This is a genomic window from Enterococcus raffinosus (genome assembly GCF_019175485.1).
GTDB lineage: Bacteria > Bacillota > Bacilli > Lactobacillales > Enterococcaceae > Enterococcus_A > Enterococcus_A raffinosus.
In genome coordinates this window covers 2,667,501-2,782,843 of sequence record NZ_CP072888.1, presented here as the reverse complement: position 1 = coordinate 2,782,843, position 115,343 = coordinate 2,667,501, and the positions used below count along the sequence as shown (strand labels likewise).

At 41.4% G+C, this 115,343-nt stretch carries 114 protein-coding genes, 1 rRNA gene and 1 riboswitch (1 of these 116 only partly in view); of the genes, 97 read left to right on the top strand and 18 right to left on the bottom strand.

Going from position 1 to position 115,343, the window contains the following annotated elements; all coding sequences use genetic code 11:
• Positions 1–4: 4 nt before the first annotated feature.
• The 5 genes from J9537_RS13595 to J9537_RS13575 are packed head-to-tail and all read left to right on the top strand — an operon-like array spanning position 5 to position 3,921.
• Complete coding sequence (locus J9537_RS13595; protein WP_010745225.1) at positions 5–418, top strand: PTS sugar transporter subunit IIA; 414 nt, start codon at positions 5–7, stop codon at positions 416–418.
• A 1-nt stretch (position 419) separates the two neighbouring features.
• Positions 420–908 (top strand): mannose/fructose/sorbose PTS transporter subunit IIB, encoded by a 489-nt coding sequence (locus tag J9537_RS13590; RefSeq protein ID WP_010745226.1) that lies wholly within the window; start codon positions 420–422, stop codon positions 906–908.
• A gap of 57 nt (positions 909–965) precedes the next feature.
• The gene (locus tag J9537_RS13585; RefSeq protein WP_010745227.1) at positions 966–1,778 is read left to right on the top strand and encodes a PTS mannose/fructose/sorbose transporter subunit IIC; all 813 of its coding nucleotides are present in this window, start codon (positions 966–968) and stop codon (positions 1,776–1,778) included.
• A gap of 12 nt (positions 1,779–1,790) precedes the next feature.
• The gene (locus J9537_RS13580) at positions 1,791–2,654 is read left to right on the top strand and encodes a PTS system mannose/fructose/sorbose family transporter subunit IID (RefSeq protein ID WP_010745228.1); all 864 of its coding nucleotides are present in this window, start codon (positions 1,791–1,793) and stop codon (positions 2,652–2,654) included.
• Positions 2,655–2,694: 40 nt separating this feature from the next.
• Positions 2,695–3,921, top strand: a complete 1,227-nt coding sequence (locus tag J9537_RS13575) for a zinc-binding dehydrogenase (protein ID WP_010745229.1) — start codon at positions 2,695–2,697, stop codon at positions 3,919–3,921.
• Positions 3,922–4,044: 123 nt separating this feature from the next.
• Here the strand turns inward: J9537_RS13575 and J9537_RS13570 are convergent, their stop codons facing one another.
• Together J9537_RS13570 and J9537_RS13565 are read right to left on the bottom strand one after the other, a co-directional pair.
• Positions 4,045–4,812 (bottom strand): alpha/beta hydrolase, encoded by a 768-nt coding sequence (locus tag J9537_RS13570; RefSeq protein ID WP_010745230.1) that lies wholly within the window; start codon positions 4,810–4,812, stop codon positions 4,045–4,047.
• 47 nt (positions 4,813–4,859) lie between these two features.
• Positions 4,860–5,231: a hypothetical protein gene (locus tag J9537_RS13565; RefSeq protein ID WP_010745231.1), complete on the bottom strand. Its 372-nt coding sequence runs from the start codon at positions 5,229–5,231 to the stop codon at positions 4,860–4,862.
• 151 nt (positions 5,232–5,382) lie between these two features.
• On the opposite strand from J9537_RS13565, the gene J9537_RS13560 reads away from it, so the two are divergent.
• The 13 genes from J9537_RS13560 to J9537_RS13500 all read left to right on the top strand — a co-directional run bounded on the left by J9537_RS13560 (position 5,383) and on the right by J9537_RS13500 (position 19,410).
• Positions 5,383–6,399, top strand: coding sequence for a LacI family DNA-binding transcriptional regulator (locus J9537_RS13560; RefSeq protein ID WP_010745232.1), 1,017 nt, complete (start codon positions 5,383–5,385; stop codon positions 6,397–6,399).
• A gap of 139 nt (positions 6,400–6,538) precedes the next feature.
• The gene (locus J9537_RS13555) at positions 6,539–7,840 is read left to right on the top strand and encodes a pyrimidine-nucleoside phosphorylase (RefSeq protein WP_010745233.1); all 1,302 of its coding nucleotides are present in this window, start codon (positions 6,539–6,541) and stop codon (positions 7,838–7,840) included.
• 62 nt (positions 7,841–7,902) lie between these two features.
• Positions 7,903–8,565 carry a deoxyribose-phosphate aldolase gene (gene deoC, locus J9537_RS13550; protein ID WP_010745234.1) on the top strand — a complete coding sequence of 221 codons (663 nt, stop codon included), beginning with the start codon at positions 7,903–7,905 and terminating at the stop codon, positions 8,563–8,565.
• A 17-nt stretch (positions 8,566–8,582) separates the two neighbouring features.
• Entirely contained in the window at positions 8,583–8,975 is a 393-nt protein-coding gene (locus tag J9537_RS13545; protein ID WP_010745235.1) for a cytidine deaminase, read from the top strand.
• A gap of 59 nt (positions 8,976–9,034) precedes the next feature.
• Positions 9,035–10,132 carry a BMP family lipoprotein gene (locus tag J9537_RS13540; RefSeq protein ID WP_010745236.1) on the top strand — a complete coding sequence of 366 codons (1,098 nt, stop codon included), beginning with the start codon at positions 9,035–9,037 and terminating at the stop codon, positions 10,130–10,132.
• Between the two features lie 213 nt (positions 10,133–10,345).
• On the top strand, positions 10,346–11,881 hold the full coding sequence (locus J9537_RS13535; RefSeq protein ID WP_192926093.1) for an ABC transporter ATP-binding protein: 1,536 nt from the start codon (positions 10,346–10,348) through the stop codon (positions 11,879–11,881).
• The gene (locus J9537_RS13530) at positions 11,874–13,004 is read left to right on the top strand and encodes an ABC transporter permease (protein WP_010745238.1); all 1,131 of its coding nucleotides are present in this window, start codon (positions 11,874–11,876) and stop codon (positions 13,002–13,004) included. Before J9537_RS13535 ends, J9537_RS13530 begins: the two co-directional genes overlap by 8 nt.
• Positions 13,004–13,957, top strand: coding sequence for an ABC transporter permease (locus J9537_RS13525; RefSeq protein ID WP_010745239.1), 954 nt, complete (start codon positions 13,004–13,006; stop codon positions 13,955–13,957). The genes J9537_RS13530 and J9537_RS13525 overlap by 1 nt, the downstream gene beginning before the upstream one ends.
• A 429-nt stretch (positions 13,958–14,386) precedes the next feature.
• Entirely contained in the window at positions 14,387–15,559 is a 1,173-nt protein-coding gene (deoB, locus tag J9537_RS13520; protein ID WP_010745240.1) for a phosphopentomutase, read from the top strand.
• Between the two features lie 25 nt (positions 15,560–15,584).
• Positions 15,585–16,403: a purine-nucleoside phosphorylase gene (locus tag J9537_RS13515; RefSeq protein ID WP_010745241.1), complete on the top strand. Its 819-nt coding sequence runs from the start codon at positions 15,585–15,587 to the stop codon at positions 16,401–16,403.
• A gap of 51 nt (positions 16,404–16,454) precedes the next feature.
• On the top strand, positions 16,455–17,162 hold the full coding sequence (deoD, locus tag J9537_RS13510) for a purine-nucleoside phosphorylase (RefSeq protein WP_010745242.1): 708 nt from the start codon (positions 16,455–16,457) through the stop codon (positions 17,160–17,162).
• A gap of 98 nt (positions 17,163–17,260) precedes the next feature.
• A complete protein-coding gene (locus J9537_RS13505; protein WP_010745243.1) occupies positions 17,261–18,013 on the top strand; it encodes an alpha/beta fold hydrolase in 753 nt (250 codons plus the stop codon).
• Between the two features lie 209 nt (positions 18,014–18,222).
• Positions 18,223–19,410, top strand: coding sequence for an iron-containing alcohol dehydrogenase (locus J9537_RS13500; RefSeq protein ID WP_010745244.1), 1,188 nt, complete (start codon positions 18,223–18,225; stop codon positions 19,408–19,410).
• Between the two features lie 27 nt (positions 19,411–19,437).
• Here J9537_RS13500 and J9537_RS13495 read toward each other — a convergent pair whose 3' ends face one another.
• Positions 19,438–20,448, bottom strand: a complete 1,011-nt coding sequence (locus J9537_RS13495; RefSeq protein ID WP_010745245.1) for an acyltransferase family protein — start codon at positions 20,446–20,448, stop codon at positions 19,438–19,440.
• 116 nt (positions 20,449–20,564) lie between these two features.
• Here J9537_RS13495 and J9537_RS13490 point away from each other — a divergent pair, with 116 nt between their 5' ends.
• From J9537_RS13490 to J9537_RS13475, 4 genes are all read left to right on the top strand, one after another.
• The gene (locus J9537_RS13490; protein WP_010745246.1) at positions 20,565–21,437 is read left to right on the top strand and encodes an alpha/beta hydrolase fold domain-containing protein; all 873 of its coding nucleotides are present in this window, start codon (positions 20,565–20,567) and stop codon (positions 21,435–21,437) included.
• A gap of 179 nt (positions 21,438–21,616) precedes the next feature.
• Positions 21,617–22,231: a TVP38/TMEM64 family protein gene (locus J9537_RS13485; protein ID WP_010745247.1), complete on the top strand. Its 615-nt coding sequence runs from the start codon at positions 21,617–21,619 to the stop codon at positions 22,229–22,231.
• Between the two features lie 79 nt (positions 22,232–22,310).
• Entirely contained in the window at positions 22,311–23,264 is a 954-nt protein-coding gene (locus tag J9537_RS13480; RefSeq protein WP_010745248.1) for a Gfo/Idh/MocA family protein, read from the top strand.
• Positions 23,265–23,674: 410 nt separating this feature from the next.
• Positions 23,675–24,424, top strand: coding sequence for a MerR family transcriptional regulator (locus J9537_RS13475; protein WP_010745249.1), 750 nt, complete (start codon positions 23,675–23,677; stop codon positions 24,422–24,424).
• A 269-nt stretch (positions 24,425–24,693) separates the two neighbouring features.
• Here J9537_RS13475 and J9537_RS13470 read toward each other — a convergent pair whose 3' ends face one another.
• Positions 24,694–26,202 carry a helix-turn-helix domain-containing protein gene (locus J9537_RS13470; RefSeq protein WP_010745250.1) on the bottom strand — a complete coding sequence of 503 codons (1,509 nt, stop codon included), beginning with the start codon at positions 26,200–26,202 and terminating at the stop codon, positions 24,694–24,696.
• A 448-nt stretch (positions 26,203–26,650) separates the two neighbouring features.
• On the opposite strand from J9537_RS13470, the gene J9537_RS13465 reads away from it, so the two are divergent.
• From J9537_RS13465 to gltX, 3 genes are all read left to right on the top strand, one after another.
• Positions 26,651–28,129 (top strand): amino acid permease, encoded by a 1,479-nt coding sequence (locus J9537_RS13465; protein WP_010745251.1) that lies wholly within the window; start codon positions 26,651–26,653, stop codon positions 28,127–28,129.
• Positions 28,130–28,164: 35 nt separating this feature from the next.
• Positions 28,165–29,541: a glutamate decarboxylase gene (gad, locus tag J9537_RS13460; protein WP_010745252.1), complete on the top strand. Its 1,377-nt coding sequence runs from the start codon at positions 28,165–28,167 to the stop codon at positions 29,539–29,541.
• 76 nt (positions 29,542–29,617) lie between these two features.
• The gene (gltX, locus tag J9537_RS13455; protein WP_010745253.1) at positions 29,618–31,129 is read left to right on the top strand and encodes a glutamate--tRNA ligase; all 1,512 of its coding nucleotides are present in this window, start codon (positions 29,618–29,620) and stop codon (positions 31,127–31,129) included.
• Positions 31,130–31,298: 169 nt separating this feature from the next.
• Here the strand turns inward: gltX and J9537_RS13450 are convergent, their stop codons facing one another.
• Together J9537_RS13450 and J9537_RS13445 are read right to left on the bottom strand one after the other, a co-directional pair.
• Positions 31,299–31,616 carry a type II toxin-antitoxin system RelE/ParE family toxin gene (locus J9537_RS13450; RefSeq protein ID WP_218256184.1) on the bottom strand — a complete coding sequence of 106 codons (318 nt, stop codon included), beginning with the start codon at positions 31,614–31,616 and terminating at the stop codon, positions 31,299–31,301.
• Positions 31,616–31,867 (bottom strand): AbrB/MazE/SpoVT family DNA-binding domain-containing protein, encoded by a 252-nt coding sequence (locus J9537_RS13445; protein ID WP_010745255.1) that lies wholly within the window; start codon positions 31,865–31,867, stop codon positions 31,616–31,618. The genes J9537_RS13450 and J9537_RS13445 overlap by 1 nt, the downstream gene beginning before the upstream one ends.
• Before the next feature lie 294 nt (positions 31,868–32,161).
• On the opposite strand from J9537_RS13445, the gene J9537_RS13440 reads away from it, so the two are divergent.
• Complete coding sequence (locus tag J9537_RS13440; RefSeq protein ID WP_010745257.1) at positions 32,162–32,407, top strand: hypothetical protein; 246 nt, start codon at positions 32,162–32,164, stop codon at positions 32,405–32,407.
• Between the two features lie 53 nt (positions 32,408–32,460).
• Here J9537_RS13440 and J9537_RS13435 read toward each other — a convergent pair whose 3' ends face one another.
• Together J9537_RS13435 and J9537_RS13430 are read right to left on the bottom strand one after the other, a co-directional pair.
• Positions 32,461–33,192, bottom strand: coding sequence for an MIP/aquaporin family protein (locus tag J9537_RS13435; RefSeq protein ID WP_010745258.1), 732 nt, complete (start codon positions 33,190–33,192; stop codon positions 32,461–32,463).
• 214 nt (positions 33,193–33,406) lie between these two features.
• A complete protein-coding gene (locus tag J9537_RS13430) occupies positions 33,407–34,414 on the bottom strand; it encodes an alcohol dehydrogenase catalytic domain-containing protein (protein ID WP_010745259.1) in 1,008 nt (335 codons plus the stop codon).
• A gap of 268 nt (positions 34,415–34,682) precedes the next feature.
• On the opposite strand from J9537_RS13430, the gene J9537_RS13425 reads away from it, so the two are divergent.
• The 8 genes from J9537_RS13425 (at position 34,683) to J9537_RS13390 (ending at position 42,036) form a co-directional block, all read left to right on the top strand.
• Positions 34,683–35,309: a DUF1054 domain-containing protein gene (locus J9537_RS13425; protein ID WP_010745260.1), complete on the top strand. Its 627-nt coding sequence runs from the start codon at positions 34,683–34,685 to the stop codon at positions 35,307–35,309.
• Positions 35,310–35,632: 323 nt separating this feature from the next.
• Complete coding sequence (locus J9537_RS13420) at positions 35,633–37,102, top strand: BglG family transcription antiterminator (RefSeq protein ID WP_010745261.1); 1,470 nt, start codon at positions 35,633–35,635, stop codon at positions 37,100–37,102.
• A gap of 1 nt (position 37,103) precedes the next feature.
• A complete protein-coding gene (locus tag J9537_RS13415; protein ID WP_010745262.1) occupies positions 37,104–37,598 on the top strand; it encodes a PTS sugar transporter subunit IIA in 495 nt (164 codons plus the stop codon).
• Positions 37,599–37,623: 25 nt separating this feature from the next.
• On the top strand, positions 37,624–37,938 hold the full coding sequence (locus tag J9537_RS13410) for a PTS fructose transporter subunit IIB (RefSeq protein WP_028020029.1): 315 nt from the start codon (positions 37,624–37,626) through the stop codon (positions 37,936–37,938).
• Positions 37,939–38,186: 248 nt separating this feature from the next.
• Positions 38,187–39,272: a PTS fructose transporter subunit IIC gene (locus tag J9537_RS13405; RefSeq protein ID WP_010745264.1), complete on the top strand. Its 1,086-nt coding sequence runs from the start codon at positions 38,187–38,189 to the stop codon at positions 39,270–39,272.
• A gap of 57 nt (positions 39,273–39,329) precedes the next feature.
• Entirely contained in the window at positions 39,330–40,181 is an 852-nt protein-coding gene (locus tag J9537_RS13400; RefSeq protein ID WP_010745265.1) for a class II fructose-bisphosphate aldolase, read from the top strand.
• A gap of 23 nt (positions 40,182–40,204) precedes the next feature.
• Positions 40,205–41,104 (top strand): ketose-bisphosphate aldolase, encoded by a 900-nt coding sequence (locus J9537_RS13395; RefSeq protein WP_028020028.1) that lies wholly within the window; start codon positions 40,205–40,207, stop codon positions 41,102–41,104.
• Positions 41,105–41,154: 50 nt separating this feature from the next.
• On the top strand, positions 41,155–42,036 hold the full coding sequence (locus J9537_RS13390; RefSeq protein WP_028020027.1) for an ROK family protein: 882 nt from the start codon (positions 41,155–41,157) through the stop codon (positions 42,034–42,036).
• A gap of 22 nt (positions 42,037–42,058) precedes the next feature.
• Here J9537_RS13390 and J9537_RS13385 read toward each other — a convergent pair whose 3' ends face one another.
• Both J9537_RS13385 and J9537_RS13380 read right to left on the bottom strand, forming a co-directional pair.
• Complete coding sequence (locus tag J9537_RS13385) at positions 42,059–43,216, bottom strand: macrolide family glycosyltransferase (RefSeq protein WP_010745269.1); 1,158 nt, start codon at positions 43,214–43,216, stop codon at positions 42,059–42,061.
• A gap of 105 nt (positions 43,217–43,321) precedes the next feature.
• Positions 43,322–43,864, bottom strand: coding sequence for a biotin transporter BioY (locus tag J9537_RS13380; RefSeq protein WP_010745270.1), 543 nt, complete (start codon positions 43,862–43,864; stop codon positions 43,322–43,324).
• A gap of 280 nt (positions 43,865–44,144) precedes the next feature.
• Here J9537_RS13380 and J9537_RS13375 point away from each other — a divergent pair, with 280 nt between their 5' ends.
• Genes J9537_RS13375 through J9537_RS13365 form a run of 3 tightly spaced genes read left to right on the top strand, consistent with a single transcriptional unit; the run spans position 44,145 to position 46,850 of the window.
• On the top strand, positions 44,145–44,963 hold the full coding sequence (locus J9537_RS13375) for an efflux RND transporter periplasmic adaptor subunit (protein WP_010745271.1): 819 nt from the start codon (positions 44,145–44,147) through the stop codon (positions 44,961–44,963).
• Positions 44,960–45,646, top strand: a complete 687-nt coding sequence (locus J9537_RS13370; RefSeq protein ID WP_010745272.1) for an ABC transporter ATP-binding protein — start codon at positions 44,960–44,962, stop codon at positions 45,644–45,646. Before J9537_RS13375 ends, J9537_RS13370 begins: the two co-directional genes overlap by 4 nt.
• Positions 45,636–46,850, top strand: a complete 1,215-nt coding sequence (locus J9537_RS13365) for an ABC transporter permease (RefSeq protein ID WP_010745273.1) — start codon at positions 45,636–45,638, stop codon at positions 46,848–46,850. Before J9537_RS13370 ends, J9537_RS13365 begins: the two co-directional genes overlap by 11 nt.
• 24 nt (positions 46,851–46,874) lie before the next feature.
• On the opposite strand, the gene J9537_RS13360 is transcribed toward J9537_RS13365, so the two are convergent.
• Positions 46,875–47,321 (bottom strand): VOC family protein, encoded by a 447-nt coding sequence (locus tag J9537_RS13360; protein WP_218256183.1) that lies wholly within the window; start codon positions 47,319–47,321, stop codon positions 46,875–46,877.
• A gap of 259 nt (positions 47,322–47,580) precedes the next feature.
• Between J9537_RS13360 and J9537_RS13355 the strand changes: the two genes are divergently transcribed.
• The 3 genes from J9537_RS13355 to J9537_RS13345 all read left to right on the top strand — a co-directional run bounded on the left by J9537_RS13355 (position 47,581) and on the right by J9537_RS13345 (position 50,617).
• Positions 47,581–48,609 (top strand): hypothetical protein, encoded by a 1,029-nt coding sequence (locus tag J9537_RS13355; RefSeq protein ID WP_010745275.1) that lies wholly within the window; start codon positions 47,581–47,583, stop codon positions 48,607–48,609.
• A 377-nt stretch (positions 48,610–48,986) separates the two neighbouring features.
• Positions 48,987–49,913: a sulfurtransferase gene (locus J9537_RS13350; RefSeq protein ID WP_010745276.1), complete on the top strand. Its 927-nt coding sequence runs from the start codon at positions 48,987–48,989 to the stop codon at positions 49,911–49,913.
• Entirely contained in the window at positions 49,913–50,617 is a 705-nt protein-coding gene (locus J9537_RS13345) for a TVP38/TMEM64 family protein (protein WP_010745277.1), read from the top strand. The genes J9537_RS13350 and J9537_RS13345 overlap by 1 nt, the downstream gene beginning before the upstream one ends.
• 36 nt (positions 50,618–50,653) lie before the next feature.
• On the opposite strand, the gene J9537_RS13340 is transcribed toward J9537_RS13345, so the two are convergent.
• Positions 50,654–51,571 carry a DUF975 family protein gene (locus J9537_RS13340; RefSeq protein WP_028020025.1) on the bottom strand — a complete coding sequence of 306 codons (918 nt, stop codon included), beginning with the start codon at positions 51,569–51,571 and terminating at the stop codon, positions 50,654–50,656.
• 181 nt (positions 51,572–51,752) lie between these two features.
• On the opposite strand from J9537_RS13340, the gene J9537_RS13335 reads away from it, so the two are divergent.
• From J9537_RS13335 to J9537_RS13325, 3 genes are read left to right on the top strand one after another with little or no spacing between them, the layout of a single operon-like run.
• On the top strand, positions 51,753–51,962 hold the full coding sequence (locus tag J9537_RS13335) for a helix-turn-helix transcriptional regulator (protein ID WP_028020024.1): 210 nt from the start codon (positions 51,753–51,755) through the stop codon (positions 51,960–51,962).
• Between the two features lie 3 nt (positions 51,963–51,965).
• Positions 51,966–52,349, top strand: a complete 384-nt coding sequence (locus J9537_RS13330) for a hypothetical protein (RefSeq protein WP_010745280.1) — start codon at positions 51,966–51,968, stop codon at positions 52,347–52,349.
• A 38-nt stretch (positions 52,350–52,387) separates the two neighbouring features.
• Complete coding sequence (locus J9537_RS13325; RefSeq protein ID WP_010745281.1) at positions 52,388–52,921, top strand: helix-turn-helix domain-containing protein; 534 nt, start codon at positions 52,388–52,390, stop codon at positions 52,919–52,921.
• Positions 52,922–53,009: 88 nt separating this feature from the next.
• On the opposite strand, the gene J9537_RS13320 is transcribed toward J9537_RS13325, so the two are convergent.
• Together J9537_RS13320 and rpsD are read right to left on the bottom strand one after the other, a co-directional pair.
• Positions 53,010–53,243: a DUF3592 domain-containing protein gene (locus tag J9537_RS13320; RefSeq protein WP_010745282.1), complete on the bottom strand. Its 234-nt coding sequence runs from the start codon at positions 53,241–53,243 to the stop codon at positions 53,010–53,012.
• A 110-nt stretch (positions 53,244–53,353) separates the two neighbouring features.
• A complete protein-coding gene (rpsD, locus tag J9537_RS13315; protein ID WP_010745283.1) occupies positions 53,354–53,965 on the bottom strand; it encodes a 30S ribosomal protein S4 in 612 nt (203 codons plus the stop codon).
• Between the two features lie 361 nt (positions 53,966–54,326).
• Here rpsD and J9537_RS13310 point away from each other — a divergent pair, with 361 nt between their 5' ends.
• From J9537_RS13310 to J9537_RS13235, 16 genes are all read left to right on the top strand, one after another.
• A complete protein-coding gene (locus J9537_RS13310) occupies positions 54,327–54,965 on the top strand; it encodes a DNA alkylation repair protein (RefSeq protein WP_010745284.1) in 639 nt (212 codons plus the stop codon).
• Positions 54,966–54,980: 15 nt separating this feature from the next.
• Complete coding sequence (locus J9537_RS13305) at positions 54,981–55,760, top strand: Cof-type HAD-IIB family hydrolase (protein WP_010745285.1); 780 nt, start codon at positions 54,981–54,983, stop codon at positions 55,758–55,760.
• A 422-nt stretch (positions 55,761–56,182) separates the two neighbouring features.
• Positions 56,183–57,301, top strand: coding sequence for a DUF4352 domain-containing protein (locus tag J9537_RS13300; protein WP_010745286.1), 1,119 nt, complete (start codon positions 56,183–56,185; stop codon positions 57,299–57,301).
• Positions 57,294–58,370, top strand: a complete 1,077-nt coding sequence (locus J9537_RS13295; RefSeq protein WP_010745287.1) for a zinc ribbon domain-containing protein — start codon at positions 57,294–57,296, stop codon at positions 58,368–58,370. Before J9537_RS13300 ends, J9537_RS13295 begins: the two co-directional genes overlap by 8 nt.
• A gap of 132 nt (positions 58,371–58,502) precedes the next feature.
• Complete coding sequence (locus J9537_RS13290; RefSeq protein WP_010745288.1) at positions 58,503–59,297, top strand: TIGR00282 family metallophosphoesterase; 795 nt, start codon at positions 58,503–58,505, stop codon at positions 59,295–59,297.
• A 15-nt stretch (positions 59,298–59,312) separates the two neighbouring features.
• A complete protein-coding gene (locus J9537_RS13285) occupies positions 59,313–59,699 on the top strand; it encodes a YlbF family regulator (RefSeq protein ID WP_010745289.1) in 387 nt (128 codons plus the stop codon).
• A complete protein-coding gene (mutS, locus tag J9537_RS13280) occupies positions 59,699–62,254 on the top strand; it encodes a DNA mismatch repair protein MutS (RefSeq protein WP_010745290.1) in 2,556 nt (851 codons plus the stop codon). The genes J9537_RS13285 and mutS overlap by 1 nt, the downstream gene beginning before the upstream one ends.
• A gap of 21 nt (positions 62,255–62,275) precedes the next feature.
• Positions 62,276–64,276, top strand: a complete 2,001-nt coding sequence (mutL, locus tag J9537_RS13275; protein ID WP_010745291.1) for a DNA mismatch repair endonuclease MutL — start codon at positions 62,276–62,278, stop codon at positions 64,274–64,276.
• A gap of 15 nt (positions 64,277–64,291) precedes the next feature.
• Positions 64,292–64,849, top strand: a complete 558-nt coding sequence (locus J9537_RS13270) for a Maf family protein (protein ID WP_010745292.1) — start codon at positions 64,292–64,294, stop codon at positions 64,847–64,849.
• A 155-nt stretch (positions 64,850–65,004) separates the two neighbouring features.
• Positions 65,005–65,433 carry a peptide-methionine (R)-S-oxide reductase MsrB gene (msrB, locus tag J9537_RS13265; RefSeq protein WP_010745293.1) on the top strand — a complete coding sequence of 143 codons (429 nt, stop codon included), beginning with the start codon at positions 65,005–65,007 and terminating at the stop codon, positions 65,431–65,433.
• 315 nt (positions 65,434–65,748) lie between these two features.
• Positions 65,749–66,177 (top strand): CidA/LrgA family protein, encoded by a 429-nt coding sequence (locus J9537_RS13260; RefSeq protein WP_010745294.1) that lies wholly within the window; start codon positions 65,749–65,751, stop codon positions 66,175–66,177.
• Complete coding sequence (locus J9537_RS13255; RefSeq protein WP_371085610.1) at positions 66,158–66,856, top strand: LrgB family protein; 699 nt, start codon at positions 66,158–66,160, stop codon at positions 66,854–66,856. Before J9537_RS13260 ends, J9537_RS13255 begins: the two co-directional genes overlap by 20 nt.
• Positions 66,857–66,907: 51 nt before the next feature.
• A complete protein-coding gene (locus tag J9537_RS13250; protein WP_010745296.1) occupies positions 66,908–68,365 on the top strand; it encodes a helix-turn-helix domain-containing protein in 1,458 nt (485 codons plus the stop codon).
• Positions 68,366–68,541: 176 nt separating this feature from the next.
• Positions 68,542–69,135 carry a Holliday junction branch migration protein RuvA gene (gene ruvA, locus J9537_RS13245; protein WP_010745297.1) on the top strand — a complete coding sequence of 198 codons (594 nt, stop codon included), beginning with the start codon at positions 68,542–68,544 and terminating at the stop codon, positions 69,133–69,135.
• 13 nt (positions 69,136–69,148) lie between these two features.
• On the top strand, positions 69,149–70,150 hold the full coding sequence (gene ruvB, locus J9537_RS13240; RefSeq protein WP_010745298.1) for a Holliday junction branch migration DNA helicase RuvB: 1,002 nt from the start codon (positions 69,149–69,151) through the stop codon (positions 70,148–70,150).
• An 11-nt stretch (positions 70,151–70,161) separates the two neighbouring features.
• Positions 70,162–70,737, top strand: coding sequence for a TetR/AcrR family transcriptional regulator (locus J9537_RS13235; protein ID WP_010745299.1), 576 nt, complete (start codon positions 70,162–70,164; stop codon positions 70,735–70,737).
• Between the two features lie 2 nt (positions 70,738–70,739).
• On the opposite strand, the gene J9537_RS13230 is transcribed toward J9537_RS13235, so the two are convergent.
• Positions 70,740–71,708: a 2-hydroxyacid dehydrogenase family protein gene (locus J9537_RS13230; protein WP_010745300.1), complete on the bottom strand. Its 969-nt coding sequence runs from the start codon at positions 71,706–71,708 to the stop codon at positions 70,740–70,742.
• Positions 71,709–71,761: 53 nt separating this feature from the next.
• On the opposite strand from J9537_RS13230, the gene J9537_RS13225 reads away from it, so the two are divergent.
• The 3 genes from J9537_RS13225 (at position 71,762) to thiT (ending at position 73,458) form a co-directional block, all read left to right on the top strand.
• On the top strand, positions 71,762–72,220 hold the full coding sequence (locus J9537_RS13225; RefSeq protein WP_010745301.1) for a low molecular weight protein-tyrosine-phosphatase: 459 nt from the start codon (positions 71,762–71,764) through the stop codon (positions 72,218–72,220).
• A gap of 72 nt (positions 72,221–72,292) precedes the next feature.
• Positions 72,293–72,655 (top strand): hypothetical protein, encoded by a 363-nt coding sequence (locus J9537_RS13220; protein ID WP_010745302.1) that lies wholly within the window; start codon positions 72,293–72,295, stop codon positions 72,653–72,655.
• A gap of 67 nt (positions 72,656–72,722) precedes the next feature.
• Positions 72,723–72,821, top strand: a riboswitch (TPP riboswitch).
• Positions 72,822–72,870: 49 nt separating this feature from the next.
• Positions 72,871–73,458, top strand: a complete 588-nt coding sequence (thiT, locus tag J9537_RS13215; RefSeq protein WP_010745303.1) for an energy-coupled thiamine transporter ThiT — start codon at positions 72,871–72,873, stop codon at positions 73,456–73,458.
• A gap of 50 nt (positions 73,459–73,508) precedes the next feature.
• Here the strand turns inward: thiT and J9537_RS13210 are convergent, their stop codons facing one another.
• Positions 73,509–74,279 carry a hypothetical protein gene (locus J9537_RS13210; protein WP_010745304.1) on the bottom strand — a complete coding sequence of 257 codons (771 nt, stop codon included), beginning with the start codon at positions 74,277–74,279 and terminating at the stop codon, positions 73,509–73,511.
• A 267-nt stretch (positions 74,280–74,546) separates the two neighbouring features.
• Here J9537_RS13210 and J9537_RS13205 point away from each other — a divergent pair, with 267 nt between their 5' ends.
• From J9537_RS13205 to J9537_RS13110, 20 genes are all read left to right on the top strand, one after another.
• Positions 74,547–75,251 carry a class A sortase gene (locus J9537_RS13205; RefSeq protein WP_010745305.1) on the top strand — a complete coding sequence of 235 codons (705 nt, stop codon included), beginning with the start codon at positions 74,547–74,549 and terminating at the stop codon, positions 75,249–75,251.
• A gap of 122 nt (positions 75,252–75,373) precedes the next feature.
• Complete coding sequence (locus J9537_RS13200; RefSeq protein WP_010745306.1) at positions 75,374–76,987, top strand: patatin-like phospholipase family protein; 1,614 nt, start codon at positions 75,374–75,376, stop codon at positions 76,985–76,987.
• 24 nt (positions 76,988–77,011) lie between these two features.
• Positions 77,012–77,227: a YdbC family protein gene (locus J9537_RS13195; protein WP_010745307.1), complete on the top strand. Its 216-nt coding sequence runs from the start codon at positions 77,012–77,014 to the stop codon at positions 77,225–77,227.
• A gap of 35 nt (positions 77,228–77,262) precedes the next feature.
• Entirely contained in the window at positions 77,263–78,147 is an 885-nt protein-coding gene (locus tag J9537_RS13190; protein ID WP_010745308.1) for a YicC/YloC family endoribonuclease, read from the top strand.
• Between the two features lie 111 nt (positions 78,148–78,258).
• The gene (gmk, locus tag J9537_RS13185) at positions 78,259–78,873 is read left to right on the top strand and encodes a guanylate kinase (RefSeq protein WP_010745309.1); all 615 of its coding nucleotides are present in this window, start codon (positions 78,259–78,261) and stop codon (positions 78,871–78,873) included.
• A gap of 4 nt (positions 78,874–78,877) precedes the next feature.
• Positions 78,878–79,180, top strand: a complete 303-nt coding sequence (gene rpoZ / locus J9537_RS13180) for a DNA-directed RNA polymerase subunit omega (protein ID WP_010745310.1) — start codon at positions 78,878–78,880, stop codon at positions 79,178–79,180.
• Between the two features lie 158 nt (positions 79,181–79,338).
• Positions 79,339–81,741 (top strand): primosomal protein N', encoded by a 2,403-nt coding sequence (gene priA / locus J9537_RS13175; RefSeq protein WP_010745311.1) that lies wholly within the window; start codon positions 79,339–79,341, stop codon positions 81,739–81,741.
• A 26-nt stretch (positions 81,742–81,767) separates the two neighbouring features.
• Positions 81,768–82,259, top strand: a complete 492-nt coding sequence (def, locus tag J9537_RS13170; protein WP_060789272.1) for a peptide deformylase — start codon at positions 81,768–81,770, stop codon at positions 82,257–82,259.
• The gene (fmt, locus tag J9537_RS13165) at positions 82,252–83,193 is read left to right on the top strand and encodes a methionyl-tRNA formyltransferase (protein ID WP_010745313.1); all 942 of its coding nucleotides are present in this window, start codon (positions 82,252–82,254) and stop codon (positions 83,191–83,193) included. The genes def and fmt overlap by 8 nt, the downstream gene beginning before the upstream one ends.
• Entirely contained in the window at positions 83,194–84,546 is a 1,353-nt protein-coding gene (gene rsmB, locus J9537_RS13160; RefSeq protein ID WP_010745314.1) for a 16S rRNA (cytosine(967)-C(5))-methyltransferase RsmB, read from the top strand.
• Positions 84,547–84,567: 21 nt separating this feature from the next.
• Positions 84,568–85,311, top strand: coding sequence for a Stp1/IreP family PP2C-type Ser/Thr phosphatase (locus J9537_RS13155; RefSeq protein WP_010745315.1), 744 nt, complete (start codon positions 84,568–84,570; stop codon positions 85,309–85,311).
• The gene (gene pknB / locus J9537_RS13150) at positions 85,308–87,464 is read left to right on the top strand and encodes a Stk1 family PASTA domain-containing Ser/Thr kinase (RefSeq protein WP_010745316.1); all 2,157 of its coding nucleotides are present in this window, start codon (positions 85,308–85,310) and stop codon (positions 87,462–87,464) included. The genes J9537_RS13155 and pknB overlap by 4 nt, the downstream gene beginning before the upstream one ends.
• Positions 87,465–87,628: 164 nt before the next feature.
• A complete protein-coding gene (rsgA, locus tag J9537_RS13145; RefSeq protein WP_010745317.1) occupies positions 87,629–88,510 on the top strand; it encodes a ribosome small subunit-dependent GTPase A in 882 nt (293 codons plus the stop codon).
• Between the two features lie 73 nt (positions 88,511–88,583).
• Positions 88,584–89,234: a ribulose-phosphate 3-epimerase gene (gene rpe / locus J9537_RS13140; protein WP_010745318.1), complete on the top strand. Its 651-nt coding sequence runs from the start codon at positions 88,584–88,586 to the stop codon at positions 89,232–89,234.
• The gene (locus tag J9537_RS13135; RefSeq protein ID WP_010745319.1) at positions 89,234–89,872 is read left to right on the top strand and encodes a thiamine diphosphokinase; all 639 of its coding nucleotides are present in this window, start codon (positions 89,234–89,236) and stop codon (positions 89,870–89,872) included. Before rpe ends, J9537_RS13135 begins: the two co-directional genes overlap by 1 nt.
• Before the next feature lie 162 nt (positions 89,873–90,034).
• Positions 90,035–90,892 (top strand): rod shape-determining protein MreC, encoded by an 858-nt coding sequence (gene mreC, locus J9537_RS13130; RefSeq protein WP_010745320.1) that lies wholly within the window; start codon positions 90,035–90,037, stop codon positions 90,890–90,892.
• On the top strand, positions 90,889–91,419 hold the full coding sequence (mreD, locus tag J9537_RS13125) for a rod shape-determining protein MreD (RefSeq protein ID WP_010745321.1): 531 nt from the start codon (positions 90,889–90,891) through the stop codon (positions 91,417–91,419). Before mreC ends, mreD begins: the two co-directional genes overlap by 4 nt.
• Before the next feature lie 216 nt (positions 91,420–91,635).
• Complete coding sequence (locus J9537_RS13120) at positions 91,636–93,090, top strand: C40 family peptidase (RefSeq protein ID WP_010745322.1); 1,455 nt, start codon at positions 91,636–91,638, stop codon at positions 93,088–93,090.
• Between the two features lie 66 nt (positions 93,091–93,156).
• A complete protein-coding gene (locus J9537_RS13115; RefSeq protein WP_010745323.1) occupies positions 93,157–93,660 on the top strand; it encodes a VanZ family protein in 504 nt (167 codons plus the stop codon).
• A 74-nt stretch (positions 93,661–93,734) separates the two neighbouring features.
• Positions 93,735–94,457: a YebC/PmpR family DNA-binding transcriptional regulator gene (locus J9537_RS13110; protein ID WP_010745324.1), complete on the top strand. Its 723-nt coding sequence runs from the start codon at positions 93,735–93,737 to the stop codon at positions 94,455–94,457.
• Between the two features lie 52 nt (positions 94,458–94,509).
• Here J9537_RS13110 and J9537_RS13105 read toward each other — a convergent pair whose 3' ends face one another.
• Together J9537_RS13105 and J9537_RS13100 are read right to left on the bottom strand one after the other, a co-directional pair.
• Positions 94,510–95,916 carry a L,D-transpeptidase family protein gene (locus J9537_RS13105; RefSeq protein ID WP_010745325.1) on the bottom strand — a complete coding sequence of 469 codons (1,407 nt, stop codon included), beginning with the start codon at positions 95,914–95,916 and terminating at the stop codon, positions 94,510–94,512.
• Positions 95,917–96,123: 207 nt separating this feature from the next.
• Complete coding sequence (locus J9537_RS13100) at positions 96,124–97,104, bottom strand: L-lactate dehydrogenase (protein WP_010745326.1); 981 nt, start codon at positions 97,102–97,104, stop codon at positions 96,124–96,126.
• Between the two features lie 356 nt (positions 97,105–97,460).
• On the opposite strand from J9537_RS13100, the gene pth reads away from it, so the two are divergent.
• From pth to J9537_RS13025, 15 genes are all read left to right on the top strand, one after another.
• Positions 97,461–98,018 carry an aminoacyl-tRNA hydrolase gene (pth, locus tag J9537_RS13095; RefSeq protein ID WP_010745327.1) on the top strand — a complete coding sequence of 186 codons (558 nt, stop codon included), beginning with the start codon at positions 97,461–97,463 and terminating at the stop codon, positions 98,016–98,018.
• 61 nt (positions 98,019–98,079) lie between these two features.
• Positions 98,080–101,592, top strand: a complete 3,513-nt coding sequence (gene mfd, locus J9537_RS13090; protein WP_010745328.1) for a transcription-repair coupling factor — start codon at positions 98,080–98,082, stop codon at positions 101,590–101,592.
• Between the two features lie 39 nt (positions 101,593–101,631).
• Positions 101,632–103,194, top strand: a complete 1,563-nt coding sequence (locus J9537_RS13085) for a putative polysaccharide biosynthesis protein (RefSeq protein ID WP_081630589.1) — start codon at positions 101,632–101,634, stop codon at positions 103,192–103,194.
• Between the two features lie 3 nt (positions 103,195–103,197).
• Positions 103,198–103,467: an RNA-binding S4 domain-containing protein gene (locus J9537_RS13080; RefSeq protein ID WP_010745330.1), complete on the top strand. Its 270-nt coding sequence runs from the start codon at positions 103,198–103,200 to the stop codon at positions 103,465–103,467.
• Between the two features lie 74 nt (positions 103,468–103,541).
• A complete protein-coding gene (locus J9537_RS13075; protein WP_010745331.1) occupies positions 103,542–103,976 on the top strand; it encodes an FtsB family cell division protein in 435 nt (144 codons plus the stop codon).
• A gap of 55 nt (positions 103,977–104,031) precedes the next feature.
• Complete coding sequence (locus J9537_RS13070) at positions 104,032–104,475, top strand: S1 domain-containing RNA-binding protein (protein ID WP_010745332.1); 444 nt, start codon at positions 104,032–104,034, stop codon at positions 104,473–104,475.
• Positions 104,476–104,573: 98 nt separating this feature from the next.
• Positions 104,574–105,908, top strand: a complete 1,335-nt coding sequence (gene tilS, locus J9537_RS13065) for a tRNA lysidine(34) synthetase TilS (RefSeq protein ID WP_010745333.1) — start codon at positions 104,574–104,576, stop codon at positions 105,906–105,908.
• A gap of 13 nt (positions 105,909–105,921) precedes the next feature.
• The gene (gene hpt / locus J9537_RS13060) at positions 105,922–106,467 is read left to right on the top strand and encodes a hypoxanthine phosphoribosyltransferase (RefSeq protein ID WP_010745334.1); all 546 of its coding nucleotides are present in this window, start codon (positions 105,922–105,924) and stop codon (positions 106,465–106,467) included.
• A gap of 96 nt (positions 106,468–106,563) precedes the next feature.
• Positions 106,564–108,630: an ATP-dependent zinc metalloprotease FtsH gene (gene ftsH, locus J9537_RS13055; RefSeq protein ID WP_010745335.1), complete on the top strand. Its 2,067-nt coding sequence runs from the start codon at positions 106,564–106,566 to the stop codon at positions 108,628–108,630.
• 59 nt (positions 108,631–108,689) lie between these two features.
• Positions 108,690–109,208, top strand: coding sequence for a GNAT family N-acetyltransferase (locus J9537_RS13050; RefSeq protein WP_010745336.1), 519 nt, complete (start codon positions 108,690–108,692; stop codon positions 109,206–109,208).
• A gap of 49 nt (positions 109,209–109,257) precedes the next feature.
• Positions 109,258–109,560: a bacteriocin immunity family protein gene (locus J9537_RS13045; RefSeq protein ID WP_010745337.1), complete on the top strand. Its 303-nt coding sequence runs from the start codon at positions 109,258–109,260 to the stop codon at positions 109,558–109,560.
• 150 nt (positions 109,561–109,710) lie between these two features.
• Entirely contained in the window at positions 109,711–110,595 is an 885-nt protein-coding gene (hslO, locus tag J9537_RS13040) for an Hsp33 family molecular chaperone HslO (protein WP_010745338.1), read from the top strand.
• Positions 110,596–110,597: 2 nt separating this feature from the next.
• On the top strand, positions 110,598–111,605 hold the full coding sequence (gene dusB, locus J9537_RS13035) for a tRNA dihydrouridine synthase DusB (RefSeq protein ID WP_010745339.1): 1,008 nt from the start codon (positions 110,598–110,600) through the stop codon (positions 111,603–111,605).
• A gap of 120 nt (positions 111,606–111,725) precedes the next feature.
• The gene (lysS, locus tag J9537_RS13030; protein WP_143142287.1) at positions 111,726–113,189 is read left to right on the top strand and encodes a lysine--tRNA ligase; all 1,464 of its coding nucleotides are present in this window, start codon (positions 111,726–111,728) and stop codon (positions 113,187–113,189) included.
• A gap of 596 nt (positions 113,190–113,785) precedes the next feature.
• Positions 113,786–115,343: ribosomal RNA gene (locus tag J9537_RS13025) — 16S ribosomal RNA — on the top strand (it continues 1 nt past the right edge of the window).

Sequence of the window (115,343 nt, the reverse complement as noted above, 5' to 3'; positions counted from 1 at the left end):
ACTTATGAACAAGGTAATTTTAGTCGCACATGGCAAGCTGGCACATGAAATGAAAAATTCCGCTGAAATGATTTTCGGCGGACTGCCAAATTTTGAGTCAGTGGAATTTTTGAAGGAGGAGGGCTTAGATACGATTCAGGAAAAAATCACTGCAGCTATGCAAGATGATGAGTCTTCGTATTTGATCTTGACCGATTTGTTTTGCGGCACACCTTATAATGCCAGCTGTGCCGTGGCTATGAAAAATCCCGAACGCGAGATCGACGTCGTATCGGGAATGTCGCTGCCGATCGTTTTAGAGGTGGCAAGTATGTTAGGGAATTCTTTGCAGGATATTGTGAATCATGCAACAAGTATTCCGTGCGATACAGTGAAAGCGTTTAAACAGCAGGTGATTGAAGAAGAGGAGGATTTTTAAGATGCAAATCAAATTAGCGCGGATCGATGATCGATTGATCCATGGACAAGTAGCAACGGTTTGGGCAAAGGAAGCAGGTGCGAAACGAATCATCGTTGTCAGTAAAGAAGTCGCGAACGATGACATTCGCAAGACATTGGTGAAACAAGCAGCGCCTCCAGGTATCAAAGTGAATATTGTTGATCCGGAAAAGGCAGTAAAGGTTTATAACAATCCAAAATACGCGGACGAGACAGTCTTCTATCTATTCACCAATCCGATGGAGGTTTTAGAGCTGGTACAAATGCAAGTACCTATCAAATCTATCAACATTGGCGGCATGCAGTTCAAAACAGGTCGAACGCAAATCACAAAAGCCGTATCCGTTGATCAAACTGAAGCGGATGCATTCAGAAAATTAGAAGCAGCAGGTGTAGAGCTGGATTTACGTGTCGTGGCAACAGATCCAAAAGGAAATTTTGAGGAAAAGCTGAAGGAAGCGGGATTTTAATCAGTATTCAAATAGTAGGAAAGAACTACGTTCGAACAAACAAGGAGGACACAAAAAATGGAATTATCAGCTTTACAGATTGTACTTATTTTTCTTTTTTCATGTGTGTGCGGGATGGGCAGTGTGTTGGATGAATTTCAAACGCATCGACCGTTGATCGCCTGTACGATAGTTGGCTTGATTCTAGGGGATGTAACAACGGGCATTATTTTAGGCGGAACGTTGGAGCTAATCGCGTTAGGGTGGATGAATATTGGTGCGGCACAGTCGCCGGATTCGGCTCTAGCCAGTGTGATCTCAACAATATTAGTAGTTGTGGGTCAGCAAGACATTCAATCAGGGATCGCCATCGCTTTACCTGTCGCAGCAGCTGGGCAAGTATTAACCGTTATCGCTCGGACGATCACCGTGGCTTTCCAGCATGCGGCGGATCGCGAGGCGGAAAAAGCGAATTTCAACAAAATTATCTTCCTGCATTTTAGCGCCCTGTTCATTCAGGCGTTGCGTGTGGCGATTCCAGCGACTATCGTAGCGGCCTTCGTCAGTGCAGAGATGGTAACGAAAATGCTAGACATGATTCCAGACGTGATCACGGGTGGTTTGGCAGTGGCCGGCGGCTTTATCGTGGTTGTCGGTTACGCGATGGTATTGAACATGATGAGCGTCGCTTACTTGATGCCGTTCTTCTATCTAGGATTTGTGATGGGCGGCTATCTAGAGTTCAGTTTGCTGGCCTTCGGGATTATTGGATTGATCACGGCATTAATCTATGTGCAGTTGAATCCAAACTTTAAGAAAAATGAAGTCCAAGGCAATCAGGTGGCGGCGGTCGTTGCTGGTGAGCTGGCTGACGATGAGCTGGAAGATTAGGAGGCAAAGAAAATGGAAAATACTTCAATGGTAGAGAGTAAAAAGGATATTTACGCGCAATCACAATTGACGAAAAAAGACTTGATGACGACGTTTGTCTTCTCAAATTTCCAGCAAGCGTCGTTTAACTTTGAACGAATCCATGCCTTGGCATTCTGTGTGGACATGATCCCAACGATTCGCCGAGTGTATAAAACAAAGGAAGAGCAGGCGGAAGCTTTGAAACGCCATTTGACCTTTTTCAATACAACACCAGCGGTCTGTGGACCAGTCATTGGTGTAACGATGGCGATGGAGGAAGCACGGGCAAGCGGTGCGGATATCGATGATGGAACAATCAATAGCTTGAAAGTTGGATTGATGGGACCATTAGCTGGTGTCGGTGATCCATTGGTCTGGGGAACATTACGACCGATCACTGCAGCTTTAGGAGCATCTTTGGCACTATCCGGCAATGTGATGGGACCGATCCTATTCTTCGTGGCCTTTAATGCGATCCGGTTAGCCATGAAATGGTTTGGCCTGACCTATGGGTTCAGCAAAGGGATGGATATCGTAAAAGACCTGTCGGGAAATCTGTTGCAAAAATTAACCGAAGGCGCGACAATCCTAGGTTTGTTCATCATGGGTGTCTTGGTAACGAAGTGGACGACCGTCAATATTCCATTGGTTGTCTCAAAAACACCAGGTGCGGATGGCAAAACGGTTATTACGACCGTTCAAAATGTTTTGGATGATTTGGTACCTGGCTTGCCAGCTTTAGGTTTGACTCTATTGATGATGTATCTATTGAAGAAAAAAGTCAGTCCAATCGTCTTGATTTTTGTCTTGTTTGCAGTTGGGATCGTTGGTTATTGGTTAGGTATTTTAGCGTAATAATGCTTCATAATATAGTAGGATTTTAGGAGGAACAGCAGTGAAAACGAAAGCGGTAAGATTATATGGTAAGAAAGATTTGCGCTTGGAGGAATTTGAATTACCTGAAATTAAAGAAAATGAAATTTTGGCATCCGTCATTACCGACAGCATTTGCATGTCGACATGGAAATTAGCGAATCAAGGGGCCGACCATAAGAAGGCGCCAAATGATCTAGCGGAAAATCCTATCATCATCGGCCATGAATTTTGCGGCGAACTGCTGGAAGTAGGCGGAAAATGGGCGCACAAATATAAAAAGGGTGAACGTTATGTTCTGCAGGCGAACCTGCAGCTGCCGGATCGCCCAGATTGTCCAGGGTATTCGTATCCTTACACAGGCGGCGACGCTACCTACATCGTAATTTCAGAAGATGTCATGAATCAAGATTGTCTGATTCCATATAAAGGAGACACCTACTTTGAAGGGTCATTGATTGAACCCTTGTCTTGTGTGATCGGTGCCTTTGAAGCAAACTACCATTTAAAAGAAGGGTCTTATGAACACAAGATGGGCATTCAGCCTGATGGCAATTTATTGATCATGGGCGGTACCGGACCTATGGGCTTATTGGCGATTGATTATGCGCTGCATGGCCCTATCAAACCTAAAAAATTAGTGGTCACAGACCGTGACGCAGAAAAATTAGCTCGTGCGGCAAAGCTTTATCCTAGTCAAGATGGGATCGAGGTTTCTTATGTTAATGTGGCGGATGTGGAAGATCAAGTCAGCGTATTGAAGGAAACAGCTGGCGGCGGCTTCGATGATATCTTCGTCATGGTACCAGTCGGCCCAGTGGTAAGTGACGCGGCAGCGATGCTAAATCCTGACGGTTGTTTGAATTTCTTCGCCGGACCACAGGACAAGGGATTTTCAGCGAACGTAAACTTCTATGACGTACACTATTCATTTACTCACTTTGTCGGAACCTCAGGGGGAAATACCGAAGACATGCGTAAAGCGGTGAAGCTGATTGAAGACAAGCAGGTGAAAGTGGCGAATGTCGTTACTCACATTTTAGGGTTAGATGCTGTGGGAGAAACGACACTGAATCAGCCGGCTATCGGCGGTGGAAAGAAATTAGTGTATACCCACAAGCAATCTGAATTAAAGAAATTGTCAGAGATCGATAAGGATTCTGAACTAGGAAAAATTCTCGCTGAAACAGATGGAATTTGGAGCAAAAAAGCAGAAAATTATGTTTTGAAGAATTACCCAAATATTTAATATTTTATTTAGTAAATGAATTAATCCGCATTTGGCAGGATTTCCGAATATCAAATGTTCGTGTTTTAAAGGAATAAAAGAAAAAAGATCGCCGCAGAAAAATCAAACTCTGCGACGATCTTTTTAAATAGTAGCCTTTAAGAATTGAACGGTGGCTTGGTAGGCGATCTCCGCGTAGCCTTCTCCGTGGACGGTCCCTTTGATTAGTTTGTTTTCGCTAGGGATGCCTTTTTCAGCCAGGGCCGCTTGTAATTTATAGACTCCTGATAATGGAACCAATTCATTTAGTGAGTTGGCGATAAAAAGTGGTCCGCTGTTATTTGAGACGCGAGCCAATGGATCGGCCTGCTTCAGCCGTTCCATATCCTGACCAACATAATTTAGGATGAACCACTTATAAAAGGCGTCGTTTGCGCCGTCTTGGTCGATTTTTCCGCTGGCTTGTTTATCAAAATCGGGTTTTTGGTTCATTGCTGGAACAACCTCTGGGTGCTGCTGTACCCAATCATAGAGGTCGATGATCCCAGACCAGGAAGCTGCTGGAATCCCCTTTTGCAAGGCCAATTCAATAGATAAATTGCCGCCGGATGAAGAACCAAGGGCGGTAATTTTCCCCTTTACCGGATAGTCACTGGCTGCCAACCAATCATAGACCTTCAGTAAATCATCCATTGCCGCTGGAAAGAGATGATCAGGTGCTAAACGATAGTTCGGTGCGACAACAAGAAAGCCATCAGTGGTCAATCGTTCTGCCAAAGCAGTTTCTTTACTTTTGTCTCCGCGAAACCAGCCGCCGCCGTGGATCAAAATAATGGCGGCTTCTATTTTATTTGGTTCATAAATGTCTAAGGTTAATTGATTTTTTTCATCGTACACGTAATCTTTGATCATAGTGTTGCGCTCCTTTTTAAATAAATGAGATTCGCAAACGGCTTCTATTAAATCAAGTCATTTTCTTTGGTTGGTTTGGGCTGTTGCGTCATCAATTCAGCTAAAATAGCTAACAAATTTTGTTGCGCTGCCTCATAGTCATCTATTTGGTCGCCGAATTCTTGATTGAATTCGGCTAAACCACCCTTTACAAAGGCGTATTCATATTGGTAGACCGCATCGTAGGCTTTGGTAAAGCGTTGAAGCAAGTCCATTTGACCATCTAATTGCAGCGCTATCTGGATGATACGAAAATCCGTATAAGCTAATTCAAACTGAACGGCCCAAGCACGCATGAAATCGTGTTGATTTTTTATGTGTAGATAGTGGTGTTCGGTTGTCCATTGTAGATTTTTAACGGCTCCTATCACATCAAGCATTTTTCTCACCTGCCTTGGCACTCTTTATAGTCTTTAATTTACGCTCTTTTTTCTGTAGAGCAAGTAAGAAGTCTTACCTTTTGAAGAAAAAGACTTTCTTTCTAAATTTTCCTTTGCTACACTTAAAAAAAACATAGAGAGAAGGTCCATGATGAAGATCACCATTAAAGAAATCGCTGAAATGGCGGGTGTTTCGGTAACAACCGTCTCGCAAATCTTGAATAATAAGGGCAGTCGCTTCAGTGAGCAGACGCGGCAAAAGGTCTTGGCGATCGTGGATGAGTATCAATACAAGCCAGATTTTTTTGCGGCGAATTTGATCAATCGTCATTCAAAAACAATCGGCATGATCGTGCCGGATGTGACAGACTTTTTCTTTTCAAAAGTGATTGAAGGGGTAGAAAGTTATTTAAACCCATTAGGCTATATGATTATTTTGTGTAACTCACGCCACGACATTGAACAAGAAAAACGTTATTTAAATGAACTGTCTCATCGCTCAGTAGATGGCATCCTGTTAGCGACTCCGAACCATCTGGAGGGGGAGCACAAGCTAGGCAGTGAATTCTATCGAAAGCGTCCCATCGTTTTAATCGACCGGGGCTTGAATGACCGTGATTGGGGTCAGTTGCTGGTGGAGGAGTATGCTGGTGCGCAAGATGTCTTGCGGATGCTGGTAGAAAAAGGGCATCGACACATAGGAATGCTGAAGGAAAGCCAAGGCTACTATCAATTGACCGAACGTGTGAAGGCCTATCGTCAGGTAGTTTTTGAATATCAGCTGCCTTTTGAGGAAAGCTATATTTGTTCGGGGCAATTGACGATTTCTGGTGGTTATCATGCGGCGAAAGAAGTATTAAAGAATAAGGAGATTACCGCTATTTTTTGCGGAAACGATGAAATGGCGATCGGTTGCTATCAAGCGATTTATGAAGCGGGATTAAAGATTCCTGAGGATATTTCAGTTGTCGGTTTTGACGGATTAGAGGTTAGTCAGTATATGGTTCCACCATTGACAACGGTCTTTCAGCCAAGTACCGAAATCGGTTTTTCTGCAGCGAAATTTTTAGTCGATGCTATTAATTTTCCTTCTCAGCGAATCCCGAATAAAATCTTCCAAACTAAATTAATTATTCGTGAGAGTGTGAAGAATGTAAATGAGGGTTGACAACGGGTTGAGTACCCGTTATAGTAACGATGTTAGCGCTAACAGAAAGCGCTTCTATATTTAGTAAACTGTTTTACTAAAGTGGTTTACCTTTCGCCATTTTATTGTATAATATCTTTTGAAGCTTGGAGGAAAACCTATGAGAATGGTAGATTTAATCGAGAAAAAGAGAGACGGAAAAGTCCTGTCAAAAGAAGAACTGGACTTCATTATTGGGGGCTACACGGACGGAAGCATTCCTGATTATCAAATGAGTGCCTTGCTGATGGCTATTTTTTACCAGGACATGACAGACGAGGAAATCTCTCATCTGACTTTAGCTATGGCGAATTCAGGTGACATCATTGATTTGTCTTCTATCGATGGCATCAAAGTGGACAAGCATTCAACTGGCGGTGTCGGAGATACAACAACATTGGTTCTAGCTCCCCTTGTGGCAAGTGTTGGTGTACCAGTAGCGAAAATGTCTGGAAGAGGACTTGGCTTTACCGGTGGGACCTTAGATAAGTTTGAATCTATTCCTGGCTTCAAGATCGAACTATCGGATCAAGAATTTATTGATATCGTGAACAAGAGCAAGGTTGCGGTCATTGGACAGTCAGGGAATCTGGCTCCAGCGGATAAAAAGCTTTATGCGCTGCGTGATGTGACTGCGACTGTTGATTCGATCCCATTGATTGCCAGCTCGATCATGAGTAAAAAAATTGCGGCTGGAGCGGATGCGATCGTCCTAGACGTAACTACCGGCGATGGAGCTTTCATGAAGGATATCGAAGACGCGAAACGCTTAGCGAAAACAATGGTACGCATCGGAAAATTAGCAGGTCGTCAAACAATGGCTGTTATTTCAGATATGTCTGAGCCATTAGGTGAAGCAATCGGCAACAGCTTGGAAATCGTTGAAGCGATCGACACGTTAAAGGGAAATGGTCCAGCGGATCTTACGGAAATGTGCTATGTCTTAGGTAGTCAAATGGTTGTATTAGCGAAGAAAGCAGAAACCTTGGAAGAAGCTCGAGGAATGCTGGAAGAAGCGCTTCATTCTGGCAAAGCCTTAGAAAAATTCCGTGAGATGGTCAAAGATCAAGGCGGCGATACAAGCGTGATTGATCAAACCGAAAAAATCTTAACCGCTAAGTACGAGATCGAACTGCCAGCGAAAACGTCTGGTTATGTAACCAAACTAGTAGCCAATGAAATCGGAATTGCAGCCATGCTGTTAGGTGCAGGACGCAAAACGAAAGAGGACGATATTGACCACGCAGTAGGCATCAAGCTCCACAAGAAAATTGGGGATAAAGTAGCTGTAGGGGAATCCTTATTAACCATTTATTCAAATTCCAAGGAAATTGATGCGGTGGAAAAATTACTTTATCAAAATATTTTCATCGGAGATACGCCAAAAGAACCTATTTTAATCCACGATATCATTACGGAATAAGTATTTAAAACTTTTTTATAACAATAAAAAATATATTATAATAAGAGAAGCGAGGATTAGACATGGAAATAAATCGAATGATCGACCACACCATTTTAAAAGCAGACGCGCAAGCAGCAGATGTAATGAAAATTATTGAAGAGGCTAAGAAATATCGCTTCTACTCTGTTTGTATCAACCCTACCTGGGTAGCGCTTGCGGCAAAAGAATTACAGGGTGAACCTGTTGCCGTTTGTACCGTGATTGGCTTCCCTCTTGGAGCGAACACAACAGAAACAAAAGCTTTTGAAGCAGCCAATGCTATTGCTAATGGTGCGGATGAAGTCGATATGGTTATCAACATTGCCGAGCTAAAAGACGGCAACGACGAAAAGGTTCAAAAGGATATTGAAGCCGTAGTGGCGGCAGCAAAAGATAAAGCATTAGTAAAGGTGATCATTGAAACGTCTCTTCTTACTAATGAAGAAAAAATCAAAGCCTGCGAATTAGCAAAAGCTGCAGGAGCAGATTTTGTGAAGACATCGACTGGGTTTTCAACGGGTGGAGCAACAGTGGAAGACGTCCGCTTGATGCGTGAAACAGTGGGACCTGAAATGGGTGTCAAGGCTTCCGGCGGTATCCACAACGCGAAAGAAGCCGAAGCAATGATCGAGGCAGGCGCAACGCGTTTAGGAGCCAGCTCAGGGGTTGCTATTATGAACGGACTATCCGGTACGGGGTATTAAGATCGGAGGACCATTGAATGAATAAACAAGAATGGATCGACATCGCAATCGACGCACTCGACAAAGCGTATGTCCCATATTCTCACTTTCCCGTAGGCGCATGCCTTGTAACGAAGGAAGGGAAAACTTACCAAGGACTTAACATTGAGAACGCCTCTTACGGCTTATCCAATTGTGCGGAACGCACAGCCATTTTTAAAGCAGTATCGGAAGGCGAAAGAGAATTTAGTCATTTAGTTATTGCGGGACACACACCAGAACCTATCTCACCATGCGGCGCATGCCGTCAGGTTATGGCAGAATTTTGTGATCCAGCGATGCCAGTAACCTTAGTCGGTGACAACGGTGTAGTTAAGGAAATGACCGTTGAAGGCTTACTGCCGTATACCTTTACTGACAAAGATTTATAAACCATGTTCATTCAGTCGCAGGACTGTTGAAAAAAACATATTTAGGGGGCTTTACAGAAATGAAAAAAGCAAAATTATTTGGCCTAGGTACCGTGGCAATGGCAGCGTTGCTGACTTTAGGAGCTTGCGGCGGCGGAGGCGGCGGTTCAACTGATTCTTCAGGTGGAGCGGCTAAAGACGATGCGAAACACAGCGTAGCAATCGTAACAGACATTGGTGGAGTGGACGACCGTTCATTTAACCAAAGTGCTTGGGAAGGTCTTCAAGCATGGGGTAAAGAACACGATATCAAAAAAGGTACTGGCGGATATAACTATATCCAATCAAACGATGCTTCTGAATATGAACAAAATATTTCACAAGCTGTTACTAACGGATTCAAAACAGTCTTCGGGATTGGTTACTTGTTAGCTGACCCAATCTCAGCAGCAGCAGATCAAAATCCAGATACAAACTTCGTTATCATTGACTCAGTGATTGAAGGCAAAGACAACGTCGCTTCAGCAACATTTAAAGACCAAGAAGCAGCTTACCTAGCAGGTGTAGCAGCTGCTGAAACAACAAAATCAAATAAATTAGGTTTTGTTGGTGGTGAAGAAGGTGCCGTAATCGACCGTTTCCAAGCTGGTTTTGAAAAAGGTGTAGCGGATACTGCTAAAAAATTAGGCAAAGACATTTCTGTAGATGTACAATATGCGGCTTCATTTGGTGATCCAGCGAAAGGGAAAGCTTTGGCAGCGAACATGTACAATGGCGGAGTAGATATTATCTATCATGCTTCAGGCGGTACTGGTCAAGGGGTCTTCTCAGAAGCGAAAGCGCGTAATGAAAAAGCGGATGAAGCGGACAAAGTTTGGGTTATCGGTGTAGATAGCGACCAACAAAAAGAAGGCGAATATAAATCTAAAGACGGTAAAGAAAGCAACTTCTGTTTAACTTCAACACTTAAAGGTGTAGGCGCAGCGGTTCAAGATATCTCTACTCGTGCATTAAATGATAAATTCCCTGGTGGCAAACACTTAACATTCGGTTTGAAAGACGGCGGTGTTTCTCTAACTGACGGATTCCTTTCTGATGAAGCAAAAGATGCTGTCAAAGAAGCAAAAGATCAAGTTTCTGCTGGCGACATCAAAGTTCCAGAAACTCCTGAGAAATAATCATTCAGGTGACCATAGTCTCCAACTACGCGAGGCTATGGTCCTCTTTTAAAAAAATACAATTTGAATAGAAGCCTTCTTTTTTTAGCCAAGTCACAGCCTGTGCTAGATTTGGCTAAGGGAAGAACGCCCTTAACGTTGCAATGTTTTGTCAGGTTTGAAAAAGCGATAGGATGTGAAAAGAAAGTGACAGAAGAACAATATGTCATTGAGATGCGCAATATCACCAAGCAATTTGGCACGTTTAAAGCAAATGACAACATCAATTTACAGATCCGAAAAGGCGAAATCCATGCACTTTTAGGTGAAAATGGTGCCGGTAAATCGACACTGATGAATGTTTTGTCAGGGCTATTGCAGCCAACTTCTGGTGAGATTTTGATGGATGGTCAGAAGGTTGATATCTCAAGTCCAACTAGAGCCAACCAACTAGGAATCGGGATGGTCCATCAGCATTTTATGTTAGTGGATGCCTTCACCGTTACAGAAAACATTATTTTAGGCAGCGAGCCGAAGAAGAACGGCATGCTAGATCAAAAGAAAGCCAAGGCTGAAATTCAACGGTTATCCGAAGAATACGGCTTGAAGGTGGATCCAGACGCGTATATCCGTGATATTTCAGTAGGGATGCAGCAGCGGGTTGAAATTTTAAAAACGTTATACCGCGGAGCCAACGTTCTGATCTTTGATGAACCAACCGCAGTATTAACACCGCAAGAAATTGATGAATTGATCACCATTATGGAAGGGTTAATCAATGAAGGAAAATCAATTATCTTGATCACCCACAAATTGGATGAAATCAAAAAAGTTGCGGATCGTTGTTCGGTTATTCGTCGGGGACAATACATAGGAACGGTCGATGTGAAGGATGTCAGTTCACAGCAATTGGCCGACATGATGGTTGGACGTTCTGTCTCATTTAAGACAGACAAGGTCCCAGCGAAACCAGGGGAAGTCGTTCTTTCGATCAAAGATCTAGTTGTTAAAGAAAGTCGCGGAATAGAAGCGGTTAAAAACTTGTCGCTGGATGTTCATCGCGGTGAAGTTGTCGGAATTGCCGGGATTGATGGCAATGGACAGACAGAATTGATCCAAGCGTTAACGGGCTTGCGAAAAGTCGAAAGCGGAACAGTCACCATTAATGGAGAAGACGTAACAGGCAAAGCACCACGCCAGATTACTGAAACAGGTGTTGGTCACGTACCAGAAGACCGTCATAAATATGGATTGATCTTGCCGCTGCCATTATCTGAGAATATCGCTTTGCAATCTTATTATCATGCGCCATTTAGTAAAAATGGTATTTTGAATTACGGTGAAATCGATCGCTACGCGAAACGCTTAATCGAAGAATACGATGTGCGGACAACTGGTGAAAAAGCGCCGGCAGCTTCTCTGTCAGGTGGGAACCAGCAAAAGGCGATTATCGCTCGTGAAGTCGATCGTGATCCAGATTTACTGATCGTCTCTCAACCCACTCGCGGACTTGACGTCGGGGCGATCGAATATATTCACAAACGTTTGGTGGAACAACGCGACAAACAAAAAGGTGTGTTACTAGTAAGCTTTGAGTTAGATGAAATTTTGAATGTCTCTGACCGTATCGCGGTTATTCATGCAGGGGAGATCGTTGGTATCGTAGATCCGAAAGAAACTTCTGAAAACGAGCTTGGTTTATTGATGGCCGGCTACAGTTTAGAAGAAGCGCGAGCAGAATTAGCAAAGGCTGGTGAGACAAATGAATGATCGCTCAGAAAAAATTAGAAATATATTAGTACCGGTTATCTCAGTTATTTTAGGATTTATTCTTGGTGCCATTTTGATGGCGGTATTTGGTTTCAATCCGATTGAAGGCTACAATGCGATGTTTAGCTCGGCGTTCCAGAGCAAGATGTCGATTGGTGAAATCTTAGTTGGTGCTGGACCATTGATCTTTACCGCATTAGGGTTTTCAGTTGCCAATTCCGCTGGATTCTTCAACGTTGGGCTTTCTGGTCAAGCGTTATGCGGATGGGTGGCAAGTATCTGGGTGGCTTTAAGCATGCCGGATTCACCAAAGATCGTTGTTTTAACTCTAGCAATTGTTGTAGGTGCTTTAGCCGGAGCGGCAGCCGCTGCGATTCCAGGTTTATTGCGGGCCTTCTTTGGAACAAGTGAAGTTATTGTTACAATTATGATGAACTATGTGATCCTATATGTAGCCAATCATATTGTCAATCACGTGATGTCTCCAGATGTTATCTCAAACAAAGGGGTTACTAAAGCTGTTGGCTTGAACGCTTCTTTAAGAGAACCTTGGTTGACCAATCTATTTGGCGGTTCACGTGTCAATATGGGGATTATTCTAGCGTTAGTCTTCCTAGTGCTTGTATGGTTCTTAATGAAACGTACAACCTTAGGATTTGAAATTCGTTCTGTTGGCTTGAATCCTTTCGCATCAGAATACGCTGGGATGAGCAGCAAGCGGACGATTGTCATTTCGATGATTATTTCTGGCGGATTGGCTGGTCTTGGTGGCGTTGTTTACGGTCTAGGAACCTTCATGAACTACTTTGTTCAAGGGTCATCACTCAGCATCGGATTCGATGGTATGGCGGTTTCGCTATTAGGAAACGGCAGCTCTGTCGGTATCCTATTATCGGCATTGCTGTTCAGTATTTTAAAACTTGGCGGACAAGGGATGCAGTTCTCAGGTATTCCGAGTGAATTAGCCAATAGTGTAATTCCGTTGATCATCTTCTTCGTAGCGATCAATTACATCGTACGTGTGGGTCTTGCAAAAGTAATGGGCGGTAAAAAAGAAGTAGAAACTGTCCAAGAAATAGAGAGTGCTCCGAACGAAGAATCTGAAAAAGGGGGCAAAGTCTAATGAATATGGATTTATTAGCTTCAATTATTGCTCAGACACTTGTGTACTCTGCACCGTTAATTTTAACTGCACTTGGCGGGGTGTTTTCTGAACGAAGCGGGATCGTTAACGTTGGTTTGGAAGGAATCATGGTTGCCGGTGCCTTCAGTTCTGTGGTATTCAACTTAGCTTTTGCGGATCAGTTCGGTGCGATGACACCATGGCTGGGCGTTTTAGTCGGCGGTCTAGCAGGAATGGCATTCTCACTGCTGCATGCAGTAGCGACAGTCAACTTCCGTGCGGATCATATCATTAGTGGTACTGTAATGAACTTATTGGCGCCGCCATTAGCGATTTTCTTGATTAAAGTAATCTATGGAAAAGGTCAAACAGATACCATTCAACAGCAATTCGGGTACTTTGATTTTCCAGGTTTGAGTAAAATCCCAGTACTAGGCGAGTTGTTCTTTAAAAACACTAGCTTACCAGCGTATTTTGCGATTTTAGTCGCAGTAATTTCTTGGTTTGTCATTTTCAAAACGCGCTTTGGTTTACGTTTACGCTCTGTTGGTGAAAATCCTCAAGCAGCGGATACGTTAGGGATCAATGTTTACGCATTGCGCTATTCAGGAGTCTTGATTTCCGGCTTCTTAGGCGGAATGGGCGGAGCAGTCTTTGCACAATCCATCGCGGGACGTTTCGCGGCAACAACCATCGCAGGACAAGGATTCATTTCATTAGCAGCGATGATCTTTGGTAAATGGAATCCGTTAGGTGCTATGGGAGCCGCAGTGTTCTTCGGCTTTGCACAAAACTTGAGTATCGCAGGGTCTAATCTGCCGATCATCTCACAAATTCCAGATGTGTACCTGCAATCAGCACCATACGTATTGACGATCATCGTACTGGTTCTCTTCTTAGGAAAATCAGCCGCACCAAAAGCCGATGGCGTCAACTACATCAAATCAAAATAATTCTTTTGTTATTAAAGGGTGGGACTATGGGACAGCGTTTCTTAGTCACGCCCTTTTTGCGAGTTCCACTTCGCGCTTTAGCGCGATTAGTGGAATCGTATGCGTACGAAAATAAAACTCATTTTTCACGGGTTTAGAAAAATTATTTCATCTACAATGAGTTAGCTTATTTTGACGCGCTGTTTAGTTGGATGGTATGCGTGATGAGAATCAGATTAACTTTTTCGGTTTTTGAAAAAGTTATTACATTAAAGCGAATTAGCTGCAAGTCCAGTACGCACTAACACAATGGCTTTTAGTTTACGGGACTTTAAGAACCCAATATACTAAAGCTGAGTTGAAAATTTAGTAGTATCTTAGTTTTGTTAAATTTATAAGCGGGTCTTGTTCTGCTTATTAGATATAAATCAATAGAAAGAGGGAATAGAAATGTTTAAGCGTATTCACTTAGTCGTTATGGATTCTGTCGGTATCGGAGAAGCACCGGATGCTGAAAAATTTGGAGACGTTGGTTCGGACACCTTGGGTCATATTGCTGAAGAAGCTGGATTGAATATCCCGCATTTGGAACAGCTTGGACTTGGAACCATTCGTCCATTGAAGGGCGTAAAGGATGTCGCTGATCACGATGGCTATGCAACAAAATTAGAAGAAATTTCTGTTGGTAAAGACACGATGACAGGTCACTGGGAAATTGCTGGGTTGAATATTCAAACCCCATTTCGTGTTTTCCCAGAAGGCTTCCCGCAAGAATTGCTAGATAAAATCTCTGAGTTTTCTGGTCGTGGTATTATTATGGGAGCCAACAAACCCTATAGCGGAACAGAAGTCATCAAAGATTTTGGGGAAGAGCAGATGAAGACAGGGGATTTGATTATCTACACTTCAGCTGACCCAGTGTTGCAGATTGCTGCTCATGAAGAAATTATTCCGTTGGATGAACTTTATAAGATTTGTCAATATGTTCGTGATATTACGAAGGATGATCCTTACATGATCGGTCGAATTATTGCTCGCCCGTATATCGGCGAACCTGGTGACTTTACTCGGACTAGCAATCGTCACGACTATGCTCTTGATCCATTTGGTAAGACTGTTTTGGATTCATTGAAGGACAACGGAAAAGACGTGATCGCCGTTGGTAAAATTAATGATATCTTTAACGGACAAGGAATTACAGATGCCGTTCGCACGAAGAGCAACATGGATGGCGTTGATAAATTATTAGACGTAATGAAAAAAGATTTTACAGGTTTGAGCTTCACGAACTTAGTTGATTTTGATGCGTTGTTCGGACATCGTCGGGATGTGGTAGGCTATGCTCATGCAATCGAAGAATTTGATCTTCGCATTCCAGAAATTTTAGATGCGATGCAGGATGATGATTTATTGATGATTACCGCTGATCACGGAAACGATCCAACCTTCACAGGGACAGACCATACCCGTGAATACGTTCCATTCTTGGTTTACAGCAAAAAAATGGCGGCACAGGGGAAATTACCACAAGGTTATTACTCAGACATCGCTGCGACAATCGCGGAAAACTTTGATGTGCCAGCTACTGAAAATGGCGAAAGTTTCTTAAAATTATTGAAATAAAAATACTCAGAAAAAGGAGCATTTTATGACAGACGTACAAGAAAAAATCCAACAAACAGCCAGCTACATTCAAGACAAAGGAGTAGCGGATGTCGCCTTTGGTTTGATCTTAGGATCAGGACTAGGCGAACTAGCAGAAGAAATCGAAAACCCTGTTGTGATCCCGTATAACGAGATTCCACATTTCCCTGTTTCAACAGTGATTGGCCATGCCGGGCAATTAGTTTATGGACAATTAGCTGGAAAAAATGTGTTGGCGATGCAAGGACGTTTCCATTATTATGAAGGGAACACGATGGAGACAGTGACTTACCCTGTTCGCGTGATGGCGGCCTTAGGAATTCACTCAGTTGTCGTAACAAACGCGGCTGGCGGTGTAAATGAAGGCTTCCAACCAGGCAACTTGATGCTGATCACAGACCATATCAACTTTATGGGAACCAATCCATTGATCGGACCAAATGATGAAAACATGGGCCCTCGCTTCCCAGATATGAGTGCGGCTTATACGAAGGAATATCAAGAAAAAGCACGAGAAGTTGCAGGCAAATTAGCGATTGATCTGCAAGAAGGCGTGTATCTTGGAATGACAGGTCCAACCTATGAAACCCCTGCGGAAATTCGCATGGCTCGCACGATTGGCGCAGATGCGGTCGGTATGTCGACGGTTCCAGAAGTTATCGTAGCGGCTCACAGCGGTATGAAAGTTTTGGGTGTGTCTTGTATTACCAACTTAGCGGCTGGTATGCAAGCCAACTTGAACCACGCGGAAGTAGTGGAAACCACAGAACGTGTCAAAGAAGACTTCAAGAAATTAATCAAAGAAACACTAGCGGTTCTATAAAACGTTTATTAATATAATAGACATAATGATAATTGATCGAGGAGGAATACAATGAGCGTTCATATTGAAGCAAAACAAGGTGAAATTGCGGATAAAATTTTACTGCCGGGAGATCCATTGCGAGCAAAATTTATCGCGGAAAATTTTTTAGAGGATGCGAAATGTTATAACAACGTGCGAGGCATGTTAGGTTATACTGGAACTTACAAAGGCGAACGCGTTTCTGTCCAAGGGACAGGGATGGGCATGCCTTCTGCTGGAATCTATGCGCAGGAGCTGATTCAATCTTACGGGGTGAAAAAATTGATCCGTGTGGGAACATGCGGCGCATTGTCTAAAAACGTTCATGTCCGTGATTTGATTATTGCTCAAGGGGCAGTGACGAGCTCGTCTATGGTGGAAAAACATTTTCCAGGTTTCCACTTTGCGCCGATCGCAGATTTTGATCTGATGATGAAGGCTTATGAAGTGGCGAAGGAAAAAGGCTTTACGACCCATGTTGGAAATGTGTTGTCAGAAGACACCTTCTACAAAGATGATTTAGCTCCAACCTTTAATTTGGCTGAATACGGAGTAATGGGTGTTGAGATGGAAGCAGCGATCTTATATTACTTAGGGGCGAAATTCCATGTTCAAACACTAGGCATCATGACGGTCAGCGACCACATGGTAACGGGTGAAGAAACAACTTCAGAAGAACGCCAAAATACCTTTAAAGACATGATGTATGTAGGATTAGAGACATTAATTGCAGAATAAATTTTTAGTACCGCCCTTTTATCTCATGAAGGGCGGTATTTTCGTGTATTTTCGAAGGACTAGGTATAATGAAGGAAAGACTGAATGGGAGGCACGAAATGAAAGTAGTGGTACGAAAACGCATGGTAGGGAATATTCCTTTGCTGGAAGTTGTGGCAGAGGATAAAATCTATGAACCGCTGCCGTTGATCATTTATTACCACGGCTGGCAGACGGCGAAGGAACTTGTGTTGACGCAGGGGCGAAAATTAGCGGCGCAAAATTTTCGGGTCTTGCTGCCGGATGCGGCCAATCATGGCGAACGTAAAACAAAAACGTCGGAGATTCCTTCATTGACTTTTTGGGACAGTATTCAAACGAATCTTTATGAGTTTGGTTATCTAGTTGATTACTTTGAAAATCTGGGATTGGTGAGGGATAAAATCGGTGTAGGTGGTATCTCGATGGGCGGGATCACGACTTGCATGCTTTTGACACAGCATCCAGAGATCAATGTAGCAGCCTGTGTGATGGGGTCTCCTGCACCAATCAAATATCGCGAACAGATTGCCATGCATGCTGGCGAATTAGGCTTCTATTTACCAAAGGATTACCGAGAGTTAACCTCTTGGCTAGAAAAGTATGATCTATCTTTAGCGCCTGAAAAAATTGCTGGTCGCCCGGTCTTCTTTTGGCATGGCACAGAGGATGAAAAAGTTCCCTATCAGCATACCGCGGATTTTATCAAAGCGAATCCTCAAGATAATATTACGTTCGTTAGCGCAAAGGAGCGCCATTTTGTTCAGATCGCGACAATGGATCAGATCACAGATTTTTTTGTGTCTAACTTGGAAAATATTGAGGGAAGATAGTTTCCTTCTGGAAAACTTTGGCTTATGATAATGAATAGAGGCAAACAACGCTATCTGATCTGCTGGTCGCAGTTTGTTTCGAAAAGCGCCCAAATATTACTATAGCAATTTAAGGCTCAACGTATTAATAAAATGGTCTATGGCTAGAAGATAAGAGTGATTTTTCCTAGGAAAAATTAGATCTTTAATATGAATATGGAGGAATTTAAATGGAAAATTTTGATTTTCATGTAACGACGGATATTCGTTTTGGTAAGGATCGTTTGTCTGAGCTCCCTGAAGTATTGAATCAATATGGTAAACGAGTACTGATCGTTTACGGTGGCGGCAGCATCAAGAAGATCGGCTTATACGATAAAGTGATGGAGCAGTTAAAAGCAAATGGCAACGAAGTCTTTGAATTAGCTGGGGTAGAACCGAATCCACGAGTGGAAACCGTCCGTCGTGGAGCAGAAATTTGTCGCAAAGAAAATGTTGATGTGATCTTGGCTGTCGGCGGCGGCTCAACGATTGACTGTGCGAAGGTAGTCGCTGCGGCCACAAAATTTGATGGCGATGCCTGGGATTTAGTATTACAGCGTCGGAAATACCAAGGTGGCGCCTTGCCATTAGTAACGATTTTGACATTGGCTGCGACAGGTAGTGAAATGAATAGTGGCGCAGTGATTTCGAATCTTTCAACGCATCAAAAACTAGGTACCGGCAGTAAAGCAATGCTGCCAAAAGTTTCTTTCTTAGATCCGCAAAACACCTTTAGTGTAAATAAATATCAAACAGCGGCAGGTTCCGCGGACATCATGAGTCATTTGATTGAAAATTATTTCAAACGGACAGAGGGAACCGACGTACAAGATTCTGTTTCAGAAGGCTTGATGCGTTCAGTGATTAAAAACTGTCCGATTGCCCTGAAATATCCGGAAGATTATGATGCACGGGCTAATTTGATGTGGGCGAGCACGTTAGCTTTGAACGGGTTGACTGGAAACGGCAAGCCAGGTGCTTGGTCTTGTCATCCGATGGAGCATGAATTGAGTGCCTTTTACGATATCACTCATGGTGTCGGCTTAGCAATCTTGACACCACGTTGGATGGAATATGCTTTGAATGATGAAACAGTTGATAAATTTGCGAATTTCGCATGGAATGTTTGGAATGTAGAAGAGAAGGTTCCAATGTTGGCCGCACGTATCGGTATCCAAAAATTATACGATTACTTCAAAGCCTGCGGAATTCCAATGACATTACCAGAAGTAGGAATCAATGAAGAAAAATTCGATGAGATGGCCAAACAAGCGGTAGCTCACAGTACTATAAAAACCGATGCTTTCGTTCCATTGGATGAAGCGGCGGTAAAAGAAATCTACATCGCATGCTTAACTGAAAGCAATTTTGAGTAATAAAATAGAAGAAATAAAAACGGCGGCTCATGACGAGTCGCCGTTTTTGTTTGGCATAATAAAATGTAAAATTCGAGAAAGTGTTTTCCGCAGAATCTCTGTTACTTTAGGATGTGATAGCAGATAAGTGATAAACCCACTGCCTGCTACTAAGAGAATTAGATGAAGGACAGCATTATCTTCAAATTGCGTAAATTCTACTAATGGCGCCACTAGGTAAACATGAAGTAAATAAATAGCCAAAGTGCGCTGTCCCCATGCAGTGAAAAAGTGTGGCTTATTATTGACGAGAGCCAGAAAGACGAAGATGAACGCAAAGCCAATGCCGTATAAAAAGATGATCGTCAATAGGTTTTGCAGTAAAGGGACGGGAAAGAAGGCGTAAGCTCGATCTCGCCATAAAAGTTCTGGTGGCAAATTATTCTTTGTCCAAAAGAAGGCGGTCACTAGCCCAAAAAGAATGATCCCTATACTGATTATTTTTCTGAAGGGAGTCTTGCGTACTCGAGAGACTAACTCGGGAGTGGTGAAATACCCCGCTAAGAAATACGGCAAAAAGCCTAAGGTTCGTGCCATCGCCATATAGGTTCCAAACTCAGTTAAAAAACCAGAGAAAATACCGATAATAAAACTTAAAATTAAGATTCTTCGTACTTTTACGAGGTCTGGTAGCAATAAACGCCAGATAAACATACAATATAAATACCAAAGGGTCCATCCTGGACTCAATATCATAAACTGATCGATTTTACCAATGGCCAGCATAATTAGGGTCAAAATTAAATTTAGCAGCAAATAAGGGACAAGGAAAGTCTCCACTGCGGTGGAACGACCCTTCTTCAGATTTTTTGAGAAATAACCGGAAATAAAGATAAATACCGGCATGTGGAATAAGTAGATGAAGACGTAAATAAACTCGCCAACCTTGTTATCTAAACGAAAATATTCCAATGCGTGCCCCAATACTACGAGTAGGATCAAGATGCCGCGAATATTATCGTAAAGGTATTCGCGATTCGGTTTTGTGATTGTGGACACCTCCTTTAGATTCCGTTATGCTTAAGAGGCAGACTGCGATAGCCCACCGTGTCTATTGTAGCACGAAAAGACGAATTCTATGCGATGATATAGGAATTTATTTGGAGGATACAGCGATGCGCTATTCAGCAAAATTTGTAAAAAATGTTTTTAAAGTAATCAATATGAAAAAACTGGTGGGAGCAACAATGGTCGATCCGCCGAAGCGAAGACGATTAATCAGCCGCCAGCTTTCGCAAACGGATATTCCGCAAAAGATTTCAGAAATTGACGGACATCAACTGATTACGTTATTTCCTGGCCATCCCACAAGACGTCATGTGTTCTATTTACATGGAGGCGGCTATGCGTTGGAGGCGTCACCTTTTCATAAGGAAATTCAGGAGCGGTTTGTCAAACGGTATAATTTAAAAGTAAGCTATTTTGATTATCCGTTAGCGCCAGAAAATACAGCGGAAAAAACAGTTCCATTAACAGAGAAGGCGTTTCGACAATTGACTTACTTATACCCTGATGACTGCTTTTTCTTATTTGGTGATTCAGCCGGGGGCGGCTTAGCGATGAGCTTAGCCCAGCATCTGCGAAATATCGATTTGCCGAAGCGGCCCAAAAAGATTGCTTTGGCATCTCCGTGGCTGGATGCTTCGTTAAGCGATCCCCGTTCACAAGAATTACAGGAAAAAGATGTATTATTAGAAAAAGACCTGCTGGCAGAAGCCGGTGAGAATTACGCGGGAGAGCTTCCTTTGACCGATCCGATGGTTTCACCGATCTATGGAAATTTTGATCAGCTGGGTAAATTATTCGTGGTGGCAGGAACCGATGAAATTTTGTATCCCGATGTTTTGCGTTTGCAGGATCGAATCAAGCGCAGCAAAGGAACGACGATGCAGCTTGAGGTTGTAGAAGGTATGATGCATGATTTTGTCGTTTACCCATTAAAAGAATCGCTCCCGTTTGTTGATCAAATCGGTGAGTTCTATCAATAAGCCAGTTTTACTACCTATTTTTAGTAGGTTAGTAAAATGGTTCGCGTGAAGACGACTGAAATCATGTTTCATGATTTTAGAAAAATGATTTCTTCAATAGGAATTAGCGTCAATCAAGTACCGCGCGCGAAAATAATTATCTAAATTACACACTTATGCACTTGATAAGGAGGGGAAGGATGGCACAAAAGTCGCGGACACGCGCGCCTTGGCAGCAGAAGGTAATCCAAGTATTACCGATTGTTGGCTTGGCAGCGTTTATTCTGATATTAATCTATATCCGGCGATCCGGTATGTTTGGTTCGGTGGCGGATTTGCAGCATTTTATTAAAAATTTTGGGAGTTTCGCTATTGCGGCGTTTATCATCGTCCAAGCGATCCAGCCAATCATCCCTTTTCTGCCTGGTGGTTTCGCAACAATCGTCGGGATGCTGATGTTTGGCAATATCCCAGGTATTTTGTATAGTTATATTGGACTAGTCATAGGAGAAGTCGGCTTATTTTTATTGGTCCGCCGCTTTGGTCCGAAGTTTGCTCGTCTTGTATTGTCGGAGAAAAATTATGAAAAATTTGAAACGACCTTGCAGGACCACACACAGGATATTAAAAAATTATTGATTGTCTGTTTTATTTTCCCCTTTTTGCCAGACGACTTGACGTGTTTGGTTGCGGGGATGACGGATCTCTCTTTTCGGGAGTATCTCAAGATCATCTTGATTTTTAAGCTGTGGTCAGTAGCTTCCTATGGATACTTCTGTTTGTTCGTTTTGAATAAAACGATAGCTGGTCTTTAGTAAATAGTGAGAATATAAAAAACGGAAGGAGCTGGTTTTTTCAATCAGTTCCTTCCTTGTTCATGGAGGGAAAAAGAATATGATTCGTTATGGTATTTTAAGTACGGCGCAGGTCGTTCCTCGTTTCGTGGCGGGGGTGAAGGAGAGTCATGAGGGTGAAGTGACCGCAATCGCTTCTCGCGGCATCGAAAAAGCGCAAAAGATGGCGCAGGAACTAGAAATCCCTGCGGCTTTTGGCAGTTATGAGGAATTGTGCCAAAGCGAAGCGGTCGATATTGTTTATGTAGCTGTTTATAATAAAGGCCATTACGATGCCGCGAAGTTGGCGTTACTGAATAATAAACATGTGCTATTAGAAAAGCCCTTTACGATGACGCTGGAACAAGCAAAAGAGCTATTTGTGATAGCGAAAGAACGCAAGCTATTTTTGATGGAGGCTCAAAAAGCTCTCTTCTTACCGATCACCAAACAAATTCAACAGGTTATTCAGGCTGGGAAGATTGGTGCGATCCGCTGGCTGGATTCCGTGACCGCTTATCCCAACATTGACCATATTTCATGGTTTCGCGATTTGAGTGCAGGTGGCGGCGTTTTTCGTGGAGCGGGGACCTATCCGTTAGAGTATATGCAGCATCTGCTGGCAGCGTCACCGAATGAGTACAAGGGGACATTGGTGTTCCCAGAAGGACAATCCGACGCACAGGCGCAAGTAACGCTAAACTTTCCTGAAGGTGTTTTAGGCACTATTTTCTTAACGGTTGATCTAGATCTGCCGAAGCGAATGATTATCTATGGGGAAAAAGGGAAAATAATCGTTCCTGATTTTTGGAAAACTGATACGGCAGAGATTCACTACAACGATGGGGAAAAGGAAACCCTCCACAGTACCCAAAACAGTGAGTTTGTCTTTGAGGTGGAGCATGTAAATGACTGCTTGAAGCAAGGGCGCTTGGAGAGTCCTGTTGTGACGAAAGAATTGACGTTAAAAACGGTCGAGATAACGGAAGCAATTTATAAAAACAATCAAAAATGATTGTCAAAGGCTAAGCCAATGTGCTATAGTGTGTCTCATGCGACGAGTCGAGTGGATCTGAAAGATTGATCCTTCGATACCAGAGGCACATGACTTCGGTCACCTGTCGGATTTCAGGGTGTCGGAAAGAAGCTTAGTGGACGAAGAACCTTTCTATCACATGTTGATACTGGGAGAACCCCTCTTAGAATGATATTCTAAGAGGGGATTTTTGTGAATGACGCTTTTATCAGTTTAATAAGAACCGACGATTGCTTCTATCGTTTGAACTAGTTAATAAATGTGATGTTTAGCGGAATCCTATGTGTGAAAAACATTTAACTTGAGTTCGTTACTCAATCAAGTTGAAATGAGCACTTGACCTTTACGTTACGTCAAGGTGTAAGATAATTTTGTCAGGAGGTGCAGAAATGAATTATACAGTTAAACAAATGGCGGAAATCTCAGGCGTCAGTGCACGGACACTGCGATTTTATGATGAGCGCGCATTATTGAAGCCGGCTTTTCTAAGTGAGGCAGGCTACCGCATGTATACTGAAAAAGAAATTGATCGACTGCAGCAGATTCTTCTGTATCGATCGATGGGCATCCCATTAAAAACGATCAAGAAACTGGTTGACCGACCTGACGAAAAAATCGAGGACACGTTGATTCAGCAAAAGAAACAATTGCAGCAAAAACGACAAGAACTGGATCAGCTGCTGGAAACCATTGACAAAACCTTGCGTTACTATAAGGGAGAGATAGAAATGACGAATAAAGAAAAATTTGAAGCATTCAAACAAGAGAAACTAACGGAAAACGAAGCGAATTATGGTCAGGAAATCCGTGAAAAATATGGAGAAGAGGCCGTTGAAGCCTCCAATCAAAAATGGCAAAACATGAGTGAAGCTGAGTATCAAAAGATGCAAGCAACTGAAGCGATGCTAATTGAAAAATTGAGGGACTACTTAGCGGAGGAGAATCCGTCACTAGCAAAAGAAATTTATCAGCTGCATAAAGAGTGGATAAGCTTCAGCTGGAAGCAATACTCAGGAGAGGCCCATAAAGGATTAAGCGAAATGTATCTAGCAGATGAACGCTTCACACAATACTATGATGAAAAGAGCGGGACAGGAGCCACGGAGGCGTTGGTTCAGATTATACGAGAATATGCATAAAACGAAAAGATCGGGCGGCGGCTCGATCTTTTTTCGTAATAAATTACTAAAACAATCATTCTCTAATACACATAAAAAGACGATCGAATATGTCGGTCGATCGTCTTTGTCTGTTAGTTTGTTTTTTGGAAAGAGAAACTAACAGAGGTCAGTATAGCACAAAAATATTTTTTTGCCTGAGCTTGCTTTGTATGCTGGGAAGGATTTTCGTTTATTCCTTCGCCAAATGAATGAAAAGTTCGATTAATGTTCAAAATGTGTGCGTAATTTTAGTTCGATTGCAGCCGCTTCGTTTTTTTCATCATAATTTTTCGCACCATATTTTGGACATTTTTTAGATCCTCGTATTTATCCTTGCACTCTAAAAAGAGGATCGGTTTGTTTTGGCTGTTTTCGATGGGAAAATATTTGTTTGTGCTAATAATTAGATCGACGGTTTCATCCGCTAGTAAGAAACGATTCGGATCGACAAAGTGCATTTTGACCAAGCCGCCGGTACTTTTCATGAATAATTTTTTTAACCAGATAGAATTGAATTCTCCCTTTGAGTCATCGATAAAGACGGATAATTCATAGCCGGTCAAAAATTCATTGGCGATACTCAAAGCGGCGTAAAGGAAGATCGCATAATCCATTTGTGAATAAATCAAGCTATTACGCGGCTGGATAGTCTCAAAACGCAGGCGAAGATTTTCTTGAACAATCGCCATGTCTTCAGGATAAAGATTATGATGCTCACCAATCGGCACATAATTATAGAAACTTTTAAACAAGAGCCGTGTGTGGATCACATAGAGCTCTTTTTCTAATTCATCGTAGTCAAATTGGAATTGATTGAACAGCAATCCGATATTTTGAAAGAAAAACTGATTGGCTTGATAAATATTTGAATCAATTTCTTTGTGATATTTCTTCAATTCTTGGAAGAAACGATCGTTCCGATAAAAGACCATTTTTGATTGTAAAAACAATAGCATGAAATAAAGTTCGTCTTTGAAATTCGTATAGGCTAGGACGTTTTCTTCTGTAATGAAGTGGAAGTGTTGCACGAATTTATTCCCAATCAGGATCGATTCGACGGGTAGTTCATTGTTTTCAATCTTATGATCAGATAGGTAGCGGATCAAGGTAATATCCACTAAATAATCATATTGAATCTTTGTAATAGGGTCGATTTGATCTGAAAGCAGGAAACTAAGCTTCTCAAAAATAAAGTTTTTTTCTTGGGAGCTTTGAATATTAAATGGATGACCATAGCCGCCATAGAGCTGCCAAAAAAAGCTTAAGAAAAATAAACGAATGGTCGGTTCAAGTCCGGATAATACGAGTTCGCCATTGCGAATGTGGAGGTCGATGGTGGCTTCTTTAAGAAAATCACGGATTTCGTAGACATCCTTTTTCAGGGTAGAATAGCTCAGGCTGTATTTATCCATTAACGCATTCATTGTATTTTCTTTGTTTAGTAATAGTCCTTCTAGCAGGTCAATCTTGATTGAGATGTGATAGATGGCCAAGCAAAGCTCTTTGTTTGCCGCGTAATTGGTTTGAATGATCTGGTAATTTCGCTCTGAAGTAGTCAGTGGAAAAGTGCCGGCTCGCTCCTTCACTTCATCCGACAGTACCGAAAGACGCTCTAGATATTTTGAAGTAGTCCGTTTTTCAAAACCGATTTGTTCGGATATCTCATTGATATCGTGGAAGCCGGGATTTTCTTTTAAATAGGTAAAAATAGCGAAAAGTGCCTGACTTTCAAAATCTAGTAATCGATCAATGCTCATGACTGAACGCTCCTCTTACAGTTTCTTTATGATCCTATTGCCTTCAAATTCAACAGTATAAGCTCATAGGATTAAAGAAGAGCTAGGGACTGTGTGAAAGTTGATTTAAAGATACGTGCGAGGGTTCTTTTTTGGGCGCGCTTTATTTGTGAATCATTATCATTTGCTAAGAAAATGACACGTATCATCCAAAAATTTGCAGTGAATTGCTACACAATTTAGACCTTGGGCTTTTTTTCTTAAAAAGCTTTTTTTATTGAATGAAAAGAGGTGCGGAATTCGCAGAAAGCAAAGGGTTTCTTCCATTATGATGGCAGAATTTATTTTAATAAACCTTCTAATTAGCGGATGCGAGGCAGTTTGACTTTGCTTTTTTTAAGGCTAATATGATGGCTGTAGTTCGGAAGTGCGCACTTCGATTGCAATGAATTTAAAGGATGTGTCACAAATGAATAACGAAGAGAAGAGCACCTCTTTGAGCGAACATAATCAGCTTACTGGTGTTCAGCTATTCTCAATGACTACTTCAATGGTCATGACGGTGTATGGATTTGCCGCCTTCGCTAAGCAAGGACCAACTGCATTGTTCTTCCTATTCTTAGCAGGTATTTTATGGTTTATTCCAGTTACACGTTCCGCTGGTGAAATGGCTTCAGTCGATGGTTGGAGCAAAGGCGGAATCTTTACTTGGGGACGTCACATGCTGGGGGAACGCCTTGGCTGGTCTGCACTCTTTTATCAATGGATCCATATCACTGTTGGGATGTGTACCATGATGTATTTCATCATCGGTTGTTTATCTATCACTTTCAACGTTCCAATTATTAATACAAATCCATTGTTCAAATTTATCATCATGATGGTGATCTTGTGGGGCTTGATCTTCGCGCAACAACGAGGAACCAAAATCACAGGGAAAATCGCTCAATGGAGTTTTACAATTGGTGTCATCATTCCAGTTTTCCTATTGCTGTTCTTAACCATCACTTATCTAGTGAAGGGCAATCCGATGCTGATCAAAATCAATCCGCATACGATCCTGCCATCAAGCTGGAGCGGAAATGTATTAGTTGGATTTGTTCCATTTATCTTAGCCTTTGCGGGAGCTGAAGGATCAGCGACTCACGTAAAAGACTTGAAGAAACCGTCTGTTTATCCAAAAGTCATGATGGCTTTGGCGATCTGCGCGATTGCTTCTGATATTATCGGAACAATTTCAATCGGTGCGACGATTCCAAACGCCAAGATCCAATTAAGTACAGGGATTGTTTATGCCTATGGGGCTTTGGTTCAACAATTTCCATGGGTCAATGTGGTCTTTATTGAACGTTTAATTGGTTTGTTACTGGCAATCGGTATTATCGGTGAAATCAGCAGCTGGGTTGTTGGACCAAATGCAGGGATGTATGAAGCGGCTAAAGAAGGCTACTTGCCTGAACGTTTCGCTAAAACGAATCCTTATGGTGTTGAAACGAATGTAATGATCTTGCAAGGTGTGATCGTTTCGATCATGGCCGCACTCTTAACCTTTGGTGCTGGTGGAGACAAATCGAACCTTTCATTCCAAACAGCGATGAGCTTGACTGTTGCCTTGTATACCTTAATGTATATGCTGATGTTTGTTACTTATTTAGTCTTGGTCTTCAAGCACAACGAGTTGAATCGTACGTTCCGTGCGGCAAAATCGAAAGTAATGCGTGTCATCATGGGTGTTTTAGGTTTTGTCTTATCCGCTTTTGGGTTTATTGTTACTTTCTTCCCACCAGCTGCTTACAACGCGCAACAAAAACATACGTATCTAACGTTATTACTAACAGCTTTTATCATCGTTTTCTTTATTCCGTTGATCATGTATCAATTCCATGGAAACTGGACATTGCATCATCATGATAAATCAGGAAGCGACTTACACCACCCAGTTCATTAAAAAATATAAGAGAGTATTTTAAGGAGATCTTTTAAATGCAAACAGATTATTTAGAAAGTTCATTTTTAGGAAGCAAAGAAGCTGCTCGCAGCATGCCTAAAGAAGTATTACCTGATGAGGGTATGAACCCTGACACAGCCGAGACGCTCGTCAATCATATTCGGTTGAATGAAGCAAAAGCAGACCAAAACTTGGCTACATTCTGTACCACTCAAATGGAACCACAAGCAGATCGTTTGATGTTGGGTTCACTTGAAACGAATGCGATTGACAAATCAGAATATCCAAAAACTACCGCAATGGAAAACTATACCATCAGTATGGTTGCTCATATGTGGAATATCGGTGAAGGGAAAAAATTATTCCAAGACTTCATCGGAACTTCAACAGTGGGTTCTTCAGAAGGTTGTATGTTAGGCGGACTTGCATTATTGCATAGCTGGAAACATCGTGCAAAAGCAGCCGGACTAGACATCGACAACTTACATGAACACAAACCTAACTTAGTTATCATGTCTGCATTCCAAGTTGTATGGGAAAAATTCTGTACGTACTGGAATGTCGAGATGCGGGAAGTTCCAATGGATGAAAACCATATGTCATTAAACACTGACACCGTCATGGATTATGTAGATGAAAACACCATTGGTATTGTAGGAATTCAAGGAATTACTTACACTGGCCGCGTAGATGATATTCAAAAATTAGACGAACTAGTTTCTGAATACAACCAAACAGCGAAATTACCAATTAAGATCCATGTCGACGCAGCATTTGGCGGCTTCTTCGCACCATTTGTTGATGGGTTCAAACCATGGGACTTCCGTTTAAAAAATGTAGCATCAATCAACGTTTCAGGGCATAAATACGGGATGGTTTATCCCGGTATTGGCTGGATTGTTTGGCGCGAAAATACGGAAGACTATTTACCAGCAGAAATGCGTTTCTCAGTTCCTTATCTTGGCAGCAGCGTAGACTCGATCGCTATCAACTTCTCACATAGCGGCGCACACATCGTTGCGCAATATTACAACATGATTCGTTTCGGTCGTGAAGGCTTCACAGCGATCATGAACAATGTTCGCAGCGTGTCACAACGAATCAATCAAGAATTGAAGGATCTAGGTATTTTTGAAATCATCAATGATGGTTCACAATTACCAATCAATTGCTGGAAAATCGCAGACAATGTGGAATTAACTTGGAATCTTTATGATTTAGAAGACAAGTTGAAGGAATACGGCTGGCAAGTGCCTGCTTACCCACTTCCTGTAAGTCTGGAAGATGTCACAATTAGTCGAATCGTTGTTCGCCCATCCATGACAATGGCCATTTGTGATGATTTCATTGAAGATTTGACTCGCGCAATTGACGATTTAAATCGTAATCATTTGATTCATCACGCATCTTAACATATAATAGCATCTGTTATTAAAGCCCTGATAAAGCATTATTTTTATTAGGGCTTTTAAACTGGAGGGAATCAAATTGAAAAAAGACAAAGTAGAAGTTACCGGCGACGTACGAGTTCGATACGCACCAAGTCCAACAGGTTTTTTACATTTAGGGAATGCGCAATCTGCGTTATTCAACTACCTGTTTGCGAAGCATTATAACGGCACCTGGGTGTTGCGAATCGAAGATACTGACTTGAAAAGAAATGTTCCGCATGGTGAAGAAAGCCAGATGGAAAATCTTCATTGGTTAGGTATCGACTGGGATGAAGGTCCGGATAAACCGAAAGTTGAATTTGCCCCTTACCATCAAAAAGATCGTGTGAATTTGTATCATAAATACGTACAACAATTATTAGACGCAGGACTTGCCTATCGCGACTATGCGACGGAAGAAGAATTAAAAGAACTGCATGATCAACAAATCGAAGCTAAAATCGCGCCTCATTACGATGGACGCTGGTATGGCGCAACGGAAGAACAAATCAAGCAAGCCGAAGCAGAAGGCCGCAAATCCACGGTTCGTCTTCACTTACCTGAAAATCATATTTATGGCTGGGATGACATGATTAAAGGCCGTGTGGAATTTAATTCAGATAATATCGGCGGAGACTTCATTATTGAAAAAAGTAATGGTATGGCAACCTATAACTTCGCGGTAGTAATTGATGATTACTTAATGAAGATGACACACGTTTTACGTGGAGATGACCACATTGCCAATACACCAAAACAAATCGCCGTGTATGAAGCTCTAGGTATCCCACAACCGCTATTTGGTCATATCACACTGATATATAGCTTGGATACCCATAAGAAATTGAGCAAACGGGATAAAAATACGCTGCAATTCATCAGCCAATACCGTAAATACGGCTATTTGAATGAAGCGTTGCTGAACTTTATCGCCTTTCTTGGCTGGTCGCCCGTCGGAGAAAAAGAATTGTTCACTCGGGATGAATTGATCGAAGCTTACGATATCAATCGGATGTCCGCTTCGCCTGCTTACTTCGATCAAAAGAAACTCGACTGGACCAATGCGGAATACATCAAGAAGACATCTGTGGATGAATTAACAAGAAGAATCATGCTGTTAGTTGATGCTGCTGAAACAGATGTAGCAGAACAATTGAAAGCGATCGATATTGAAAACGATCTTGATTTTGTTAAAAAAGTCGTGGATATCTATCACACAGAAGCCAAGACTTTGATGACCTTTATGGAAAAAATCTTGTTTATCAAAAATGCTAACCAAGTGACTTTCACTTATACCGACTTAGCAGAATTTGATAGCGAAAGTGTTAAACAAATTTTGACCACCATGTCAGCAGAATTGAACAAGGCGTCAGAACCCGTGGACTACTCAGCGATTATTTCTACTGTTCAAAAAGAAACCGAACAAAAAGGACGCAAGCTGTATATGCCATTGAACGTCGTATTTACCGACAGCAAATCTGCACCGCAAATCACTGATATTCTATCTGTAATGCCTAAAGCAACCGTCCAACACTTGATCGACAACGCATTGACTTACTTAAATAAATAATGTGTTCTAACTGCAGCCTTGACTGAGGGCTGCAGTTTTTTGCGAGTTCCACTTCGCGTCTTTAGCGCGATTAGTGGAATTGTACAAGAACGAATCACTGTACATAATTACGATCAAAAAATCCAGAAAGAAAGCGGCAAGCAGCGCATGTTTCCTTCTGGATGTTCTATTAGAAATATAGGTGCATTTGTTTTTGTTTAAATAGGTTTCCAATAAGTATTGTTCTCTCTTCCTGATTGATTCGATAAAAGATTGCAAAACTTTTTCCAATCAGGATGCGATAGGTTGGTTTGTCGAAATCATACAAACCAGCGACATTTTCATACATTTCAGGAAATTGTTTTAAACGATTTAATGAATGATAAATGGCATGAACAAATTGAGTGATTTTTTCATCGGTAAGAAGCAGTTCCTTTTCCCATTCTGAAATGTTCTCCTGAAGACTTTTTCTAAAGGATTCAGAGTAAACAAGTGTGTAATTCATCATTAGTCGCCCCAACCATATTTACCAAACAGTTCTTCCATTTCTTGTTCAGTGGTTGTAGTTTTATTCTCAAAATCAGCGAAGCTTTCTTCGATTAGTTGACGATCTTTCTCTTTTGCAGAATCCTCAGCATCCAAAATGAAGAGGTGTCCTTCTTTGCGAACGTTTAACAAATCACCTTCATGCAAGCCCCATTCTTTTGGGAAAATGCCGCCGATTGAATTTCCAATTTTGCGAACTTTTATTTTTTTCATTCGTGCTTCCTCCTATTTGAAAGATAAGTAACTGCTTCAAGAATAATGTACGCAATAGTAAGCAATATCTCCTAGCGAAACTGTATAGAGTGACTTCCTAATGATTATAACATGTTATAATGTGCGCTTCTATCAAGTTAACTAAAAGAGTAACTGAAAAACAGGCTTGCTAGATGGATGAAACAAGTATTCCGCGAAAGGATGAGCCAAAGAATGGAACACAATTCAAATTGCGAATAACAGAAGGGGCGAGTACACTGTTAGTAACAAGAAAATTCTTTGGAGGTAATTCCAATGCATGAACATGACATCGTCCCGCCTATCCAACCAAATGACTTTATTGATGAAATCAAGAATGAACAACATGCCGCGCAACAACTTTCAATCGAAGATCAGCAGAAAGAAATCAGAGTGGAGCAGCATAAAATTGGGAAAAACCAAGATATCTTAGTTGTGATCCCAGACCCAAAGCCTGTTGTGATGGACTTGGAGACGGATCGGATTATTAAGGAAAAGAGAAGAACGGAAATTATCGACTAGAAATTAGCAAAAAAACACACTGTCGCAACTTTTACGACAGTGTGTTTTTACGTTTAAATGAATAGTGCTTTATATAATGCGATGGCAACGATGGAAGCGACAATAGGGGCTAAAACAGGTACCCATGAATAACTCCATTGTGAATCGCCTTTGTGTTTCAATGGTAATAATGCGTGCATGATACGAGGACCTAAGTCACGCGCTGGATTCAAACCAGGGCCAGTTGGTCCACCGAAGGATGCAACCAATGTCCATACTAAGAAACCTAATGCCAAGTGAGCAGTTCCTAAGTTGTTTTGGAAGAAAGGTGCTTTCGTAATCCCAAGGGCACCGAAGAATAAAATGAATGAACCAAAGAACTCATTCACGAATCCATTGAACTTAGAACCAACACTATTGATTGTTGAGAATGTTCCTAATACATGCAATTTGTCTTCTGTTTGATCATAGTAAGGCTTGTAGCTCGCTACAACGACTAATTGACCGACCATCGCACCAAGTAATTGGACCACGATGTAAGGAAGAACTTCAGACCAAGGAAAGAAGCCGCTAACGGCCAAACCAATTGTAAATGCCGGATTGATGTGGTTTCCGCTGATACCGCCGAAGATCATTGCCGGAATCATAACCCCACATCCATAACCTACAGCAATCAACATCCAGTCACTACCGTAACCTTTTGTACCTCTCAAATCAACGTTGGCAACTGCGCCGTTTCCTAGCATTACTAACAAAGCAGTCCCCAAGAACTCAGCAGCTAACCGAGTAGTCAGTGAATAATCCATAAAAACCTCCTAAAAATATTTGAAATGAAAATGTAAATGAAAATTTCATTTTATATCTTAATCCCTATCTTTGTAATTAGCAAATGTTAACCTCAGAAAAACTATAAATTTCTATGAGAAATGACAACATAAGTTATGAAAGGCGAGGAAATGGGCTTTCTATTCAAAAATTTCCAGTTAATAAAAAAATCCCGTTCAAAGGAACGAGATTTTGTCAGTTGATCAAAACAAGATGTCGGAAGTTCGGATTGTTTTCAATCAATTTATGAGCTCCGTAAAAGTTTTTGTCAGAGAAACCATTCAGCTGTGCCGTTAAAATCGATTTCAATTGATTTTTCTCCCAGAGATAGACCAGCAGCTCCATCACATTGTGTGAATACTCGATGCCTTCCTCCGTAGTAAAAGAAGCTTCTAAAAACTCTTCACAGTAGAAATGAAGATACTCCGGATCCAAATTTTTGCTTTTCTTCTTAATAAAATGCAATAGGAGAACCTTAGCCGTGCCTTTGAATTCGGCTAAATGATCAAAGCTCTTTTCCTTTTCTGTATCCAGGTTGATCACGTAATCAATGGGTGTCATCTCTGCAGCCTCTAAGTCCCGTGACAGGTGAGTGGATTGTGACAGTACCACATCAGCCCCCATGTTTTTGATCCAAATTTCAGAGTTGTTTTTGTTGATAGTAGCGGCAACCTTCAGTCCCGCCCATTTCGCTAACTGGATAATTGTTGCGCCTAATCCGTCGGAAGTATTCAAGATCAACAGGTTTCCTTGGTTCTTTCTTGGTTTTGGCGTTAATTGCAGCTGCTTGAACAGCACTTCGAAGGCTAAGAAAAAACTATAAGAGAAAGCGGCGGCTTCATCTGTAGGAAAAGAGTCTGGCAATTTTACGATGGAACGAACATCCGCGATTTGAAAATTACTGTAGCTGCCGTATTTTCCGACTTTATTTACATACAATACCCGATCTCCTACATTCAGACGCGGGTTACTGCTGCCAAGACGAGTGATGATTCCTACGCCACCAAAGCCTAAAATATAAGGTTTTTTTGCCCCTTTAATCGTTTGGCGAATCTGTGTATCTAAGGTGCTGATGGAAATAGCGGCAATTTTTATCATGACATCATTTTCCCGTAATTTCGGAAGCATGATCTTATAGTGTTCAAATTTTTTATCTTCTTTTAAACGAAATTTTTTCTCGAACCCGATTGCGTCTGAAATCATTCGTTTTACCCTCCTCAGAAATAACTTTCTGAATCTCCAATAATAAAATGGCTACTTATAATATACTTGATTTAACAAAGAGAGGGAAATAATTTCTTTAAAATGGGAAAAGAATAGGAAGATTTAAACAAATTTTGTCCGTCTATTTGTCAAAATCGGAGAAAGAAAAAAAGTGTTTCGTCGTTTCTATCAGAAAAAGGTAGTCCTTGACTTGTGGGGGGAAGACAAGATGAGTAGAATTGCTATAATAGGAAATAGGAGGAATGATATGTTCACAGAAAAGAGTTTTGAGGTATTTGAAGTGGAGGGGCTTGACGGACGAATGACGGCTATTCGTGAAGAGATTCAGCCGACATTTCAACACTTAGATGAAGTATTTCAAGCAGCGCTGGAACCGCTGCTGGATGAAAAATTATTTATCCACATCGCCCAGCACCGCCGCCGCACGACATATCCGCCAGAAAATACCTGGTCTGCCTTGAGCCGACAAAAGCGTGGCTATAAGATGGAGCCGCATTTCCAATTAGGGATCTGGCCAGACTATGTCTTTATGTGGTTGTCTTGCATCGATCAGCCCAAAAATGAACAAGCAATCGCTCAGGTTTTGCTAGACAATCAAAAAGCCTTTGACACGTTAGCCTCAGATTTTGTTGTATCCGGTGATCACACGAAATCAAATGTAGAAGCGTTATCCTCAGAAAGTCTGGAAAGACTGTTGAAACGATTCCGTGATGTGAAAAAAGGCGAGTTCCAGGTTGGACGGATCATAAAAAAGTCAGATCCGATATGGAAGGACCCAGAAGCAGCGCAACAGTTCATGATAGAGACTTATCAACAGTTGGTACCAATTTATCAATTGGCGATTGAAGCAAGTGTTACACCAGTGAAAAATTAAAATATCGTGTATTCTTCTTTTCGTAAAATAGTATGCTAGACAGTTTTTTTGGACGGAGGATGCAGCCACACTGATAGACAGCGATTTATTCGCTGTTTTTTTTATCCAACCAAGACCCAAAGAAAATTTCGGGAAAATTGGTCAGTCTGGGGCGTTTTCCAAAGAAAGAAGAATCTCTGGGCCTTTTGGAAGATCAGTTATTTTTCTATTTTAGTTTTGAATAGTTATTGAAAGCGTTTTATGTAAATGTCCATTTCAATGGACACAAGAAAAAATGTACGTAGAAAAAAATGAGCTATATTAAGGACAAGGAGGTTGACAAAATGCAGCTAAGCAAACGTGAAACACAATTGATCGAATTGTTTATCAAACATGGGATGACACTTACCGCTCAAGAGTTAGCTGAATTTGCCAATGTTTCCACGAAAACAATTTACCGAACGATCAAAAAAATCAATGAAGCGTCGGATGATGGAGAGTTGATTTCAGCGGAGGTCGGAAAAGGTTTTCGTTTAGATTATGACAATTATTTAAAAGAAAGTGTACGCAAACGAGGAGGAGATACGGTCCAAGGTCCACTGGAAAGAAGGAATACGATTTTACTTTCCTTGTTATTCAAATCGCCAAAGAAGGTATTGATTCAAGAGCTGTTTGAGGAGTATTACGTCAGCAATACAGTGATAACGAATGATTTGGTACGGATGAACGAGTTCTTGCAGAAGTATCAATTATCCCTGATTCGTAAAGGGCAGCGAGTGTCAATCGAAGGAACAGAAAAGCATATTCGCAAGGCCGTCAATCATTTGATTAGTGCGAATCGAGTTTGGGAAGAGGACTTTTCTACCCAGCAGGAAAAAATCAGTTCCTATGACATTAATTTTATTACCTCTTTATTAGAGTATATCGAAAGAAAATTACAGAATGGGATCGCATACCCCTATAATAGCAACATCTTTTCCCACATTTATATTTTGATCAAACGAGTGCGGGAGGGAGAAATTCACGCGGATACTTGCGCAGAGTTATTAGACCCTGACGAAGAGGAGCTGATCACACAATATGATCAGTTGTATCAGCTCTCTAGGATGGTCATTACGAAGCTGAATCATTACCTGAATATTGTTTTACCGGAAAGCGAAACCTTTTACTTATTTCAGTATCTGATTTCTTCACGAATGGAGAAGGAACCGATCAAGTTGAATCGGAAATCCAAAGAGGCGCTAGCAATTACTGATTTTTTCGCGAAAGAAATGAGTCATTTGATGGGGATGAAAGTGGATCAACAGCCAAATCGTCAAGATTTATACGAGCACATTGATCCATTATTGTATCGTTTGAAAAATGAAATCATCGTTAAGAATGATTTGTTAGGGGATATCAAGCTGGAATATCCAGAGATTTTTCAACAGGTTCGGCAGGTTAGTAAAGCAGCGGAAGAAGAGTATCAGCTCAATGAGATTTCGGAAGACGAGATCGGCTTTTTAACCCTATATTTTGTGAAGTATAAAGAAATGATTCATTCGAAAAAGCGAGTATTGATTATGTGCAGCAGTGGGGTAGGAACCTCCGAGCTGCTAAAGGTAAAGGTTCGAAAAGCCTTTCCAGAATTAGAGATTGTAGATGTTCTTTCCGCGCGAAAATTTTCCAAAGCACCAGAAAAATACCAAAATATTGATCTGATTTTAACGACCGTTCATTTGACAGTCGAGATGATGATCCCAACGATTTTAGTTAATTCAGTATTTACCAAACAAGATGAAAAACGAGTGAAAGAGATGTTAGGAGAGATGTGAGATGAAAGCAGAGCAAATGATGGACGATTTCAGTATCGCCGATGTAATTACCGAAGAATTGATTCAATTAGAAATGAAAGCGACAACAAAAGAGGAAGCCATTTATGAATTGACGCGTTTACTGATGGCCAATGGGGACATTGAGGACGAGGAAGAATTTGCCGCCGATGTGTTTGCGCGGGAAGCAGAAGGGATGACTGGAATCGGTAATAGTATCGCTATTCCTCATGGGAAATCTGATAGCGTAATTAAAACGTCGTTAGTCGTCGGAAAAGCGAAGACGCCAATAGAATGGGAATCATTGGATGAGGAGCCGGTCCGGGTGATTATCTTGTTTGCAGTCAAGAACACGGATGCGAACACGATGCACATTAAACTATTGCAAAAAGTCGCGATGCTTTTAGCGGATGAGGATTTTATTGAAAATATGGTCAACGCTGAAACAAAAGCAGAAATGATGGAATTATTATCACGAGATCCAATGGAAGAAGAGTAAAAAAAAGAAAATGGAGGAATAGATGATGAAAATTGTTGGAATCGCCGCATGTACTTCCGGAATCGCCCATACGTACATCGCAAAGCAAAAATTGGAAAAGGCCGCTAAAGCTCTCGGGCACACGGCCCACATCGAGACACAGGGAACGATCGGTACGGAAGACGAACTGACTATGGAGGAAATCAAAGACGCTGATGTAGTGATCATCGCAGCAGACATCAAAGTTGGTGGAAAAGATCGCTTTGAAGGGAAAAAGGTGGTAGAAGTCCCAACAAGCATGGTCATCAAAGCGCCAAAAGGACTGATCAACAAGATCGAAGAAGAAATCATTAAGGCATAAAGAATGAAATCATTAATATGAAAAAGGATATCAGTTTGCCAGTTCTACTTCTTGCTTCAGCAAGATTAGTAGAATGGTATGCGTACGAAAACCCGTTGAATTTTCGCACTAGGAAAATTCACACATTATTAATGAGCTAGCCTATATGTTAGTAAAAAGCAAATAGTGGAATGATATACGGCTTGAAAAACGAACTAATTTTTCCTAGGAAAAATTAATTCATTAATATGAAAAAGGAGATGAATGAAATGTTTAAGAAGCTTCAATTGAAAAAACATGCTTTGACGGCAATCTCGTACATGTTACCGGTTGTTGTTACGGCAGGGTTGCTGATCGCGATTGGGAATCTGACTGGTGGTGGTGTCATCGAGGATTACAAGGCAGCCTATTCGGTTCCAGATGCACTGGTTTCACTGGGTGTGTTAGGAATGGGTCTGTTAGCTCCAGTTATTTCAGCAGCGATCGCTTATTCAATTGCTGACCGTCCGGGTATCGGACCTGGTTTGTTTATGGGGTTAATCGCTAATTCCATTGGTGCTGGGTTCTTGGGCGGGATGTTAGGTGGTTATTTGGTTGGTTTCTTCGTCCTGTTCCTAGTGAAAAACTTGAAAGTGCCAAAATGGGCACAAGGTTTGATGCCGATGATGATCGTTCCGCTCTTATCTACCTTGATCATTGGATTATTGATGTTCTTTGTCATTGGTGTGCCGATTGTTTGGGCAACAGAAGCGTTAACTGAGTTCTTACAAGGCCTGCAGGGTTCAGGAAATTTCTTGTTTGGGTCAATTGTAGGTGGAATGGCAGCCTTCGACTTTGGAGGTCCAGTCAACAAGGTGGCTTCACTCTTTGCGGATGGACTGCTATTAGAAGGAATTCAAGGGCCAGAAGCAGTGAAGGTATTGGCTTCAATGGTACCGCCATTTGGTGTAACAATTTCTTGGGTATTGTCTAAAATTTTCCGCAAACCGAAATATTCAAAAGAGGAACAGGACAATATCAAAATCGCGTTTCCAATGGGACTTTGTATGATCACGGAAGGCGTCATTCCTATTGCGGCAGTTGATCCACTACGTGTGATTTTCTCTTGTACAGTAGGTGCGGCGATTGGTGGGGGCCTGAGCATGTCATGGGGAGTGGGTTCACCAGTTCCTTCAGGCGGGGTCTTCATTATCCCGGCGATGACTGATCCGTTGAAATTCACACTCGCTTTATTGATTGGTTCTGCCATTACAGGAATTCTTTTGTTCGCGTTGAAGAAAGCCCCTGTTGAAAATGATATCAAGGATGATGAGGAAGAGGAAGAAGTAGATTTTTCTTCTATTAAAATTTCGTAGCAGAGGATTTGTTAGTTAGAAGTAGAGGTTCCTAGAATATAGAAGGAGACTTGTTGCATGTATGTTTCGATGAAAGAGATGTTACAAAAAGCCAATCGTGAAAACTATGCTGTAATGGCGATCAATTGTTTTAACTTAGAAACGGCTAAAGCAGTAATAGAAGCAGCGGAGGAAATGCGCTCGCCGATCATTATTGATCTGCTGCAGGATCATTTGAAGGAACACTTGGACATTCGCTATTTAACCAAGCCAATCATTCGAATGGCAAACAATGCGAAGGTTGAAGTAGCGATCAACTTGGATCACGGACAAGATGTTGCGTTTGTAAAGCAGTGTCTGCATGAAGGTTTTTCCAGTGTCATGATGGATGCGTCGATGTATCCGCTGGAAGAAAATATTCGGATCACAAAAGCGATGGTGGAGTTGGCACAAATTTATCACGCCAGTGTAGAAGCTGAAGTTGGGGATATGGGAGCTGTAGCAGGGGATCATTTCACAAATGATGAGATGTACACAGATCCTGACGAGGCGATTCGCTTTATCCAGGAGACAGGTGTGGACTGCTTAGCATTATCTTATGGCTCAAGTCATGGGGACTATCCAGATGGCTATGTACCAGCTTTTCGTTTCGATATTGTAGAAAAAATCAAAGCGGCAACGAACTTGCCTTTAGTCTTGCATGGGGGTTCTGGTGCGGGTGAAAAAAATATTTTGCGCTCAATCGAATTAGGGATTAACAAGATTAATGTTGGTTCTGACTTCATGAAGGCACAAAAGGCCGAAATTCAGAAACAACTAAAAGAAAATCCAGAAGTGGATTATCCTACGCTCATTCATCAAACGATGGCGGCAGGGAAAGAAATGGTCAAACGGTACATCGAACTTTCGGGTTCTAAAAATAAATCATAAGAAGAGAATGGAGACAAAGTCAAATGTTAATTAATATGAATCAAATGCTGGAAATCGCCAAGGAAAACAAATTCGCTGTGGGAGCTTTCAACGTCGCAGACAGTAATTTCTTACGAGTTGTTATCGAAGCAGCGGAAGAAAACGATGCACCGGCAATCATTGCGGTACATCCAACAGAGTTAGACTTTACGAAGGATGAATTTTTCCAGTATGCTGTTTCTCGTGCGAAAAATAGTTCGGTTCCATTTGTTATCCACATGGACCACGGGGATAACCTAGCAAGCATTATGCGTGCGATCCACTGTGGATTTAGTTCAGTCATGATTGATGGCTCATTGCTACCGTTTGAAGAAAATATTGCCATCACTAAAGAAGTGGTAGATGTTTGCCATAAGATTGGTGTTTCTGTCGAGGGTGAACTAGGGACGATCGGTAATACAGGTACTTCTATTGAAGGTGGCGTATCGGAAGTTATCTACACGAAACCAGAGGATGCCGAAGAGTTTATTGAAAAAACCGGGATTGATACGTTAGCTGTTGCGATTGGGACGGCTCACGGAATTTATCCAAAAGATATTAAACCGGCATTGAAAATGGATGTTTTAGAAGACATTAAAAATAGAGTGGATATTCCGCTAGTTTTACATGGCGGCTCTGCCAATCCAGATGAGGAAATTGCTAAAGCTGTTCAAATCGGCATTCAAAAAGTCAATATCTCTTCTGATTACAAATATGCCTTCTACAAAAAATGTCGCGAAATTCTTTCGACGACAGAATTATGGGATGCAAATGCGATTTATCCAGAATGTATTGATGCAGCGAAGGCGGTTGTTAAGCAAAAAATGGAATTGTTTAATTCAATCGGTCAAGCAGCGGTTTATCGCAAAGAAAACGTTCAACCTTGGAGACAAGAACAAAATTAAACAAAGCTGCCGAGGGAATTTCCCTCGGCTTTTTTTAGGAGGAGAACATGCTGTACGGAGGGATCGAAGCAGGCGGCACAAAATTTATTTGTGCCGTGGCTGATGATAAGTTCCATGTAAAAGAAAAAATCAGTATACCGACAACTGACCCACAAACGACTTTTAAGAAGGTTTTTGCTTTCTTTGATCAGTATCCAATTGATGCGATGGGAATTGGATCATTTGGTCCTATCGGCATTCAACCGGATCAAGAAAATTATGGTCATATTTTAGCAACACCTAAAGCGGGCTGGAGGGGTGTGGATTTCTTAGGCCAAATGAAGCAACGATATCAGGTGCCAACAGCTTGGACCACGGATGTGAATGCTGCAGCATTCGGTGAGATTAAACAGGGTGCAGCGAAAGGAAAACATAGCTGTATTTATTTAACCATCGGTACAGGAATTGGCGGTGGTGTCGTAATAAACGACGAAGTTTTTCAAGGAATCTCTCATCCAGAAATGGGGCATCTGTATATTAAGCGTCACCCTGAGGATACCTATTCAGGGACGTGCCCATACCATAAAGATTGTCTGGAAGGATTAGCGGCAGGGCCTTCATTAGAAGCGCGTACCGGAATTAAGGGAGAAGAGTTACCGTTGGATCATTCTATCTGGGACTTGCAGGCGAATTATTTAGCACAAGCATTAATGACGTATACCTTGATTTTGGCGCCAGAGGTGATTGTTTTAGGCGGCGGTGTCATGAATCAAGATCATTTACTTAAAAAGGTCCAGAGCCAATTCACAGAATTAATGGCTGGTTATATGGAAGTTCCCAAAGCGGAAGAATATATCCTTCGATGGGGTTTACCAAATGAAAGTGGCCTGATTGGCGCACTATTGTTGGCTAAAAAGGAACTCGAAAAGAACAATAACCGCAATCTTTCTTAAAATGAAGGATTGCGGTTTTCATTCAGTTTAAATAATCTTCGATAGCGTCTGCCGCTTTTTTATAGCCGCCAGCGGCTAAAAAGGATTGCTTGATATGCTTCAAATTGCTTAAATAGCTAGGGTTAATCTGAACGTTTTCTACAGCTGCTTTTAATTCATCACTGCTTACCTGTTGATAATCTAAACAAATAGCTGCCTTTAGCTCGACTAAACGATAAGCAAGTGCTGGTTGATCCGAGCCCATTGGCAGAGAGACAAAGGGAACGTCATTTAAGATTAAATCATTCATGCTGTTTAAGCCGTTATGAGTGATTGCTACGTCTGCGTATTTCAACACTTCATTTTGCGGAAGATAATCTTGAACGATGAAATTTTTTGGAATAGCCAGATCTTTTAGACTAACCTGATGGGCTGCTAGGACAACTAGGTAGTCGGTGTCGCTAAATGCTTCAAAAACTTTTGTATAAATCTCTTTTGCGTAGTCGCCAAAAATAGTGCCGAAGGAGACATACAAAACTTTTTTAGCTTTCTTTAAACGTTCAATTGGAAAATTAGAGGTATCTTCCAAACGCTGATAACTGTCTGCACCAACTAAGACAAACTTTTCATCAAAGAATTCTTGTTCATTTTCAGGTAGAAAATATTCAGAGGTAAAGACAATATTTATTGGTTCAATATTAAAAATCAAATCAAAAAAACGAGGGGGCATAGATACAGGCAGTGCCTGCTCAATTTTTTTTGCTTCCAAAAGATAGGCATCGTTCATCGTCTTGAATTTCCCCGCTAAATGCGTTTTGTCAGGTTTCATGAAGTCCTGCATTCCCATGAAGACAGCTAGCATGGAAATAGCAGGAACCATCAAATAGTTAGCGAGCTGTTTGCTGAAGGGCATAGCCACAGAATGAATGACTGCGTCAAAGGAATCGTCTTGTATCTGCTCTAGAATATCTTGCATAATGTCTAAGCCGTGGTCTAATAATACATTAAAGCCGTTTTTAAAAATATTTAGATCATAATGATAGGCGCGGTAATCAGCGCCAGCTTCTTCGATCTTTTCACGGAATTCTTCACTTGAAAAATAAACGACCTCAATCCCGCGATTGTTCAGCTCTTTGACTAAACCAAGTGAAGGATTAACATGGCCGTGGGTAGTTACATTTAAGAATAAAACTTTTTTCATAGTTGCTCGCTTCTTTCATTATTTTAATAAGGGCACCTTATGAATAGATATAATAAGGGTACCTGATTAAAATGTCAAGAAAAAAAGTTTCCGATTTTCGGAAACTTAACGATACACCAAGTGTGTGAAGGATAATCTTTTACCAATCAGAGCTCCTAGATAGCCCGCGGCTAGTGCTTTGATCAAGCCTGGCAGGATAAAGGGAATCATTCCAGCTGAAAAGGCTGCGTCCCAAGGAAGGCTGCCGCTATATTTTAACCATAATGATCCGAAAAACAGGGTAATAAAGGCGCCAACTACATTTGCGAGGATTGACCAAAAATAATTAAAACGGGTCTTTTCGATAATCAACCCAGTAAAGAAGGCCTGAAAGATAAATCCAACTAAAAAGCCGCCTGTTGGTCCAAAATAATGAACAATTCCGGCAGAACCGCCAGCTAATACGGGTAAGCCGATCATCCCCATTAACAGATAGATCGCAACAGCGATGGTTCCAGTTTTTTTTCCTAAGATCGTCACGACAAACCCAACAGCAAAGGTTTGCAGGGTTAATGGAATCGGTCCAAAAGGAATTGTAAATTGAGATAAAATTCCAATGATTGCGGCAAATAATCCGGCTAAAACAATTTCTCGACTTGTTAATTTCACTATACTCACTCTTTCGTTAACTTAATATTTTGTTTTGGTTAACGAAAGTATACTGGATGGTTAACAGGATGTAAAGAGATTTTTTTGTGATTTCTCGATTAAACGTTTTCATAGTTAAATACATGAAACACTGTTTAGTAAAAAAAACAAATGTTCTTCGGCCTAAAGTCCTATCTAGAATTTGTACTTTCGTTGGAAGTAGTAGACAGGTCTTTCCTCTAAAATTTATAGAGTAAAGAACAAATGCACTAATTTTATAACGGAAGGAATGGAGTCGAAAATGAAAAAAATATTTATAGGTATAAGTGTGTTAGTAGTTGCGGGGGCAGGCTTTTTTCTCTATCAAAACACGCAGGCAAAAGCAAAAGCGGATACATCAGTAGAAATGTACCAAGTCAACAAGCAAACGCCGTTGCATTTAAAGGGGCAAGTTCAATCAACGAAAAAACAAACGGTTCTAGTGGATACGGAAAAAGGTCCTGTCCAGACGATTCATGTAAGTGAAGGAGATCATGTAATAAAAGATCAAATTTTAGTGACCTATCGTTGGGGAGAAGTCATTCGTGCGGCGAATGATTCCGTTGTGACCGCTTTAAATGAGGATGCAAAAAACGATCCGCAGCAGGCTTTGATGGTTTTGAAGAGTGAAGAATCTGCTATCAAGGGAGAAGTGACGGAATATGACCGTTCCAAGGTTGCTTTGAATGAGCCGATAGAAATTACTTATGGAAACAATGAAAAGAAAGTGACCGGGAAAGTAACCTCTCTGGCTGAGATGAACAATGAACCAGAAAAAGAAGATGCTAGTAGTTTGGTCACCTATAATTATACAGCAGTGCCTGACGAAGCAATTCCTGTAGGCTATTCTGTAGAATTATTAATTCCGCGAAATGAGATTCATTTGCCGTTGAAAAGTGTAGTGGAAAAAGACGGAAAATACTATGTTTATACAGTCGCTAAAAATAAGGCTGAAAAGCATGAAGTGACTGTTGAAAAAGGAAACGGTTATTATTTGCTACATGAAGGTTTGAATGAAAACGACAAAATTATCAAAGATGCGAAGGGCATGAAAGATGGGATGGATGTGACAGTTGAATGATTGTGATGGAAAATATCAATAAATTTTACACCGCCGATCAAGAACGCATCCATGTCCTAAAAGCAATCAGCTTGACGATTGAGGAACACGAGTTTGTGGCGGTAATGGGACCATCGGGTTCGGGAAAATCGACGTTGATTAATACGATCAGTTTTCTTGATGGAGATTTTGAAGGAAGCTATCGTTTTGAAGGGCAAGATGCCTATCGTTTCAATGATGAGAAGCTTTCAGCTTTACGCAATAAGTCGGTAGGGTTCGTTTTCCAGTCCTTTCAGCTGATTGATAATAATACAGTGATGGAGAACGTGGCGATGCCGCTGCTATATGGCGGAATGAAGCAAAAGCAAACCAAGCCTTTGGTAATGGAGGCTTTGCGAAAAGTTGGTATCGCGGATAAATACAACAAACTGCCCAAGCAGCTCTCAGGCGGACAGCAGCAGCGGGTGGCAATTGCTCGGGCGATTGTCGGAAACCCAAAATTTATCGTAGCGGATGAACCAACAGGAGCATTAGACAGTCATACTTCTGAAGAAATCATGCAATTATTTAAACGATTGAATGAAGAAGAAAAAGTAACGATTTTGATGGTCACTCATGATCCTGATGCGGCGGCTTATTGTCAACGAATCATTACGGTGAAGGATGGCGAGATAGTGGAAGAAGGTGTTTCTCATGCGGTTTAGTGAAGTATGGAAGACTTCCTTCAAGGCAATCGGGAAAAACAAACGGCGAAGCTTTTTAACCATGATCGGTTTGATTATTGGGGTATCTGCGGTAATTACTGTTTTTTCAATCGGGCGTGCCTTTGAAAATTATGCCTCGGAATTCATTGGATTGGATCAATTTGACGGTAGTGTGGGTTACACTTATACACCAAAAAATGATTCGTTCTATGGAAATGGCTTAGATGCCTTTACCGAAGAAGATATTAGTCGCTTAGAGAGCATTCCTGGAGTCCAATCGGTGAACTATTACAATGATTCTCGTAACGGCAGCAAATATTCTGATCAAACCTTTGATGAAGTGGGAAATGACGGTCGTTGGAATTGCTTTAAGCTGCTGAAAGGTCAAGGGACCAAGGTTGTTCATGGCCGACCGATTCAAGATAGTGACTATTATAATGAAAATCCTGTAGTCGTGATCGATCAAACTGCGGCTAAGGCAATTAAAAAGGAACAGACAGAGACTTTAATTGGTCAAAGCATAAAAATTGGCGGACATCTCTTTGAGGTAGTCGGAATTATGGAAGATCGAAACGGCGGTTCTATTGTTTCCACTTCGGAGGACTATGTTGTTGCTGAGGTTCCTGAAAATGTTTACGAACATTATTTTAATACGGAAGACCGTAGCATGATCCAAGTCAAAATGAGCCAAACGGCAAATATCAAGAATGTCTCCAAAGAAGCCGAAGATACGCTGAAAAAATACGGAACATGGCGAGAGTTTGGCTCTTATAAGAGTCAGGATTTGGCTGGACAGGTGGATCAATTACGGATGCTGCTGACTAGTATTACTTTACTGATCTCAGTGATTGGTGGTATCTCGCTATTTATTTCGGGGATTGGAGTCATGAATATGATCTATATCTCTGTCTCAGAACGAACCAAAGAGATCGGCGTTCGAAGAGCTATGGGTGGAACAAAGGGCAATATTATGATGCAATTCTTACTTGAAGGTATCTCGCTAACTTTAGTGGGCGGCACGATTGGTTATCTAATCGCTATGCTGCTAGGATTTGCCATCAGTATGTTTACACCTCTGTCGGTTCGTCCGGATCTGTTTACGGTGACGCTGGCCTTTGGCTTGTCTGTCGTGATCGGAATCGTCTTCAGCTGGCTGCCGGCAAAGAGTGCCGCAAAAAAGGATATCGTCTCCTTGCTGCGCTGATTTAAATTTAGAAAGAGTACCCCGTCAGATGATCATTGTCTGACGGGGTATTTGTTGCGGATACTGTTCGTTGGTGCTCCCGATTTCAAGTAGATTACCTTCGGGATCAGTGACATAAAAATTACGTATACCGAAAGAGAAGGTCATAGGTGCTCCTGTTGGGAAGGAAAGCCCCAGTTTTGATAATCGTTCGTATTCGGCATCTACATCTGCAAAACAGGGCAGCCACAGAGCTAGCTCAAAGGTTTGATTGATTCCTTTTGGAGGGACGTAGCTTTCATCAATAGCTTGCACGAAAGCTTCACGGCTATACATAAAAAGTGCCAAATCTCCGCTTGCTGTTTCAAATTCAGCGAAATCTCCATCGGTCCATTGTGTTTGAAAACCCAATAGGTCTCTGTAGAAATGAACCATCTTTTTTATATCGCCAACTAATAAACCAGTACCGATCCTTACCTCTTTTCCCTTCAATTTTATCCACTCCTTTGACTTCAGATTCTTTCTTTGATTATAGCAGAGTAAAAAAGTCCTGATTGATATAGAAGCTGTTTTTGATTTTCTGGTAAAAAATAGTACTGAAAGACTCAATCAAATTCGTCTCTTTTAACGATAATTTTAATTTATAAAATTTAGAGAAAACAAAAATAAAAGCGTATTTTTAATTGAAGGATAAAAATAGTACGACTTGAAATGACTTAAAACATACTATAAAAATTAAGGAGTGGAAATTATGCAAACACAACGATTAGGCCAAAGACAGCTTCTGAATATGATGAAGGGAAACTTAGAAAAAAGAATATTACAAGTATACGGTGAAACAGAGGATGTACCGTCTGTTATTGAGTATGCAGTTGCACTCCTTGTACGACATGCTTTGTCCGTCGCGGATTTCTCTTTTATGTGTCATGAATTAATCAGAGAACTATTCCTGACGGCAGTGCCTTGTACAACGATGCGCCGTTTCAGTGTCTTTTTCGAAGCATATTTTGACGAAGAAGAATGGAGAAACGTCGTTGACCGTTTATATAAAGATGAACAGGACTATCTCGCTGCTACTGCAGAAGCACGAGCAAGCAAGGGATATTTAAAGGAAAAAGACTCAATGAGAACGGATGAATTAGCCGATCACCAGTTTATTCTTCGTTCTACCTTCAAAGGGGCGAATGGCCGAAAGCATACTTGGACCCTAAAAAATGCACATCCCGTTAGAAACGAAGAAGAATTGGTAGGTGCATTAAAAATTCTAACAATGCTGACCATTTTTGAGACAAATGGCGTACGAAAATTTACTGAATTTGTTGAGGTTTTCCGAGATGCACTCGCTCCGGATCTGCATTATGTGGAAGAACTAGAGGAGCCTTCAGAAGCTGATGAGTACGCATTTGTGAAAAGTGAACAGAAAATAAATGTGCAAAAAGGAACCAGTTCAATGCAAAAAGCGAATGAGCGAAAGAAGGGTTTAGTACATTCGAATGAAGAAGAAATTAACGGACTAAACCATGCCTCGGAATCAAAAGGGATTGGGAAATTTGAACCGAAAGTGATAGCTGAAAGCTCAAACATAGTTCGTCCTTTTGAAAGAAATCTAGGAACATTGGAGAAAGTCAAAAATACCAGTAAGAAAAAAACAAAGGATGGAAAACAAAAGAATAAACAAGACTATTTTGGCAAAAGTGAAGAACAAGTTATAGAAGGTAGAAATGAACGGAAACTGAAACAAAGAGTCGCCAAGCTGCTCGGGAAAAAGAAGCGAAAATAAATGTAGTAAGATATAGTTTGGTTTTTCGTGAGAATAATACAAGGCGTATTGTAAAAAAATAAAGCGTTTTATATACTTTACCTAAGGGCAAAATTTGAGTGAGAGGGGAGCGAGTATTTTGAATTTTCATCGGTGATTATGAGTAACACCTTGCCTTAGAGTCTCTAAGAATGTGAATTTAAAATTCTCCTCCCTGACGATGCTTCTTTTACCATAGGTATAATGCCTACACCGTAAGAAGTCGTTTGAGAACATACGGGGGTATGTTTCTTTTAGTGCATCTACTGAAAGTAGTAGCTGCACAAATGAGAGGGGATTCCTGGACTTTGACCGAAACATTAGGGTCAACAAAAAACGACAAGTGAATGGAGAAGAAGATGAAGAAAACAATTATTGGACTGTTGGCGTTAGTTACGCTAGGATTGACTGCTTGTGGTGGTGGAAGTGACGAAACAACCGACACAGCCAAGGCGAAAAAGGAAACGGAAGCATTTACTGGAGAATACATTGTAAATGCTGATTATGTGAAGAAAAACCTAGACGATGTTATTTTGATTGATGCGCGGGGTGAAGAAGAAGCCAATAAAGGAACCGTAAAAGGTGCGACAGCGATCGGCTGGCAGAATTTAGCATCGGTGGAAGAAGGCGCTTCAGGAGATGAGAAATGGGGCTTGGTTCTTGAACCGAAGGAACTAGCTAAACGCTTAGGTGAGAAAGGGATCGCAAAAGACAAAGAAATCGTACTGTTTGCTGGAGCGCAAAAAGGCTGGGGCGATGATGGCCGAATTGCTTGGGAGTTATTGGCAGCCGGTTACAAGGATGTAAAAATGGTTGATGGCGGCTTTGCAGCCTTAAAAAAAGCAGGATTAGAAACGGATATCGAGAGCACAAAATTGGACCCAGTTGATGTCACGATTGATTCAATTGATCAAACACATATCATTCGAACAGATGAGTTGAAAAAGGACTATGATGAGTACAAAATCGTCGATGTCCGAGAGGATAAAGAATACGAAGGAGACGTCTTGTATGGAGAAGCCAAGGGCGGACATTTGCCTGATGCGATTCATATTCCCTTTACTGATTTGTTCAATAGCAATGGAAAATTAAAAAGTAAGAAAGATTTAACCAAGCTTTTTGAGGATGCGGGATTAGCCAAAGAGGATAAAATCGTTACTTATTGTACAGCGGGCATTCGTTCGGCCTACATGGAATTAGTGATGGATATGTGCGGCTTCAAGCAAGTAAAAAATTATGATGGCTCTTATTATCGTTGGGCAAAAGTTGAGGATGTAGAAAAATAATGTCTAAACTAAATAAACGCAAGCTTGCGAGAATCTTGTTGATTCTGTTTATGCTGCTAGCAGTAGTGGCCTTTTACTTTGTTCCAGGAGTTCGCTCGAAGGTCACGCAGGTGTTGATGCTGTTTCGTTCGATGAGTGTGGAAAGTATCGTAGGCTATTTACGTTCCTTTGGTATTTGGGCAGTTGTTATCTCATTTCTGCTGATGATGTTCCAGTCCATTATCGCACCATTGCCAGCCTTCTTAATTACGTTTGCTAATGCGGCTGTTTTTGGCTGGTGGCAAGGCGCGTTGCTTTCCTGGACCAGTGCGATGGCGGGAGCACTCGTTTGCTTCTACATTGCGCGGATTGCAGGACGAGATATCGTAGAACGATTGAACAAGAATTTTTCATTAGAGTCGTTGGACGCTTATTTTGATCGGTATGGCAAGCACACCATTCTGATCTGTCGTCTGCTGCCATTTATCTCTTTTGATTTTGTCAGCTATGCGGCAGGTTTAACGGCAATCAAGCCTATACCGTTCTTGATTGCCACAGGAATTGGACAATTACCAGCGACAGTTGTTTATTCGTATGTTGGCAGCAATCTAACAGGCAGTACGAAAACCATTCTGTTTGGTTTGCTAAGTATGTTTGCGCTGTTCATCGCGGTGTACGTCTTCAAACAAATCTATCAAGGCCGGCAGGCAAAAACGAATAAATAAAGAAACGTCAGCTATATTTTTAGCTGACGTTTCTTTTTAAGCTTCACTATGTTTTTCTACATAGTGATTATAAAGCATGTCTAAGAATTGAATCTCAGTAACATTTTGATAAGGCATAATGTAGAAGTTTGTAACTTGGAAGAATGCGATCAAATTCCAGAAAAAGAAGGAATAGCGCAGAATCAAAAATTCCATTTTATAGCCATCCATAATTTGACGGCTTAGCAAAATCGCATCCGAAGCGCTCAAGGTGTCGTCTTTTTCTAGTAAGTAATTAGTCATTGCATAAGAAGCGCTTTTTACAATTCCTGGGATAACGAAAAGTAGTGACCAGAAGAACGTGTAGATGGCCATTAAAACATTTGCTTTTAAGACGCGATTTTTTTGTGCTTTGATAAAATAAGCAAAAATTTGCAGCCCATCTGCACGATTGCCTCGCAGCGTGTGAATCGCACACCATTGTAAAACAGCTGTAGAAAGTGCGGCAATCAGTAATATTAAGATCAGCGCAGCAATCATCACTAAAAACCATAAGAAGGTCGAAACACCGGAAAATGGACGACTGTAACCATAGCTATAATCATAATTGTAATTGTAATAGCCATAAGGAGAAACAAGACCTAAAATGCTATTGGTAAAGAAGCGGACATAAGCAAATTGGAAAATAAAACCTGCGACAATGTTTGCACCAATCAGGAGAAGGATCGTTTTACACCATTCTCCATACCTGCCGGATAATTTCTCTTGGGCATGCTTTTTAATGTCAGCACGTGTAACATTTAAGCCTTCCGCTTTTTCTAGCTCTAGTTCAAAGTGATCCTTTGGTTGTACTTGAACAAAAGGTTCGTTATTGTCGTCTTCGTTTGGAGTTCCTTGCTCCAAATTGAATCCGCAGGCCGGACAAAACTTCGCTTCCGCTCGTAATTCCGCACCACAATTGGGACAATATTTCATTTTTCCACCCTTTTCTTTTTCATTCAATATCATCTAATCATTATCATTGATAAGCCAATATTCGTCAATAACCGATAAGTGAAAGATTTAGCAGCTTCTTCCAGCTATACAAGTATTTCTTTACTGTAGGTGAAGAATGACTTATGATTTAGTAAAGATATCTTTACTAGGAGCGAAGAAATTGAGTGTCGTAAATCATATTCGAGAAATCAGAGAAGAAAAGAAGATTCCACAAAAAGAAATGGCTCAGGCACTGGGGGTTTCACGCCAAACAATGACTGCGATCGAAAAAGGAAAGTATAATCCTAGTTTAGAGCTTTCATTGAAAATAGCGGCTTACTTTGATAGGCCGTTTGATGAAATTTTTTATTTGGATGAAGGGAAGGATTAATGAATGGGCTTTTTCCGTATATCGGGTGTGAATAATTATATAGCAGGGGCATTGCTTATTTTTGGTTTGTTGGCTCTGTATGCACTTGGGTCTTCAATATATTTTTTAGTCAAAGAAATTTTTAGGAAGAATGATGAACTGGTAAGAAAAATCGTCTTTGATTCTATGGCAATGAGCTTTGGAATCATCCTACTTTTACACATCGTGCAGATGGTTATTCGAGTTGTACACTTTAATAAAACCGGTCAAGATATCAATTTAATAGTGACTCCGGGATTAGCGATTTATCAATTAGGTGATGTACCTCTGCACCTTGAATCTTTTGGTGTTGATCTTGGGATTTTTGCCTTGTGTCTATTTGTAAATCGATTACGTTATCGACTTTAGTAAAAACAAAAATTAATAGATGTGAAGGAGGAAAAGTGATGAAAAATGTTCTAGATATTTATTTGAAGAAGAAGGGCATAACAAGGAGCGAGCTCTCAAAAAAAGAAGAGCTTTCGGAACAAAAATTGGCTAGAATCAGCAAACAGAATCCAGACAGCTATTCAGAAGAAACGCTTGAGTTATTGGCGAAGGGATTAGCTACCACACCTGCAGAGGTATTAGAGGAATTGAGATCAATTCGTGATAGTGACGCGCTCTATCAAGTAACGAATATCAATGAGCTAAGACAAAAAGTGAAAGAGAAGGAAGAAGAGTTCCTTGTTGAAGGTGATTTCAGAGAATTATTGAAAGAAATCGAAGGAAGCAGAGTGTCTGAAACTGCTGAATTAGGCTTTCAATTGGGGTCTGGAGGATCAGGAACTGTGCTGGCACAGGCCGTTTTGCGAGTGATGAACTTTTTTGAAGAAGATACAAAATTAGAAAATTTGAAGCAAGACATTGCGCAGCTTTATACCATCGAGTTCATTAATGAAGAAGAAGCGAAGCTGCGCTTAAAGCAGTTAGATTATTAATTAATATGCAGCTACACCCGCGGTTTTCTACTCAGACCCGCGGGTGTTTTGGTGCATGAAAGATATCCAGGAAATGACCTAAATCGGCCTATCTGATTCGTTTGATTTTGGTAGGATCATTTTTATCGTATCTGATTTTTATGGTATCACCAACTTGATAACTTAATGGGACGGTAATACTTCTTTTAGAAATGTGTTTAAATCCATCCACCACATAAGAGACAATCGCAAATTTTGCGTTTCCGATGACAACTTTTTGGGGAGCTGCAGTAACAACTTCTTCGATAGTAGCAAGTGTTTCGACAGTTTCTGCTTTTTTCATTTTTGTTCCCTCCATAAGTAAATGATACACTTTAGCTTGCGTTGTGACGTATCGAAGTTGAAAAAAACACCCAAATCCATGAAAAAGGATTTGGGTGTCTGTAAGAAGTCTTACATTAATTTGTTGTAGAATTCAACGACTAATGATTCGTCGATTTCTGGGTTGATTTCATCACGTTCTGGTAAACGAGACAATGAACCTTCTAATTTTTCATCGTCGAAGCTTACGAAAGCAGGACGACCAACAGCTGATTCAACTGCTTCTTTTACTGTAACCATGTTTTTAGATTTTTCACGGATACCGACAACTTGACCAACTTCTACTTCGTATGAAGCGATGTCAACACGTTTGCCATCGACAGTTACGTGACCGTGGTTAACTAATTGACGAGCTTGACGACGAGTTGAAGCCAAACCTAGACGGTAAACCACGTTATCTAGACGACGTTCTAGTAAGATCATGAAGTTAACACCGTGTTTACCTTCTTTGATTTTGCTAGCGCGTACGAATAAGTTACGGAATTGACGTTCGTTTAATCCGTAGATGAAACGTAATTTTTGTTTTTCTGACATTTGCAAGCCGTATTCAGATTTCTTTCCACGGCTGTTTGGTCCATGTTGACCTGGAGCGTATGGACGACGTGCTAATTCTTTACCTGTTCCTGATAATGAGATACCAAGACGACGAGATTGTTTCCATGATGGTCCTGTATAACGAGACATTAAAAATTCCTCCAATAAATTGTTTTGGAGTAAAATAATCCGTTGAAAAATTCATATCCGTGTAGTTCGTTCTTCAATCTTCACCTTCGCAGCCGCGGTTACACAATTGAACCAATGCTGGCAACGAACTAGGGACGGGCTATTATTCTTCTGCTGCATTATTTTACACAAAGGTCAGTATAACTGAAAAACGTGGCTTGAGTCAAGTTCAGCTGTTGCTTTTTTGAAAAAAATGTGTTAATTGTTGGGTGCTGGCAAAAAACGATTACTTTCTTTCAAAGTCAGTGAAAATATTGACGGAGAATTACGGAATAACATTTTGCAAATTCTCTGAAACTTCTCTACAATGAAGGAGGAAAAGATGGAACCTTTGATTTTTCCGCATCAAATTGAAAATATTGGACCAATGACTCGTTATATGAAAAACCTTTTTCCTTTTTGCGGCGTCAAAAAACCACAGCGTGCATTGCTGGAACGTCCTTATTTAAAGGAAAGCCTGAAGCTGCCGATGCCAGAGCTGTTAGAGGAGATTTTTCGCAATTTCTACAAAGAAGAGCGAGAGTATCAATATTATGCAATTGATTTGGCTCAAAAGAACATCAAACGTTTTTCGCTAGATGATTTGGCAGCATTGCTTCCTTTGTTAGGGGAAAAAACTTGGTGGGACAGTATTGACGCTTGGCGCAAAGTTTTTTCTACGTGGGTTTTGGCGCATCCTACGGAGATCAAACGGGTTTATGCGTTTTTTTATCAGCACGAAAATTTTTGGTATCGGCGAGTAGCGATCAACTTACAGTTGATGTTTAAAGAGCAAACCGATACAGAGTTATTGGCGCAAGCGATCTTAGCAGATTTGACGACCGAGGAGTTTTTTATCCAGAAGGCGATCGGCTGGGCATTGCGAGATTATAGTAAAGTGAATCCTGATTGGGTAAGAAATTTTATGCAGCAGCATTCATTAAGTAAGTTAGCCCTACGTGAGGGCAGCAAATACATATAAATGGAGAGATAAATTTTGGAAAGAAAATTAATCGCACTAGACATTGACGGGACCTTGTTGAGCAGCCAAAGAAAACCATTGGACAGCACGATGAAGGCGTTGAAGGCATTACGTGAAGCTGGACACTTAGTGACTATTGCGACGGGACGTTCCCGCTTGTTGGCTGGTGATGTGATTCATCAATTAGGTTGTTCGAATTATATCATCTGTAACGGATCGGCTGGCTTTTTAGATCATGAGCAAGTCTATAAGCATACGCTTGATCGCGAAGCCCTGACTCGGATGATTGAATTCGCAAGTGCACGTGAAGTCGACATCATGCTTTTCGGGCTAGATTCCTTTGGACGTGTGACGGATTTTGACGCGTCAAAAGTAAGCAATGCAATGAATTCTTTTGGACAGCAAGCGCCAGAATATGAAGAAGATTATTTCTCTAAACATGAGGTCTATCAAGGCTGTGCCTTTTATGATCAGTCAATGGATGAAGAATTCCAAGCGGCCTTTCCAGAATTTCGTTTGGTCCGTTGGCATGAGAACAGTGTCGATATTATTCCAAATCCTGGCTCAAAAGCGCAAACGATTTTGGCTTTAGCGAAAAAAGTCGGGATTAAACCAGAAAACATCGTTACTTTCGGCGATGGCAATAATGACATTGAAATGTTGAACTTGGCAGGAACAGGGGTTGCGATGGGCAATGCGGCAACTCACGTCAAAGAAGCAGCCAATCTCGTGACTGATACAAACGATCAAGATGGTATTTACAAAGCTTTACGCCAATTAGAATTGGTTCATTAATAAGTAGTGATTAAACGAACTGGGGGAGGACTCTCGGTTCGTTTTTACGTGCTTTTTAATCGAGCGACCAGTCATTAGTCAATTATTGAAGCCTTTGAGTATTTTGTTCCTAAAAAAAATAAAATTCAGATAAAAAACCAATTTTCTAAAAAAATGAGAACGACACAATTAAGAAACTAAGCAGGAAATGTTTCGTTGATTGAAAGAAAACGAAGGAGAAAATGACAAATTAAATAGAATTAAATATTATAAGATTCTATTTCAACATTTTGCTTTATTAATTTTGTTTGTTTTTTTAAATTCTATCGACTTGTTGCTAATTTCTTTAACGGTGTTGACGAAGACGCTATTTTCCGTTTATCATATAGATAATAAGTGTTTTTTTATGTGCTTATTAAATAGGGTATTTAGGAGGAGTACGCATGAAAAAGTTTAGGGTTTTTAGCGGATTGGTTTTACTGAGCAGCTTGTTACTAACATTGACTGCTTGTTCAGGCGGCGGTGAGTCGAAAAAAGAAGATAAAAAGGAAAATACAGCACAATCTTCTAAGGTTGAATTGAGTGTCGAAGGCGGTAGTTACATCATCCCTGATGGGGAAAAGGTTGATGATGAAACGGGCTTTTTGGCATTGGATATCAAAGTCAAAAACAAATCTAAGGACAAATTAGATGTTTCCTCTACTGATTTTGCTTTGTATGATGAAGATGGGAAAAAAGTTTCTTCGGAGCATGTTTATGACTCGAATGATAACTTTAAAGTAATGAGTAGTGAAAGTCTGTCTGAAGATAAGAGTTTTACGGAGCCGCTAGTTTTTGAAGTGAAAAAAGATGCGGAATATGAGCTGCACTATAAACCAATGTATTATTCAGATGAAGACAAAGATGAGGGTGTTGAGCTGAAGCTGAACACAAAGAAATACAATGATGATACAAAAGCTGTTCAGGCCTTGACAGGGCAGTATATCACAAAAGTCTTTTATGGTTCTGATGAAGTGAAAGAGGAAGAGAAGAAAGCTGCTGGAAAACTTGAATTGGCTAACGATGTGGACGCGGAAAGAAAAACCTTCAAAGAAGAGAGCATCAATAGTTTGAAGGACGAATTCTCTGACTACGAGCCATCAACAGCGGAACTGGACAAAGTCATTACACAGATCCAGCAGACAAATGCGGAAAAAGGCAAAGTGACCTATAGCTTTAAGGAATTCTTCCCTGAATCCGCGGTGATTTACGTTCGTCCGGAAATGGTATTTTTAGATGATGTTGATACAGAATCTATTACGGATAAATTCGTAGAGGAAAATGAGGGGAAATATACAGACTATACTAGTGTTCGTCGCGATGCTGAAAAATATTTGCTGCAGGAATTGCCAGCGAAAATCAATGAAGCACCGATTAATACTGATGACAATATGAACGGTGAAGGCTACCAAGTGAAGCTTGAGAAAAAAGACGGCAAGTGGGAAATCAACTCAGCGAATGAAAGCCGGAATTACTATTTTAAATCAATGAAAGCGGCCTTTAGAGGCGGGCTTGATGAATAGAAAGACTGGAACGCTGGCAGTTATTGCCATAATAGCCATAACTGTTTTTGGTTTCATCAGCTACTCCAGTTATAGAAACAGTGAAGAGGCAACGGTGGAGCGCCTTGCAACGGCACTTATTGAAAAGGATACTGAGACAGTAAAACAATACATGCCCAGCTATTCCAACAAAAAAAAGATTTCAAAAAATGCACGAACCGTCTTTTATCAGCAGGTAAAGAAGATGAAAAAAGAACAGGTTGTGAAGCTGCTGAAAAAGGAAGGGCATTTCACGATTGAAGAAGGCTCTTCCTTTAGAAAGCCGGCTCAGATCTATCCAACGGCTCGTTTTCTTGTCATTGAATTGCCTAAGGGCACAGAGCTTAGAGCCTCCATTCAAGGCCAAGAAGTCTCCGGTGACTATGTGGAAGACTGGAATAAATATACCTTCGGCCCTTTCTTGCCAGGCGAATACGATGTAGTCTATGAAATGGCACATCCAAAATTTGGTGCAAAAGAAGCCAAGGAAACAGTCGACCTGAATTCAGAGGATCAGCGGTTGACGGTTAAAGAAAATAGCTTGTATGAAGGGAATCAAGCCTTTCAAAAACATTTGCTAGCCTCAGCGGTCAACTATTTTGATTCCTTTAATCAAGGGATTCGTGACGGTCTGAACGTCTCACAACTGATAGCCTCCAAGGAGCATAAGGAAGAGATGAAGACGGGCTTTGATCAATTGAAGCCCTACTTAAAGAGCTTCGATCAGCAGTTTCAGAACATTAAGATTGATTGTGATTCGATCTCGGTAAACAACGGCCAAACGAAGGTTCAATTGGACTTGTACATTGATCTTAAACGTTCGATGCAATTGGTGGAGGAAGTCGGAATCGATGAAGCGCTGTTTTCAGATAGACAAAATGCGATTGCCAGCCTTGTTTATGAGGAAGAACAGAAAAAATGGCTGATCGATGAACTGGATTTTAACACCTACCAGCAAGACCCTGAGAAATGGGAGCATGTGAAAAGTTATCACTCGGAAAATGAACAAAATGCGCATTGGGATAAGGATGGCGCCGCCGAGGTTGTTTAAAAAGTAGAAACTGCGGGTGAACGACTGCCTGCAGTTTTTTAATTGCCTTCAGCAAGTTGAATGGAATCTTTTATTTTCAAGCAAAAACAACTATAATAAGACAAGATGCTTAACTAGAGAAGGGGAAAAAAAGTGCGCTTATTATTCATTGGGGATGTTGTTGGTTCGTTAGGTCGGCAAATGCTGAGCGATTATTTACCGCGATTGAAGAAGAAATACCATCCACAGTTGACGATCGTCAATGGCGAGAACGCGGCAGCTGGTCGTGGAATTACGGAAAAAATCTATAAGAAATTTTTGCAAGATGGTGTTGATGTTGTAACGATGGGGAACCATACGTGGGACAACAAAGCGATTTTTGAATTTATAACTGACGCGAAGAAAATGATCCGACCTGCGAACTTTCCAGAAGGTGCACCAGGGAAGGGCCATCTATATGTGAAGGTGAACGACCTAGAGCTTGCGATCATCAACCTGCAGGGACGTTCATTCATGACAGATCTAGACGATCCTTTTCGTATCGCGGATCAGTTGATCACTGAAGCACAGAAGCGTACGCCTTACATTTTTGTGGATTTCCATGGAGAAACAACGAGTGAAAAACAGGCGATGGGCTGGTTCGCAGATGGCCGTGTTTCGGCAGTCGTGGGCACCCATACCCATGTTCAAACCAATGATGCACGAATTTTACCTAAGGGAACAGCTTATCTGACAGATGTTGGAATGACTGGACCTTACGATGGTATTTTAGGAATGAAGAAAGAACCGATCATTGAAAAATTTTTAACCGCACTGCCGCATCGTTTTGAAGTGATCGAAGAAGGTCGAACAGTGTTATCGGCTTGCGTGATCGACATTGATAAGAACGGTCACGGACAAAAGATTGAAACAGTTTTAATCAACGAGGATCGTCCATTTAGAGAATAGAAGCAGAGGGATAAAATGAATCTAGCAAATGAAGCCGCCGTTGAAGCGGCTTTATCTCATTTAACCGCATTATTAGGGGAAAATGAAATAATTATCCGTTTTCAACAGCTGAAAAAACGAGTAGAAGAAAACGACACACTTCAGGAATTAGAAGAAGGCATCAAAGCTGCACAAAAAGATGCGGTACAGTTTGCCCACTACGGCAAACCCGAAGCAGAACGAGAAGCATTGAAGGAAGCGGATCGTCTGACTAAAGAATTCGATCAGCATCCATTAGTCATCGCATACCGCGAACAGCTATTTGAAGCAAACGACCTGCTGCAGCACTTGACCAATATGATCCAAAAAGAGGTCAATGCCGCGATAGAAGCAGATGAAGCAACAGAGGAGGGAGCGCAATAATGCCTCAAAAAACGAAAAATACGCCGATGATGGAACAATATTTGGCGATCAAGGAACAATATAAAGACGCATTTTTATTTTACCGTTTGGGAGATTTTTACGAGCTCTTTAATGAGGATGCGATCAAGGTTTCACAGCTATTGGAGCTTACACTAACCAGCCGAAATCGGAATGCGGAGGATCCGATTCCTATGTGCGGAGTCCCCCACCATTCAGCTCAAGGGTACATTGATACCTTGGTTGAACAAGGCTATAAAGTAGCCATTTGTGAGCAAATGGAGGATCCCAAACAAGCCAAAGGGATGGTCAAAAGAGAAGTCGTCCAGTTGATCACACCTGGAACGTTGATGGAAGGCAAGGGCATCGAAGCCAAAGCCAATAACTTTTTGACCGCAGTCACACAAGTTAAAGATAAATTTGGGTTTGCTTATGTCGATCTTTCGACAGGGGAGTTAAAAACTGCATTGTTACACGATGAAGAAGCGGTAATGAATGAAGCGACAGCTCTGCAAACGAAAGAGATTGTTTTAGGCAGCGAGATTCCAGAAGCGTTGCAGAAAAATTTGGCGGAACGCCTAGGCCTCGTCTTTTCACAGCAGGAAACGATCGAAGACAATGCTGAATTCAGCTTTTTAACCGCGGACATCACCGATGAGCTAGAAAAAGAAGCGACCGGCAAGCTGTTGACGTATCTATCTGTCACACAAAAACGCAGCTTAGGACATATTCAAAAAGCTGAGGAATATCAGCCGGAGCATTTTTTGAAGCTGGATTATTTCTCTAAAACCAACTTGGAATTGACTCGTTCGATCCGAACAGGGAAAAAACAAGGGACCTTACTGTGGCTCTTAGATGAAACGAAGACCGCGATGGGCGGACGTTTACTGAAGCAATGGATTGATCGTCCATTGATTCAAAAACGCCAGATCAATGCTCGTCAAGCGATGGTTTCTTCTTTATTGAACGCGTATTTTGAACGGATGGATCTGAATGAAGCACTGACGAAAGTGTATGATTTGGAGCGCTTAGCTGGTCGGGTTGCTTTTGGGAGCGTCAATGGACGTGATTTGATTCAATTGAAGACCTCGTTGATGCAGGTGCCACAGATTCGCCAATTGCTGACTGGGATCAATCAGGGAGAATGGAACGATCTGCTGGTTGATATGGAGCCTATGGATGATCTGGTCAATTTGATTGAAAAAGCGATCACCGATGATGCACCGCTGCAAATCACTGAAGGAAATGTCATCAAAGACGGGTACAACGAACAACTGGATCAATATCGGGAAGCCATGAAAAACGGCAAAACCTGGCTGGCAGAATTGGAAGCCCGCGAGCGTGAAGCAACAGGGATCAAGACCTTAAAAGTTGGCTATAACCGTGTGTTTGGCTACTATATCGAGATTACGAAGTCTAACTTGGCCAATCTAGAAGAAGGCAAATACGAGCGGAAACAAACTTTAGCGAATGCGGAACGCTTTATCACGCCAGAATTGAAGAAGCTAGAAACCTTGATTTTGGAAGCCGAAGAAAAATCGGTTGCGCTAGAATACAACCTTTTCCTAGAAGTACGAAATGAAGTCAAACAGGCGATTACACGTTTGCAAAAACTCGCGAAAAGCTTGAGTGCAACTGATGTGCTGCAAAGCTTTGCAACAGTCAGCGAGCGTTATCAATACGTGCAGCCGACAATGGAAGTCGGTACCCATAATTTGCAGATCAACGAAGGTCGTCATCCAGTTGTGGAGAAGGTCTTGGGGCATCAAGAATACATCCCAAACAGCGTCCACATGAATCCAGATGAATTGCTGCTATTGATTACTGGACCGAATATGTCTGGGAAAAGTACCTACATGCGACAATTAGCGTTGACAGTGATCATGGCGCAAATGGGCTGTTTTGTCCCTGCGGAAAGTGCGGAGCTGCCGATTTTCGATCAGATCTTTACCAGAATCGGAGCTAGTGATGATTTGATTGCGGGACAATCCACTTTCATGGTGGAAATGATGGAGGCGAATCAAGCGTTGCGTCATGCGACACCAAACAGTTTGATTCTGTTTGACGAATTGGGTCGTGGAACAGCAACTTACGACGGAATGGCCTTAGCACAGGCAATCATTGAATACATCCACAAAAATGTTAAGGCCAAGACGCTATTTTCAACCCACTATCATGAATTGACAGTCTTAGAAGAAACTTTGCCGCAGCTAAAAAATGTGCACGTGGGTGCTGTAGAGCAGAACGGCGAAGTTGTCTTCCTGCACAAATTAATGGATGGTCCCGCTGATAAAAGCTACGGGATTCACGTAGCCAAAATCGCTGGTATGCCTACCGACTTGCTTTCCCGTGCGGCAACGATTTTATCCGCTTTGGAAGCCGATACGCCGATACAGAAAAATATGGAAGTCGTTGAAGAAACGGAGCAACTCTCTTTGTTCAACGAAGTATCCACTGCTGAATTAGGAGTTGTGGATAGTATCAAGAAAGCCAATTTACTTGAAATGAATCCAATGGAGGCATTAAACTTCCTATACGAATTACAAAAACGGATTTAACACGAAGAAAGGACGGATACGATGGGGAAAATCCAAGAATTATCCGAACGCTTAGCCAATCAGATCGCGGCCGGAGAGGTTGTCGAACGTCCAGCCTCGGTCGTTAAGGAATTAGTCGAAAATGCTATTGATGCGAAGGCGACCCAAATCGATATTCTAATCGAAGAAGCCGGACTGAAAAAAATTCAGATCGTGGATAATGGTGAAGGCATCAGTCAAGACGATGTGGAAAATGCGTTTAAACGACACGCCACCAGCAAAATCCATAATCGGGATGACCTGTTCCGCATTCGAACATTGGGGTTCCGTGGAGAAGCCCTGCCCTCAATTGCCTCTGTTTCTGAAATGACCTTGGAGACAGCGACTGCTGATGAGACACAAGGGTCTTATCTGTTCTTGAAGGGTGGCAAAATTGAAGAGCAGCGTCCTACTTCATTACGAACGGGGACAAAGATCACCGTAGAAAACCTGTTTTTCAATACGCCGGCTCGGTTAAAATATGTTAAGACACTTCAAACCGAGCTTTCGAATATTGGTGACATTGTGAATCGGATGGCACTGAGTCATCCTCAGATTGCCTTTCGACTCGTTCATGATGGACACAAGATGTTAAGCACCAGCGGCAGTGGCGACTTGAAGCAAACGCTCGCTGGTATCTACGGGGTAGCGACAGCGAAGAAGATGCTAAAGGTCGAGGCGAAGGACTTAGATTTTACCCTCAATGGGTACGTCTCGCTGCCAGAGGTAACTCGGGCAAGTCGAAATTACTTATCCGTGATCATCAATGGTCGTTACATCAAGAACTATGCTCTGAATAAAGCGATCATCAACGGCTATCAATCAAAATTAATGGTAGGCCGTTATCCAATTGCGGTGCTGGAGATCACCATGGACCCGCTTTTGGTGGACGTGAATGTTCATCCAACCAAGCAGGAAGTTCGCTTATCGAAAGAAAAAGAACTAATGGACTTGATTAGTCGAGGGATTGCGGAGAGCCTGCGCCAGATTAATTTGATTCCAGATGTGGGTGAAAATCCAAGCTTCAAACGCAAAGTCGAAAAAATCCAAACCGAACAATTGGACCTGCCGCTAGAGGAACAGCCAAAGAAAAAAAGCGACTTGAACTACGATCCGAAGACCGGTATTTTCTATGTCGAACCTAAACAACCAGAAACAATTGAAACACCGGTACCTTTGAAGGAAGAAGTCGTGGAGAAGACGATGTCCGTGCCTCTGGAAAAAGAGCCAGAGAAGGCAGCAATCGTGGAAGAAACATCTGAACCGCTTGTGGAAGAGCCACCATCAGTTGAAGAAGAAAGCTGCGAAGAAACAGTGAGTGCCGATCATCCGGAGTTTGACTTAAGTACGCAATCCGGTGAAAAGGTGATTGAACAAGCGATTACGAAATTAGAGCAGGAGCAGCCGAAGGAACGTTTTCCGATGCTGGAATATTTTGGACAAATGCATGGAACGTATTTGTTCGCTCAAAGCAAAGACGGCTTGTACATCATCGATCAGCATGCGGCACAGGAGCGAATCAAATATGAGTATTTCCGTGAAAAAATCGGCGATGTTTCAGATGATCTGCAGGAACTGTTAGTTCCCTTTGTATTGGACTATCCCAACAATGACGCCATCAAACTGAAGGAGCAGACGGAACTTTTGCAGGAGGTTGGTATTTACTTAGAGGAGTTTGGCCCGAATAGTTTTATTGTCCGGGCACACCCAACCTGGTATCCCGCGGGACAGGAAGAAAGTATTATCCGAGAGATGATCGATATGCTATTGATTACCGGTTCGGTCAGTGTCAAAAAATTCCGTGAAGCGACTGCGATCATGATGAGTTGCAAGCGATCCATCAAGGCTAATCATCACTTGAATGAAGCCCAGGCACGAGTCTTGCTGACGGATTTGGCTCAATGTGAAAATCCTTTTAATTGTCCTCATGGTCGTCCTGTATTGATCCACTTTAACAATGGTGATATGGAACGGATGTTTAAACGAATTCAAGATCCACACTAGTTAGGAGCGCGAAAAATGACAGTTATATTAGCTTCACAGTCACCTAGGCGTCAAGAATTATTGCGTTGGTTGATTGATGATTTCAGTGTTCAGCCTGCGGACATCGACGAAGAGGTCAAAGATCAATATGCTCCCATCGACTATGTAATGGAAATGGCGCGACAAAAGGCGAAGGTCGTTGCGGATATACACTCAGAAGCATTAGTGATCGCCAGTGATACGGTAGTGGTATTGGGTGAACAGATCTTAGGAAAGCCCAAAAGTCGCGAAGAAGCCTTTGGCATGTTAAACAGTATGAGTGGCGGCAGCCACTTAGTCTATACTTCTGTAGTCATTCGCAAAGGGGACCAAGTGGAAGAAAAATTAACTTCCGCTAAAGTAACGTTTTACCTTTTGACAGAGGAAGAAATCAATCGTTATCTCGATAGCGATGACTACAAGGATAAGGCCGGTGCTTATGGTATCCAAAATGGCGCAGGCGTCTTCGTTGAAAAAATCGAAGGAGATTATTACAGCATCGTCGGTTTTCCAGTTGGCGCGGTCAATCAAATGCTGAAAAATTTTGACTATTAAGAGTTAGCTAACAACACTGAGCCTTTGCTTAGTGTTGTTTTTTTGCCAAGAGCAGAGACTGCGAATTCCTTAAGAGCTGAGCATATTCTTCGTATCTTTTTTTCAGCGGGTGTATGCTCAGCCTATTCAAAGGATTCGTGAAAGAGGGGAAAATAATGGAACAAGAAGAATTGAAAAAGAAGCTCTCGCCAATGGAATATGCAGTAACACAGGAAAATGCCACAGAACGTCCATTTTCTGGCAAATACGATGATTTTTATAAAAAAGGTATTTATGTTGATGTTGTTAGTGGTGAACCTTTATTCTCTTCTAGCGACAAGTATGATGCCGGCTGTGGATGGCCAGCCTTTAGCCGTCCAATCGAAAAACGTGGAGTGGCTGAGAAAGCTGATTTTTCTCACGGCATGCACCGAGTAGAGGTACGCAGCAAAGAAGCGGATTCTCACCTCGGACATGTATTCAATGATGGTCCACAGGATCAAGGCGGCTTACGCTACTGCATTAATTCCGCGGCATTACGCTTTATTCCGTTTGAAGAGATGGACGAAGCCGGCTATAGTCAATACAAAGAGCTCGTAAACTAAGATGTACCCAACCAAGGTACATCTTTTTTGCGAGTTCTGCTTTTCGCAGTTCAATCAGTTCAAAAAGAAATTTCTAAAAAGGTCTCAACCAATGGCTCGAACTGTCTAGCAGAATCGTATGCGAAGTGAAAATAAAGCACCTTTTTCCAAAAGAAAAAGACTTCCTCAAAAAGGAAGTAGCTGCGAGTTCTGTCTTTTGCAATGTTTAGAAAAATGATTTTCAGAAAATGTATAAAATTCTAACAAAACTTGGAGAGGACATATCCTTTTATTCGCTATACTAGAACTATCTTATTTTTAGAAAAGGCGATAGCGATGAAGATGTTTAAAGAGTTAAGTTTGTTATTACTCTATTCCGTGATTGGAGAAGGCGTAAGAATGTTTTTTCATTTACCCGTGCCGGGAAGTATTATCGGGATCTTACTGTTATTCCTTTCTTTCCAGACCAAACTTTTGAAACCAACGGCGATTGAGGATACAGCGAACTTTTTATTGAATCATTTGACGATTTTATTTGTGCCGGCTGGTGTCGGTTTAATGCAATATTATGGGGCGATCAAATATACTTGGCCGATTTTGCTTGGGGCAGTGGTGGTCTGTTCCCTCGTTTCTTTAGTAGCGGTTGGGAAAACAGCGGAATTTGTCGAAAAAATCACTCTAAGAAGCAGTGATGAAAAGACGCGTCTCATTGAAAAAGTTGAAAAAATGCGAGGTGAAGCAGATGATCTCAGCGCTGGCGAATAACCCGCTTTTCGGATTAGCCTTAACCTTGCTGATTTATATCCTGATGGAAAAGCTGTTGAGCAAAGTCAACATTCCTTTTATCAACCCGTTGATCGCAAGTGTTGTTCTCATTATTGTTTTACTAAAGCTAAGTGGGATCAGCTACAAGGCGTACAATATGGGAGGAAACTTATTCACGATGATGATCACACCAGCGACAGTAGCGTTGGCCTTGCCGCTGTATCAAAATTTCGACAAATTGAAGAAATATTTTCTACCAGTAATTTTAGGAACGCTGGTAGGTGTTGTTCTTAATTGCTTATTGAGTGTCGGGATTGGTCGTCTGTTTTCGTTAAAGCAGGGAATAATTGTTTCCTTGCTGCCAAAATCGGTAACGACAGCAATTTCCGTGGATCTTTCCAGTCAGATGGGAGGGATTTCGCCAGTAACATTAGCGATTGTTGTATCTACGGGTATTTTTGGTGCTTTGGTAGGAACAAAGGTCTTCCAGCTTTTCAATATCCAAAGCCCTGTGGCAAAGGGAATTGCTTTAGGCAGTACTTCCCATGCGATCGGGACAGGCCGAGCCATTGAGATTGGCGAATTGGAAGGAATTTTGGCTGGTTTATGCATTTGCGTTAATGGCTTAGTAACGGTGGCGCTGCTGCCGCTGTTGTTTCGTTTGTTTGAAGGTCTTTAGTACCTGCTCCTTGCGCTCTTTTGCTAAAATAGAGTGTGAAGGGGTTTTTTTATGTACATAAATGCGCTGGATTTACAAAATTACGAAAAAGAGATTTATTTTGGTGTCCGTTTACTGGAGCTGTTGAATGATGGAAAAACGCATAAAAAGAACGATCTGGCTGAGACAGTCGGTTTAGACAGCCGCAGCGTTCAACGATTGTTGGAAGAGTTGAGTAAGAACTATCGCCGATTCACTGAAACAGAGTTGCCGCTATTTGAAAGAACAGGCAATCAGTATCGCTTGTTGATTGCGGATCAAACGATGGAACAAAATCAATTTTTAGTAGATTTGATTCGTCATTCCTTGTCCTATCGTATATTACATTTATTGATTGCTGGAAAAGCACGAACGATCAAGGAGCTGAGCGAAAAGCTGTATCGCAGCGAGTCCACCATTCGTCGTAAGGTGAAGAATCTGCGTAAGGAGCTGACACCGCTGGATATAGCCATTGATCGAGGAGAGGTACTTTTTCGCGCACCAGAATCGGTCGTGCGAATGTATTTATCCGTTTATTATTGGCGTTTGTTCCGCGGAAAGGACTGGCCATTTGCACCATTGCAGCATGAATTAGTGAGCACTATCAGCACTGTCATTCAACAATTTTTTCAGGTGTCCTTGAATCCGATCAAAAGGCAGCGGTTGGAATATTTGGTCGCAGCTCATCTGCTGCGAGAGGTGCAAAAGCATTCCTTAGAAAAACATTCGGACAGTCAGAAAGCTTTGAACGATGACGCGCTATTCAAGGAGTTTTATTACCAAATAAAGCCAAGTATGCCTACCTATTTCCAAAATGAAAAAGCCATGGGCAACTTGTTTTTGCATTTACTCACACGGGAGGAATACTATCATGTTCCAGCGATTACGGAAAAGATCCATCAGTTATTATCCAAGGCGCCTTTTTGTGTAATGACCGAGGTTGACGCGATGTATCGTCAATTGGAAAAGAAAATCAATGATTCAGCTACCTGGAAAAATTTTCAGGCACTGCAAGCCGAAAATTATTTGATCAGTGGGCATCTTTACCATCGATTGTTTCCAATGATTCGCTTTAACATCAATGGAAAGGCCTTTTGGACGAATATCACCAAACAGCAGCCGCAGCTTGTCGCCTTTGTAACGGAAATTTTAGCGGACCAAGGCGGCAGTGAATCTATTCTGTTTGGTCGTTATCTTTCTGTCTTGCGTCGTTTGCCGGAATTGACGATCCACCCTGTTGTTCGAATCTTCTTACAGACCGATCTGCCGGAATTTGAAGAAACCATTTTAAAAGAAGACTTGCGGCGGTTTTTGGCCAATGATTTTCAAGTCGTTTTTGCAGAATCATTAGAAAATTGTGATTTATGTTTAACAACCAGTCTGCTTATTGAAGAGGAAATACCGACACTGGCGATTACTCAAGAATTGCGAATGAAGGATTATTTCTCATTACTACAGTTATTGCAAGGATTCGGCGGTAAGAGTTTTTAACCGCCGCTTTTTGTGCTAAAATAATGAGAACATATGTGCAGAAATTCTAGGTTTCCTTCGAACCTTTCAATTATGTTGAAAGGATAGGGGATAAATCAATACTTGATTTTATTAAACAGGAATTACTGTGGATTACAGGTATAGGAAACATTCCTTACTATCAGAAAGGATTAATTATGTACGAATATATTACAGGTCGATTGACCTTCATCAGTCCAAGCTATGTGGTATTGGATGTCAATGGCATCGGCTATCAAATCGCGTTAGGAAATCCTTATCGCTACAGCAGTAAAATGGAGCAGTCTGTGACAATCTATGTGCAGCAGATCATTCGCGAGGATGCACATTTATTATACGGTTTTGAAACCTTGGCGGAAAAAGAACTATTCTTACGTCTGCTTTCTGTTTCGGGGATCGGACCAAAAAGCGGATTAGCAATTATGGCAAATGAAGATCACCAAGGTCTGATTCAGGCTATCGAGGCTGGAGACGTGACTTATCTGACGAAATTCCCGGGAGTCGGCAAGAAGACGGCTCAGCAAATGGTCTTGGATCTAAAAGGCAAGCTGGCTGAGTTGGTGGATGATCCGATGTCCTTGTTCTATGAGGGCAATGATGATACTGCGCTGGCTGAAGCGATGGAAGCTCTGCAAGCCTTGGGCTACAGTCCAAAAGAGATCAAGAAAGTAGAAAAAGTACTGGAAAAAGAAACGCTGCAAAACACCGACGATTATTTGCGGGCAGCTTTGAAATTAATGATGAAGAAATAGGAGGACGACCTAGATGGATGAAGAACGTTTGCTTTCACCGGATGCGGATGAGAGTGATAAAAGTTTAGAAAAATCGTTGCGTCCTCGTTATCTTGCACAATATATCGGTCAGGATAAGGTTAAGCAAGAGCTTACGATCTATATCGAGGCGGCGAAGAATCGTCAGGAAGCGTTAGACCATGTTCTGCTTTACGGACCGCCTGGGTTAGGGAAAACGACGATGGCAATGGTAATCGCGAACGAAATGGATGTGCAGATTCGCTCTACCAGCGGTCCTGCAATTGAACGGCCGGGAGATTTAGTCGCGATTTTGAATGAGTTAGAACCGGGAGATGTACTATTTATCGATGAGATTCATCGATTGCCGCGAGTGGCGGAGGAAACCTTATATTCAGCGATGGAGGATTACTATGTTGATATTATGGTAGGGCAAGGGCCGACTGCTCATCCGGTTCATTTTCCGTTACCGCCATTTACTTTAGTAGGTGCAACGACACGTGCAGGAATGCTTTCTGCGCCATTGCGTGATCGCTTTGGGATCATTTCACATATGGAATATTATGAGGAAACAGATTTACGGGAGATTGTCTTGCGCTCGGCGGATATCTTCCAAACAGAGATTGTGGAAGAAGGAGCGGTTGAGATCGCTCGAAGATCACGGGGGACGCCTCGAATCGCTAACCGTTTGTTAAAACGGATTCGTGATTTTGCTCAAGTGCAATCAGACGGTGTGATCAATCAATCCATTGCGGATCAGGCACTACGTTTATTGCAGGTGGATGAAGCTGGATTAGATTACGTCGATCAGAAGCTTTTAAAAACAATGATCGAACTATATCATGGCGGCCCCATCGGTTTAAGCACTTTGGCAGTAAATATTGGGGAAGAACGTGAAACAGTAGAAGATATGTACGAACCGTATCTGATTCAAAAAGGATTTATCAAACGAACGCCGCGGGGCCGTATGGCAACACCGTTGGCTTATGAACATTTCAATTATCCTTATCAAGCATAGAAGGTGAAAAGATGGCGGAAGGAAAAGCGACCAAAGAAACATTTGTGCAATCACTAGTTGCATTGTGCCAAGAAAAAAAATACGACAAAATAACTGTTCAAGATATCAGTCAGATGGCCAGCTTAAACCGCCAAACATTTTATTATCACTTCAAGGACAAAAATGATCTGCTTCATTATGCATACTATCAACGAGGATTGCAGTATCTAGTTTCTGACGAGTTGGCCTTGACCAATTGGGAAGAATCCGTTCTGAAAATGTTAAAAGAAATGCAGGTTTGTCATCAGTTTTATTTGAATACCGTAACGGCAAATCCGGAAGTACTCACAAAAGAATTTAATGAATTGGCGCAACGCTTGTTCGTTCGTCTATTTGATGAGGTGGACCAAGAGGGAGAACTTTCTCCAACAGATAAAGAGTTTTATGCTCGCTTTTTAGCTCATGGCTGCGGTGGGATTTTGGTCGACTGGTTGCTGGCTGGAGCGGATCAGCCGCCAATCACAATTGCGGCGCAGCTGTTCCGTTTTGCTAAGGACATTGAGTTTTTTGCTTATCGATTATACGAAAAAGACTGGAATGAGCGTTAAGCTCAGTCCAGTCCGTTAACGATATGTTTGACAGGTTCTTGATTTTTGATGGCAATCGCATTTTTCGCGACGATTTCCGCCATTTGGTCTCGAGCTTCCACACTGGCATTGCCGATATGCGGAGTCAAGATGACATTAGAAAGCTCTTTCAAGCCTTCGGTGACCTTAGGCTCGAATTCATAGACGTCTAAAGCGGCGCCTGCAATTTGTTTGTCTTTTAGTGCTTGAAGCAAAGCTTCTTCATCAACTAACGGCCCGCGTGCTGCATTGATTAAAAAGGCACTGTCTTTCATTTGTTTAAAGGTTTCGCTAGTAACGAGATGACGGGTATCCTCTGTTAATGGGGCATGCAGGGTCAAAACGTCTGCTTGTTGAAATACTTCTTCTTGGGATACATAGGCTGCCTGCAATTTTTCCTCTAATTCAGAAGGTGAGGGATGACGTTGATTGTAAAGGATGTTCATCCCAAAAGCGTTCATCATTTGCGCCAATGCTTGACCGATTTGTCCCATACCGATGATTCCTAAAGTTTTGCCTTTCAGTTCATGGCCCAAGAAGAAAAGCGGTGCCCACCCATCAAAACCTTTGTCGTGCATCAAACGATCGCCCTCGACGATTCGACGAGACAAGGCGATGATTAGACCAGCAGTCAATTCTGCCGTTGCGTTGGTAGAGACTACCGGAGTATTTGTTACATAGATGTTCTTTTCTTTTGCATAAGCCGTATCGATGTTATTGTAGCCTGCTCCAAAGTTAGCGATCAGCTTTAAATGCGGGGCAGCATCGATGACTTCACGATCAACTTGAGTGGACAGCGGACAGATCAGTACGTCACAATCAGCGATATTTTCGATCAATTCCTTTTTCGAAATTAACCCGCTGCCTTCATAAACGTGATACTCAAGGGCCGCTTCTTTCAATAATGATGTGCCAAGCTCAGGTAGTTTGGCGGAAAGATAAATTTTACTCATTTCCAATCCCCCATTTCATTTCAATAAATTGACTATAGCACAGGAGGACGAACATGAAAAAGATTCTATTTGTTTGCATGGGAAATATTTGCCGTTCACCAATGGCAGAAGCCATTTTCCGTGATGCCTTTCAAAAAAAGCAAAATCAGCAGTTCCAAGTGGATTCCGCAGCGACCAGTCGTTGGGAAGTCGGCAACCCGCCTCATCGAGGAACTCAGAAAATATTGGCTCAGCATGATATCTCTATTAAGGGAATGCGCGCACGCCAAGTGACGGAACAAGATTTTTATGATGCAGATTACATTATCGGGATGGACCAAGAAAATGTTTATGATCTGGAATCGATGGCACCTGCTGGAACCGAAGAAAAGATTTATTTGTATTTAGATCGCGTTCCGGGACACGATGGGGAGAGCATACCAGACCCTTGGTATACAGGAAATTTTGAAGAAACTTATGATTTAATTCAAAAAGGTTTAAACGAATGGTTAACTTTTTTTGAAAAAGGCTAGATTCCTTGTTTTTTCCCGTGAATTTAAGTAAAATCATACTACACAACCATGCTCTTGATAGGAGGAAGCTGAATGTCTAAAAACGAGAAGCCCAAAAAGAATTTAATCAAGCTGTTTTCGAATTCATCGTATCGTTTCATCTCGGATTTTTTGAATGATTCTGCTGAAAAACGCGCTCAAGAGCAAGCAAATGAGAATATTTTTCTCAAACTGAAGATGGCGGCTCTACAGAATAGTTTAGTAGTCATTCAAGTTCAAGATGAAAAAGATGAAGAAAAATTCCAAACAATTTCAGGCTGGCTGCCAAAAGTAGTAACCAATGAATCAATTGTTATCCGCACACAAGAAAATCAGCTAGTGATGCTGACGATCGATCGAATCAAGAAGGTTACAACTCTATCGCCAAGCGGAGATCAAGAAAGTATTTCGCGTTAAAAGTAATTAATACCTTTACGAGTGGGCGGACATCTGCTATACTCTGGGTGTATCAAAATAGAATAATACTGTCGCAAAGGGGAGCCCTCGGGCTGAGATTGAGATTACTCTAAACCCTAGTACCTGTTTCGGTTATTCGAGCGTAGGAATTGTGATGAAGTAAAGATATTTACTTCTCCTTTGTGGACTGTATGTTCAAAAGGAGGAGTTTTTTTATGTATAAGACAAGAATTTTAGTGGAAGGCACAGTGGTGGCGGCTTTGTCGCTAGTATTGTCGTTTATTCCCACAACCATCGGCAGCAGTTTTACAATTTCTTTAGGGATGATCCCCTTGACATTGTTTGCATTACGCAGAGGCTTGAAGCCGGCTTTGATGTCGGCGTTTATCTGGGGGATTTTGCATTTTCCAGCAAGTCAGGTTGTTTACCTAAGTGTGATACAGGTTTTGATTGAATACCCAATTGCTTTTACTTTTGCGGGATTTGCCGGCTTGTATGCAAAGAAGGTGCAACAAAGTTTAGCTGAACAAAATATGTGGAGCGTTCGAAAAAATATTATTCTAGCTTCTCTTGTTGGAACAGGGGCAAGATTCTTCTGGCATTTTATTGCAGGTGTGGTCTTCTGGGGCAGCTATGCCTTGTGGGGAATGAACCCGTGGATATTCTCACTAGTTATGAATGGGGTCAGTGGTTTAGCGACTGCAATCGTTACGGCAATTGTTGCAGTTCTCGTTGCAGAAAAGGCTCCGCAACTATATTTGCCGAAGGATACTAAGCTCATTCAAAAGCAAAGCCATCAATAAATAAGAAAAAGCATTTGTCTGTTTAAGGACAAATGCTTTTTTGAACACTATTAACGGAAAGAAAAGACAGGATCATCATTTTCGACCTCTAAAGCCCATACTTGTTTGGCTGTATCGTAAGTAATCTCTGCGATCTGTTGTTCTTTTTTATAATTTTTTGGACTACGTCGCCATCCCTTTTCATCAGATAAGAAAATAGGGATATGATAGATTTTATTTTTCAATTCTGACAGGTCAAGGCAGAAAATTGCGCCTTCTTGTAAAATTGGATATAATTCCTTCAACAGTTCTCCATCTAGGGGCGTGACCGAGGAGCCTTTTCGGAAGAAGGACCGACGATCATTGACTTTTTCTAAGACGATTCGAGTCAGTTTGCTAGCAAGGATGCGATAAAACTCATCTAAGTAACGGTAGTAGACACGCATGGTTTCGTTCCCTAGGTTGAAGTAAACAAAATTGTTTTGCAGTTTATAGAAAAAGGGAGAATGCAGATGTGTCCGCATGTGACCAAAATAGAGTAATTCTGAAATTTCTAATGGAGTCAGTTCTTTTAACATCGCTAAATCATTAAAATCGATCCACTTGGTTCCTTTCGAATGAGTGAATGTCTTAGTAGTAAAAAACTGTTGGACTTGTTCTGGACCATTAACGATCTTCAATCCTGTATGTGGCTCGTATTCACCAGCTTCTGCGACAGGGTCTAGCAATAACAAATGTTTAGGTTGGTGAACGATGCCATCGACAAAATCGTTGGGTGAAAAACCTTTTGAAAGCACAGCATTGCTTGTGGAATCGATATAAGCAAATAACGTATCTGGCACAAATTTTCACCCTTTCTAATAGTCGTCACAATCATTTTAACCCATTAATAAAAAAAAAGCTCGTATCTTTTATTTTAAAATTAGATTACAAAGGCCTTAAAAATTGCAACATTGAAGCACTTTTTTAACAATTAAAATCATTTTAATAAATAACAACTTTCTAATGTATTTATTTCTTTTTTTAATTTTTTCTCTATTAAGTGAAAGTAGTCTCACGAGATGGAACGGAGTATGATATGATTAGCAAGAGAATGCGGGAGGATTGAGATGAAGAAAAAAAGAAATTGGCTGATTAATATTTTTCTTTTCTTATTACTGTTAGTAGGACTGGCCTTGATTTTTAACAATCAAATTAAGTATTTTTTAATGCAATATAATGGCGACCGCTATGCTGTAGCGAAAATGGATCGTGCGGAGATTGATAAAAATATGGAAGAAGAAGCATCCTTTGATTTTGATGCTGTTCAGCCAGCCAGCACGGAAGCTGTCTTGCAGGCACAATTGGATAATAAACGGCTGCCAGTGATTGGCGGGATCGCTATTCCGTCGGTGGAGATCAACCTGCCGATTTTTAAAGGGCTATCCAATGAGGTTCTTTTATATGGGGCTGGAACATTGTCTCCTGATCAAAAAATGGGCGAAGGAAATTACGCTTTAGCCAGTCATCGTGCCGACCGTCCGGGGCTTTTGTTCACGCCGTTGGAAAGTGTCAAAGAGGGCGATCTGATCTATTTAACCGATTTACACAATATCTATACCTATAAGACGACACTCAAGGTTCGAGTACAGCCAACAGAAGTGAAGTATTTAGATGTTCACCCTGATAAGCAGCAAGTTACGCTGATTACTTGTGGTGAAATTGAAGGGGTAACGCGGATCATCGTCCAGGGGGATTTGGTAGCTATGACCCCGGTCAACAATGCCACAGATACGATGCGTAAGGCATTTGAAATGGAACAAAAAACGTATTGATCGACTAGTTAGTCAAAAAACTTCAAGGCGCGCCTTGAAGTTTTTTGTTGCAGGAAAATTTCTGCTATACTAAAACAAACAGGTTGAGCTTTAGAGCTGCAGACTAAATCAGGGAGGAAGCGATGGACCTAAAACGAGTATACGTATCAGATTTATTAATGGTTTGGGAAAAATTTCAACAGGTACAATTGCTTTTTCCCTTTTATAGTTCCCATGGAGAAGCACGTTCAGAGTATCTAGAAGCTGTAAAAAAAGGGCGGGGCTATTGGCTTCAAAACAAATCTCAATGGTTGCTAATTGAGAAAATTGATGAGGACGATGGCTGGCGAATCAATAATTTGCTGATATCACGTGAGCTTGGCTGGGAGACAGCTTTTTTATTTTTGGAAAAGGCTGCTCGACAGCAGTTTAAGCGGGCGCTCTACATAAACCTTGAAGCAAATATAATTTTGCAGCAATGGCTAGCGGCCAAAGGCTATCAATTAGAAGCGGGCGTTTGGAAAAAAGTGCTCGTCTATCATACAGGATTGGTGTTGGGTGGCGGTGGCGCCCGTGGAGCCTATCAAATTGGTGTCTGGAAGGCCCTGCTGGAAAAAGATATCCAGTTTGAGGTGATCACTGGGACTTCTGTTGGCGGGTTGAACGGAGCATTAATTGCGCAAGGCGATTATAATCAGGCACTCGCCTTGTGGGAAGAGATCGAAACGGATAAAGTTTTGGATATAACCTTCAAAGAAGTGGAGGTACTGGATTTTTCAGCGCAGGTGGATCAGTTGCGTACCTTTATTCGAACGTCTTTGCAACAGCGCGGCGTCTCATCAGAACCGCTTAGGAGCTTATTGGAAGAACGATTAGAGGCGCAAAAAATTCACTCAGGCTGTCCGTTTTATGTCGTCACGACTAAAGTTCCGGTTTTTCAAGAGGTGGTCGTGCCGATTCATAGATGTCCAGAGAATGAAATCATTGATTGGCTATTGGCATCTTCGGCCTTTTTTCCTATGATGGCGATGGCGAAAATCAAAGGGGAGCTTTATGTCGACGGCGGCTATCGTAATAATTTACCTGTAGACATTGCTTTACAAACACCAATAACGGAATTGATTGTAGTGGATGTGCACGGTCCAGGGTTGGATAAAAAGTATCGTTTGCCAGATGAGGTGGCTGAAGTGGTTTTGACGAGTCCTTGGAGTTTAGGAGACCTATTACTATTTCAAAGCGATCGCTCGTCAGAAAATATAGATTTAGGGTACCTAGAGGCTAAACGGATATTCGGTGAACTACAAGGGTATCGATACTTTTTCAGTTGTCACGCGGATTTTGAATCCATTACCAAAGCGTTTATCCGTTTTCTAAAAGATAAAATTGCAGTAGACAAGAAGGCAATCTATCTTGAGCTGCGGAAGTTTTTTGGTCAGGATGTGCCGTTAGAAATGCTGAGTTTAGCATTTTTAGAGTTTTTCGCCTATTGGGTGAATGTCTCGCCAGTAAAGGTTTATACGCCCGAAGAATTCATCGATATTATTCTGAAGCAGTTTGAAATGCCGATCAAGTTGAACGCGAATTATTCGGTTCAGGAGCAAATTGAAGATTTTATTGAAACCCACAATGTGTTTACAGATTATTATCAGGTACTACAGATTTATCAGCAAAAAGGATCGTTAGAAACAGCTTACCGTCGCTGGCCGATCCCGACTTTGCTGGCACTTTTCTTTAGATATATCCGTGAAGAAGCATGAGAATAGAAAGTTGGAGGAAGTACAATGGCAGAATTTAATTATGAAATCGTGGAAGAAATTGCCGTCTTATCAGAAAATCCGAAAGGCTGGCGTAAAGAGTTGAATCTCGTAAGCTGGAATGAGCGTCCACCAAAGTTTGATTTACGCGATTGGGCACCAGGCCATGAAAAAATGGGCAAGGGTGTCACATTGAGCAACGAAGAATTCGCTGTGTTAAAAGAAACCTTAAGCAAGATGTAGGGTGTGATTTTTTCCAAAGAAAGGGAACAAGCAAAATGAAAAGTATGACAGGCTATGGTCAGGCAGCTCAGGCGAACGAGGCTTATGAGCTGAATATTGAATTAAAAAGTGTTAATAATCGTTTTTTAGATTTGCAGATTCGAATGCCAAAAGAACTCAATCCTTTTGAAGCAGAGATTCGCAAAATCGCGAAGGGAAAAATTCAACGTGGTCGAGTGGATGTATTTATCAATTTAACGCCGTTAAAAAGCGGCAATAAGAAGGTTTCAGTCGATTGGGAGCTGCTGCAGCAATTAGTTACTGAGCTGCAAAGTGGTGGAAGAGAACATTTTGGCGTCGTAGATTTTCCAGTGGATCAGGTGTTGATTAAGGCGATGGAGCAACCGGATTTTGTCACACTGATCGATCAGCCGACAGAAGAGGATACCTTAGAAGAATTGGTCCGAACAGTAGCGAAGGAGGCTTTTACACAATTAGCTGTCAGTCGCGAACATGAGGGGGCAGGAATCAAAAAAGTGTTGTTGGATTATGACAACAAAGTTCAGTGCTTAGTGACCGAACTAAAAGGCTTTGTGACAGAGTATGAAGCAGATTTTCAACAACGCTATCAAGCAAAGCTAGAAGAGTACCTAGGCAATACAGTAGATCAAGATCGTTTGTTGACAGAATTAGCAATTTTACTAGAACGCGGCGACATTCATGAAGAGCTGGATCGTTTGACCATTCATCTGGAAAAGTTCGCGCAACTCTTAGAAACAACAGACCCAGTAGGACGAGAATTAGATTTCTTATTGCAGGAAATGAATCGTGAGGTCAACACGATCGGCTCAAAATCAAGTCCGATTCAAATTAAGGATATTGTCGTTCAATTAAAAACAATTCTAGAAAAAATTCGTGAACAGATTCAAAATGTTGAGTAGTTGCGTGAAATTTCATAAGAAATAGCAGACAGCTTGACGATACCCCTTGAAATATTCACAAAAAAAGTGCACAATAGGCGTTAGCTAAAAAGAGCATGAAAGGGCGTTAGTATGTCTGAACGAGGACTGTTGATTGTATTGTCAGGACCTTCCGGAGTAGGAAAAGGAACGGTCAGAAAAGCCATTTTTGAAAGAGATGATAATGAGTTTCAATACTCTGTCTCAATGACCACCCGTCCGATGCGTGAAGGGGAAGTCGACGGAGTTGATTATTATTTCCGTACCAAAGAAGAATTTGAAGCCATGATCGAAGCAGGCGAAATGCTGGAATATGCTGAGTATGTTGGCAATTACTATGGCACACCGCTGACTTATGTGAACCAAACATTGGACGAAGGCAAAGATGTCTTTTTAGAGATCGAAGTGCAAGGAGCCCAACAGGTAAAAGAAAAAGTCCCCGATGGTGTCTTTATTTTTCTAACACCGCCGGATTTGGCAGAATTAAAGGCCCGGATCGTCGGACGAGGTACCGATAGCCCTGAAGTAATCGAGAAACGGATGCGTGTCGCGCGTCAAGAAATCGAGATGATGGCTCTTTATGATTATGCAGTCGTTAACGATCAAGTACCAAAAGCTGTTGATCGTATCAAAGATATTATTGTCAGTGAACATTACCGAGTTGACCGAGTCATTGGAAAATATATAAAAATGTTAAAGGAGATATAAGCTTATGATGTTAAAACCTTCAATTGATACGTTGTTAGACCATGTGAATTCAAAATATTCTTTAGTAATTTTAGCCAGCAAACGCGCACATGAATTAGACGCAGGGGCACAACCGACTTTAGATTCATTTGAATCTGTAAAAAGCGTTGGACAGGCTTTGGAAGAAATTGACGCAGGAACGGTCATTAATGATCCACATCCAGAAATCAAACGGGAACGTTTGAAAATGGAAGAAGAGGAACGTCACCTGCAGCGTGAACGCGATCAACGTGACTTAGAAGCTCGTATTCGCAACGAACAAAACTAAGCGTAGAAACCTTTCTCGCTGATGAAGTGTAAATGGGATTGTACCAAATACTTTTGGCGCAGTCCCTTCTTTTTGTGTTAGAGTACCCTACATATTTTCGTAAACTTAGACGTACATATAGAATATTTAGTACACTATTCAAGAATGGAGGCGGAAAAATGAAATTAGCACAAGTAATCGTAGATGTGCCATCACTGCAGACAGATCAGCCGTTTAGCTACTTGATCCCGCCTCAATTAGCGGTAGAAGTCGGGATGCGTGTAGAGGTCGGCTTTGGCCCACGGCATGTCCAAGGATTTGTTGTTGGCTTTGAGCAGGCCACTGAACCTCTTCCAGACAATTTGAAGCCGATTATTCGCGTGTTAGATTTAGCGCCTGTGTTAAATAAAGAGTTATTGGCATTAGCTGATTACATGAAGGAAACCACCTTTGCATTTAAGGTGACTTGTTTGCAAACGATGCTTCCTAGTGTGATGAAGGCTGATTATCAAAAACGCTTATATCTCATAGATGATGCTCCAGCAGTTCAAGCTAAGTATTTTGGTGATACAGACTCGTTAACTTGGGAAGAAGCAGAAGCTCAAGGATGGCTGAAGGAGCTAGCCGACTTACGTGAGCAAGGTATCGTTGAATTGCGTTATGAAGTTCATACGAAAAACAAAATAAAAACGGAACGCTATATCAAACGAACCTTTGAACAAGCCTCCGTCAATCAGTTAAAGGCAGAGTTACGGAAAAACTCCTATAAACAAGAGCAACTGTTGGACTATCTAGCCGCTCTCACTGATGAAGCGCTGATTTCGGTCAAGCAAATGAAAGCGGAGGATTTTTCACTAGCCAATCTGAATCAAGCAGAGAAAAAAGGCTGGTTGGCCTTTGTCGCAGTTGAAAAATACCGTGACCCATATGCCGAAAGAGAGATCAAACAAACCTCAGCATTAGAACTGAACAACGAACAACGGGCTGCCTATGAAGCGATCAGTCAAAAAAGTACCGCGCAGGAGCATCAAGTTTTTCTTTTGGAAGGTGTGACTGGCAGTGGAAAAACCGAGGTTTACTTGCAGGTTATCCAAGACGTGTTGGCAAATGGACAGACGGCGATGATGCTAGTACCGGAGATTTCTTTGACGCCGCAGATGGCGACACGCTTCAAAGCTCGTTTCGGCAGTGAAGTGGCCGTTTTGCATAGTGGTTTGTCACAGGGAGAGAAATATGATGAATGGCGCAAGCTGGAACGTGGCGAAGCACATGTTGTCGTAGGTGCTCGTTCGGCTATCTTCGCCCCTCTTGAGAATCTTGGGGTGATCATTATTGATGAAGAGCATGAGACAAGCTATAAACAAGAGGAATCTCCTCGCTACCATGCAAGAGATTTAGCGATTTGGCGGGGGAAATACCATGGCTGTCCAGTTGTTTTAGGGAGCGCCACGCCTTCATTAGAGTCACGAGCAAGAGGGCAAAAGGGCGTTTATCACCTGCTGAAGCTGACAGAACGGGCCAATTCTCAAGCAAAATTACCGACTGTAGAAATTATTGATATGCGGGAAGAAATGCAGCGTCGCTTAAATTCTTCTTTTTCAGAAGTATTGGAAGAAAAATTACGAGATCGCTTAGCTAAAGGAGAACAAAGCGTCCTTTTGCTAAATCGTCGAGGCTACTCCTCGTTTGTTATGTGTCGGGATTGCGGGTTTGTCCTGCCTTGTCCAAATTGTGATATATCCTTAACGCTCCATATGGATTCGAAAACGATGCGCTGTCATTACTGCGGACATGAAGAAAGAATTCCTCATCATTGTCCAAATTGTGGCAAGGACAAGATTCGCTACTTCGGAACAGGTACAGAGAAAGTCCAAGAAGAGCTGGAGCAGCTAATACCGGAAGCACGTGTGTTGCGGATGGATGTCGATACGACGCGGCGGAAGGGTGCACATGAAAAAATATTGAACGCTTTTGGCAATAAGGAAGCGGATATTTTGTTAGGAACTCAGATGATTGCCAAAGGGTTGGATTTTCCTAACGTCACATTGGTTGGTGTGCTAAATGCGGATACCGCTTTAAACTTGCCTGATTTTCGTTCCAGTGAGCGAACCTTCCAATTGCTGACGCAGGTCAGTGGTCGTGCAGGTCGGGGAGACAAAGCTGGTGAGGTAGTTATTCAGACCTTCAACCCGGAGCATTACACTATCCAATTGGCGCAGCATCACGACTATGAAAGTTTTTTCCAGCAAGAAATGCGGATTCGGCATCAAACAGATTATCCACCTTATTACTATACAGTGAAAGTAACTGTATCCCATCAGGAAGAGATGCGAGCAGCACAAAAAGCCTTCCAGTTAGCAGAGCAAATTCGGACACAGTTAAGTCCGCAAAGCATCCTGTTAGGACCAACGCCGGGAGCTATTTTACGGATAAAGAATCGCTATTACTATCAATTAATCATTAAATATAAAAATGAACCTAAATTACAAGCGACCTTAGAAGATATTCTGCAAGTGAGTCAAAAAGATCAGCGGCAAGGCTTATTGATCGCAATTGACAATGAACCTATGTATTTTATTTAGGAAGCTACAACGAAGGAGGACGTTTAATGCGTTACCCAATTATTATTCACCCAGACGAGCGTTTATTGAAAAAGGCTGAACCAATTGAATACATTACGGATGAGATTGTTGCTTTATTAGACGACATGTATGAAACGATGGTGGCACACGATGGGATTGGACTTGCTGCTCCTCAAATTGGAAAAAATATACGAATCGCTGTCGTTGAAGTTGAAGAAGGCGATCGCTTTGATTTTATTAATCCTGAAATCATTGAAAGCAAAGGGACGAATATCGATGTCGAGGGTTGCTTGTCCATACCAGAAACATATGGAACGGTGGAACGAGCGGATGAGGTAACGGTGAGGTATTATGATCGTGAAGGTTCAGAGATGGAAGTAACAGCCTATGGCTATTTAGCTCGTACCTTTCAACATGAAATTGATCATTTAGATGGAAAACTGTTTATTGACCAAGTAATCGAAAAGATCGAACCAGAAGATTTAGAATGTTATATGGAGGAACATGCCGATGACTAAAATTGTATTTATGGGAACTCCGGCCTTTTCAGTGCCGATTTTAGAAAGCTTGATTGAAGCAGACTACGAGGTTGTTGCGGTCGTTACCCAACCAGATCGCCCAGTTGGACGAAAAAAAATCATTACGCCAACACCAGTAAAGGAAGCAGCATTAAAGCATGATCTCTTAGTTTTACAACCAGAAAAAATCAGCGGATCGCCGGAAATGGAAAAAATCAAAGAGCTAGCACCAGACTTATTGATTACCGCGGCTTTCGGACAATTCTTACCAGAAAAATTGTTGCAAGTACCTAGATTAGGCGCAATCAATGTCCATGCCTCACTATTGCCAAAATATCGTGGAGGGGCTCCAGTCCACTATGCAATCATGGAAGGTGAAGCTGAAACAGGTGTGACCATCATGGAAATGATCAAGAAAATGGATGCTGGCGGAATCTTCAGTCAGCAAAAAATCGCGATTACGAAACAAGATGATGTCGGTACTATGTTTGAAAAACTAAGCCAAGTCGGAAAAGAATTGCTTTTAGAAACACTGCCTAAAATAATTTCAGGTGAATTGAAACCAACGCCGCAAAATGAAGAAGAGGCGACTTTTTCTCCAAACATCAGCCGTGAACAAGAAGCGATCGACTGGCGGAAGACGGCTGAAGAAGTTGATAATCAGGTGCGGGGGATGCATCCATGGCCAGTGGCCTTTACAACCTATGAAGGGACTCGGTGGAAAATTTTTCATACAACCCCCTTGGAGGAAAACACGACAGCAGCTCCTGGAACCATTGTTTCTCGTACCAAAAAGGCTTTGCACATTGCTTGTGGAAACGGCACAGTAGTGGCAATAGATGAACTGCAGCCGGCTGGAAAAGCAAGACAAACGATCCAAGCCTTCTTAAACGGCAGTGGACAGGCTGTAGCCGAAGGGCAGCAGGTGGACTAGATGGCAAAGATTCCTAAAAAATTATTGCGTTCTGTTCGTTTTACAGCGCTTGAAGCAATTGAACGAATTAATCGTGGCGGTGCGTATTCAAATCTGCTGTTAAATGAATTGATCCAGAAAAATCAAGTGGATGGTAAGGATACAGCGTTACTGACGGAACTTGTCTATGGAACCATCAGTCGTCAGCTTTTATTGGCCTATGACATCGAACCGTTTATAAAAAAAGCGAAAAAAGTTGATCCATGGGTCAGAAGCTTGTTGCAACTGTCTGTCTACCAAATGCTCTACTTAGATCGGGTGCCTGATCATGCAATCATTAATGAGGCGGTCGAAATCGCGAAGGCTAAAGGCAATCCTGGAACAGGCAAATTTGTGAACGGTGTTCTGCGGTCTATCCAGCGGGAAGGCGTTCCATCCTTAGACTTGATTCAAGATCCGATCGAACGTTTAGCAACTGAAATCAGTCTGCCAAGATTTTTAACGGAAAAATTTGTGGCAGAGATCGGTGAAGAGGAAACACGCAAGCTAGGCTTATCCTTATTAGAGCCGAGTCGTGTCAGTGCCCGAATTGATTTGCGCTTTTTGACCCGGGCTGAAGCGATTGAGGCCTTGGAAGAAGATGGGATTGAAGCTCGTATCAGTGAACTAACTCCCTATGGAATCATTGCAGATAAAGGCTTTTTAGCCGGAAGCGAGCTGTTTCAAAATGGCTGGTTAACGATTCAAGATGAGAGCTCTATGCTAGTGGCTCAGGCGTTACAAGTAGCTCCGGGTCAAAAAGTTTTAGATGCTTGCGCAGCTCCTGGAGGAAAAACGACGCATATTGCTTCTTTGCTGCAGGAGGAAGGGTCTGTAACGGCCTTGGATATCCATGATCACAAGTTGAAATTGGTCAGAGAAAACGCGGAACGTTTACGTGTGTCCGATACTGTAGTGACAAAAAAGATGGACGCTCGGGAAGCATCAAAGAATTTTGCGCCAGAAAGCTTTGACCGTATTTTAGTGGATGCGCCTTGTTCAGGATTGGGCCTGATGCGTCGGAAACCAGATATCAAATACCAGAAAAAAACACAGGATTTTGTTCAATTACCCAAAATTCAACTAGAAATTTTAAAGAATTGCGCTCCCACGTTGAAATCTGGTGGAATTATGGTATACAGTACATGTACAATTGCTAAAGAAGAGAATCAAAAAGTGATCGCGGAATTTCTAGCGGCACACCCTGATTTTGAAAAAATTGAATTAGATCTAGAAACGAAATTAGAGCCGGCGATTCATGAGCAAATGTTGGTTTTATACCCAGAAATGTTTATGACAGATGGCTTCTTTATTTGTGCAATGCGAAAAAAATAGATAAACGAGGTGGACAAAAAGATGGAGATTCAATTTCAATCAGACATCGGCAAGCAGCGTAACATGAATCAAGACTATGCGAATGTTTTTACTAATCAAGCAGGAATGTATTTGGCGATATTAGCCGATGGCATGGGCGGTCATTTGGCTGGCGATGTAGCAAGTAAAATGGCTGTTGACGGTTTAGGCGCTGCTTGGTCGACCTCGACGATTGCACAGCCAGATGAAGCTGCGCAGTGGTTTTTAAAAGAGATACAAAATGTTAACGAGGCGATTTATCAAGAAGGCGTTGCTCATCCGGAAATGCAAGGGATGGGAACAACGATTGTTAGTACAGCTCTATTGGATGATAAATTTGTTTTAGCTCATGTCGGTGACAGTCGGGCATACTTGATCCAAAACAATCAGTTGCAGCAGTTGACGGATGACCATTCATTAGTGAATGAGCTGTTGAAATCTGGTGAAATCACAAAAGAGATGGCAGCCGTTCATCCGCAAAAAAATGTATTAACTCGTTCAGTGGGGATCGCTGGAACGATCAAAACGGATGTCTCAGAGCACGAGTGCCGCAAGGATGATTATTTACTACTGTGTTCAGACGGGCTGACTAATATGGTAAGTGAAGAAAATATTCTTGCAATCGTGGAAAGTGATCAAACATTGGAGGCAAAGACAAAGCAATTAATCAATGCCGCTAATGACGCCGGTGGTGCGGATAATATCACCGTCTTGCTGATCCACTTCGAAGGGGAGGCTCGTCCATGATTGAAATAGGCAAATTGGTCAATGGACGTTATAAAGTTATTGCTAATATCGGCAGTGGCGGTATGGCAAACGTCTTTTTGGCCCACGATTTAATTTTGGATCGTGATGTTGCCATCAAAATATTACGTTTCGACTTTCAAAATGATCAAACTGCCATTCGTCGTTTTCAGCGAGAAGCGCTGGCGGCGACAGAGATGGTTCATCCGAATATCGTAGGTGTCTACGATGTGGATGAAGAGAGCGGTATGCAGTATTTGGTCATGGAATACGTGAAGGGAATGGATCTGAAACGCTATATTCAAACGCGTTCACCGATCCCTTACGGAAAAATTGTAGATATCATGGAACAAATTCTATCTGCAGTCAGCTTGGCTCATGCCCACGGGATTATTCACCGTGACTTGAAGCCGCAAAATATTTTGATGGATCAGGCAGGCGTAGTAAAAATCGCGGATTTCGGTATTGCGATCGCCTTATCTGAAACCTCTCTGACCCAAACAAATTCTATGCTGGGTTCTGTACATTATCTTTCTCCAGAACAGGCCCGCGGCAGTATGGCGACCAAACAATCAGATATTTATGCTTTAGGGATTATTCTCTATGAGATGATTACCGGCAGTGTTCCCTTTGATGGGGAGTCTGCTGTCACAATCGCGTTAAAGCATTTTCAAGACGAGATGCCGTCGGTAAAGGGATTCGATCCAGAAGTCCCGCAAGCTTTGGAAAATATCGTGATGCATGCTACGGCGAAAGAGCCCGCTGACCGCTATAAAACCGCTGAGGAAATGGCGACCGATCTTTCAACTGCTTTGTCGGCAGAACGAGCAAACGAATTGCCTTGGCGGCCAACAGCAATGTTAGATGAAACAAAAGTGCTGACACCGATTCAACCAGAAGATATTCCGGCTGAAAAACCTAAGGAAGAACCGCCAGTACCAGAGGAAAAGCCGAAAAAGAAAAAAGGCAAGAAGCGCCTTATTGCGCTCTTTCTATTGTTGATGTTAGCAATCGGCGGGGGAGTTGGCTATCTCTTAACAAATTCAGCAGAAGTGTCCATTCCGCAAGTCGAAAATATGACGGAGGCAGAAGCAAGAACAGCCTTAAAAGCGGCCAAATTAACTGTTGATAGCAAAACAGATGAAGTGCCGAGTGATACGATCAAAAAAGGAAATGTTGTCAAAACGAGTCCTGAAGCGGGAACCATGATTAAGAAAAATCGTCCTGTGCGATTGTATATTAGTTCAGGGACGAAAAAGGTAACGTTGAAAGATTATAAAGGTGACATGATCGATGATGTAAGAGAAGAATTGGAAAAAATTGGATTTTTAGAGAAAAATATCCGCATTAAGCCAGTTAATGACGATACTGCTCCGGAAAATCAAATTTTATCGCAAGATCCAAAGGCAGGGACAAAAGTTGATCCAGAAGAAGACCAAATTACTCTGGAGGTTTCTGATGGACCTAAGACATTTAAAATCGAGGATTATTCTCAGATGACTTATGCGGCAGCTAAACAAAGTTTATTGCAGCTTGGTCTCACAGAGAGTCAAATCAATCGTGTCGATGTATCGAGTGAGACTGTTCCAGCAGAGGAAGTGGTCAGTCAAGACCCAGTTAGTGGAACGGCATTGACTGCAAAAGACACGATTACTTTAAAGGTCAGTTCTGGTTCAAGCTATGTTAAATTAGACGATCTTACAGGACAAGATAAGGCTTCAGCAGAAGCAGCAATATCAAATCTTGGATTGAAGTACTCTGAACAGCAGGAATACTCAGATGAGATTGAAGAAGGCAAAGTCACACGGACAGATCCTGGCGCAGGCTCAACATCATTAAAAGCTGGTGATACTGTAACAGTCTATATTTCTAGAGGTCCAGAAAATAAGGAGAATACATTTGATGTAACAATCTCAGCTAAATTTACAGGACCTGAAGATCAACAAGATACAATTACAGTAATGTTGAAGGATGCGAAAAATACGAATTCCACACAAGTATTGAATTTCAAATTAGATAAAAATACTCCCTCAACTGAGCAAACCGTATCTGTAACAACTACAGAAGGCGGTTCGGCTACAATCGAGGTCCAACGAAACGGCAAATCTGCTGTAACTAAGACCGTTCAAAAAGCTGAAACAATTACTGTACCTTAGAATTACAGAAAAACCTTTCCTGGAATAGTCAGGAAAGGTTTTTTAGGTCATTTGTACTGAAATTGGTTTTGAAGTATGCTACAATAAGACTGAATTTATGGACGTTGTTTTTTAGTTATTAGAGTAGCAGAGAGATTCTAATTGTTTGATACAAAAAAAAGGAGATGAGACGGATCGAGGGACAGATTCGTAAAGCCTTAAGTGGTTTTTATTATGTTGCAAGTGAAGGAAAGATTCATCAAACACGTGCACGAGGAAATTTCCGAAAAAAGAAACTGACACCTTTAGTTGGCGATGAAGTGGTTTTTAGCAGCGAAGAAAACAGCGAAGGCTATATTCTTGAATTATTGCCGCGAAAAAATGAGCTAGTTCGTCCGCCGGTGGCTAATGTTGATCAAGGCGTCGTTGTAACGAGTTTGGTAGAACCGAATTTTTCTTACAATTTACTGGATCGATTTTTAGTTACACTGGAAAATAAATATATTCATCCTATTATTTATTTATCTAAAACAGATTTGGTCGCTGACCAAGCTTTAGTTGAAGAGATTCGTGCAGTTTATGAACCGCTTGGCTACCCGGTTATTGACGGGGAACAAGATAAGCAAAAATTAACAGATCTGTTTGCGGATAAGCTGACGGTTTTCATGGGACAATCGGGTGCTGGCAAATCTACCTTACTAAATGATGTCTCGCCAGATCTGAATTTAGAGACAGGTGAAATATCTGAATCGTTAGGACGCGGCCGTCACACCACACGACACGTGGAGTTGTTAGATTTATTTGGCGGTCTAGTTGCGGATACACCTGGATTTAGTTCGATTGATTTCTTAGAAATTTCTGCTGAGGAGCTGCCAAAGGAATTTCCAGAATTTCGTGCCGCAGCACCAGAATGTCGTTTTCGCGAGTGCCGTCATGTAAAAGAGCCTGGATGTGAAGTTAAGCATCGCTTGGAGGAAGGAAAGATTGCTCAAACACGCTACGATAATTACTTGCAGTTTTTACAGGAAATCGAAAAGCGTCGACCGGTGTATAAAAAAAATAAATGATTTTATCATGAAGCAGGGTTTATATCGGAATTATTTTTAATAAATAAATGAAAACGGAAAAGGAGTACAGACTATGAAAATTGCCCCATCGATTTTAAGTGCCGACTTTGCACGATTAGGTGAAGAAGTAAAAATGGTGGAAGAAGCAGGTGTTGATTACATTCATATTGATGTGATGGATGGAAATTTTGTCCCAAATATTTCTTTTGGACAAGTCGTTGTAAGTGCGTTGCGACCAGTGACAAAATTACCGTTGGATGTCCACTTGATGATTGCTAATCCTGAAAATTATATTAATGATTTTGCTAAGGCAGGCGCGGATATCATTATGGCTCACGTGGAAGCTACACCGCACATCCATCGGGTGGTACAAATGATTAAAGCGGCAGGTGTAAAACCAGGCGTTGTGCTAAATCCAGGAACACCTGTTGAATCAATCAAGTATGTTTTAGGAGACGTAGATCAAATCCTCGTAATGACAGTGAATCCGGGATTCGGCGGACAATCCTTCATCGAGAGTCAAGTTGAGAAGATTGCGGAATTAGATCGTTTACGAAAAGAGCATGGCTATCATTATGAAATCGAAGTAGACGGCGGCATTCAGCCAGAATCGGCCAAAAAATGTGCCGCAGCAGGTGCAGATGTCTTTGTCGCGGGTTCATATATTTATGACGCAGAGAATCCACAAGAAAAAATCAATGCCTTACGGGCAGCGATCGATTAATGAATGTTTTACTTGTTGCAGGCGGTGACCCTAGTCACTGGCCTGCTTTTTCACAGCCATTTGATCAAATCATCGGTATTGACCGAGGCAACCTATTCCTTTTGCGTCGAGGAATAGTGCCGGATATGGCAATCGGAGATTTTGATTCTTTGACCGAAGACGAAAAAAAAGAAGTGTTTGAAGCAGTCGACGAAGTGTCGACTTCTCCAGCGGAAAAGGATGATACGGATACTCAACTCGCCTTAGTAAAGACCTTTGAACGGTTTCCGGAGGCGACTGTTACTTTGATTGGAGCAACTGGCGGACGCTTGGATCATCTGCTGGCAAACCTATGGTTAGGAGCGGAACCACGTTTTTCGCCTTTTTTATCTCAAATAAAGATCGCGGATAAAGGCAACCTCGTGAGCTATATAGCGCCAGGAAAGCACTGTATCAAAAAAGTTCCTGACATGGACTATTTGGCCTTCTGCTGCATGACTCCCGTTAGAGAGTTGTCTTTGAAAAATGTAAAATATGAGCTCTCGAAGGTAGATTTTTTACAGCCGACCAGTCTAGCGAGCAATGAGTTTCTAGTCGGAGATGCCGAAGTTCATTTTTCAGAAGGATTAATCGCTGTGATACAAAGTCGAGATGTTTAAACTAGAGCAGTTAAGAATCGTTTTTTTCAAAAATGATTCTGCTGCTTTTTTTGTTTTCAAGAGATACTAAAATTCTTTAAAATCAGCCGCCCGTGCTTTTTAATCCCTGCGTTTAGTGGTAAAATTCAATCTATATTATAGATAGCGTTCAGAGGTGCCTAAGTGAGAAAGTTCAATCCAAATAAGAATATTATTATCCTATTAATTGTTGTTATTATTGTTGTTGCAACAGTCTCGATTACAGCAGCAAATCGTGCAAAAGACAGTGATACGAACATCGTTCAATCAACTGTAAACGATACGATCAGTGTTTTTGATAAAGTAATTACTGCACCAGGACGTTGGCTTAGCAGCGGAGTTCAATCTGTCTCCAATTTGATCAACACCTATGATGAAAATGAGAAGCTGAAAAGTGAAGTCGATCAATACGATGAAGTAAAGCAGCAAACAAAGAATCAAGCGCAGGAAATTGAACGCCTAAAAGATGAGTTGGAACTGAATCAGACCTTAACCAGCTATGAAAAGGTTACAGCAAATGTTATCACGCGTTCCCCTGATACATGGCAGGATATGCTGATTGTAGATAAAGGCAGCAGTGATGGCGTTGAAGGCAACATGGCTGTTATGTCTCAAAAGGGTTTAATTGGTCGAGTGATGGAAGTGAATGCTCATTCATCTAAGATTCAATTATTAACGTCAGATAATAAAACAAGCAATCATTTTCCAGTAAAAATAAGTTCAGATAAAGGAAATTCCTTCGGTGTTTTGAAGAAGTATGATGTGAAAAGCCAACAGCTGATTGCTTCAGAAATTACTGAAGAAGAGAATATCAAAGAAGGCGATGTCGTTCAAACATCAGGTTTGGGTGGGAATTCTCCAGCGGATCTGGCTATAGGAACCGTTGCTAAGGTTAAATCAGATAGTTACGGATATCGCGAGGTTTATATAAAACCTTATGCTCAGATGTATGATATTTCAGTCGTAACGATCATCCAAAGAATGGCGGGAGCGACCGAATGATTAGACGGACAACCTTAAAATACATGACGCCATTCCTATTATTTTTCTTATTTTTACTAGATGCGCATATCACTCGTATCATCGCGTCACTAACGAATAATGTATACGTTGCGAATGCGCACTTAGCGTTACTAGTCTTAATGATTATTTCACGCGTTGTCAATGAACGTTTTTTGCTAGGGACAGCTTTAGTTCTAGGGATTTTGTATGACTTGTATTATATCGGTGTTATTGGGATTTATGCTGTAATTTTCCCTTTGCTAGTTATGCTGTTCTATCTTTTCAAAAAAACAATCCAACAAAATATTCTAACTCTTTTTTTTACAGTCGTAATTAGTGTAACGCTCTTTGAATTAATTAGCTTGCTGCTACAAACAGTGTTCGGTTTAACAGGGGTCAGCAGTGACTTTTTTGTCCCGAGATATTTGGGTCCAACCTTGCTTTTTAATATTCTAACTTTTGTAATTTTAATTTTCCCATTAGAGAAAATTTTGATTGGTCCACCAGAAGAAGAGCTTGGTATATAAAGGAAATCAATAATTTTTAATAGCACAAAAAAACAGAAGATTTTTTTCTTCTGTTTTTTTTTGCGCCCAATTTGTAACTAAAAAATAGTGAAATGAAATGTTTTTGTAACAAAGCTATTATGTGGATGACATACAGCTGTGGTAAACTCATGAATGTGTTAGAAAAAAGTCTAATAAAATTCAAAATAAAACATTAAGTAGTCGGAGGACATTAGAGTGAAAAAAAGTTTGTTATCAGCATTAATGGTATGTTCAGTAACATTAAGCGCATTAGCAGCTCCAGCCGCAGCTTCTGCCGATGAATTTGATAGTAAAATTGCTGACCAGGATGCAAAAATTTCAAGTTTACAAAACCAACAAACAGATGCACAATCACAAATCAGTGCATTGGAAGGCGAAGTTGCTTCAATCAACGAGAAAGCACAAGGCTTACTAAATGAACAAGCATCATTGAGACAAGAGTCTCAAGACTTGCAAAAACAAATCGAAACATTACAAAAACGTATCGAGAAACGTTCAGAAGCAATCAAAGAACAAGCACGTGATACTCAAGTAAAACAATCTTCAGGTACGAATGTTATTGACGTAGTATTAAACGCTGAATCATTCACTGATGCTGTTAGCCGTGTTCAAGCAATGACAACCATTGTTAAAGCAAACAATGATTTAGTTGAACAACAAAAAGCGGATAAAGCAGAAGTTGAACAAAAACAAGCTGAAAACAAAAAACAACAAGAACAAATCGCTGCTAACCAAGCAACATTGGAAAGCCAAAAAGGTGAGTTGATCACTAAACAAGCAGATTTAAATGTTCAAACAACGACTTTGGCTGCTGAACAAGCAACAGCTGAAGGCGAAAAAGCAAGCTTGAAAGAAAAACAAGAAGCTGCTATCAAAGAACAAGAACGTGTGCAAGAAGAAGCTCGCAAAGCTGCTGAAGCGCAAGAAGCTGCTAAGAAAGCAGATGCAGACGCTAAAGCAAAAGCAGATGCGGATGCTAAGGCAGAAGCTGATCGTAAAGCACAAGAAGAAGCTGCTGCAAGCACAACTACAACGGAAAGCTCAACTGTTGAGTCTTCATCTACAGTAGAATCTTCAACAACAGAACAACAAACACAATCAAGTGCGACAGAATCATCTTCAACAGCATCATCAAGTGAAGATAATTTCCAAGGTGGAGGAGCTACTCCTACACCATCGACTACTGAAGATTCAGGTTCTAGCAACCAAGGGTCAACATCATCTTCAACAAATAATAACCAAACACCATCAACGCCAACACCTGCACCGACTCCAACACCGGCTCCAGCACCATCTGGAAATACTGGCGGCGTTGTTGCTGAAGCAATGAAGTATATCGGCACTCCTTATGTATGGGGCGGTAAGACACCTGCAGGATTTGACTGCTCAGGTTTCACTTCATATGTATACCGTCAAGCGACTGGTCGTGAAATCGGCGGATGGACTGTTCCTCAAGAATCAGCTGGAACACGTATTTCTGTTGATCAAGCACAAGCTGGCGACTTATACTTCTGGGGCAGCCCTGGTGGTTCATACCACGTAGCAATTGCAATGGGCGGTGGACAATATATCCACGCACCACAACCTGGTGAAACAGTTACAGTAAGTTCTGTAAGTTACTATGCACCAAGCTTTGCAGTTCGTATGTAATCAAATTTAAGTATTCATGACCGGTACGAAGTTCTTCGTACCGGTTTTTTTAATGGAGGAAAAGAAATGCAAAAGCAATTGAAAAATGGGAATTTCTATATTGGTATCGCTCTTTTGATGATGGTGATTCTATTTGTTAGTTCTTCAATGACTTATCAGCAGCAAAGTCAAGTTTCACTAATTCAAAAACTACTTGCGAATGAGCCGCTGAAGGCTTTTTTTAGTCAGATTTCTTTTAACTATGCAGGTAGTGAAGTAAGTATATCTGCTAAAGGCTATGTTAAATTTGTTGAATTTTTTATTCGCAAGGCTGCACACTTTATGACTTACTTTGTTTTAGGCGGAAGTCTATACTTAGGATTATTACCTAAATTGAAACAAAAATCATCGGTCTTAGGTCTGTTTTTCGCTTGGCTGGCTGCTACTGGCTACGCCGCTACCGATGAATTCCATCAAATGCTGACTGGTGGACGGACGCCATTATTTCAAGATGTAATGCTAGATTCTTGTGGGGCCTTAACGGCGTGTCTTATCATTATCGCTTATAAGACTATTCGCAAGAAACGTTAATAGTGATAATTCTTGACGAAATACGTTTTCAGGCGGACAATAATAAGGATCAATAAATATTGGAGGAATGTACCATGTCAGGACATAGTAAATGGCACAATATTCAAGGGCGAAAAAATGCTCAAGATGCGAAACGAGGAAAAATCTTTCAAAAGATGTCACGAGAAATCTATATGGCAGCTAAAGCCGGAGGTCCTGACCCGAGTACGAATCCAGCACTACGATTAGTGATTGATAAAGCTAAATCGGCCAATATGCCAAATGATAATGTGGATCGTGCAATCAAAAAGGCAACATCGGCAGGCGAAGGCGAACACTATGATGAAATTACTTATGAAGGTTATGGACCTGGTGGCGTAGCCATTTTAGTCCATGCCCTAACGGATAACCGCAATCGAACAGCAACAAATGTACGAGTGGCATTTACCCGAAATGGGGGAAATCTAGGTGAGACTGGTTCAGTAAATTATATGTTTGATCGTAAGGGCTACATTGCTATTGAACGTGAGAACTTATCAGTGGATGAGGATACCATGTTTGAAGACGTACTTGAGGCGGGAGCAGAGGACATGGAGATTTTGCCAGAGGTCTTTGAAATCTATACCGCAGCTGAGGATTTTACCAATGTTCGTGATCAATTGGAAGCCGATGGCTTTACGTTGGCGCAAGCGGAATTAACGATGATCCCACAAACAACGGTTTCTTTAGACGATGAGCAAAAAGAGAAACTGGATCGTTTAGTTGAAAAGTTAGAAGATGATGACGATGTTTCCGAAGTCTTTACTTCGGCAGAATAGATAAAAAAGACAAAGAAAAAAACCAGCGAATTTCGCTGGTTTTTAGTTTGGTCTAAAAGACTAAAACAGGAGTACCGACTTCTACCATATCGAAAAGTTTTGCCATTACATCTGGTGGTGTATTCACACAACCGTGAGAGCCGCGAGTCTTCCATAGTTCGCCGCCATATGCAGGCTGCCAGTCAGAGTCGTGAAGACCAACACCTGTCCAATCGATCGGCATCCAATATTTAACAGGACTTGCATAGTCCGATCCGTCATCATTTTTTCCACGCAAGGTTTTGTTTGTTTCTTTCGACCAAACGTAGTCAACTCCGGCTGGTGTAGGTGAGCTTGGTTTACCACTGACAATGTCAGTTTCTAAAGCTACGTTACCATCTTTGTAATACCACATATGTTGATTTTGTAAATCTACTTCGATGTAGGTTTTATCAATTAATGGTTTATCTGCGGTTGTTGCCCCGGTAACGACAGGTGAACGAGTAAAGTCTTTACCTTCTAAAATTTGTTTTGTCAATGCTTCAACTTCTGCTGAGGTATTGATGGTCCAACTATAAGTACCTGATGGAACAGAAACTTTTCCACGTCGAGTACTGTTGAATTCAGTTGGTTTTGAGCTTGTGTTGTACTTTTCTCCTAAGCTGGTAACATAAGCAGTTACCTTATCTTTATCAAGAGACATGTTACCATTGTCGTCGACTAACCAGTCATTGATATCAGATGATGGAATTTGGAAGTTTTCTCCGTTGATACTATAGTTTGCTTTGATCTTTGCTACAGCATTCATTTTATCCATCGTCTTTTTCAGATCAGCATCATCTTTTGTGATGGTTGGTTTCGAAAGGTACTTATCAAAATCAATCGTGTGTTTGCCTTCTTTTGCAGCTTCCTTAAAGGCAGCTACGGCGGCATCAACGTCAATTGTATTCCCTTGTTTTTCTGGTGTAATCTCGAAGCCTTCGCTTGTTCGAGTCACCTTCGCATTTTCTGTTGCTGTCCGTGTTGTATTGGCTTGAGTCAATTCAGCACGAATGGCTTCTCCCACAGCATTTAATTTATTTTCATCTAAAGTATTGCCGTCAACATCTTTTGTATCTGCTGCGGAGACTAACTGCATACCCCAGCTAAAAGGATTTTGCTTTTTCTGCATCTCTTTTAAACCAGGTAAATAATTGTTTTGCCAACCTAGATCTTTGCGATTGATCTCTTTCCAATTTTTGTCGTCGATTTTTATTAGGAAGGGTGAATCTGACAGCTCGCGGGTAATTTTACGGTTTGCTTCGCTCACCGTTAAATTATTTATTTTCACTCCATTCACGACCGTGTTAGGAAGGAACCTTTGAGCATAATATGTACTGCGAATAGCGTATCCGCCAACTAAAACTACCAATAAACCTAATACAACAATCAAACCGATTCGCGTTCGGCCACGAGAATTTCTTCTTTCATTTCTTGTCATCGAAATAACTCCTCATTGCATTTCCTTTTATTTGGTCTTCATTAAACGATCGAAGCATTTCTATCAAAATAGTAGTCGATTTCAAAATGATATACCGAATATAAATATACCACAGAATCGTTTAAATACGAGTGATATGTTCTGAAATGTTAGCAAATATTAAAAAATCCGCAAAGAATATTCAAATTCTTTGCGGAGATGAAAAATCTATTTTCCTTCAGCTTCAAGATCAGCGAAAGCTTTGTCCATAACTTCTTTTAGTTCTTTTGCAGAAGCGTCCATACGATCTTTTTCAGCATCTGTTAACGGAATTTCAATGATGTTTTGGATACCTTTAGCATTGATAACAGCTGGTGCACCAATGTAAATGTCGTTTTGTCCGTATTGACCTTCTAAATATACAGATAATGGGAATACGGCACTTTCATCATTTAAAATAGCACGAGTAATACGAGCTAGGGCAACGGCGATACCATAGAAAGTTGCGCCTTTTTTCTCGATAATTTCATAAGCAGCGTCACGAACGCCGAAGAACAAGTTAACTAATGCTTCTTCATCAACTTCTGGATTGTCTTTTACCCATTCGTAGATTTGTAAGCCAGCAACGTTAGCATGTGACCATACAGGGAATTCTGAGTCACCATGTTCACCTAAGATATAAGCATGGACGTTGCGAGCATCAACGTCAACTAATTCAGCGATTGCTTGACGGAAGCGAGCTGTGTCCAATGAAGTACCTGAACCGATAACGCGTTCTTTAGGGAATCCAGAGAATTTCCAAGTAGAATAAGTTAAGATATCAACAGGGTTAGCTGCTACTAAGAAGATACCGTCGAACCCAGAGGCAACAACTTGCTCTACGATACTTTTGTTGATGCGCAAGTTTTTACCAACTAAGTCTAAACGAGTTTCACCTGGTTTTTGAGGAGCGCCTGCAGTGATGACAACTAAGTCAGCATCGTGACAGTCTTCGTAAGAAGCAGAATAAATTTTCTTAGGTGATGTAAAGGCTAATGCGTGTGATAAATCAATGGCATCTCCTTGTGTACGGTTGCTATCGATATCGATAATACCGATTTCTTGAGCGATATTTTGATTGACTAGAGCGAAGGCATAACTTGAACCTACTGCGCCGTCTCCGATTAACATTACTTTTTGATGGGTTTTACTAGCTGCTTTTGCAGTCATGTGTACCAATCCCTTCTTATATTTGTTTTTCCAGTGGAATGATAACACTAATTAATGAAACTTGTCACGTATTTTACTCATTAATAATACAGTTATTTTTGCTGTTTCAGAAGAAAACGCTTCATGTGTTAATGGCGTAGGAAGCTGATACTATAAACTTTTTTCAAAAATAACAGAAACTTATGAGAGACTTAAAGCGTTGAAAACGGTCACTACAGATGAGTTTGTGTTATACTGTATAAAGAAAAATTTGAACTGGGTAGTCATTTGACTATCCAGCATTTTGTCATGCAAATGAAAATCTAATAAATTTTAATATGAGAGAAATAGATATTTATAAAAAGAGGCGGAACAGTATGAAAATGATCGTAGGTTTGGGAAATCCAGGCAAGAAATACGAAAACACAAAGCACAATGTTGGATTTATGGTTGTAGATCAATTGGCAAAAGAACATGGAGCTGTTTTTAAGAAAAATACCTTCGAAGCAGAAGTGGCGGATTATTTTGTCAATGGAGAAAAGATTTTATTAGTCAAACCGCTCACCTTTATGAATGAATCAGGTCGTGCGGTTGGTCCGTTAATGACTTATTTTGGCATTTATTTAGAAGAGCTGGTGGTAATCGCGGATGATTTAGATATGGAGCTTGGAAAATTACGTTTGAGGCAAAAGGGCAGTGCAGGTGGACACAATGGGCTAAAAAGTATTATCTCTCACATCGGAACGCAAGAGTTTAATCGCATCAAGATCGGTATTGGTCGTCCAAACGGAAAGACGGTTGTGAATCACGTACTAAGTACTTTCGGAAAAGAAGAGATGCCTGTTATCGCAAATAGCGTGGCTCGAGCAACTGAAGCAGTGGATGATTATGTTTCAGGTAATGATTTCTTGCAAACAATGAATCGCTTTAATTAGAAAATTCATCGAGAATCATACGATTTTAGCAGGTTAGTAGGAACATGTAAGGAGTATAAAAATGAATTTGATTGAATTTGTTAATCAGCTGCCCTTGGTAAAAGAATGGCAGGCTAATTTAGATAAAAGAGCAAAACGTCAGTTAGTGATCGGTCTTTCTGGTTCGGCTAAAGCCTTGGTGATGGCTGCTGCACAGCAAGTAAGCAAAAAGCAAACAGTGATTGTCGTACCGAATCTTTACTATAGTAATCAATTAGCGGATGAACTGCGGAATATAGTGGAAGATGTCCATCTGTTTCCGGTTGATGAAGTGCTTTCGGCAGAAATGGCTTTTGCCTCACCAGAAGCACGAGCGGAACGTGTGTCCACTCTTCAAGCATTGTCTCAAGGTAAAAATGGGATTTATGTCGTACCCGTTGCGGCGTTGAGAAAATATTTACCAACTGTTGAAACATGGCAGGCGAATCAGCTTCATTGGAAAATAGGCAGCGAGGTTGATTTAGAAAATTTAGCTCAACGGTTAGTATTAATGGGCTATGAACGCCAGACAATGGTTGGAAAACCTGGTGAATTCAGTATGCGTGGAAGCATTGTTGATATTTATCCGTTGACGACGGAATATCCTGTGCGGGTAGAACTTTTTGATGTAGAAGTCGACTCGCTGCGCTATTTCGAACCAGAAACTCAACGATCTGTAGAAAACTTAAAGGATGTTTGGATTACTCCAACGACGGACTTAGTTTTTTCTGCCCAAGATTTGACCCAGGGTGCGCAAAATGTGAACCAGCTGTTGCAAAATCGCTTAGCAGTGACGAAAGAAAAAGAAGACTATAACTTTTTGAACGATTACTTTGGTCAGCTGATCTCCTCTTGGGAAGATGGAATACCAACAGAACAGGCGAAATATTATACAGATTTATTATATGAAGAAAAAGTTTCTTTGTTGGATCATTTCGCCAAGGATGCGCTGCTGTTTGTGGATGATTATCCACGTATGATGGAAACGCATCGTGAGATGGAACGAGAGGAAGCAGAGTGGCATACTCAAAAAATTGAAGAATTACGAGTTTTTTCTGAACAGACTTTTGGGATGAATGCCCATGAGCTAATCAAAAAATCTAAACTTGTGACAAGTTTCTTTTCGCTGTTTCAAAAGGGTATGGGGAATCTGCGTTTTGAAGCGATTCATAATTTTCAATACCGTTCTATGCAGCAGTTCTTCGGACAGATGCCACTATTAAAGACAGAGGTGGATCGTTGGCAGAAACAAGAACAAACCGTTCTATTTTTAGTCTCTGATCAAGAACGGCAAGAAAAATTAACGCAGGAATTTCATGATGTGGATATCAAGGCGGTTCAAACGACACCAGATAATTTACTGATAGGGAAAACCCAGATTGTCACTGGGACATTAACCAATGGGTTTGAAATGCCGCAAGATAAACTAGTCGTAGTGACCGAACGTGAAATATTTCAAAAGGTCACCAAAAAGCGCGCTCGTCGCCAGACGATCTCAAATGCTGAACGGTTGAAAAGTTACAATGAGTTAAAGCCTGGAGACTATGTTGTTCACGCAAATCATGGGATTGGTAAATATATTGGCATGGAAACGATCGAAATCGACGGGGTCCATCAAGATTATATGTCAATTTTGTACCAAAAAGATGATAAGCTATTCATTCCAGTCACACAGCTAAATTTGATTCAAAAATACGTTTCCTCTGAAGCGAAACCACCTAAGATCAATAAATTAGGTGGTAGTGAATGGACGAAAACTAAGAGCAAAGTTTCGAAAAAAATCGAAGATATAGCGGATGACTTAATCGAACTGTACGCTAAACGTGAAGCGGAACGCGGGTACGCATTCGGTCCAGATGATGAGTATCAAAAGGAATTTGAGGATGCTTTTCCATATAGTGAAACGGATGACCAGTTGCGAAGTGCAGCCGAAATTAAGCATGATATGGAAAGAGCTCGTCCCATGGATCGCTTATTGGTGGGGGATGTTGGATTTGGTAAAACAGAAGTAGCTTTACGAGCAGCCTTCAAAGCAATCAAAGAAAATAAACAAGTCGCTTTTCTTGTGCCGACGACAATTTTGGCTCAGCAGCATTATGACACGATGACTGAGCGTTTTGAAAACTTTCCTGTGAATGTGGCGATGCTGAGCCGTTTCCGAACCAAAAAACAGCAAAATGAAACGATCGAGCAAATTCGAACTGGACAGGTTGATATTGTTGTGGGAACCCATCGGCTTTTATCACAAGATTTGCAGTTCGCGGATTTAGGGTTACTAGTAATTGATGAAGAACAACGTTTTGGCGTGAAGCATAAAGAACGATTGAAACAATTGCGTTCTCAAGTAGATGTGTTGACGTTGACTGCGACACCGATTCCGCGAACGTTGCATATGTCGATGTTAGGCGTGCGGGATCTTTCAGTGATTGAAACCCCACCAGAAAATCGATATCCGATTCAAACGTATGTCATGGAGACGAATCCAGGAGCAATTCGAGAAGCCATCGAACGTGAAATGGCACGAGGCGGACAGGCCTTTTATCTATATAATCGAGTGGAGACTATCGAAAGAAAAGTAGAAGAGCTGCAGATGCTAGTACCAGATGCCAGAATTGGTTTTGCTCATGGACAAATGACAGAAGTTCAGTTGGAAAATACACTCATGGACTTTATTGATGGGCAATACGATATATTAGTTACCACGACGATTATTGAAACAGGTGTAGATATTCCGAATGTTAATACATTGTTTGTTGAAAACGCCGACTATATGGGGCTGTCTACCTTGTATCAATTGCGCGGTCGAGTCGGACGAAGCAATAGAATCGCTTATGCCTACTTCATGTATGAGCCGCAAAAAATCTTAAATGAAGTTAGCGAAAAACGTCTGCAGGCGATCAAAGATTTTACTGAGCTAGGCTCTGGTTTTAAAATAGCGATGCGAGATTTGTCTATTCGCGGAGCCGGTAATCTCTTAGGTGCACAGCAACATGGCTTCATCGACGCGGTCGGCTTTGATATGTATTCGCAAATGCTTTCTGAGGCAGTAGATCGTAAACAAGGAAAGAATACCCAAGTGGAACGAACCTCCGTAGAGATCAACTTAGGAATTGATGCGTACATTCCTGGAACTTATATCGAAGATGAGCGACAAAAGATTGAGATATACAAACGGATTCGTGAGTTAGAAAGTACAGAAATGCTGGATGAAGTGGAAGCTGATTTAGTGGATCGCTTTGGTGATTATCCTGATGAAGTAGCCAACCTGTTGAATATTGGGCAGATAAAAATGGACGGAGACCGTGCATTGGTTGAAAGTATTCAAAAACGGCAGCAGCAAATTATCATTACCTTAAGTAAGGTAGGAACGAAAGCTTATAAAGTCGAGCAGCTATTTGAAGCGTTAAGTGCAACAAAAATGAAAGCCACATTAGGTGTTGAAAAAGACAAAATGGTCATGAAGTTAGTGGTGGCGAAAACGATGGATGAAGCCGTTTGGTTACGAGAAGTTAGTTTGTTTGTTCGTGCATTACGTGAGCAAAAATACAAAGAATAGGCGGTGAAGGCATTGGCGAATAAAGAAATGCGAGTCATGATGCAAGGCGCCTTCGTCTTGACTGCTGCATCATTTATAGCGAAACTTTTAAGTGCCGTTTATCGAGTCCCTTATCAAAACTTCGCAGGTGATGAAGGATTTTATGTGTATCAGCAGGTTTATCCGATCTATGGTATTGCTATGACTCTAGCATTGTCAGGTCTGCCTCAATTTATCTCTAAATATGTGGCAGAACAAAAAGAGCCCCGAAAACAGCGCCAAGCGTTGGAGGAACTATTTCCTTTAATCAGCGGTTTTGGGCTCCTTCTATGGGCCGTGTGTTTTTTTTCCGCACAACCATTTGCAGATTGGATGGGGGATGGGAAATTGGCTCCCCTGATTCGTGTTGTTTCTTTTACCTTTGTAATCATGCCGTTTCTTTCGATTACACGTGGCGAGTTTCAAGGGAAATTATTGATGGTCCCCACTGCTGTTTCACAGGTGGTCGAACAGTTTATACGAGTAGCAGTCATTGTAATTGCTGCTTGGTCATTCAAACAGTTTGGCTGGACGGTCTATCGCACAGGAACGGTAGCAATGTCAGGCGCTTTAGTTGGCGGAATCGTTGCCGTGTTAGTACTGTGGTATTATCGACGAAAAATAATGGCAACAAGTATTGTGCGAAAGTTGCCAACCATAGGTGGAAAAACACTAGAACTCGGCAAGCGTTTGGTGCTTGAAGGCGGTTTGATGACGGTTTATAGCGGTTTATTGATTCTCTTTCAGCTGATTGATTCCTTCACTGTAAAAAAGGCGTTGGTTGATTTCGGATTAAGTGAACATGGAGCGAAGCTGGCCAAGGGTATTTACGATCGAGGACAACCGCTAGTACAATTAGGGTTGGTGGCGGCTTTGGCGCTCAGCTCAAGCTTTATACCATTATTGACAAGACATTTAGTCAATCGTGATCATGGAATGTTTGTTAAAACGAGTCAAATTTTTTTACGTTTAACGTGTGGAATCGCGGCGGCGGCTTCGATTGGTCTAGCAATGTTATTGCCATACGTAAACTATGCATTATTTAAGGACTATAAAGGAAACGGGACGCTAGTATTATTCGTGTTTTCAATCTTTTTGATGGCTATGGTGCAGGCGTATCAAAGCATCGCTCAAAGCCAAAATGAATACCGCAGTTCTTTGCAGGCTGCGGGTGTTGGGTTACTTCTAAAAATAGTAATTACTGGCGGGCTGACAAAACAATTTGGAACGATTGGTGCCAGCCTGTCTACGCTGTTAGGATTGATCGTGGCTTTGTTTATTCTGCATTTTTCATGTGATCGTGAGACAAGAGAATATGGGAGTCAACGTCACTTTATACGAAACCTTATGCTTTGTTTAGTAGGCATGGTATTCGTGTTATTATGTTATTATGGCGGTATCAGTGTTCTTTTTGGTATGGTTCAAAAAAGGAGTTTGGCACTGATTGTCGCAATTTTTGGAGTGTTGATTGGTGGCAGTGCTTTTTTGATTTTGGCGATTCAATTACGATTGTTAACTATTCGTGAGTGGCTGATGTTGCCATTCGGCAGTAAATTATTGAGAATAAATTGGAAAAGAGGGTAAGTTATGCGCTTAGATAAATTTTTGAAAATTTCACGGATCATTAAGCGTCGAACAGTGGCAAAAGAGGTCGCTGATAAAGGGCGGATACAAGTAAATGGAAAATTAGCAAAATCTTCAACAGATGTGAAAGTTGGCGATCAATTGCGAATTCAATTTGGGAACAAAGTCCTAGAGGTCGCGGTGGAAGAGCTGCATGAATCAACGAAAAAAGACGATGCAGCAAAAATGTATCGAATCATTAATGAGACTCGTGTGGAAAATAACGGGAATTAAGGATAATTCAAATAGACAATTATATCCTGAGTTGATATAATAGTAAAGAATTTCATGGTAAGGAGCGAGCAGGAATGAATGAAAACGACACGAAAAAAGTTGCTTCATTGGATACACCCTACGCAAAAGAGCAATATAGCAAGTTTCAAAAGCAACATCGTCAATTAATTTTCAAGCGTCGTCGTTTAGCAGCGTTATTCGCAATTGCAGCCTTTGTCGCTATTGTCATGGGAGTTCAGATATTTAACGAACAACGTCATTTAAGTGAACTGAAAGAGATCAAAGTTAAAACAGTCGCTGAGTCAGCGAAAGTTGATGATCGGGTAGATGGCTTGAAGCAAGATGTGAAATTGCTGAAAGACGATAACTATGTAGCGAAACTAGCTCGTAGTCGTTTCTATTATTCAAAGGATGGCGAATTGATTTTTGTTTTACCAGATTCGGCAAAAACATCTAGCAATGACAAAGAGTCCGCTGATGAAGTAATAAAGTCCGAAACTGCCAAATAAGTTTAGGAGCAGTTTTAAAATAAATTGGAAAAAAATTAGGAGGAACATTTTTTTTATGTCAATCGAAGTAGGAGCTAAGCTGCAAGGAAAAGTATCAGGGATCACCAATTTCGGTGCCTTTATCGACTTGGGAGAGGGTAAAACGGGCTTAGTCCATATCAGTGAAATATCTAATGGTTTTGTCAAAGACATTCATGATGTATTGACTGTCGGCGATGAAGTGACGGTTAAGGTTACTTCTGTGGGAGATGACGGAAAAGTCGGTCTTTCAATTCGAAAAGCTCAAGATCAACCACAACCAGAAAAGAAACCTTTCAAACGTGAGTTCCGTGATAACAATCGTCCGAAACCATCAGCTAAAGGCAAACCCCAAAATAGCGGCAAACAAGACTTCGATTCATTGATGAGTTCCTTTTTAAAGGATAGCGATGATCGCTTGTCATCGATTAAACGCAACACCGAAGGAAAACGCGGAGGCCGTGGCGGCCGTCGTAGTTAGATCAGAGAGGCTGAAATTCATTTAGGATTTCAGTCTTTTTTATTGTATAGTGTTTGCTTAAACTGAAAGTGAACAATAACTAGAATGAGGAGTTTAATATGGAGCAAGAATTTCTTCGTGCAAACCCTGAACTTAAGACCGACCAGAAAGTTCTGTTGGCTGTTTCAACTGGGGTTGACTCGATGGTGCTTTTGCATCTGGTCGAAAAATTGAATGTAACTATTGGTGTTATACATATAGATCATCAGCTGCGGCCAGAGTCGAAGATAGAGGCAGAATTCCTACAGTCTTATTGCAAGAGTCATCATTTGCCATTGTATACAAAGGTTTGGGAGCAGCCCGCGGAAAAAAATGTCGAGGCTGAAGCGAGGAAGGTTCGATATAATTTTTTTGAAGCAGTCATGAAACAAGAGAAGTATGACCTGCTATTAACGGCTCATCATGGTGATGATCAATTAGAAACCTTACTGATGCGCTTGACCCGTGGTGGATCTTTTACCGGACACAGCGGAATTGTCCGGAAGCAAAGTTTTGGCACAGGGGTTTTGCTGCGACCATTACTTGACTTTTCGAAGGAAGAAATCTATTCATATGCTGAAAAAGAGCAAGTGATTTATTTTGAAGATGCGACAAATCAGTCCTTGGACTATTTTCGAAACCGTATCCGAAACAACGTTATTCCGGAATTAAAAAAAGAAAACCCGAAAATTCTGTTACATGCGCAACAGTTTCATCAGCAACTGATTTGGGCCGGTCAGCTGATTGAAGAAGCGCTAAAAGAAAATTTAAGAAATATTGAATTTGACGGTCAACGCGGATCGTTTTCGTATGATGATATGCCATCTGAAACTAATGCTCGTTATTATTTTCTCTCGGCATTCTTCCAGAAAATGGAGGAACAAACTCAAATCATTGTCTCGCAACGCCAATTGTTTTCACTACTAGACCAAATGGGGCATCCGGTTAGTCAGTGGTCGATTGATATTGGAGAAGGTTGGCGATTTGTGCGTCGGTATCAACGATTTTACTTTGAGAAAAGCCCAGCGATCAATGACGAAATGTTTAGTTTAGATGAAAACGAACAGTTCGATCTTCCAGACAGTGGGAGGATTATCTTGAGGAAAAGCGAAAATGAGCCTAGAAATGATGCATACCAAGTGCCATTGCCATTAACAGTCAAGCTGCCTTTAAGAATTCGTCATCGACGAGCAGGGGACCGAATTCAGTTGACAGAAAGTCTTTCTAAACGAGTGAATCGTTATTTTATTGATAAAAAAATCCCGACGGATGAGAGGGATCGCGCATGGGTGGTGGAGGACGCTGCAGGAGAAATCGTAGCGCTTTTGCCTTTTGTTAATTCCTATTTGAGTATTACAACTGAAACTGATAGAATACACTACATACTTGACTATACGCCTCAAGTAGCGAAATGAAAGGAGTTTCTACATGCTAGCAAAAGATATTGAAAAAGTATTGATTACTAGAGAAGATATTCAAAAGCGCTGTGTGGAATTAGGCGCACAATTAACTACAGATTATACCGATAAAAATCCTTTGGTGGTTGGTATTTTAAAAGGAGCCGTTCCATTTATGGCTGACATTGTTCGTGAGATTGATGCACATTTAGAATTGGATTTCATGGATGTCTCAAGCTATGGCAATCAAACGGTCTCTTCAGGAGAAGTAAAAATCATCAAGGACTTAGATACGAACGTTGAAGGTCGTGACCTATTAATCGTAGAAGATATCATTGATAGTGGTCGTACTTTAGGATATTTAGTTGATTTATTTAAATACCGGAAGGCAAAATCAGTGAAAATCGTCACATTGTTAGATAAACCAGAGGGCCGCGTAGTGGATATTCATGCTGACTATGTTGGTTTTGATGTACCGAATGAGTTCGTAGTTGGCTACGGATTAGACTATGCAGAGGCGTATCGCAACCTGCCATACGTAGGTGTATTGAAGCCGGAAATTTATCAATCAAATTAGTGACCGAAAAAATCACAGTATGATATACTTAAAAGGTCAAAATTGATAAAACTTTTTTAACAAGCTAATAAGCTAACAAGTGCGAGGAGGACGCAGATGAACAAAAACAATAAGGGAGTAAAAAATGCTCTCTATTATATTCTCGTCATCTTGGCTATGGTCATGGTTGTTTATTTCCTTTTTGGAGATAACAAATCAGCTTCGCCAGATATCGAGTATTCAACGTTTACTGAACAGATGCAAGAAGGCAAAATTAAGAATCTTAAGATCCAGCCTGCTGGTGGTGTGTATAAAATCACTGGTGAGTACAAAGAGAAGCAAGAAGTTGCTAACTCTGGCGGACTAAGTATCATTGGTTCAACAGATTCTAAAACAACACATTTTTCAACCATTGTTTTGCCAAATGATTCGACTTTAAGTCAAGTCAATGATTTAGCAAAAGAAAACAAAGTCAAAACTGAGATTCAAGAAGAGTCAAGCAGCGGCATGTGGGTTACGCTATTAGTAAGCTTCTTACCGATCTTGATTATGATTTTCTTCTTCTACATGATGCTTGGACAACAAGGCGGTGGCGGCGGCGGTAATGGCCGTGTCATGAACTTTGGTAAATCCAAAGCTAAAGAGGCTGACAAAAAAGCGAACCGTGTACGTTTCTCTGATGTAGCCGGGGCAGAAGAAGAAAAACAAGAACTTGTTGAAGTCGTGGAATTCTTAAAAGACCCACGTCGTTTCGTAGAATTAGGTGCTCGTATTCCAGCGGGTGTCTTACTAGAAGGACCTCCGGGGACTGGTAAAACGTTACTTGCTAAAGCGGTAGCGGGTGAAGCCGGTGTTCCATTCTATTCGATTTCTGGTTCGGATTTCGTTGAAATGTTCGTTGGGGTCGGGGCTTCTCGTGTTCGTGATTTATTCGAAACAGCTAAGAAAAATGCACCAGCGATTATCTTTATCGATGAAATTGATGCAGTTGGTCGTCAACGTGGTGCTGGTATGGGAGGCGGTCACGATGAACGTGAACAAACCCTCAACCAATTGCTCGTTGAAATGGATGGATTTGATGGCAACGAAGGCGTTATTGTTATCGCTGCAACAAACCGTTCTGATGTTTTAGACCCAGCGTTATTACGTCCAGGTCGTTTTGACCGTCAAATTTTGGTTGGTCGTCCAGACGTTAAAGGTCGTGAAGCAATCTTACGCGTCCACTCTCGTAATAAACCGTTGGCAGACGACGTTGATTTGAAGGTTGTTGCGCAACAAACACCAGGCTTTGCTGGTGCGGATTTAGAAAATGTCTTGAATGAGGCGGCCTTAGTAGCTGCTCGTCGTAATAAGAAGAAAATTGATGCTTCAGACGTGGATGAAGCAGAAGATCGCGTTATTGCGGGACCTGCTAAGAAAGATCGTGTTATTAGTAAACATGAACGTGAAATGGTTGCTTACCATGAAGCGGGTCATACAATCATCGGGATGGTATTGAACCGTGCCCGTGTTGTCCATAAGGTAACGATTATCCCTCGTGGACGTGCTGGCGGTTATATGATTGCCTTGCCAAAAGAAGATCAAATGTTAATGTCTAAAGATGATATGTTTGAACAAATTGTTGGGTTATTAGGTGGTCGTACTGCTGAAGAAATCGTCTTTAATGCTCAAACAACAGGTGCTTCAAATGACTTCGAACAAGCGACAGCGTTAGCTCGCAGCATGGTAACTGAATACGGAATGAGTGACAAGCTTGGACCAGTTCAGTATGAAGGAAACCATCAAGTTTTTGTTGGTCGTGATTACGGACAAACAAAAGCTTACTCTGAACAAGTTGCCTTTGAGATTGATGAAGAAGTTCGCAGCATCTTAATGCAAGCTCATGAAAAAGCACGTGAGATTATTGAAACACATCGTGAACAGCATAAATTAATTGCTGAAAAATTATTAGAGTTTGAAACATTAGATGCGAAAGCAATCAAGTCATTGTTTGAAACAGGTAAAATGCCTGAAGGAAAAGACAGTCTTTATCCAAGTGAAAAAGCTCAAGCACAAACTTTTGAAGAAGCTAAACGCGCTTTGGAAGAAAAGGATGCGGAGAAACAAGCAGAGGATAAAGCACCTGAACATAAAGAGTCCGATGACGAAATTACACCAGACGATACAAACGATAATCAAGAATAAGGTGAAAACGGCATGTCCTCAGTGATGTGCCGTTTCTTTTTTATTAAGGAGGAAGAAGAATGCAAGGGAAGATTCTTATTGCTACAGTGAAAGATTTATCCGAATTGCAAACAATCAGTATCGAAACTTTTCGAGATACTTTCGCTACAGAAAATGATCCTACTGATTTACAAAAGTATTTGCTTGAAGCATACAATTTAAAAAAACTAGAAAAAGAAATGCTAAATTCTGATTCACGTTTCTTCTTTATCTATCTGAATAAATCTTTGGCTGGTTATATGAAAGTAAATACTGGAAAAGCACAAACAGAGATGTCAGATAGAAATGGATTGGAAGTTGAACGAATCTACATTCGAAAAAAATTCAAGCGGCAAGGGTTAGGTCGTCAATTATTAGAGTATGCGTTTGAACTTGCTTCCCAAGAAAAACGTGAGAATATTTGGTTGGGGGTGTGGGAAAAGAATCAGAACGCTTTGCAATTTTATCAAACATTCGGTTTTAAGAAAGTCGGCGCTCATCCTTTCAATGTTGGAAAGGATAAACAAACTGATCTAATCATGCTAAAGGAACTCTTATAATTTGCATAATCATTAGGAGCGCATACAATGAGGGCGAGAGGTGAGCGAAATGATGGAGAGCCAAAAAGCTGAGGAAATGATGGATCAAATCAGTCAAGCTTATGGGGATAAGGAAATCCAAGAACTTCCGGAAGTCCAGAAGTTTTTACTAGAAAATGCACAATTACTGGAAAAAACAGAAGCCTGTGGGCTGGTAGCAACTAAAATTTGTAAAGAGATTGCGCTTTATGCCTTTTCTCATCAATGTAGCTTTCCTAAGGCGTTAGGCGAATTGCATAGTCAATTGAAGCATGAAGCAATGAAATACGACGCTACAGCAATGGCGGCAATTTTATTACCCGTTTGGTTTTAGTGGGCAGGAAAGATAATCCCTGCTCATTTTTTTATGCTTATATGAATAAGTTATTAAGGTTTTCTATCAAGCATATATAGAGAAGTTGAAAAATATTGAAACACCTAGTATGATGCAATCACGAGTAAATTAGGAATGAGGAACAAATCGATGAGTGACTATTTAGTAAAAGCATTAGCATATGAAGGCTTTGTTCGGGCGTATGCAGTGAACGCAACAGAAACAATTGCTGAAGCGCAGCAACGTCATGATACATGGAATACATCTTCAGCAGCATTAGGACGTACAATGATCGGAGCTTTGATGTTAGGTGCCACATTAAAAGGCGAAGATAAAATGACTGTTAAAGTTGAAGGAAATGGACCTGCTGGAGCTATCGTTGTCGATAGCAATGGTAAAGGCGAAGTAAAGGGGTATATCAAGAATCCTCATATTAGCTTACCGCTAAATGAGATTGGGAAAATTGACGTAAGAGGTGCGGTAGGCACTGAGGGGATGTTTACTGTTATTAAAGATCTGGGTTTAAAAGAACCCTTCTCAGGACAGACTCCGATTGTATCTGGTGAAATTGGCGAAGATTTTACTTATTATCTGGCTGTATCCGAACAGATTCCATCGGCTGTTGGTGTCTCAGTATTGGTTGATACGGATGACTCTATAAAAACTGCTGGCGGGTTTATGATTCAGATTATGCCTGGAGCAAGCGAAGAAATAATTGATAAAATTGAGGAGCGTCTGAAGGAAACTGCCCGTATCTCATCACTTTTAGATGAAGGACAAACACCAGAAGAAATTCTGCAAACGTTGCTAGCAACAGATGATGTTGAATTCTTAGAAAATATGCCTGTTCAATTTAAATGTGACTGTTCTAAAGAAAAATTTGCATCAGCAATCATTACATTAGGTGCAGAGCAAATCCAAGAGCTGATTGATCAAGATCACGGTGCGGAAGCTGTGTGTGCATTTTGTAATAATAAATATGACTATAGTGAAGCAGATCTTTATGAATTGAAGCAAGAAATTTTGGGGGAATAATAGTGAAGCCGTTAAATGGTACGTGGAAAATCGGAAATGTTGAAGTGCCGAATCGGATTGTTGTTGCTCCAATGGCAGGAATTACAAATGCTGCTTTTCGTGTGACGGTAAAAGAATTCGGTGCAGGATTAGTTGTCTGTGAAATGATCAGTGACCAAGGAATCCATTTTAGAAATAAAAAAACGTTAGAGATGCTATACATCGATGAACGGGAGCATCCCTTAAGTGTTCAAATTTTTGGAGGAAATAAAGATTCGCTAGTAGAGGCGGCTCAGTTTGTCCAAGAAAATACGGAAGCAGATATCATAGATATCAATATGGGGTGTCCAGTAAATAAAGTGATCAAGGCAGAAGCTGGAGCAAAATGGCTGTTAGATCCTAATAAGGTGTATGAAATGGTTGACGCGGTTTCTTCTGCTGTAGACATTCCTGTGACAGTGAAAATGCGAATTGGCTGGGACCAGGATCATATCTTTGCTGTTGAAAATGCATTAGCTGCTCAAAGCGCGGGGGCCTCTGCAATTGCAATGCATGGTCGTACGCGTGTACAAATGTATGAGGGTCAAGCAGATTGGGACATTTTAAAGCTGGTTGCCAATCAATTAACCATTCCATTTATGGGAAATGGTGACGTACGAACCCCAGAAGATGCGAAACGGATGATTGAAGAAGTTGGAGTTGATGCGGTAATGATCGGTCGAGCCGCACTAGGAAATCCTTGGATGATTCATCAAACACAACATTATCTTGAGACAGGGGAATTGATTCCTGAACCTAGTGCAAGAGAAAAGATCGAGACAGCAAAACTTCATTTAGAACGATTAATTAATCTTAAAGGTGAAAAAATTGCCTGCCGTGAATTTCGTCAGCATGCAAGCTATTATTTGAAGGGAATTTCACGTTCAGCAAAAGTTAAAGTAGCAATCAATCAAACGGAAGATAAGCAAGTAATCGTTGATCTATTGGATAGTCTTGTAGAAAAGACCGAAGCAAGAGCGATAATTAGCTAAAAATCAAGCCGAATGAGGAATTCGGCTTGATTTTTTAGCTATTCATTGGCATTATAAGTAAGAGTAATTACATACTGAGGAGGAACATTCGTGACTGAGGAACAAACAAATTTGACAGAAATGAACGATCAAATGCGTGTTCGCCGCGAAAAAATGGAAAATCTTCGTGAAGAAGGAATTGATCCATTTGGCGCACGGTTTGAACGTACAACAAACTCAAAAGAATTGCATGAGACATACGATGGAAACACTAAAGAAGAGCTGCTGGAAATGGGATTAACCGCAAGTGTAGCTGGGCGGATGATGACTAAACGTGGAAAAGGAAAAGTCGGATTTGCTCATTTACAAGATCGTGAAGGCCAAATTCAAATCTATGTTCGTAAAGACGAAGTTGGTGAAGAACCTTACGCAATCTTCAAAAAGGGCGATCTAGGTGATTTCTTTGGTGTGACTGGTGAAATCATGAAGACGGATACGGGTGAAGTGTCTATTAAAGCAAAAGAAATCACGCTGCTTTCAAAAGCATTACGTCCGTTACCAGAAAAATATCATGGCTTAACAAATGTTGAACAACGCTATCGTCAACGTTATTTAGATTTAATTAGTAATCGTGAAAGCTTTGACCGTTTTACCAAACGTAGTCAAATTATTAGCCAAATTCGCCGTTACTTAGATGGATTGGGTTATATAGAAGTAGAAACACCTGTTTTGCATAATGAAGCGGGTGGTGCAACTGCACGTCCATTTATTACTCATCATAATGCACTAGACATGGATCTTTATTTGCGAATTGCACTAGAATTACATTTAAAACGTCTAATTGTCGGTGGAATGGAAAAAGTTTATGAAATCGGCCGTGTATTCCGTAACGAAGGAATTGATACTACTCATAACCCAGAATTTACTATGATGGAAGTATATACTGCATATCAAGATTACTTGGATGTAATGAATCTAACTGAAGGAATCATTCGAGATGTGGCGCAAAATGTACTTGGTGAAACCACGTTGACTTTTGACGGAAAAGAGATTGATTTGGGCTCTGAGTTCAGACGTGTTCATATGGTAGATGCAATCAAAGAACAAACAGGAGTAGATTTCTGGCCAGAAATGACGATTGAGGAGGCACGTTCGTTAGCGAAAGAACACCACGTTGAGATAAAAGATACGATGGAAATCGGTCATATCATCAATGAGTTCTTTGAAACTTTTGTGGAGGAAACACTTGAACAGCCAACATTTGTTTATGGTCATCCTGTAGAAGTATCACCGCTGGCGAAAAAGAATGCTGAAGATGGGCGTTTTACAGATCGTTTTGAGCTGTTTATCGTGGGTCGTGAATTTGCAAATGCCTTTACAGAATTAAATGACCCTATTGATCAAAGAGAACGTTTTGAAGCACAAGAAAAAGAACGTGAGCAAGGAAATGATGAAGCTCATGGTGTAGACGAAGATTTCTTGGAGGCTTTAGAATATGGAATGCCTCCAACAGGCGGCTTAGGAATAGGAATTGATCGTTTAGTTATGCTATTAACAGATGTTCAATCTATTCGAGATGTTTTACTATTTCCAACGATGCGTTAAAGAAACTTTTTAAGACGTTCAGTATAGCTGGACGTCTTTTTTTAAACTGTTCAAATGAATTATTAGAAAATGATGTCATCTTATCAGCCATAAAAACGATTAAATATTTTGTGAAAAGGTAATTTTCAATCAGCTTTCATGTTATTTGCGAACATTTACACCAACAGTAAAGAACATTGGTCAGCAATAAAAAAAACTTCAAAAAAGTCGCTATTTTTGATTGACCAGATAAGATTATGTTGGTATATTATTTTATGTTCCAAAGCGAGCGTGTGTCGCTCAAAAAAAATTAAAAATTGTTATTGACAGATGACTGACTTTCAGTTATTCTATCAAAGTCGCATAAAGCGATGACGACAACTTCTTCAAAAAAAAACTTCAAAAAAGTTGTTGACATTAAAACAGCAATCTGTTATGATTTAAAAGTTGCTGAAACAAAGCGACAAACAATGTAGACCTTTGAAAACTGAACGAATAAAACAAACCAAATGTGTAGGGCGTTTCTATTAAATAGAAACAAACAACATAGCAAGCAATATGCTAGCAAGTCAATTTTTACAATTGAGCTGATCAGTCGCAAGACTGTTTCAAACACTTTTTATGAGAGTTTGATCCTGGCTCAGGACGAACGCTGGCGGCGTGCCTAATACATGCAAGTCGAACGCCTTTTCTTTCACCGGAGCTTGCTCCACCGAAAGAAAAGGAGTGGCGAACGGGTGAGTAACACGTGGGTAACCTGCCCATCAGAAGGGGATAACACTTGGAAACAGGTGCTAATACCGTATAACAATAGAAACCGCATGGTTTCTATTTGAAAGGCGCTTTTGCGTCACTGATGGATGGACCCGCGGTGCATTAGCTAGTTGGTGAGGTAACGGCTCACCAAGGCAACGATGCATAGCCGACCTGAGAGGGTGATCGGCCACATTGGGACTGAGACACGGCCCAAACTCCTACGGGAGGCAGCAGTAGGGAATCTTCGGCAATGGACGAAAGTCTGACCGAGCAACGCCGCGTGAGTGAAGAAGGTTTTCGGATCGTAAAACTCTGTTGTTAGAGAAGAACAAGGATGAGAGTAGAATGTTCATCCCTTGACGGTATCTAACCAGAAAGCCACGGCTAACTACGTGCCAGCAGCCGCGGTAATACGTAGGTGGCAAGCGTTGTCCGGATTTATTGGGCGTAAAGCGAGCGCAGGCGGTTTCTTAAGTCTGATGTGAAAGCCCCCGGCTCAACCGGGGAGGGTCATTGGAAACTGGGAAACTTGAGTGCAGAAGAGGAGAGTGGAATTCCATGTGTAGCGGTGAAATGCGTAGATATATGGAGGAACACCAGTGGCGAAGGCGGCTCTCTGGTCTGTAACTGACGCTGAGGCTCGAAAGCGTGGGGAGCAAACAGGATTAGATACCCTGGTAGTCCACGCCGTAAACGATGAGTGCTAAGTGTTGGAGGGTTTCCGCCCTTCAGTGCTGCAGCTAACGCATTAAGCACTCCGCCTGGGGAGTACGACCGCAAGGTTGAAACTCAAAGGAATTGACGGGGGCCCGCACAAGCGGTGGAGCATGTGGTTTAATTCGAAGCAACGCGAAGAACCTTACCAGGTCTTGACATCCTTTGACCACTCTAGAGATAGAGCTTCCCCTTCGGGGGCAAAGTGACAGGTGGTGCATGGTTGTCGTCAGCTCGTGTCGTGAGATGTTGGGTTAAGTCCCGCAACGAGCGCAACCCTTATTGTTAGTTGCCATCATTTAGTTGGGCACTCTAGCGAGACTGCCGGTGACAAACCGGAGGAAGGTGGGGATGACGTCAAATCATCATGCCCCTTATGACCTGGGCTACACACGTGCTACAATGGGAAGTACAACGAGTCGCGAAGTCGCGAGGCTAAGCTAATCTCTTAAAGCTTCTCTCAGTTCGGATTGTAGGCTGCAACTCGCCTACATGAAGCCGGAATCGCTAGTAATCGCGGATCAGCACGCCGCGGTGAATACGTTCCCGGGCCTTGTACACACCGCCCGTCACACCACGAGAGTTTGTAACACCCGAAGTCGGTGAGGTAACCTTTTGGAGCCAGCCGCCTAAGGTGGGATAGATGATTGGGGTGAAGTCGTAACAAGGTAGCCGTATCGGAAGGTGCGGCTGGATCACCTCCTT

What these genes read in the sequence shown, in the direction of transcription:
- J9537_RS13595 (WP_010745225.1), top strand. Translation starts at nt 5, where the DNA reads ATGAACAAGGTAATTTTAGTCGCACATGGCAAGCTGGCACATGAAATG.
- J9537_RS13590 (WP_010745226.1), top strand. Translation starts at nt 420, where the DNA reads ATGCAAATCAAATTAGCGCGGATCGATGATCGATTGATCCATGGACAA.
- J9537_RS13585 (WP_010745227.1), top strand. Translation starts at nt 966, where the DNA reads ATGGAATTATCAGCTTTACAGATTGTACTTATTTTTCTTTTTTCATGT.
- J9537_RS13580 (WP_010745228.1), top strand. Translation starts at nt 1,791, where the DNA reads ATGGAAAATACTTCAATGGTAGAGAGTAAAAAGGATATTTACGCGCAA.
- J9537_RS13570 (WP_010745230.1), bottom strand. Translation starts at nt 4,812, where the DNA reads ATGATCAAAGATTACGTGTACGATGAAAAAAATCAATTAACCTTAGAC.
- J9537_RS13565 (WP_010745231.1), bottom strand. Translation starts at nt 5,231, where the DNA reads ATGCTTGATGTGATAGGAGCCGTTAAAAATCTACAATGGACAACCGAA.
- J9537_RS13560 (WP_010745232.1), top strand. Translation starts at nt 5,383, where the DNA reads ATGAAGATCACCATTAAAGAAATCGCTGAAATGGCGGGTGTTTCGGTA.
- J9537_RS13555 (WP_010745233.1), top strand. Translation starts at nt 6,539, where the DNA reads ATGAGAATGGTAGATTTAATCGAGAAAAAGAGAGACGGAAAAGTCCTG.
- deoC (WP_010745234.1), top strand. Translation starts at nt 7,903, where the DNA reads ATGGAAATAAATCGAATGATCGACCACACCATTTTAAAAGCAGACGCG.
- J9537_RS13545 (WP_010745235.1), top strand. Translation starts at nt 8,583, where the DNA reads ATGAATAAACAAGAATGGATCGACATCGCAATCGACGCACTCGACAAA.
- J9537_RS13540 (WP_010745236.1), top strand. Translation starts at nt 9,035, where the DNA reads ATGAAAAAAGCAAAATTATTTGGCCTAGGTACCGTGGCAATGGCAGCG.
- J9537_RS13535 (WP_192926093.1), top strand. Translation starts at nt 10,346, where the DNA reads ATGCGCAATATCACCAAGCAATTTGGCACGTTTAAAGCAAATGACAAC.
- J9537_RS13530 (WP_010745238.1), top strand. Translation starts at nt 11,874, where the DNA reads ATGAATGATCGCTCAGAAAAAATTAGAAATATATTAGTACCGGTTATC.
- J9537_RS13525 (WP_010745239.1), top strand. Translation starts at nt 13,004, where the DNA reads ATGAATATGGATTTATTAGCTTCAATTATTGCTCAGACACTTGTGTAC.
- deoB (WP_010745240.1), top strand. Translation starts at nt 14,387, where the DNA reads ATGTTTAAGCGTATTCACTTAGTCGTTATGGATTCTGTCGGTATCGGA.
- J9537_RS13515 (WP_010745241.1), top strand. Translation starts at nt 15,585, where the DNA reads ATGACAGACGTACAAGAAAAAATCCAACAAACAGCCAGCTACATTCAA.
- deoD (WP_010745242.1), top strand. Translation starts at nt 16,455, where the DNA reads ATGAGCGTTCATATTGAAGCAAAACAAGGTGAAATTGCGGATAAAATT.
- J9537_RS13505 (WP_010745243.1), top strand. Translation starts at nt 17,261, where the DNA reads ATGAAAGTAGTGGTACGAAAACGCATGGTAGGGAATATTCCTTTGCTG.
- J9537_RS13500 (WP_010745244.1), top strand. Translation starts at nt 18,223, where the DNA reads ATGGAAAATTTTGATTTTCATGTAACGACGGATATTCGTTTTGGTAAG.
- J9537_RS13490 (WP_010745246.1), top strand. Translation starts at nt 20,565, where the DNA reads ATGCGCTATTCAGCAAAATTTGTAAAAAATGTTTTTAAAGTAATCAAT.
- J9537_RS13485 (WP_010745247.1), top strand. Translation starts at nt 21,617, where the DNA reads ATGGCACAAAAGTCGCGGACACGCGCGCCTTGGCAGCAGAAGGTAATC.
- J9537_RS13480 (WP_010745248.1), top strand. Translation starts at nt 22,311, where the DNA reads ATGATTCGTTATGGTATTTTAAGTACGGCGCAGGTCGTTCCTCGTTTC.
- J9537_RS13475 (WP_010745249.1), top strand. Translation starts at nt 23,675, where the DNA reads ATGAATTATACAGTTAAACAAATGGCGGAAATCTCAGGCGTCAGTGCA.
- J9537_RS13470 (WP_010745250.1), bottom strand. Translation starts at nt 26,202, where the DNA reads ATGAGCATTGATCGATTACTAGATTTTGAAAGTCAGGCACTTTTCGCT.
- J9537_RS13465 (WP_010745251.1), top strand. Translation starts at nt 26,651, where the DNA reads ATGAATAACGAAGAGAAGAGCACCTCTTTGAGCGAACATAATCAGCTT.
- gad (WP_010745252.1), top strand. Translation starts at nt 28,165, where the DNA reads ATGCAAACAGATTATTTAGAAAGTTCATTTTTAGGAAGCAAAGAAGCT.
- J9537_RS13450 (WP_218256184.1), bottom strand. Translation starts at nt 31,616, where the DNA reads ATGATGAATTACACACTTGTTTACTCTGAATCCTTTAGAAAAAGTCTT.
- J9537_RS13445 (WP_010745255.1), bottom strand. Translation starts at nt 31,867, where the DNA reads ATGAAAAAAATAAAAGTTCGCAAAATTGGAAATTCAATCGGCGGCATT.
- J9537_RS13440 (WP_010745257.1), top strand. Translation starts at nt 32,162, where the DNA reads ATGCATGAACATGACATCGTCCCGCCTATCCAACCAAATGACTTTATT.
- J9537_RS13435 (WP_010745258.1), bottom strand. Translation starts at nt 33,192, where the DNA reads ATGGATTATTCACTGACTACTCGGTTAGCTGCTGAGTTCTTGGGGACT.
- J9537_RS13430 (WP_010745259.1), bottom strand. Translation starts at nt 34,414, where the DNA reads ATGATTTCAGACGCAATCGGGTTCGAGAAAAAATTTCGTTTAAAAGAA.
- J9537_RS13425 (WP_010745260.1), top strand. Translation starts at nt 34,683, where the DNA reads ATGTTCACAGAAAAGAGTTTTGAGGTATTTGAAGTGGAGGGGCTTGAC.
- J9537_RS13420 (WP_010745261.1), top strand. Translation starts at nt 35,633, where the DNA reads ATGCAGCTAAGCAAACGTGAAACACAATTGATCGAATTGTTTATCAAA.
- J9537_RS13415 (WP_010745262.1), top strand. Translation starts at nt 37,104, where the DNA reads ATGAAAGCAGAGCAAATGATGGACGATTTCAGTATCGCCGATGTAATT.
- J9537_RS13410 (WP_028020029.1), top strand. Translation starts at nt 37,624, where the DNA reads ATGAAAATTGTTGGAATCGCCGCATGTACTTCCGGAATCGCCCATACG.
- J9537_RS13405 (WP_010745264.1), top strand. Translation starts at nt 38,187, where the DNA reads ATGTTTAAGAAGCTTCAATTGAAAAAACATGCTTTGACGGCAATCTCG.
- J9537_RS13400 (WP_010745265.1), top strand. Translation starts at nt 39,330, where the DNA reads ATGTATGTTTCGATGAAAGAGATGTTACAAAAAGCCAATCGTGAAAAC.
- J9537_RS13395 (WP_028020028.1), top strand. Translation starts at nt 40,205, where the DNA reads ATGTTAATTAATATGAATCAAATGCTGGAAATCGCCAAGGAAAACAAA.
- J9537_RS13385 (WP_010745269.1), bottom strand. Translation starts at nt 43,216, where the DNA reads ATGAAAAAAGTTTTATTCTTAAATGTAACTACCCACGGCCATGTTAAT.
- J9537_RS13375 (WP_010745271.1), top strand. Translation starts at nt 44,145, where the DNA reads ATGAAAAAAATATTTATAGGTATAAGTGTGTTAGTAGTTGCGGGGGCA.
- J9537_RS13370 (WP_010745272.1), top strand. Translation starts at nt 44,960, where the DNA reads ATGATTGTGATGGAAAATATCAATAAATTTTACACCGCCGATCAAGAA.
- J9537_RS13365 (WP_010745273.1), top strand. Translation starts at nt 45,636, where the DNA reads ATGCGGTTTAGTGAAGTATGGAAGACTTCCTTCAAGGCAATCGGGAAA.
- J9537_RS13355 (WP_010745275.1), top strand. Translation starts at nt 47,581, where the DNA reads ATGCAAACACAACGATTAGGCCAAAGACAGCTTCTGAATATGATGAAG.
- J9537_RS13350 (WP_010745276.1), top strand. Translation starts at nt 48,987, where the DNA reads ATGAAGAAAACAATTATTGGACTGTTGGCGTTAGTTACGCTAGGATTG.
- J9537_RS13345 (WP_010745277.1), top strand. Translation starts at nt 49,913, where the DNA reads ATGTCTAAACTAAATAAACGCAAGCTTGCGAGAATCTTGTTGATTCTG.
- J9537_RS13340 (WP_028020025.1), bottom strand. Translation starts at nt 51,571, where the DNA reads ATGAAATATTGTCCCAATTGTGGTGCGGAATTACGAGCGGAAGCGAAG.
- J9537_RS13330 (WP_010745280.1), top strand. Translation starts at nt 51,966, where the DNA reads ATGGGCTTTTTCCGTATATCGGGTGTGAATAATTATATAGCAGGGGCA.
- J9537_RS13325 (WP_010745281.1), top strand. Translation starts at nt 52,388, where the DNA reads ATGAAAAATGTTCTAGATATTTATTTGAAGAAGAAGGGCATAACAAGG.
- J9537_RS13320 (WP_010745282.1), bottom strand. Translation starts at nt 53,243, where the DNA reads ATGAAAAAAGCAGAAACTGTCGAAACACTTGCTACTATCGAAGAAGTT.
- rpsD (WP_010745283.1), bottom strand. Translation starts at nt 53,965, where the DNA reads ATGTCTCGTTATACAGGACCATCATGGAAACAATCTCGTCGTCTTGGT.
- J9537_RS13310 (WP_010745284.1), top strand. Translation starts at nt 54,327, where the DNA reads ATGGAACCTTTGATTTTTCCGCATCAAATTGAAAATATTGGACCAATG.
- J9537_RS13300 (WP_010745286.1), top strand. Translation starts at nt 56,183, where the DNA reads ATGAAAAAGTTTAGGGTTTTTAGCGGATTGGTTTTACTGAGCAGCTTG.
- J9537_RS13295 (WP_010745287.1), top strand. Translation starts at nt 57,294, where the DNA reads ATGAATAGAAAGACTGGAACGCTGGCAGTTATTGCCATAATAGCCATA.
- J9537_RS13285 (WP_010745289.1), top strand. Translation starts at nt 59,313, where the DNA reads ATGAATCTAGCAAATGAAGCCGCCGTTGAAGCGGCTTTATCTCATTTA.
- mutS (WP_010745290.1), top strand. Translation starts at nt 59,699, where the DNA reads ATGCCTCAAAAAACGAAAAATACGCCGATGATGGAACAATATTTGGCG.
- mutL (WP_010745291.1), top strand. Translation starts at nt 62,276, where the DNA reads ATGGGGAAAATCCAAGAATTATCCGAACGCTTAGCCAATCAGATCGCG.
- J9537_RS13270 (WP_010745292.1), top strand. Translation starts at nt 64,292, where the DNA reads ATGACAGTTATATTAGCTTCACAGTCACCTAGGCGTCAAGAATTATTG.
- msrB (WP_010745293.1), top strand. Translation starts at nt 65,005, where the DNA reads ATGGAACAAGAAGAATTGAAAAAGAAGCTCTCGCCAATGGAATATGCA.
- J9537_RS13260 (WP_010745294.1), top strand. Translation starts at nt 65,749, where the DNA reads ATGAAGATGTTTAAAGAGTTAAGTTTGTTATTACTCTATTCCGTGATT.
- J9537_RS13250 (WP_010745296.1), top strand. Translation starts at nt 66,908, where the DNA reads ATGTACATAAATGCGCTGGATTTACAAAATTACGAAAAAGAGATTTAT.
- ruvA (WP_010745297.1), top strand. Translation starts at nt 68,542, where the DNA reads ATGTACGAATATATTACAGGTCGATTGACCTTCATCAGTCCAAGCTAT.
- ruvB (WP_010745298.1), top strand. Translation starts at nt 69,149, where the DNA reads ATGGATGAAGAACGTTTGCTTTCACCGGATGCGGATGAGAGTGATAAA.
- J9537_RS13235 (WP_010745299.1), top strand. Translation starts at nt 70,162, where the DNA reads ATGGCGGAAGGAAAAGCGACCAAAGAAACATTTGTGCAATCACTAGTT.
- J9537_RS13230 (WP_010745300.1), bottom strand. Translation starts at nt 71,708, where the DNA reads ATGAGTAAAATTTATCTTTCCGCCAAACTACCTGAGCTTGGCACATCA.
- J9537_RS13225 (WP_010745301.1), top strand. Translation starts at nt 71,762, where the DNA reads ATGAAAAAGATTCTATTTGTTTGCATGGGAAATATTTGCCGTTCACCA.
- J9537_RS13220 (WP_010745302.1), top strand. Translation starts at nt 72,293, where the DNA reads ATGTCTAAAAACGAGAAGCCCAAAAAGAATTTAATCAAGCTGTTTTCG.
- thiT (WP_010745303.1), top strand. Translation starts at nt 72,871, where the DNA reads ATGTATAAGACAAGAATTTTAGTGGAAGGCACAGTGGTGGCGGCTTTG.
- J9537_RS13205 (WP_010745305.1), top strand. Translation starts at nt 74,547, where the DNA reads ATGAAGAAAAAAAGAAATTGGCTGATTAATATTTTTCTTTTCTTATTA.
- J9537_RS13200 (WP_010745306.1), top strand. Translation starts at nt 75,374, where the DNA reads ATGGACCTAAAACGAGTATACGTATCAGATTTATTAATGGTTTGGGAA.
- J9537_RS13195 (WP_010745307.1), top strand. Translation starts at nt 77,012, where the DNA reads ATGGCAGAATTTAATTATGAAATCGTGGAAGAAATTGCCGTCTTATCA.
- J9537_RS13190 (WP_010745308.1), top strand. Translation starts at nt 77,263, where the DNA reads ATGAAAAGTATGACAGGCTATGGTCAGGCAGCTCAGGCGAACGAGGCT.
- gmk (WP_010745309.1), top strand. Translation starts at nt 78,259, where the DNA reads ATGTCTGAACGAGGACTGTTGATTGTATTGTCAGGACCTTCCGGAGTA.
- rpoZ (WP_010745310.1), top strand. Translation starts at nt 78,878, where the DNA reads ATGATGTTAAAACCTTCAATTGATACGTTGTTAGACCATGTGAATTCA.
- priA (WP_010745311.1), top strand. Translation starts at nt 79,339, where the DNA reads ATGAAATTAGCACAAGTAATCGTAGATGTGCCATCACTGCAGACAGAT.
- def (WP_060789272.1), top strand. Translation starts at nt 81,768, where the DNA reads ATGCGTTACCCAATTATTATTCACCCAGACGAGCGTTTATTGAAAAAG.
- fmt (WP_010745313.1), top strand. Translation starts at nt 82,252, where the DNA reads ATGACTAAAATTGTATTTATGGGAACTCCGGCCTTTTCAGTGCCGATT.
- rsmB (WP_010745314.1), top strand. Translation starts at nt 83,194, where the DNA reads ATGGCAAAGATTCCTAAAAAATTATTGCGTTCTGTTCGTTTTACAGCG.
- J9537_RS13155 (WP_010745315.1), top strand. Translation starts at nt 84,568, where the DNA reads ATGGAGATTCAATTTCAATCAGACATCGGCAAGCAGCGTAACATGAAT.
- pknB (WP_010745316.1), top strand. Translation starts at nt 85,308, where the DNA reads ATGATTGAAATAGGCAAATTGGTCAATGGACGTTATAAAGTTATTGCT.
- rsgA (WP_010745317.1), top strand. Translation starts at nt 87,629, where the DNA reads ATGAGACGGATCGAGGGACAGATTCGTAAAGCCTTAAGTGGTTTTTAT.
- rpe (WP_010745318.1), top strand. Translation starts at nt 88,584, where the DNA reads ATGAAAATTGCCCCATCGATTTTAAGTGCCGACTTTGCACGATTAGGT.
- J9537_RS13135 (WP_010745319.1), top strand. Translation starts at nt 89,234, where the DNA reads ATGAATGTTTTACTTGTTGCAGGCGGTGACCCTAGTCACTGGCCTGCT.
- mreD (WP_010745321.1), top strand. Translation starts at nt 90,889, where the DNA reads ATGATTAGACGGACAACCTTAAAATACATGACGCCATTCCTATTATTT.
- J9537_RS13115 (WP_010745323.1), top strand. Translation starts at nt 93,157, where the DNA reads ATGCAAAAGCAATTGAAAAATGGGAATTTCTATATTGGTATCGCTCTT.
- J9537_RS13110 (WP_010745324.1), top strand. Translation starts at nt 93,735, where the DNA reads ATGTCAGGACATAGTAAATGGCACAATATTCAAGGGCGAAAAAATGCT.
- J9537_RS13105 (WP_010745325.1), bottom strand. Translation starts at nt 95,916, where the DNA reads ATGACAAGAAATGAAAGAAGAAATTCTCGTGGCCGAACGCGAATCGGT.
- J9537_RS13100 (WP_010745326.1), bottom strand. Translation starts at nt 97,104, where the DNA reads ATGACTGCAAAAGCAGCTAGTAAAACCCATCAAAAAGTAATGTTAATC.
- pth (WP_010745327.1), top strand. Translation starts at nt 97,461, where the DNA reads ATGAAAATGATCGTAGGTTTGGGAAATCCAGGCAAGAAATACGAAAAC.
- mfd (WP_010745328.1), top strand. Translation starts at nt 98,080, where the DNA reads ATGAATTTGATTGAATTTGTTAATCAGCTGCCCTTGGTAAAAGAATGG.
- J9537_RS13085 (WP_081630589.1), top strand. Translation starts at nt 101,632, where the DNA reads ATGCAAGGCGCCTTCGTCTTGACTGCTGCATCATTTATAGCGAAACTT.
- J9537_RS13080 (WP_010745330.1), top strand. Translation starts at nt 103,198, where the DNA reads ATGCGCTTAGATAAATTTTTGAAAATTTCACGGATCATTAAGCGTCGA.
- J9537_RS13075 (WP_010745331.1), top strand. Translation starts at nt 103,542, where the DNA reads ATGAATGAAAACGACACGAAAAAAGTTGCTTCATTGGATACACCCTAC.
- J9537_RS13070 (WP_010745332.1), top strand. Translation starts at nt 104,032, where the DNA reads ATGTCAATCGAAGTAGGAGCTAAGCTGCAAGGAAAAGTATCAGGGATC.
- tilS (WP_010745333.1), top strand. Translation starts at nt 104,574, where the DNA reads ATGGAGCAAGAATTTCTTCGTGCAAACCCTGAACTTAAGACCGACCAG.
- hpt (WP_010745334.1), top strand. Translation starts at nt 105,922, where the DNA reads ATGCTAGCAAAAGATATTGAAAAAGTATTGATTACTAGAGAAGATATT.
- ftsH (WP_010745335.1), top strand. Translation starts at nt 106,564, where the DNA reads ATGAACAAAAACAATAAGGGAGTAAAAAATGCTCTCTATTATATTCTC.
- J9537_RS13050 (WP_010745336.1), top strand. Translation starts at nt 108,690, where the DNA reads ATGCAAGGGAAGATTCTTATTGCTACAGTGAAAGATTTATCCGAATTG.
- J9537_RS13045 (WP_010745337.1), top strand. Translation starts at nt 109,258, where the DNA reads ATGATGGAGAGCCAAAAAGCTGAGGAAATGATGGATCAAATCAGTCAA.
- hslO (WP_010745338.1), top strand. Translation starts at nt 109,711, where the DNA reads ATGAGTGACTATTTAGTAAAAGCATTAGCATATGAAGGCTTTGTTCGG.
- lysS (WP_143142287.1), top strand. Translation starts at nt 111,726, where the DNA reads ATGAACGATCAAATGCGTGTTCGCCGCGAAAAAATGGAAAATCTTCGT.